This is a genomic window from Rhodococcus sp. G6(2025), from assembly GCF_058628105.1.
In genome coordinates this window covers 7,410,715-7,524,931 of record NZ_CP179750.1, presented here as the reverse complement: position 1 = coordinate 7,524,931, position 114,217 = coordinate 7,410,715, and the positions used below count along the sequence as shown (strand labels likewise).

At 65.2% G+C, this 114,217-nt stretch carries 105 protein-coding genes and 6 pseudogenes (2 of these 111 running past the window's edge); 46 read left to right on the top strand and 65 right to left on the bottom strand.

The features are described from left to right. From ACLIVD_RS34880 to ACLIVD_RS34845, 8 genes are all read left to right on the top strand, one after another. Window positions 1-570, top strand: the 3' portion of a protein-coding gene (locus ACLIVD_RS34880) for a LamB/YcsF family protein (protein WP_491931552.1). It extends 249 nt beyond the left edge of the window; only the last 570 of its 819 coding nucleotides appear in the window; its start codon lies beyond the left edge, outside the window; its stop codon occupies window positions 568-570. Continuing rightward, window positions 558-1,280: a 5-oxoprolinase subunit B family protein gene (locus ACLIVD_RS34875; protein WP_491931551.1), complete on the top strand. Its 723-nt coding sequence runs from the start codon at window positions 558-560 to the stop codon at window positions 1,278-1,280. The genes ACLIVD_RS34880 and ACLIVD_RS34875 overlap by 13 nt, the downstream gene beginning before the upstream one ends. Further along, window positions 1,273-2,316, top strand: coding sequence for a 5-oxoprolinase subunit C family protein (locus ACLIVD_RS34870; RefSeq protein WP_491931550.1), 1,044 nt, complete (start codon window positions 1,273-1,275; stop codon window positions 2,314-2,316). Before ACLIVD_RS34875 ends, ACLIVD_RS34870 begins: the two co-directional genes overlap by 8 nt. Continuing rightward, window positions 2,313-3,662 carry an MFS transporter gene (locus tag ACLIVD_RS34865; RefSeq protein ID WP_005250039.1) on the top strand — a complete coding sequence of 450 codons (1,350 nt, stop codon included), beginning with the start codon at window positions 2,313-2,315 and terminating at the stop codon, window positions 3,660-3,662. The genes ACLIVD_RS34870 and ACLIVD_RS34865 overlap by 4 nt, the downstream gene beginning before the upstream one ends. A gap of 89 nt (window positions 3,663-3,751) precedes the next feature. Further along, window positions 3,752-4,519, top strand: coding sequence for an SDR family oxidoreductase (locus ACLIVD_RS34860; RefSeq protein ID WP_005567627.1), 768 nt, complete (start codon window positions 3,752-3,754; stop codon window positions 4,517-4,519). Then, window positions 4,516-5,580, top strand: coding sequence for a zinc-binding dehydrogenase (locus tag ACLIVD_RS34855; protein WP_491931549.1), 1,065 nt, complete (start codon window positions 4,516-4,518; stop codon window positions 5,578-5,580). The genes ACLIVD_RS34860 and ACLIVD_RS34855 overlap by 4 nt, the downstream gene beginning before the upstream one ends. 139 nt (window positions 5,581-5,719) lie before the next feature. Then, the gene (locus ACLIVD_RS34850) at window positions 5,720-6,928 is read left to right on the top strand and encodes an aspartate transaminase (RefSeq protein WP_491931548.1); all 1,209 of its coding nucleotides are present in this window, start codon (window positions 5,720-5,722) and stop codon (window positions 6,926-6,928) included. A 34-nt stretch (window positions 6,929-6,962) separates the two neighbouring features. Continuing rightward, window positions 6,963-7,634 carry a 4-carboxy-4-hydroxy-2-oxoadipate aldolase/oxaloacetate decarboxylase gene (locus tag ACLIVD_RS34845; RefSeq protein ID WP_491931547.1) on the top strand — a complete coding sequence of 224 codons (672 nt, stop codon included), beginning with the start codon at window positions 6,963-6,965 and terminating at the stop codon, window positions 7,632-7,634. Between the two features lie 420 nt (window positions 7,635-8,054). On the opposite strand, the gene ACLIVD_RS34840 is transcribed toward ACLIVD_RS34845, so the two are convergent. From ACLIVD_RS34840 to ACLIVD_RS34815, 6 genes are all read right to left on the bottom strand, one after another. Continuing rightward, on the bottom strand, window positions 8,055-8,381 hold the full coding sequence (locus ACLIVD_RS34840) for a hypothetical protein (RefSeq protein ID WP_280779528.1): 327 nt from the start codon (window positions 8,379-8,381) through the stop codon (window positions 8,055-8,057). A 221-nt stretch (window positions 8,382-8,602) separates the two neighbouring features. Next, window positions 8,603-8,968, bottom strand: a complete 366-nt coding sequence (locus ACLIVD_RS34835; RefSeq protein WP_491931546.1) for a TSUP family transporter — start codon at window positions 8,966-8,968, stop codon at window positions 8,603-8,605. Further along, window positions 8,965-10,173, bottom strand: coding sequence for an MBL fold metallo-hydrolase (locus ACLIVD_RS34830; protein ID WP_491931545.1), 1,209 nt, complete (start codon window positions 10,171-10,173; stop codon window positions 8,965-8,967). The genes ACLIVD_RS34835 and ACLIVD_RS34830 overlap by 4 nt, the downstream gene beginning before the upstream one ends. A 141-nt stretch (window positions 10,174-10,314) precedes the next feature. After that, window positions 10,315-10,632 (bottom strand): WhiB family transcriptional regulator, encoded by a 318-nt coding sequence (locus tag ACLIVD_RS34825; protein ID WP_491931544.1) that lies wholly within the window; start codon window positions 10,630-10,632, stop codon window positions 10,315-10,317. A 138-nt stretch (window positions 10,633-10,770) separates the two neighbouring features. Next, a complete protein-coding gene (locus tag ACLIVD_RS34820) occupies window positions 10,771-12,075 on the bottom strand; it encodes a metal-dependent hydrolase family protein (RefSeq protein ID WP_491931543.1) in 1,305 nt (434 codons plus the stop codon). 27 nt (window positions 12,076-12,102) lie between these two features. Next, window positions 12,103-13,764: a bifunctional fumarylacetoacetate hydrolase/alpha/beta hydrolase family protein gene (locus ACLIVD_RS34815; protein ID WP_491931542.1), complete on the bottom strand. Its 1,662-nt coding sequence runs from the start codon at window positions 13,762-13,764 to the stop codon at window positions 12,103-12,105. Between the two features lie 169 nt (window positions 13,765-13,933). Between ACLIVD_RS34815 and ACLIVD_RS34810 the strand changes: the two genes are divergently transcribed. Beyond that, a complete protein-coding gene (locus ACLIVD_RS34810; protein WP_283333126.1) occupies window positions 13,934-14,605 on the top strand; it encodes a FadR/GntR family transcriptional regulator in 672 nt (223 codons plus the stop codon). 150 nt (window positions 14,606-14,755) lie between these two features. Here ACLIVD_RS34810 and ACLIVD_RS34805 read toward each other — a convergent pair whose 3' ends face one another. From ACLIVD_RS34805 to ACLIVD_RS34795, 3 genes are all read right to left on the bottom strand, one after another. Next, window positions 14,756-15,049: a nucleotidyl transferase AbiEii/AbiGii toxin family protein gene (locus tag ACLIVD_RS34805; RefSeq protein WP_491931541.1), complete on the bottom strand. Its 294-nt coding sequence runs from the start codon at window positions 15,047-15,049 to the stop codon at window positions 14,756-14,758. A gap of 60 nt (window positions 15,050-15,109) precedes the next feature. Continuing rightward, window positions 15,110-15,325: a hypothetical protein gene (locus ACLIVD_RS34800; RefSeq protein WP_317569420.1), complete on the bottom strand. Its 216-nt coding sequence runs from the start codon at window positions 15,323-15,325 to the stop codon at window positions 15,110-15,112. A gap of 81 nt (window positions 15,326-15,406) precedes the next feature. Next, window positions 15,407-16,054 carry a type IV toxin-antitoxin system AbiEi family antitoxin domain-containing protein gene (locus ACLIVD_RS34795; protein WP_491931540.1) on the bottom strand — a complete coding sequence of 216 codons (648 nt, stop codon included), beginning with the start codon at window positions 16,052-16,054 and terminating at the stop codon, window positions 15,407-15,409. Window positions 16,055-16,268: 214 nt separating this feature from the next. On the opposite strand from ACLIVD_RS34795, the gene ACLIVD_RS34790 reads away from it, so the two are divergent. Beyond that, window positions 16,269-16,478, top strand: a complete 210-nt coding sequence (locus tag ACLIVD_RS34790; protein WP_283333122.1) for a hypothetical protein — start codon at window positions 16,269-16,271, stop codon at window positions 16,476-16,478. Between the two features lie 277 nt (window positions 16,479-16,755). Then, window positions 16,756-17,196 (top strand): MerR family transcriptional regulator, encoded by a 441-nt coding sequence (locus ACLIVD_RS34785; RefSeq protein ID WP_348539592.1) that lies wholly within the window; start codon window positions 16,756-16,758, stop codon window positions 17,194-17,196. Window positions 17,197-17,325: 129 nt separating this feature from the next. Here the strand turns inward: ACLIVD_RS34785 and ACLIVD_RS34780 are convergent. Continuing rightward, a pseudogene (locus ACLIVD_RS34780) lies at window positions 17,326-17,664 on the bottom strand (class I SAM-dependent methyltransferase); the annotation flags it as partial. 363 nt (window positions 17,665-18,027) lie between these two features. Then, the gene (locus ACLIVD_RS34775; RefSeq protein ID WP_198602205.1) at window positions 18,028-18,183 is read right to left on the bottom strand and encodes a hypothetical protein; all 156 of its coding nucleotides are present in this window, start codon (window positions 18,181-18,183) and stop codon (window positions 18,028-18,030) included. A 231-nt stretch (window positions 18,184-18,414) separates the two neighbouring features. Between ACLIVD_RS34775 and ACLIVD_RS34770 the strand changes: the two genes are divergently transcribed. After that, window positions 18,415-19,341 (top strand): AraC family transcriptional regulator, encoded by a 927-nt coding sequence (locus ACLIVD_RS34770; protein WP_491931539.1) that lies wholly within the window; start codon window positions 18,415-18,417, stop codon window positions 19,339-19,341. Here the strand turns inward: ACLIVD_RS34770 and ACLIVD_RS34765 are convergent, their stop codons facing one another. Further along, window positions 19,342-20,445: an NAD(P)-dependent alcohol dehydrogenase gene (locus ACLIVD_RS34765; RefSeq protein WP_317569424.1), complete on the bottom strand. Its 1,104-nt coding sequence runs from the start codon at window positions 20,443-20,445 to the stop codon at window positions 19,342-19,344. A gap of 26 nt (window positions 20,446-20,471) precedes the next feature. Further along, window positions 20,472-21,953 (bottom strand): aldehyde dehydrogenase family protein, encoded by a 1,482-nt coding sequence (locus tag ACLIVD_RS34760; RefSeq protein ID WP_283333117.1) that lies wholly within the window; start codon window positions 21,951-21,953, stop codon window positions 20,472-20,474. A gap of 158 nt (window positions 21,954-22,111) precedes the next feature. On the opposite strand from ACLIVD_RS34760, the gene ACLIVD_RS34755 reads away from it, so the two are divergent. Next, window positions 22,112-22,603, top strand: a complete 492-nt coding sequence (locus tag ACLIVD_RS34755; RefSeq protein ID WP_283333116.1) for a MarR family winged helix-turn-helix transcriptional regulator — start codon at window positions 22,112-22,114, stop codon at window positions 22,601-22,603. Between the two features lie 13 nt (window positions 22,604-22,616). Here ACLIVD_RS34755 and ACLIVD_RS34750 read toward each other — a convergent pair whose 3' ends face one another. The 4 genes from ACLIVD_RS34750 to ACLIVD_RS34735 all read right to left on the bottom strand — a co-directional run bounded on the left by ACLIVD_RS34750 (window position 22,617) and on the right by ACLIVD_RS34735 (window position 26,834). Then, entirely contained in the window at window positions 22,617-24,197 is a 1,581-nt protein-coding gene (locus tag ACLIVD_RS34750) for an FAD-binding oxidoreductase (protein ID WP_491931537.1), read from the bottom strand. Window positions 24,198-24,480: 283 nt separating this feature from the next. After that, window positions 24,481-25,662, bottom strand: a complete 1,182-nt coding sequence (locus tag ACLIVD_RS34745) for a zinc-dependent alcohol dehydrogenase (RefSeq protein ID WP_280779543.1) — start codon at window positions 25,660-25,662, stop codon at window positions 24,481-24,483. An 84-nt stretch (window positions 25,663-25,746) separates the two neighbouring features. Then, window positions 25,747-26,043 carry a putative quinol monooxygenase gene (locus ACLIVD_RS34740; protein WP_491931536.1) on the bottom strand — a complete coding sequence of 99 codons (297 nt, stop codon included), beginning with the start codon at window positions 26,041-26,043 and terminating at the stop codon, window positions 25,747-25,749. A gap of 74 nt (window positions 26,044-26,117) precedes the next feature. Next, the gene (locus ACLIVD_RS34735) at window positions 26,118-26,834 is read right to left on the bottom strand and encodes a TetR/AcrR family transcriptional regulator (RefSeq protein WP_491931535.1); all 717 of its coding nucleotides are present in this window, start codon (window positions 26,832-26,834) and stop codon (window positions 26,118-26,120) included. Between the two features lie 91 nt (window positions 26,835-26,925). Between ACLIVD_RS34735 and ACLIVD_RS34730 the strand changes: the two genes are divergently transcribed. After that, a complete protein-coding gene (locus ACLIVD_RS34730; protein WP_491931534.1) occupies window positions 26,926-28,137 on the top strand; it encodes an FAD-dependent monooxygenase in 1,212 nt (403 codons plus the stop codon). On the opposite strand, the gene ACLIVD_RS34725 is transcribed toward ACLIVD_RS34730, so the two are convergent. The 7 genes from ACLIVD_RS34725 to ACLIVD_RS34695 all read right to left on the bottom strand — a co-directional run bounded on the left by ACLIVD_RS34725 (window position 28,102) and on the right by ACLIVD_RS34695 (window position 36,411). Next, window positions 28,102-28,515: a VOC family protein gene (locus ACLIVD_RS34725; RefSeq protein WP_073360863.1), complete on the bottom strand. Its 414-nt coding sequence runs from the start codon at window positions 28,513-28,515 to the stop codon at window positions 28,102-28,104. The two genes, ACLIVD_RS34730 and ACLIVD_RS34725, sit on opposite strands and share 36 nt — an antisense overlap. Before the next feature lie 90 nt (window positions 28,516-28,605). Continuing rightward, on the bottom strand, window positions 28,606-29,880 hold the full coding sequence (locus tag ACLIVD_RS34720; protein ID WP_491931533.1) for a CHAT domain-containing protein: 1,275 nt from the start codon (window positions 29,878-29,880) through the stop codon (window positions 28,606-28,608). Window positions 29,881-29,998: 118 nt separating this feature from the next. Further along, window positions 29,999-31,591, bottom strand: a complete 1,593-nt coding sequence (gene ahpF, locus ACLIVD_RS34715; RefSeq protein WP_491931532.1) for an alkyl hydroperoxide reductase subunit F — start codon at window positions 31,589-31,591, stop codon at window positions 29,999-30,001. 175 nt (window positions 31,592-31,766) lie between these two features. Beyond that, a complete protein-coding gene (gene ahpC, locus ACLIVD_RS34710; RefSeq protein WP_105420263.1) occupies window positions 31,767-32,330 on the bottom strand; it encodes an alkyl hydroperoxide reductase subunit C in 564 nt (187 codons plus the stop codon). A 214-nt stretch (window positions 32,331-32,544) separates the two neighbouring features. Next, complete coding sequence (locus ACLIVD_RS34705; protein ID WP_491931531.1) at window positions 32,545-34,044, bottom strand: tetratricopeptide repeat protein; 1,500 nt, start codon at window positions 34,042-34,044, stop codon at window positions 32,545-32,547. Between the two features lie 13 nt (window positions 34,045-34,057). Beyond that, a complete protein-coding gene (locus ACLIVD_RS34700; RefSeq protein WP_317569435.1) occupies window positions 34,058-35,089 on the bottom strand; it encodes a hypothetical protein in 1,032 nt (343 codons plus the stop codon). Then, on the bottom strand, window positions 35,086-36,411 hold the full coding sequence (locus ACLIVD_RS34695) for a hypothetical protein (RefSeq protein ID WP_491932958.1): 1,326 nt from the start codon (window positions 36,409-36,411) through the stop codon (window positions 35,086-35,088). The genes ACLIVD_RS34700 and ACLIVD_RS34695 overlap by 4 nt, the downstream gene beginning before the upstream one ends. Before the next feature lie 208 nt (window positions 36,412-36,619). Between ACLIVD_RS34695 and ACLIVD_RS34690 the strand changes: the two genes are divergently transcribed. After that, complete coding sequence (locus ACLIVD_RS34690; protein WP_491931530.1) at window positions 36,620-37,162, top strand: lipoprotein LpqH; 543 nt, start codon at window positions 36,620-36,622, stop codon at window positions 37,160-37,162. A gap of 96 nt (window positions 37,163-37,258) precedes the next feature. Next, a complete protein-coding gene (locus ACLIVD_RS34685) occupies window positions 37,259-38,062 on the top strand; it encodes a hypothetical protein (protein WP_491931528.1) in 804 nt (267 codons plus the stop codon). Between the two features lie 9 nt (window positions 38,063-38,071). On the opposite strand, the gene ACLIVD_RS34680 is transcribed toward ACLIVD_RS34685, so the two are convergent. After that, window positions 38,072-38,506 (bottom strand): MarR family winged helix-turn-helix transcriptional regulator, encoded by a 435-nt coding sequence (locus ACLIVD_RS34680; RefSeq protein ID WP_283351095.1) that lies wholly within the window; start codon window positions 38,504-38,506, stop codon window positions 38,072-38,074. A gap of 99 nt (window positions 38,507-38,605) precedes the next feature. On the opposite strand from ACLIVD_RS34680, the gene ACLIVD_RS34675 reads away from it, so the two are divergent. Next, window positions 38,606-40,747, top strand: a complete 2,142-nt coding sequence (locus ACLIVD_RS34675) for an MMPL family transporter (RefSeq protein ID WP_491931527.1) — start codon at window positions 38,606-38,608, stop codon at window positions 40,745-40,747. A gap of 473 nt (window positions 40,748-41,220) precedes the next feature. Here the strand turns inward: ACLIVD_RS34675 and ACLIVD_RS34670 are convergent, their stop codons facing one another. The 9 genes from ACLIVD_RS34670 to ACLIVD_RS34630 form a co-directional block, all read right to left on the bottom strand. After that, window positions 41,221-42,045: a TspO-related membrane protein gene (locus ACLIVD_RS34670; protein WP_317569439.1), complete on the bottom strand. Its 825-nt coding sequence runs from the start codon at window positions 42,043-42,045 to the stop codon at window positions 41,221-41,223. A 128-nt stretch (window positions 42,046-42,173) separates the two neighbouring features. Continuing rightward, entirely contained in the window at window positions 42,174-42,512 is a 339-nt protein-coding gene (locus tag ACLIVD_RS34665; RefSeq protein WP_491931526.1) for a WhiB family transcriptional regulator, read from the bottom strand. Between the two features lie 695 nt (window positions 42,513-43,207). After that, entirely contained in the window at window positions 43,208-44,074 is an 867-nt protein-coding gene (locus tag ACLIVD_RS34660) for an SMP-30/gluconolactonase/LRE family protein (protein WP_283333100.1), read from the bottom strand. 12 nt (window positions 44,075-44,086) lie between these two features. Beyond that, entirely contained in the window at window positions 44,087-44,257 is a 171-nt protein-coding gene (locus ACLIVD_RS34655) for a Dabb family protein (protein WP_491932957.1), read from the bottom strand. 138 nt (window positions 44,258-44,395) lie between these two features. Beyond that, window positions 44,396-46,027, bottom strand: coding sequence for a flavin-containing monooxygenase (locus ACLIVD_RS34650; RefSeq protein ID WP_491931525.1), 1,632 nt, complete (start codon window positions 46,025-46,027; stop codon window positions 44,396-44,398). A gap of 45 nt (window positions 46,028-46,072) precedes the next feature. Continuing rightward, window positions 46,073-47,689 (bottom strand): AMP-binding protein, encoded by a 1,617-nt coding sequence (locus tag ACLIVD_RS34645; protein WP_491931524.1) that lies wholly within the window; start codon window positions 47,687-47,689, stop codon window positions 46,073-46,075. Then, a complete protein-coding gene (locus ACLIVD_RS34640; RefSeq protein WP_283333096.1) occupies window positions 47,686-48,759 on the bottom strand; it encodes an acyl-CoA dehydrogenase family protein in 1,074 nt (357 codons plus the stop codon). Before ACLIVD_RS34640 ends, ACLIVD_RS34645 begins: the two co-directional genes overlap by 4 nt. 2 nt (window positions 48,760-48,761) lie before the next feature. Next, the gene (locus tag ACLIVD_RS34635) at window positions 48,762-49,928 is read right to left on the bottom strand and encodes an acyl-CoA dehydrogenase family protein (protein ID WP_491932956.1); all 1,167 of its coding nucleotides are present in this window, start codon (window positions 49,926-49,928) and stop codon (window positions 48,762-48,764) included. 19 nt (window positions 49,929-49,947) lie between these two features. Continuing rightward, window positions 49,948-50,721, bottom strand: coding sequence for an enoyl-CoA hydratase-related protein (locus ACLIVD_RS34630; protein WP_005264718.1), 774 nt, complete (start codon window positions 50,719-50,721; stop codon window positions 49,948-49,950). 666 nt (window positions 50,722-51,387) lie between these two features. Here ACLIVD_RS34630 and ACLIVD_RS34625 point away from each other — a divergent pair. Further along, the gene (locus ACLIVD_RS34625) at window positions 51,388-52,638 is read left to right on the top strand and encodes a TetR/AcrR family transcriptional regulator (RefSeq protein ID WP_491931523.1); all 1,251 of its coding nucleotides are present in this window, start codon (window positions 51,388-51,390) and stop codon (window positions 52,636-52,638) included. Window positions 52,639-53,013: 375 nt separating this feature from the next. Here the strand turns inward: ACLIVD_RS34625 and ACLIVD_RS34620 are convergent, their stop codons facing one another. Beyond that, window positions 53,014-53,187: a hypothetical protein gene (locus tag ACLIVD_RS34620; protein ID WP_283333093.1), complete on the bottom strand. Its 174-nt coding sequence runs from the start codon at window positions 53,185-53,187 to the stop codon at window positions 53,014-53,016. A 12-nt stretch (window positions 53,188-53,199) separates the two neighbouring features. Here ACLIVD_RS34620 and ACLIVD_RS34615 point away from each other — a divergent pair, with 12 nt between their 5' ends. Continuing rightward, window positions 53,200-53,331, top strand: coding sequence for a hypothetical protein (locus ACLIVD_RS34615; RefSeq protein ID WP_491931522.1), 132 nt, complete (start codon window positions 53,200-53,202; stop codon window positions 53,329-53,331). A gap of 544 nt (window positions 53,332-53,875) precedes the next feature. Here the strand turns inward: ACLIVD_RS34615 and ACLIVD_RS34610 are convergent. The 9 genes and pseudogenes from ACLIVD_RS34610 to ACLIVD_RS34570 form a co-directional block, all read right to left on the bottom strand. Further along, the gene (locus ACLIVD_RS34610; protein WP_011595734.1) at window positions 53,876-54,676 is read right to left on the bottom strand and encodes a crotonase/enoyl-CoA hydratase family protein; all 801 of its coding nucleotides are present in this window, start codon (window positions 54,674-54,676) and stop codon (window positions 53,876-53,878) included. 331 nt (window positions 54,677-55,007) lie between these two features. Then, window positions 55,008-55,208: a tautomerase family protein gene (locus ACLIVD_RS34605; RefSeq protein ID WP_005264727.1), complete on the bottom strand. Its 201-nt coding sequence runs from the start codon at window positions 55,206-55,208 to the stop codon at window positions 55,008-55,010. A 415-nt stretch (window positions 55,209-55,623) separates the two neighbouring features. After that, window positions 55,624-55,794 carry a hypothetical protein gene (locus ACLIVD_RS34600; protein ID WP_491931521.1) on the bottom strand — a complete coding sequence of 57 codons (171 nt, stop codon included), beginning with the start codon at window positions 55,792-55,794 and terminating at the stop codon, window positions 55,624-55,626. 256 nt (window positions 55,795-56,050) lie between these two features. Then, window positions 56,051-57,304 (bottom strand): CaiB/BaiF CoA transferase family protein, encoded by a 1,254-nt coding sequence (locus ACLIVD_RS34595; protein ID WP_491931520.1) that lies wholly within the window; start codon window positions 57,302-57,304, stop codon window positions 56,051-56,053. A 114-nt stretch (window positions 57,305-57,418) separates the two neighbouring features. Continuing rightward, complete coding sequence (locus ACLIVD_RS34590) at window positions 57,419-58,867, bottom strand: aldehyde dehydrogenase (protein ID WP_317569451.1); 1,449 nt, start codon at window positions 58,865-58,867, stop codon at window positions 57,419-57,421. 222 nt (window positions 58,868-59,089) lie between these two features. Continuing rightward, window positions 59,090-59,959 (bottom strand): SMP-30/gluconolactonase/LRE family protein, encoded by an 870-nt coding sequence (locus tag ACLIVD_RS34585; RefSeq protein WP_491931519.1) that lies wholly within the window; start codon window positions 59,957-59,959, stop codon window positions 59,090-59,092. 64 nt (window positions 59,960-60,023) lie between these two features. Further along, window positions 60,024-60,320, bottom strand: coding sequence for a Dabb family protein (locus tag ACLIVD_RS34580; protein WP_083849750.1), 297 nt, complete (start codon window positions 60,318-60,320; stop codon window positions 60,024-60,026). Next, on the bottom strand, window positions 60,317-61,966 hold the full coding sequence (locus tag ACLIVD_RS34575) for a flavin-containing monooxygenase (protein WP_491931518.1): 1,650 nt from the start codon (window positions 61,964-61,966) through the stop codon (window positions 60,317-60,319). The genes ACLIVD_RS34580 and ACLIVD_RS34575 overlap by 4 nt, the downstream gene beginning before the upstream one ends. A gap of 257 nt (window positions 61,967-62,223) precedes the next feature. Continuing rightward, window positions 62,224-62,770 (bottom strand): annotated as a pseudogene (locus tag ACLIVD_RS34570) (IS1634 family transposase); the annotation flags it as partial. Window positions 62,771-62,954: 184 nt separating this feature from the next. On the opposite strand from ACLIVD_RS34570, the gene ACLIVD_RS34565 reads away from it, so the two are divergent. Beyond that, window positions 62,955-63,305, top strand: coding sequence for a hypothetical protein (locus tag ACLIVD_RS34565; protein ID WP_491931517.1), 351 nt, complete (start codon window positions 62,955-62,957; stop codon window positions 63,303-63,305). Between the two features lie 79 nt (window positions 63,306-63,384). On the opposite strand, the gene ACLIVD_RS34560 is transcribed toward ACLIVD_RS34565, so the two are convergent. Next, window positions 63,385-64,152 (bottom strand): IclR family transcriptional regulator, encoded by a 768-nt coding sequence (locus ACLIVD_RS34560; RefSeq protein WP_283333086.1) that lies wholly within the window; start codon window positions 64,150-64,152, stop codon window positions 63,385-63,387. 238 nt (window positions 64,153-64,390) lie between these two features. Between ACLIVD_RS34560 and ACLIVD_RS34555 the strand changes: the two genes are divergently transcribed. The 3 genes from ACLIVD_RS34555 to ACLIVD_RS34545 all read left to right on the top strand — a co-directional run bounded on the left by ACLIVD_RS34555 (window position 64,391) and on the right by ACLIVD_RS34545 (window position 67,433). Next, the gene (locus tag ACLIVD_RS34555) at window positions 64,391-65,569 is read left to right on the top strand and encodes an acyl-CoA dehydrogenase family protein (protein WP_491931516.1); all 1,179 of its coding nucleotides are present in this window, start codon (window positions 64,391-64,393) and stop codon (window positions 65,567-65,569) included. Then, on the top strand, window positions 65,569-66,657 hold the full coding sequence (locus ACLIVD_RS34550) for an acyl-CoA dehydrogenase family protein (RefSeq protein WP_283333084.1): 1,089 nt from the start codon (window positions 65,569-65,571) through the stop codon (window positions 66,655-66,657). The genes ACLIVD_RS34555 and ACLIVD_RS34550 overlap by 1 nt, the downstream gene beginning before the upstream one ends. Before the next feature lie 269 nt (window positions 66,658-66,926). Continuing rightward, window positions 66,927-67,433 (top strand): mycothiol transferase, encoded by a 507-nt coding sequence (locus tag ACLIVD_RS34545; RefSeq protein ID WP_283333083.1) that lies wholly within the window; start codon window positions 66,927-66,929, stop codon window positions 67,431-67,433. Here the strand turns inward: ACLIVD_RS34545 and ACLIVD_RS34540 are convergent. After that, a complete protein-coding gene (locus tag ACLIVD_RS34540) occupies window positions 67,418-68,650 on the bottom strand; it encodes an oxygenase MpaB family protein (RefSeq protein WP_283333082.1) in 1,233 nt (410 codons plus the stop codon). The two genes, ACLIVD_RS34545 and ACLIVD_RS34540, sit on opposite strands and share 16 nt — an antisense overlap. A gap of 141 nt (window positions 68,651-68,791) precedes the next feature. Here ACLIVD_RS34540 and ACLIVD_RS34535 point away from each other — a divergent pair, with 141 nt between their 5' ends. Continuing rightward, window positions 68,792-69,418: a TetR/AcrR family transcriptional regulator gene (locus ACLIVD_RS34535; protein WP_280779562.1), complete on the top strand. Its 627-nt coding sequence runs from the start codon at window positions 68,792-68,794 to the stop codon at window positions 69,416-69,418. A 98-nt stretch (window positions 69,419-69,516) separates the two neighbouring features. Here the strand turns inward: ACLIVD_RS34535 and ACLIVD_RS34530 are convergent, their stop codons facing one another. Further along, window positions 69,517-71,826, bottom strand: coding sequence for a serine/threonine-protein kinase (locus ACLIVD_RS34530; RefSeq protein ID WP_491931515.1), 2,310 nt, complete (start codon window positions 71,824-71,826; stop codon window positions 69,517-69,519). 234 nt (window positions 71,827-72,060) lie between these two features. Next, window positions 72,061-72,174 (bottom strand): annotated as a pseudogene (locus ACLIVD_RS34525) (thiamine pyrophosphate-binding protein); the annotation flags it as partial. 707 nt (window positions 72,175-72,881) lie between these two features. Here ACLIVD_RS34525 and ACLIVD_RS34520 point away from each other — a divergent pair. The 5 genes and pseudogenes from ACLIVD_RS34520 to ACLIVD_RS34500 all read left to right on the top strand — a co-directional run. After that, complete coding sequence (locus ACLIVD_RS34520) at window positions 72,882-73,166, top strand: YciI family protein (protein ID WP_283351113.1); 285 nt, start codon at window positions 72,882-72,884, stop codon at window positions 73,164-73,166. Window positions 73,167-74,167: 1,001 nt separating this feature from the next. After that, window positions 74,168-75,640 carry an aldehyde dehydrogenase family protein gene (locus tag ACLIVD_RS34515; RefSeq protein WP_491932955.1) on the top strand — a complete coding sequence of 491 codons (1,473 nt, stop codon included), beginning with the start codon at window positions 74,168-74,170 and terminating at the stop codon, window positions 75,638-75,640. Between the two features lie 105 nt (window positions 75,641-75,745). Next, complete coding sequence (locus ACLIVD_RS34510; protein ID WP_491931514.1) at window positions 75,746-77,362, top strand: flavin-containing monooxygenase; 1,617 nt, start codon at window positions 75,746-75,748, stop codon at window positions 77,360-77,362. A gap of 45 nt (window positions 77,363-77,407) precedes the next feature. After that, on the top strand, window positions 77,408-78,313 hold the full coding sequence (locus tag ACLIVD_RS34505; RefSeq protein WP_491931513.1) for an alpha/beta hydrolase: 906 nt from the start codon (window positions 77,408-77,410) through the stop codon (window positions 78,311-78,313). Between the two features lie 166 nt (window positions 78,314-78,479). Further along, a pseudogene (locus ACLIVD_RS34500) lies at window positions 78,480-79,016 on the top strand (enoyl-CoA hydratase-related protein); the annotation flags it as partial. Between the two features lie 372 nt (window positions 79,017-79,388). Here ACLIVD_RS34500 and ACLIVD_RS34495 read toward each other — a convergent pair. After that, window positions 79,389-80,786, bottom strand: coding sequence for an MFS transporter (locus ACLIVD_RS34495; protein WP_283334439.1), 1,398 nt, complete (start codon window positions 80,784-80,786; stop codon window positions 79,389-79,391). A gap of 160 nt (window positions 80,787-80,946) precedes the next feature. Then, entirely contained in the window at window positions 80,947-81,930 is a 984-nt protein-coding gene (locus ACLIVD_RS34490; protein ID WP_283334438.1) for a LysR family transcriptional regulator, read from the bottom strand. 218 nt (window positions 81,931-82,148) lie between these two features. Between ACLIVD_RS34490 and ACLIVD_RS34485 the strand changes: the two genes are divergently transcribed. The 6 genes and pseudogenes from ACLIVD_RS34485 (at window position 82,149) to ACLIVD_RS34460 (ending at window position 89,903) form a co-directional block, all read left to right on the top strand. After that, window positions 82,149-83,645, top strand: coding sequence for an aldehyde dehydrogenase family protein (locus tag ACLIVD_RS34485; protein ID WP_283334437.1), 1,497 nt, complete (start codon window positions 82,149-82,151; stop codon window positions 83,643-83,645). An 88-nt stretch (window positions 83,646-83,733) separates the two neighbouring features. Beyond that, on the top strand, window positions 83,734-84,951 hold the full coding sequence (locus tag ACLIVD_RS34480) for a CaiB/BaiF CoA transferase family protein (RefSeq protein WP_283334436.1): 1,218 nt from the start codon (window positions 83,734-83,736) through the stop codon (window positions 84,949-84,951). Between the two features lie 324 nt (window positions 84,952-85,275). Next, window positions 85,276-86,117 (top strand): annotated as a pseudogene (locus tag ACLIVD_RS34475) (HpcH/HpaI aldolase/citrate lyase family protein). A 617-nt stretch (window positions 86,118-86,734) separates the two neighbouring features. Further along, complete coding sequence (locus ACLIVD_RS34470; protein WP_283334435.1) at window positions 86,735-87,646, top strand: NAD(P)-dependent oxidoreductase; 912 nt, start codon at window positions 86,735-86,737, stop codon at window positions 87,644-87,646. 69 nt (window positions 87,647-87,715) lie between these two features. Next, window positions 87,716-88,027 carry a YciI family protein gene (locus tag ACLIVD_RS34465; RefSeq protein WP_283334434.1) on the top strand — a complete coding sequence of 104 codons (312 nt, stop codon included), beginning with the start codon at window positions 87,716-87,718 and terminating at the stop codon, window positions 88,025-88,027. 205 nt (window positions 88,028-88,232) lie between these two features. After that, the gene (locus ACLIVD_RS34460; protein ID WP_283334433.1) at window positions 88,233-89,903 is read left to right on the top strand and encodes a CocE/NonD family hydrolase; all 1,671 of its coding nucleotides are present in this window, start codon (window positions 88,233-88,235) and stop codon (window positions 89,901-89,903) included. Between the two features lie 501 nt (window positions 89,904-90,404). On the opposite strand, the gene ACLIVD_RS34455 is transcribed toward ACLIVD_RS34460, so the two are convergent. After that, on the bottom strand, window positions 90,405-91,205 hold the full coding sequence (locus ACLIVD_RS34455) for an NADPH-dependent F420 reductase (protein ID WP_283334432.1): 801 nt from the start codon (window positions 91,203-91,205) through the stop codon (window positions 90,405-90,407). A 163-nt stretch (window positions 91,206-91,368) separates the two neighbouring features. On the opposite strand from ACLIVD_RS34455, the gene ACLIVD_RS34450 reads away from it, so the two are divergent. The 3 genes from ACLIVD_RS34450 (at window position 91,369) to ACLIVD_RS34440 (ending at window position 93,045) form a co-directional block, all read left to right on the top strand. Next, window positions 91,369-91,728 carry an ArsR/SmtB family transcription factor gene (locus tag ACLIVD_RS34450; protein ID WP_283334431.1) on the top strand — a complete coding sequence of 120 codons (360 nt, stop codon included), beginning with the start codon at window positions 91,369-91,371 and terminating at the stop codon, window positions 91,726-91,728. Window positions 91,729-91,884: 156 nt separating this feature from the next. After that, the gene (locus ACLIVD_RS34445) at window positions 91,885-92,493 is read left to right on the top strand and encodes a helix-turn-helix domain-containing protein (RefSeq protein WP_283334430.1); all 609 of its coding nucleotides are present in this window, start codon (window positions 91,885-91,887) and stop codon (window positions 92,491-92,493) included. 99 nt (window positions 92,494-92,592) lie between these two features. Further along, window positions 92,593-93,045: a VapC50 family PIN domain-containing toxin gene (locus tag ACLIVD_RS34440; RefSeq protein ID WP_491931512.1), complete on the top strand. Its 453-nt coding sequence runs from the start codon at window positions 92,593-92,595 to the stop codon at window positions 93,043-93,045. A 99-nt stretch (window positions 93,046-93,144) separates the two neighbouring features. Here the strand turns inward: ACLIVD_RS34440 and ACLIVD_RS34435 are convergent. From ACLIVD_RS34435 to ACLIVD_RS34380, 12 genes and pseudogenes are all read right to left on the bottom strand, one after another. Next, window positions 93,145-93,973, bottom strand: a pseudogene (locus ACLIVD_RS34435) (RNB domain-containing ribonuclease); the annotation flags it as partial. 12 nt (window positions 93,974-93,985) lie between these two features. Continuing rightward, on the bottom strand, window positions 93,986-94,969 hold the full coding sequence (locus ACLIVD_RS34430; protein WP_283334427.1) for an MDR family NADP-dependent oxidoreductase: 984 nt from the start codon (window positions 94,967-94,969) through the stop codon (window positions 93,986-93,988). An 87-nt stretch (window positions 94,970-95,056) separates the two neighbouring features. Then, entirely contained in the window at window positions 95,057-96,034 is a 978-nt protein-coding gene (locus ACLIVD_RS34425; protein WP_283334426.1) for a PDR/VanB family oxidoreductase, read from the bottom strand. A gap of 135 nt (window positions 96,035-96,169) precedes the next feature. Beyond that, on the bottom strand, window positions 96,170-96,730 hold the full coding sequence (locus tag ACLIVD_RS34420; protein WP_283334425.1) for an HtaA domain-containing protein: 561 nt from the start codon (window positions 96,728-96,730) through the stop codon (window positions 96,170-96,172). A 3-nt stretch (window positions 96,731-96,733) separates the two neighbouring features. Further along, window positions 96,734-97,687 carry a VOC family protein gene (locus ACLIVD_RS34415; RefSeq protein ID WP_283334424.1) on the bottom strand — a complete coding sequence of 318 codons (954 nt, stop codon included), beginning with the start codon at window positions 97,685-97,687 and terminating at the stop codon, window positions 96,734-96,736. Between the two features lie 3 nt (window positions 97,688-97,690). Next, entirely contained in the window at window positions 97,691-98,344 is a 654-nt protein-coding gene (locus ACLIVD_RS34410) for an alpha/beta hydrolase (RefSeq protein WP_283334423.1), read from the bottom strand. Further along, complete coding sequence (locus ACLIVD_RS34405) at window positions 98,341-98,724, bottom strand: FmdB family zinc ribbon protein (protein WP_283334422.1); 384 nt, start codon at window positions 98,722-98,724, stop codon at window positions 98,341-98,343. Before ACLIVD_RS34405 ends, ACLIVD_RS34410 begins: the two co-directional genes overlap by 4 nt. 4 nt (window positions 98,725-98,728) lie before the next feature. Next, window positions 98,729-99,514 (bottom strand): N-acyl homoserine lactonase family protein, encoded by a 786-nt coding sequence (locus ACLIVD_RS34400; protein WP_283334421.1) that lies wholly within the window; start codon window positions 99,512-99,514, stop codon window positions 98,729-98,731. Next, complete coding sequence (locus tag ACLIVD_RS34395) at window positions 99,511-100,533, bottom strand: alpha/beta fold hydrolase (protein ID WP_491931511.1); 1,023 nt, start codon at window positions 100,531-100,533, stop codon at window positions 99,511-99,513. Before ACLIVD_RS34395 ends, ACLIVD_RS34400 begins: the two co-directional genes overlap by 4 nt. A 4-nt stretch (window positions 100,534-100,537) precedes the next feature. Next, entirely contained in the window at window positions 100,538-101,659 is a 1,122-nt protein-coding gene (locus tag ACLIVD_RS34390; RefSeq protein ID WP_491931510.1) for a cytochrome P450, read from the bottom strand. A gap of 124 nt (window positions 101,660-101,783) precedes the next feature. Beyond that, complete coding sequence (locus tag ACLIVD_RS34385) at window positions 101,784-102,629, bottom strand: SDR family NAD(P)-dependent oxidoreductase (RefSeq protein WP_283334418.1); 846 nt, start codon at window positions 102,627-102,629, stop codon at window positions 101,784-101,786. Further along, on the bottom strand, window positions 102,626-103,822 hold the full coding sequence (locus ACLIVD_RS34380) for an FAD-dependent oxidoreductase (protein ID WP_283334417.1): 1,197 nt from the start codon (window positions 103,820-103,822) through the stop codon (window positions 102,626-102,628). Before ACLIVD_RS34380 ends, ACLIVD_RS34385 begins: the two co-directional genes overlap by 4 nt. 375 nt (window positions 103,823-104,197) lie before the next feature. Here ACLIVD_RS34380 and ACLIVD_RS34375 point away from each other — a divergent pair, with 375 nt between their 5' ends. The 6 genes from ACLIVD_RS34375 to ACLIVD_RS34350 all read left to right on the top strand — a co-directional run bounded on the left by ACLIVD_RS34375 (window position 104,198) and on the right by ACLIVD_RS34350 (window position 110,738). Further along, window positions 104,198-104,596 carry a carboxymuconolactone decarboxylase family protein gene (locus ACLIVD_RS34375; protein WP_283334416.1) on the top strand — a complete coding sequence of 133 codons (399 nt, stop codon included), beginning with the start codon at window positions 104,198-104,200 and terminating at the stop codon, window positions 104,594-104,596. Then, window positions 104,589-105,521 (top strand): NAD(P)-dependent oxidoreductase, encoded by a 933-nt coding sequence (locus ACLIVD_RS34370; RefSeq protein WP_283334415.1) that lies wholly within the window; start codon window positions 104,589-104,591, stop codon window positions 105,519-105,521. The genes ACLIVD_RS34375 and ACLIVD_RS34370 overlap by 8 nt, the downstream gene beginning before the upstream one ends. 27 nt (window positions 105,522-105,548) lie before the next feature. After that, the gene (locus ACLIVD_RS34365) at window positions 105,549-106,244 is read left to right on the top strand and encodes a GntR family transcriptional regulator (protein WP_283334414.1); all 696 of its coding nucleotides are present in this window, start codon (window positions 105,549-105,551) and stop codon (window positions 106,242-106,244) included. Between the two features lie 48 nt (window positions 106,245-106,292). Further along, the gene (locus ACLIVD_RS34360; RefSeq protein WP_491931509.1) at window positions 106,293-107,360 is read left to right on the top strand and encodes a maleylacetate reductase; all 1,068 of its coding nucleotides are present in this window, start codon (window positions 106,293-106,295) and stop codon (window positions 107,358-107,360) included. A 759-nt stretch (window positions 107,361-108,119) separates the two neighbouring features. Continuing rightward, the gene (locus ACLIVD_RS34355) at window positions 108,120-109,313 is read left to right on the top strand and encodes a cytochrome P450 (RefSeq protein ID WP_283334413.1); all 1,194 of its coding nucleotides are present in this window, start codon (window positions 108,120-108,122) and stop codon (window positions 109,311-109,313) included. Between the two features lie 75 nt (window positions 109,314-109,388). Further along, entirely contained in the window at window positions 109,389-110,738 is a 1,350-nt protein-coding gene (locus ACLIVD_RS34350) for an MFS transporter (protein ID WP_491931508.1), read from the top strand. Here ACLIVD_RS34350 and ACLIVD_RS34345 read toward each other — a convergent pair. Next, window positions 110,735-110,950, bottom strand: a complete 216-nt coding sequence (locus tag ACLIVD_RS34345; protein ID WP_283334411.1) for a hypothetical protein — start codon at window positions 110,948-110,950, stop codon at window positions 110,735-110,737. The two genes, ACLIVD_RS34350 and ACLIVD_RS34345, sit on opposite strands and share 4 nt — an antisense overlap. A 104-nt stretch (window positions 110,951-111,054) precedes the next feature. Between ACLIVD_RS34345 and ACLIVD_RS34340 the strand changes: the two genes are divergently transcribed. Further along, the gene (locus ACLIVD_RS34340) at window positions 111,055-111,894 is read left to right on the top strand and encodes an alpha/beta fold hydrolase (protein WP_283334410.1); all 840 of its coding nucleotides are present in this window, start codon (window positions 111,055-111,057) and stop codon (window positions 111,892-111,894) included. 130 nt (window positions 111,895-112,024) lie between these two features. Then, on the top strand, window positions 112,025-113,383 hold the full coding sequence (locus ACLIVD_RS34335) for an MFS transporter (protein WP_491931507.1): 1,359 nt from the start codon (window positions 112,025-112,027) through the stop codon (window positions 113,381-113,383). 339 nt (window positions 113,384-113,722) lie between these two features. Here the strand turns inward: ACLIVD_RS34335 and ACLIVD_RS34330 are convergent, their stop codons facing one another. Further along, a protein-coding gene (locus tag ACLIVD_RS34330) for a hypothetical protein (RefSeq protein WP_491931506.1) crosses the window boundary here: on the bottom strand, window positions 113,723-114,217 show its final stretch. The gene runs 624 nt beyond the window's last position; the window shows 495 of its 1,119 coding nt (coding positions 625-1,119); its start codon lies off the right edge, out of view; its stop codon occupies window positions 113,723-113,725.

The window sequence follows — 114,217 nt, the reverse complement described above, 5'->3', positions numbered from 1 at the left end:
CTCACCGCAGACGAGGTCCGCACGGACGTTCTGTACCAACTCGGCGCGCTGCACGCCTTCGCGACCTCGCACGGCACGACGCTCTCGCACATCGCACCGCACGGTCGGTTGGGAAACCTCGTCGCCACGCGCGCGGACTACGCACGTGCCGTCGTCGACGCGGTGGAAGCGTTCGACCCGCGGCTGATCGTGCTCGCCCAGGACGGTGAACTCGCCGACCACGCCCGTGAACGGGGGATTCGCGTCGCGATCGTCGCCATCGTGGACCGCGCGTACCGCTCGGACGGCACCCTGGTGCCGCGGTCCGAGCCCGGCGCCGTGATTCATGACCAGGACACTCTGGTGGCGCGCACGGTGCAGATGGTGACCGAGGGTGTCGTCGAGGCCGTCGACGGCACCCGCGTCCCGATCGAGGCCGACACGGTGCTGCTGCACGGTGACGGCGCCGACGCCGTACGCAACGCGCGAGCGATCCGGGAGGCGCTCCTGAGGGCGGGCGTCGTCATCGCCCCGGTGACCGAGGTCCTCGCAGACAAGGAAGAGAAGGAGTCCGCGTCGTGTCCGGCGTGACGTGCATCCGGCCGCACCGGGAGTTCGTCCTCTCGGATTGCGGAGACTCCGCGGTACGTCTGACGTCGCTGTCCGCGGATGCCGAGGAGCGCTGGCATGTGGTCCACACGGTCGCCGCCGCACTCGACGCACGCGGCGACGAGGTCGCGGTCACCGGCATCATCCCCACGTACGACGCATTGCTGGTCGAATTCGATTGTGGTGCAACCACCCACGACGCCATCCGTGCACACGTCGAACGGCTGATCGAGCTCCCCGCGGATGCCGCGGCGCGCGGCCCGCGGCAGTTCGAGATCCCCGTCGTCTACGGGGGAGAATTCGGCCCCGACCTCGACGGCGTGGCAGCACACCTCGCACTCTCACCAGCCGAGGTGATCCGACTGCACTGCGAAGGCCCACTGACCATGCGCTGCTTCGGTTCCCCGGGCGGCGCCCCGATGCTGGACGGTCCCGCGTTCCCGCGGCCCGTCCGACGCCGCACGATTCCGCGGCCACACGTACCGGCAGGCGCGGTCGCTGTCGCGGGCAGGCAGGCCGTCGTCTCCGCGCGTCCCGCGCCGGGAGGCTGGCCGGTGATCGGTCGAACCCCGCTGACCATCGTCGATCCGGCGACCGACCCACTGTCCGACTTCCGGCCCGGCGACACGTTCCTCTTCGTTCCGATCACCGCCGCCGAGTGGTCGACGTACGAGGGGGTCCGTCATGGCTGAATCGATCACCGTCACGACACCCGGGCTGACCTCGATCCAGGACCTCGGCCGGCTCCGAGCGTCGCGGTTCGGCCAGATGACCGGCGGCGCCTCGGACCAGTACAGCGCCGACGTGGCGAACGCACTGGTCGGGAGCCCGCGTACGGCACCCCTGCTCGAGTTGGTTGCCATGGACTTCGGCGCCGTCGCGAGCATCGACCTGCTCGTCGCGGTGACCGGAGCGCCGGCGGAGGTGCAGGTCGGGGGTGTCGCCCGCCCGCAGTGGGAGCCGTTCGTGTGGACCGCGGGCGAAGAACTCACCGTCCGCGGAATCCGCGACGGGCTCAGGGTCTACCTCGCCGTGCACGGAACGATCGACGCGCCCTATCTGCTCGGTAGTTGCGCCCCCGACTCGGTTCTCGGTTTCGGCCGGCAACTGACGGTCGGCGAGTCCGTCGCCATCGACGTCGACGGACCGCCGATCGACCACCCGCACTTCCGGATGCCGCTGTTCCGGCTCGGCGCCCGGCCCGCGGCCTTCGCCGGATGCTGGACCATCGACGTGACGGATGGTCCCGACGTCCACGAATTCGGCTCGACCTCCGCCCGATTGTTCGACACCCCGTTCGTCATCGGCGACAACTCGAACCACATCGGTCTCCGCCTCACGCCGACCGATCCGGGCAGCCCCGTCCCCAAGCGGGACCGGTCGACGGAGGTGCTCTCCCGCGGAGTGCCGATCGGTGCGGTCGAGGTTCCGGCCGGCGACGAGATCCTCGTTCTGCATCGTGGGCGAGGGGTGACCGCCGGATACCCGGTGCTCGCGGTCGTGACTGCCACCGCTCTGTCCCAGCTCGGCCAGGCACGCCCCGGCCAGGAGGTCCGGTTCAGGAAGGTGACCGTCCCCGACGCGGTGGACGCGTACCGCACGCAACGACGCTCGATCGATCTCCTCCGCTCCCGCGTGGCGAACGCGTTCGCCAGTCTTCGGATCCCCCTTCACACAGAAACGACATCCGCCCAGCACAGCTCGGTACCCCAGATGGAGTCAGCATGACCAACGCGATCTCACCCGACACGGCCGGGCACACGTCCGAACACGAGGTGCAACCCCGCCAGCTCCGCAAAGTCGTTCTCGCAGGCTGCGTGGGCATCTTCGTCGAGCTCTACGACAACGGCATCTTCGCCTTCATGGCGACCGCCCTGGCCATCGTCTTCTTCGACGTCTCCAAGTCGAGTGACGCGCTGATGCTCGTCTTCGCCGGCTACGCGATCTCGTTCTTCGTCCGACCTCTCGGCGCGGTCGTCTGCGGCATCCTGGGCGACCGGATCGGCAGGCAGAAGATGCTCGTCTTCGTCATCATGCTGATCAGCGTCGCCACCGCGGGGATCGGCATTCTCCCGACCTACGCCGCGATCGGCGTCGCCGCACCCGCATTGTTGATCCTCCTGCGCATTCTGCAGGGCTTCTCCGTGGGCGGTGAGGCGGCGGGCGCCATGACGTTCCTCGCCGAGCACTCGCCGGAGGGCAAGCGCGGACTGATCACCAGCTACGCACAGATCGCGTCCTTCCTGGCCCTGCTCACGGGCACGCTCGTGGCGTTCGCGATGTCACCGTGGCTCAACGAGGCCGCCATCAACGGCGGCGGACCGGCCAGCTGGGCGTGGCGTGTGCCGTTCCTCGTCGCGATCCCGATGGGCATCATCGGCTGGTACATCCGCCGGGCCATCAGCGACACCCCGAACTTCGAGAAGCTCAAGGCGGAAGGCGGACTGTCCCGCAACCCACTGAAGGAAGCGTTCGCGACCCCCGAGCACCGCAAGGCGATGCTGCTCGCGCTGTTCATCCCGCTGATGAACGGCTCCGGCTACTACGTGCTCTTCTCCTACATGCCGACGTTCCTGAAGGGCGACAACATCGGCTTCTCGACCGGCACCGCCCTGCTCGTGACCGCGGCGAGTCTCGTGGCGATCTGCATCGCCATCCCGTTCATGGGTGCTCTCTCCGACCGTGTCGGCCGCAAGAAGGTCATCGCCGGCGCGGCGATCGCGATGGCCATCGGCGCCATCCCCTGTTACGCCCTGATCGCGACCGGCAACTTCGTGCTCGCAGTGGTGGGCGCATGCATCATGGCGGTGATCTTCGCCGGTCACACCGCCGTCATCCACATCCTCATCGTGGAGCTCTTCCCCACCCGGGTGCGGTACTCGGCGTACGGGCTGGGCTACAACATCTCCTCCGCGGTCTTCGGCGGCACGGCGCCCCTGCTCATGACCTGGCTGATTCCTCAGTTCGGAATCTACGTTCCCGCGGTCTATGCCGTCGTCACCGCGGTGGGCACCCTCATCGCTGTCAGCACCATCACCGACCGGGCGCACGTGCCACTCCGCGACACGCTCTGACGGATCCAGACTCGGCCCGGTGGTCTCCTGACCACTCGAAGACCACCGGGCTGTACCAACTTTCACCACCAGAAAGGCAAGGGAGCGTTATGCCATTCAACGACTACCGGACGGCACTGGTCACCGGTGCCAACACCGGAATGGGTGCCGCGGTCACCGAGATCCTGACCAAGCGCGGACTGACCGTCTACGGTGTGGCCCGCAACAAGGAACGGCTCGACGAGGTCGCGGACAAGACGGGAATGATCCCGCTCGCCGTCGACATCACGGACATCGACGCACTGAGCGCCGCCGTCGAGGGGCTCGAGATCGACGTGCTGATCAACAACGCGGGAGTGTCGGCCACCGGCAACATCCTGGACGCCTCCGCGGATTCGGTCGACGCCATGGTGGACGTCAATCTCCGTGCGGTGCTGCACCTGTGCCGGCTGCTGATGCCGGGAATGGTCGAGCGGGACCTCGGCCACATCGTCAACATCAGCTCCATCGCCGGCCTGTACAACTTCTACGGCCACACCGCCTACCACGCCACGAAGGCTGCGGTGCACCAGATCTCGCGACAGCTGCGCAACGACACCATCGGCAAGCGCATCCGCGTGACGGAGATCTGCCCGGGCAGAGTCGAAACCGAGATCTTCGGACGCAACCTGGGCGGGTCGCCGGAGGCGATGAAGGAGGCGTGGGAGACGTACTACGAAGGCTTCGAATCCATCACGACCAAGGACATCGCCGACACCATCGAGTTCGCGATCGACGCCCCGGGTCACGTCAATCTCGGCCTGATCGAAATCATGCCCACATTCCAGGTACCGGGTGGACTCGACTTCATCCGGCGCAACGATCGAGACCCGAGGTGAACACCGCACAGCGAGAGTCCGGCACCCCGCTCCCGGCCGAAACCCTCGGGGTGGTGGCGCACGCCGCGGGAGACCTGCGCATCGAATCGGTGCCGCTGCGCCGGCCCGAACCGTCCGAGACCGTCGTCGAGATCGCCTACGGCGGGATCTGCGGATCCGACCTGCACTACTGGACGCACGGGGCGGCGGGTGAGTCGATTCTGAAGGCACCGATGCTGCTGGGCCACGAAGTGGTGGGAACGGTGGTGCAGGCCGCGGCGGACGGCAGCGGCCCCGCAGCGCGTGAACGAGTCGCCGTGCACCCCGCCACCCCCGGCGGTCGCGGCGCCAGGTTCCCCGCCGATCGCCCGAACCTCTCACCGGGATGCACGTACCTCGGCAGTGCGGCGCAATTCCCCCACACCGAAGGGGCATTCGCGAAGTACGCAGCTCTGCCCTCGCGCATGCTGCGGCCGCTGCCGCCGGACCTTCCACTGCGCACCGCTGCCGTCGCAGAACCCGCCGCCGTCGCGTGGCATGCCGTGGCCCGCGCCTGCGACGTGTCGGGGAAGAGCGCACTCGTCGTGGGATGCGGACCCATCGGCGCCCTCGTGGTGGCGGTCCTGCGCCGGGCCGGTGCGCGCGAGATCACCGCAGTCGACGTGCACGAGTATCCCCTCACTGTTGCACGGGCGCTCGGCGCCGACCGGACCCTCGACGCCACCGACTCCGAGAGCATCGCGGCCGTCGACGCCGATGTCGTCGTCGAATGCTCCGGTAACCGCTTCGGGCTCGAATCGGCCATTCGCGGCGCGACGCGCGGCGGCCGAGTCGTCATGCTCGGACTGCTCCCCACCGGTCTTCAGCCCGCGCCGCTCTCGCTCGTCATCACGCGGGAACTCGAACTCGTCGGATCCTTCCGATTCAACGACGAGATCGATTCGGTGCTCGCCGCTCTGGCGGACGGCAGCCTGAACGTCGAACCGGTGATCAGTCACGAGTTCGGCATCGAGGCCGGCCTCGAGGCGTTCGCCGTCGCGAAGGACGCGTCCGCCTCCGCGAAGGTGTTGCTGGCGTTCTGATTCCAGCCATTCCGAACGGCTATCGCCCGACAAGTAATCGGTCTTGTACAGCCGTGATGTGCCCCCGATAACCTGGGTGTGAAGGTACCGCCCGAGTTCCCGGCTTCTTTCGTTCCCACGCCCTCTACCAGGAGGAACAATGTCCACCTTCGTCCCTGCAGCGCGAGTCGACCAGATGCGTGAGTCACCGAGTGTGGCAGCTGCGCAACGGGTTCGCGAGCTCCGGGCGTCGGGGCGGGAGATCCTCGACCTGACGGTCGGAGAACCCGATTTCGACACACCGGACCACATCAAGGCGGCAGCCGTCGCGGCGATGAAATCCGGTCTCACCAAGTACACCCCCGTCAACGGTATCTCCGCACTGCGGGACGCGATCGCGAAGCGGATGCTCGCCCGGACCGGGGTCGAGTTCGCGGACAACGAGATCACCGTCGGCGGAGGTGCCAAGCAGGTCATCTTCCTGGCGCTGATGGCGACGGTGGAGGAGGGCACCGAGGTGATCGTGCCCGCGCCGTACTGGGTGTCGTACCCCGACATGGTGACCGTCCACGGCGGAACACCCGTCGTCGTCGACTGCCCGGAATCCGACCGGTTCCTGCTCACCGCCGAGAAGCTCGCCGCCGCCATCACTCCCGCGACGAAATGGGTGATCCTCAACGCACCGTCGAATCCGACCGGTGCGGTGTACAGCGAGCAGGAACTGGCGGAACTGGCAGCGGTACTCGACCAGAACCCGCACGTGAACGTCCTCTGTGACGAGATCTACGACGAGATCGTCTTCACCGACTCACCCGTTCCGAACCTGTTGTCGGCCGCGCCGCACCTCCGCGATCGGATCCTGGTGACCAACGGTGTGTCGAAGGCCTACGCGATGACCGGCTGGCGTCTGGGGTACGGCGTCGGGAACAAGGGCCTGATCGCAGCGATCAACAAGCTGCAGTCGCAGAGTTCCTCCTGCCCGTCGTCGATCAGTCAGGCCGCCGCGGCCGAGGCGCTCACCGGCGATCAGAGTTTCGTCACCACGTCCGTTGCGAGCTATCGCGCGCGGCGGGACGTCATCCTCGAATTGTTCTCCCGTATCGAGGGTTTGGAACCTGTGCTGCCGCAGGGCGCGTTCTATCTGTTCGTCGGATGCGCGGGCCTCGTGGGCAAGCGGACTCCCGACGGCACGCTGCTCGAGAACGATCAGGACGTGGTGCTCTTCCTCCTCGACCACGCGTCGGTGGCCACCATCCAGGGCTCCGCGTACGGCGCCCAGGCGTATTTCCGCGTCTCGTTCGCCACGTCCGAGGACATTCTGCGGAACGCGGCCGCCGCGGTCGAGAAGGCCGTCGCGTCGCTCAGCTGATCCCACCCGCTCTTACCCGACCAACGGAGACATCATGGTTCACGTCACTACCAAGATCGACCGCGCCGACAAGGCCGCGATCGACCGACTGGGCGCCTTCTCGGCCGCCACCATCCACGAAGCCCAGGGGCGCAAGGGTGCACTGGATTCGGGGATCAAGCCCATCGACCGCGACATGTCGTTCTGCGGAACGGCCTTCACGGTCGTCTGCCATCCGCGCGACAACATCATGCTCCAGGTCGCCATCAGCTACGCGCAACCCGGCGACGTGCTCGTCGTGTCCTCCGGCGACCAGCCCGCAGGACAGTTCGGCGACGTGCTGGCCAATGCGTGCGTGGCCCGGGGCATCAGGGCACTGGTCACGGACGGCGGAGTGCGGGACAGCCGGGAGATCCGCGAACTCGGGTTTCCCGTCTTCTCCAAGCACGTGTGCATCGAGGGAACGGTGAAGGAATCCCTCGGTCCCGTCAACCGGCCGTTGGTGTTCGGCGGCCAGATCATCTATCCCGGCGACGTGATCAAGGGTGACTGCGACGGAGTGGTCGTGGTCCGCCGCGACGAGGTCCAGTTCGCCATCGACGCCTCCCGTGAGCGCGACGCCGCCGAAGCCGCCTACATCGAGCGCTACAAGAAGGGTGAAACCCCGATCCAGGTCAGCAATCTCGCCCAGGTGCTCGAGGCGAAGGGTCTCACCGTCGACCAGTGAGCCGGCCATTCCCTGCCGCGGCGGTCCATCGTAGTTCCTCATGGCCGCGCCGGCGCCACCATCCGCGGGGTCGTGCTCGTCGCACTCGATGCGATGCGGCACAGCCACGGAGGAGGGCTTCCGCGTGGTGGCGGCGTCCGACACCAGCGGAGGATGCAACCGGGCGGGCGGGCTCGACATTCCGAAACTCGAGGCGTGGGTCGCGGCGGGTGGAACCCTCCCGACATACTCGGCCGGGGCCACGCGACGTGGATGCGTCAGGCGTTTACAGACGCGACGGTCGACGACAGCGGGCATGCGCGGTGGCTGCACTGGGACACGTCGCCCGGGTTACAGGTGTGATCGCGCATCCCTTCGATGAAGCGGGTGGCGCGGGTCAGTCCGGGTAGCGACCGGAAATGCAGCGGCCACGTCCGCGGTTCAAAGCTGGGCCAGCATGGGGAACAGAGCGATCGCGGAGACGGTGATCCCCGCGACGCCGGCAACGACGCCCAGTAGGGCACGCAAAGATGCCGCCTCGTCGTCCGCGACTGTGGACCGCGAAGTAGCGACGGCACCGCAGACCACCGCGCCCACTCCCAGAAGGAAGCCGAGTCCGACCACCCAGAACGACGCAACGGACAGCGCCGCCAAGGTGATCGACACGGCGGGCAACCGCGAACCACGCTGCTTACGTTTCTCGTTGCCGTCGACGGAGGAGCACATGCTGTGGTCGGCAAGCGGCCTGCGGGGGATGGCGGCGGTCATGATCCTCCTTCTAACGGTTGACGATTCGAGTCGCCGGACACATGTCGGCTGCACAGGGCTGGAAGCGTCTTCGGGACTGACTGTTCGGTCCGAGAACGTAGTCAGTGTTGTCGAGGCCGCTTCGGCGAGTCGATGGTCGCGACTCGGTCGAGGGTCTTCAGCTTGTGACGTAGACCCACTAAAATTTAGCACTCACGTCAGGTGAGTGCTAGTTCTTTTTGCTAAGCAATTTCGCCTCTCGCGCCCCTGATCGACCCGGCGAACCTGACCCCGACGACGAGGGCAAGCCACGACGCCGGGACCGCAGCGACCAGCACGGCGCCGGGTAGGACGCCGAGGATCGCCGCCGCGGTCAGCATCTGGTATCGGCGCCAGTCCACGTCGCGGCGCACGACACCGAAGATCAGCGCGGCCGAACAGATGCTGCAGATGTTGACCAGCAGCACCCCCGCTGCGGGGCGGAGGAGCAGCGTGAGCAGCGGGGCGGACACGAGCGCGAGACCGGTACCGCTCAGGCGTTGGAGGACGGCGCCGATCATCACCGCTGCGGCGACCGCCGCCCCGAGCAGGAGCACGGTATCGATCAACTGGTGCGTTCTCCGACGCCGATCTCCATCAGGTCCTCGCCGACGATCAGGTCGCCGGAGAAGCCGGCGGCCGCGGCCTGCCACCGTTCGGTCGGGTTGTTTCCCGGCGCGAGATGCGAGAGGACCAGTGTTTTCACCCCCGCCTCCTCGGCGACCGGGCCGACCTGCTCGATCGTGGTGTGCGAGTGCAGGAGGTGTTCGATGAACCCCTCCTCTTCCGGGCTGTACGGCGGTTCGCCGTAGAGGGCTTTGACCCAGTCGGCGTCGATCACCTCGTGGACGAGGACGTCGGCACCGGTGGCCAGGGTAATCAGGTTGGGGTTGGGTGCGGTGTCGCCGGAGACGACGATGGATCCGTCGGCGGTGTCGAAGCGGAACGCGAAGGCCGGGTAGACGGCGCCGTGATCGACCAGGGTTGCGGTCACCTTGACGCGGGTGTCCTCCATGACCAGGAACGGGTCCATCACCGGGAACTGGTTGTCATTGGCTCGGGCCGCGACGGCGGAGGGAATCGGGATGTCGTGGGTGCGAATGAGCTTGTCGAGACCGGGTTTACCGGAGTCACGGAGCCGGTCGTTGATGTCGGTGGCGAATGCCTGGGTGAGGTAGTTGGTCATGTCCACCGTGCCCGGTGTCGGGTTCTCGGGGTTGACCACCGGGACGTCGGTGGTGCCGGAGATCGGGGGCAGCGCACCCCGGTCACCGGGCCCGTAGACCTCGACCGGCGCCGACCCGGGAAGTCCCTGGTACCAGCCGGAGAGCACGATGTTGAAGTAGTCCATGGTGTGGTCGGAGTGCAGGTGCGTGAGGAAGACGCTGCGCAGGCCTTCGTAGCCGTGGAAGTCGCCCTCCTTGCCGAGGTTGGCCAGCCGAAGTTGGTGTGCGACGCCCATTCCGCAGTCGACCAGGTAGATCGCGCCGTCCACGACGACGGCGGTGGCGATGCCGTGGCGGGTCTGGTCGCCGCTGTTGTGGGGGGCGATCCAGGTCATCGGGCCACCGGCGGTGCCGAGCAGGGCCAGGCGGGTGCGGTGCGCGCGTGCGTTGTCGACGTAAGCAAAGCTTCCGGTGCTCGCCGCGGAGGTGGTGGTGTCGGCGGCGGAGCAACCGGCCAACGCGGTCGCGGTCCCGAGTGCCATGACACCGGTGAGCAGTCCGCGGCGGGAGAGCGAATGTTGGTGAGCCTCATGGATGAGGTTGCACATCGAAGGGTCCTTCGCTGAAATTCGGCACGGCAGGCATCGGCAGGGTGTGTGTGAGGCAGCGTTGCCGGAGCGGTCCGTGGGGAGTGGGTGTCGACGCGGCGCGGTCGCTGGCGGCGCAGGTGCGCCGATCGCGTGGGGGATTCAGGAAGCGAGCGGTGCGGACCGGGCGGTGGTGGGGTTCTTCGTTCCGGCGCGTTCGCGTTCGGTCATTCCGCCCCATACCCCGTGCGGTTCGGGGGTGTTCAGGGCATGGGCGAGGCAGTGCGGTCGCACCGGGCAATCGCCGCAGATCTTCTTGGCCGCGTTCTCGCGGCGGATCCGTGGTCCGGCGGTTTCGCCGTCGGGGGCGAAGAAGGTGGCCGACCCGGTGGTGCGGCATCGGGCGTGGAGTTGCCAGTCCCAGAATTCGGTGACGGCGATGAGCTTGGCCTGCTGCCGCGAGAGCAGAGTCGACGGCACGGTGATTCTCCTTGGGCCCCGGTGACGGTCCGCCTCCGGGCAAAAGGGGGATCGGCGAACGTGGTTGTCCGTGGCCGGGCGGCGGGGTGGGTGCGCCACGCTCCCCACCCTCACCGGCCGGTGACGGTCAGCGAATTCCTATGCGGGGATGGGGGTTCCCCGGTGGGTTTCGCTGAGCTCGGCCGGGCGCGCGGACTGTCCGGAGCCCGGATCCTTGTGGAAGACACCGTTCTTCATGATGCCGACGATCTTGGACTGGTCCTGCAGGATGGTGATGTCCTCGAGCGGGTCACCGTCGATCAGGATCATGTCCGCGTAGAACCCGGCCTTGACCTGACCGAGGTCGTCGGGCATCCGCATGATCTGCCCGCCGAGGGCGGTGGCGGCGAGCAGGGTGTCCTTCGGGGAGAACTCGAGCAGTTCGACGAAGTGCTGCAGGTCGCGGGCATAGGTGCCGTGCGGGGTCCACGCGAAGCCGTAGTCGCCGCCGGGCAGCACCCGGATGCCGCGTTCCTTCATCTTCTTCAGCGCCTCGATCGCGCAGTCGAGTTCGTGCTGGTATCCGGCAGCTTCGGCGGCCTCGGGGGGATACCCGAACGCCTCGGCGTCGTGCAGGGTGGCGACCAGCCAGTTCAGCCCGGGTGCGACGAAGATGCGGTCCTTCTGCTCTTCGAGCATGTCCAGACCTTCCTCGTCGGTGAAGGAGGCGTGGTAGATGATGTCGACGCCGTTGCGCAGCGACATCTTCACGCTCTCCCCGGACCTGGCGTGTGAGCACACCCGCAGTCCGCGGCGGTGCGCCTCGGTGACCGCGGCCGCGGTTTCCTCGTCCGAGAAGTAGTTGTCCTCGGCGTGCTGGTTGCCGGTGATCTCCTCGCCGGACATGCTCAGCTTCACCAGGTCCGCACCCAGGTCGACGTTCCGCCGGACGGCCTTGCGCATCTCCTCGGGACCGTCGGCGAAGGCGGTGATGCCCTTGACCAGGGCGCCGCCGGTGACCGCGATTTCCTGACAGTTCGCCAGGTAGCGGGGGCCGGGGATCTGGCCGGCGTTGATGGCGTTGCGGATGACCACATCCAGTCGCGGCTTGGCGGCCGCGGCACCGACGCACATGGTGTAGCCGGAATCGATGTAGGTCTGCGCCGAGCGGGCACACAGCAGGGTGTGCTCTTCGACGCCCATCGTCCCGAGGCCGGGCAAGTCGGCGGAGTTGACCCAGGAGAAGTGGGTGTGAGCATCACACAGACCCGACATCAGGAACTTGCCCTGGCCGTCGATGACCCTCGCGCCTTCGCGAGGCAGATCTCCGGTGCCCTTGCGGACCTCGGCAATGCGTTCGCCTTCGACCAGCACTTCACCCTCGTACGGGTCGGAGCCGGTGGAGTCGAAGATCCGAACGTTGGTGAAAAGGATGGACTGATCGGGGGTGTTGGCTGACGTCATTGTCGCCACTCCTTTCGTGGGAGAAGCTCAGGGCTTGGTCAGGAATTCCTGGAGCCGGTTGGTGACAGCACTGGGATCTTCGAGGGAGTGCCAGTGGCCCACCCCGTCGAGCACGTGCTTCTGGGCGTTGGGGTAGATCGAGAGCAGTTCGTCGTTGACCGCGACCGGGCTGACCTTGTCCTCGTCGCCGGTGAGCAGCAGAATCGGGACGTCGATGGAGGCGAAGTCGGGTTCGACGGCGGCGGCGAGGGCCTCGCAGGCGCTTGCGTAGCCCTCGGGGTTCTGGCCGAGCAGCAGTTCGCGGACCAGGGCGACCGACGACGGGCGGGTGCTGTGCGTTTCCTGCGACAGCGCCGCTGCGACGATGGTGTCGGCGACGGCGGACATGCCGCCTTCGCGGACGGTGCGGGCGCGGGCGCGGGTGGCGGTCTTGGCTGCCTCCGGCTGAGCGCGGACCGCGCCGAGGAGCGCGACCTTGCTGACACGCTGCGGGTACTTGGCGGCGAACGTGTTCGCGACCAGGGTGCCCATCGAGTGCGCGACCAAAGCGGTCTGCTCGATCCCCTCCGCGTCGAGCAACTCGCGCAACTCCTCGACCCAGTTGTCGATGCTCGCCGGCCCGGCGAACGGGGAGCGGCCGTGACCGGACAGGTCGTAGCGCAGCACGGTGTGGGTTTCGGCGAGCGTCGCGACCTGCGGCTCGTACACGGTGGTCGCACCGCCGAGGCCGTGGATCAGCACGACCGCCGGTCCGCTGCCGGTCTTCTCGACGAACAGCTCGCTGGTCCCGACCGGGATGAGGTGGTCCACCGGGGCCGGAATACCGATGCTGTTGCGCAGCTCGCCCAGGCCGGGTGCGGAGACGATCACCTCGTCGCCCTCGACCAGGTACTTCGGCGGGTCGAAGCCGATACCGACACCGACCGGGGTGCCGGTGGCGATCACGTCACCGGGCTCGAGGGTGATGCCGGCCGAGAGGGATTCGATGATGGTGGGCACATCGAAGATGAGCTGGGCGGTGTTGGTGTCCTGCCGCAACTCACCGTTGACCCGGGTCTGCAGCTGCAGGTCGTTGATGTCGATCTCGTCCGCGGTGACGGCCCAGGGGCCGAGCGGGCAGAACGTGTCGAGGGACTTGCCGATGAACCACTGCTTGTGGTCGCGCTGCAGGTCGCGGGCGGTGACGTCGTTGATGAGGGTGTAGCCCCACACGTAGTCCATCGCGTCGTCGCGGCTGACCTTGGAGGCGCGCTTGCCGATGATGATACCGATCTCGCCCTCGTAGTCCAGGGCCGAGGTGATGTCGGTGTGCGGGTCGACCGGATCGCCGGACGCGATGACCGTGGCGGCGGGCTTGGTGAAGACCACCGGGTACTGGGGCACGTGCTGGCCGTCCGCGGAGCCGGTCGCGTCGAACCCGCTCTTGGCGAACTCGGCGGCGTGCTCGGAGTAGTTCCGGCCGACGCAGAACACGTTGCGGTGCGGGGTGATGGGGGCGAGCAGCTTTCCGCCCTCGGCGGGGGTGCTGGTGCTCAGCCGGCCGAGTGCGGCCCGGCCGCCGGCGATGATCTCCTGCAGCTCGCGCACTGCGGCACCGGTGTCACCGAACTGCACGGGCAGTGCAGCTCCGTTCGCGTCCACAGCGCAGACGACCGCGCCGTTCTTACCTTGAATCCGCGCGAAGCGCATGAGACCTCCTGTAAAACCAATGTGAACCAAACCGGGTTGCGGTTCGTATTGGTTACGATAGGTCGAGTGCAGTGTGATCGTCAACACTTGATTTTTCGCAGTGTCGGCGGAGAAGCTGTTGACCATGCCCCTATAATTGGTTCGAATTGGTTCGTCGAGAGGAGTTGTTGTGACCCTGGCTGTGGGACCTACAGCGGCTGCTCTGCGGCACATCGAAGCCGTCGTCGCCGAGCGGCAGTTGGGCCCGGGGGACAAGCTGCCGACCGAGCGGGAACTCGCCGCCGACGCCGGTGTCAGCCGTGCCGTGGTCCGGTCCGTCCTCGAAGACCTCGAACACCGGGGAACCGTGGTGCGTTACGTCGGCCGGGGCACGTTCCTCGCCCCGCGGGAATCCGTCGACCCGGAGACGGCGAACCATCCCAGCCCCAGCGAGATCATGAGCTCGCGGCTCATCCTCGAACCGGAACTGCTCCCACTCGCCGTGGCAGCAGCGACCCGTGACGACATCGAGGAAATGCGTCGCTGCCTGCGCGGCGGCGACGGCGCCCGATCCTCGGAAGAGTTCGAACGATGGGACACCGCGCTGCACCACAGCTTCGCGCTCGCCACCCACAACATCGTCCTGATCGGGGTCAGCCAGCTCCTCATCGACAGCCGTCAACAACCGATCTGGGGTGGGCTGAAGAAACGCACCTTCAACCCCGAACTGCATCGCGAATACTGCGGCGAGCACGAGGACATCGTCGACGCCATCGCCGACCGGGACCCGGACAGCGCCCGCACCGCGATGCGCGTGCATTTGCGGCACGTCCGCACGACCCTGCTGGGAGACAACGCCTAACCGCACCACACGGCGTCCAGGCAAGGTGTCATTTCTTGCCGTAGAGCGAAACCGTCGCATCCGAGAGTGTGGGGCCTATCCGAAATTCGGTGGATCTGATTCTGGTGCATCGGAGAGGCGTCGCCCGTGCGCGTGGGGTGGGGGATGTGGTCAGGGGTGGGGTGTGAGGTGGTTCCATGCGGTGTGGAGGGCGTCGGTGGCGGTGATGGTGAGTCGGGTTTGGCCGGCGAGTTGCGTGCGCCATTCGTTGTCGCTGGGCGGGCGGGTGAAGACGTAGGTGCCGGGGTTTTTCCCGGTCGGCCCGTGTTTGCGGAACAGTGCTGCGGTGTGGGGGTTGATGGCGCCGATGTTGGCCAGTGCCCACAGGTCCCAGAGGTCGCGGGCGGCGGCGCGGCCGCACCAGGTGGCGGTTTTGGAGGCGGCGAACGCGGGCAGGGTGGGCACGAGGAGCCGGGCGGGTGGGGCGTCGCTGTAGCGCTGGATGAGGGTGCGGGGTTCGGTGGGCTAGAGGGTGCGGTCGGTGGAGGCGAGGAGTTGGATTTCCACTGCGAGGCCACTGGTGGTGTGGAGGGTGGCGGCGTCCACGCTCGTGCCGGCGCTGAGCGGGGGCGCCCATTCGAGGCGACCGTAAGCGCGTTGCAATGCTCTCGGGAGCGCCGCGTCGAGGTCGGCGGCCAGGGTACTGCGCGGGGTCGAGGGCGATGAGGTCGATGTCCTCACTCAATCTTCCATTGGGGAGGTGTGTTCGGGCGGGGGCGGTGCCGCCGAACAGGTCGGTGACACGGTCGCGTTCGTCGAGGTTCACGAGGCTGCCTGCACCCAGGTTTCGGCGCGGGCGAGGGCTGCGGTCAGTCCCTGCTCGGCGGCGAGGGTGTTAAGGCGTTCGCGGTCGCTGCGCCGATAGAGCGAGGTGACGGCGGCGGGGATTTCGTTTTCGGCGTCGCCGAGGGCCGGCCAGCGTGCCAGGTCGAGGACGGTCTGTTCCGGGGTGGTCACCAGTGCCGGCCCGAGGGGGGTATTAAGGCGTTCGGCGTCGAGTTCGGGGGTGTCGCGGCGGAGGAACCGGATGGTGGCGGTCCTGTCGGTGAGGGTGATGGTCCGGTGCCGGCGGGGGACGGCGACGACCGCGGTGGCCAACGCACGAGGGATCGCGTGGTGGAGGCGGGCGGCGCTGATGCCCATCACGATCGCGTGATCGGGTCCGTAGATCGCGGCGGCGATTCCGGCGGCGGTGGCTTCGAGGTTCGGGATCCAGGGTCGCCCGGCCTGTTCCGGGGGGATCACGATGTAGTAGCCGGGGGCGGCGCGGTGCAGGACGCCGCGTGTGACCAGGCGGGCGAGTTCAGGGCGGGGGTGGGCGTAGACGTCGGTGGCGTCTTGGGGGCGGAAGGTGCGCAAGGGCCGGCGGGCCAAGGCGGCGGGTACGGCGGTGCTGTGCGCGGGTGCCACGACCCCACCTCCGCTGCGTGTGCGTTTCGTAGGGTTAAAGCCCACGAAACGTCCAGTACGAAAGCAAAGGGGAGGGCACTCAGTGGGCGGCGCGTGCTCGGAGATACACGTCCCTTATCGCTGGCTCGTCGCGGCGATCGTGTCAGTGATCTGCCCGCGCTGCTCGGCGGTCAGGTCGCGGACCCGGGCGTCGGCGGCGATGCCGAGCATGACCATGACCATGACTCCGGCCGGCCGGTCTGTTCGTTGGGTTCGGGTGTCGGCACTGGGGTTCCTCTCGGTCGGCCGGCGGCTTGCCGACCACGTCACCTACGACCACCACGCGGCCAAGGCGCCCGCACACGGTGTCACCCCGGTGGCAGTCGGGGAGTCGCCGTTGGTCGTGATCCGTGCGGACGTCGAAAGTGGTGCCCGTCGACGTTGACGGGCGGAACCAGCGTGCCTCCCGGAGCGTGTGAAATCCCTGGTCAACCAACTCCAGAATTTCTATAGTGGTGACTGTAGACATTGAGGGGACGCTGTTGTAGAGTTCCTCTCGTCGCAAGGAAAGAGTTCACGAGGTGCGGGAGAGAATGAACTGCCCGCAGAGAAGTACCGCAAGACCAGGATGTGCCGGGCAAGGGTTGATGTGAGTGTGTAAGGCCCCGGCACATCCGGCGGCTGCCGGGCAGCACAAAGGCCCGACAGCCGGAAGAAGTGCAGTGAATAAGGAAGTGAAACCCGCTCCGGCCCCCGGTGCCTCACGGCGCCGGGGGCCCTGTCCGTTGGAAAGGTGTCACCCCATTCCGGAAGATTCGCCCGACCGAAGCGCGGCCGGGAAGCTCGACGACGAGGACTACCCGGCCTACAGCATGGGTCACGCCGCCGAGATCCTCGGCGTGACACAGGCATTCCTGCGCAGCCTCGACGCCGCGAAGCTGCTCACCCCCGGACGATCAGACGGCGGCCACCGCCGCTACTCCCGTTACCAGCTGCGTCTCGCCGCCCGAGCCCGCGAACTGATCGACCAGGGCACCGCGCTCGATTCCGCGTGCCGCATCATCATCCTCGAAGACCAACTCGCCGAGGCCCGACGTATCAATGCTGAACTCCAGCACCCCCACCGCCCCAAGTCGGACGGGCCCGGCCCCGTAATCAGCTGAAACACCGTCTGATGAATCAGGCAGATCGATAGACGATTCGTTGTCACCGGTTGTCGATCCCTATCCGGAAATACCAAGTAGGTGGCGCAAGGGGCCTGGCAGGCACATTGGTCGACCCTCGCGGCGAATTCATTGGGCGCGTAGCTTGATCGGCGCGGTGACGTCGCGGGGAGCACTGTCCGACTTGACGGCACGCGCAAACGTGAACTGGCCCTCGACCTGCACGCGATACAGGTCGAAGCCAAATCCGGACAGGACATCTCGGAGTCGCGCCTCATCCGAACCGATGCTGGAGGTCGGCTCACAGAGCCACAGATGCCCCTCGACCGGGAGAATCCGGTGCGTTTCGCGGACGTAGTCGGCGTGGTTCTTGCCCATCAGTGCCAACGACAGGATCGCGATGTCGGCGGATGCGTCGTCGAGCGGGACGGCAGCGATATCGCAGACAGTCACACGGTGGTCGAACGCGACATGGTCAAACCAGAATCGTGTGACCGCTGCTCACCCGGTCGGCGAGCAACATCTCACCGCTTTGCATCCAAGCTGATGACCCGTGGGTCGGGGTCGGGGGATCGACATGGTTCTCCTGCCTGTCGTAGGTGACGGCGGTCTCTCGGTTGCGTTCTCCGGCGCTCGGACCGGCGGTGAGGTCATACCTAGTTCACCACGCAAGACGGGGCTGGCTGGCGTGGACCTGACCGGTGCTGCGGCGGGTCGTTGAGGTTGAACTTCGCCGGTGGGGCGCCCCGAGGATGCGCGGCGAAGCCGGATACGGTCGGCAGTGGAGGCGCACGAGGCGCGGGGACTGTTTCCCGCCGTCCCACGCAGCGGTTATGCCGTTGAGACCGGTTCGGAGAATTCTCGGCGGAGGTGATGGTCGTCCTCGCCGGGTGTGTCCGAGCTGCCGGTCAGCTCGTCGAGGAGGATGTATCCCCCGTAGCCGAGGCCGGCGACGGCGAGGACAGCGGCGTACAGCCGGTCGAGCATCAGTTTCTCCGTATCGTCTGCGGAAACCCCCGAGCCGGCCAAGTATGCCCCTGGACCCGCCGGTTCGGGTACTGCCCGACCGGACGGTTCGAAGACTGTCCTTGACAGACCTCAAGCTAAGGAAACCTTGCAATTGGGGTGTGACTCTGGTCTCATTGTGGGATGTCCACCTCTGTCGGCGGCCCAGCGTCTGTCTCTCTCGTCAGCCGAGACGTCGAAGAGGCGCGTCACGTGGGTGGGCGACTGTTCTACCCGCACTCCGTGGAAGTTCTCGGTGATCAGCAGAGCTTCGGCATACACCTCGATGCCGCCGAGTTGGGCCCCGTCACGATGGGCTGGCTGTCTTACGACACCGAGGTCGAGATCGAAACCGGCGAACTCCAAGACTGGTACCAGGTCAATGTGCCGGTGAGCGGCCGGTTGAAGACGAGTTCGGGCGCGGACCGGATCATCGCGACCCCGTCGTGCGCCGCCGTGTACCGCGCGGACCGCGGATCGGTGCTCCAGGGCTGGGGGCAGGAGACCCGGCGAATCCTGGGAATGAAGATCGAACGCCGCGCCGTCGAGGAGCAACTCGCGCTGCTCCTCGGACGCCCGATCCGCAATCCGATCGCCTTCGACCTCGCGTTGGACATCACCACCGGCCACGGGCAGCAGTGGTGGTCCGTGATGCGGGCCCTGTCGGTGCAACTGCGTGACACCGACGCCCTCTTCCGCCACCCGCTACTGCTGGCGCCGCTGACGCAGAGCGTGATCGTGTCGCTGCTCCTGGCGTCGAGCCACGACTACAGCGAGCAGTTGGCGGCGACCGTCGCCCCCGCCTGCCCGGCGGCGGTCGAGCACGCCAAGCAGTACATCGAGGCGCACGCGGACGAGCCGTTGACCGCCCTCGAGATCGCCGGCGCGGTCGGGGTGAGTCTGCGGGGGCTGCAGCACGGCTTCCAGACGTCGTTGCAGACCACCCCGATGCGCTATCTGCGGGACCTCCGGCTGCGGAAGGTCCGTGGCGACCTGCTGGCGGCCGATCCCGAGTCGGCAGGCGTCGCCGAGATCGCGTACCGGTGGGGTTTCAACCACCTCGGTCGCTTCGCGGGACAGTACCGCGAGATGTTCGGTGAAAGCCCTTCTGCGGCACTGCGTTCGACAACTTCTCGATGATCAGAACCGGAGAACCGGTTTGATCGAGGCACCGCTGGTCATGTCCGCGACGGCGGTGTTGATGTCGTCGAAACCGTAGTGGGTGATGAGGCGGTCGATCGGCAGCCGGCCCGACTTCACGAGGTCGACGAGAACGGGGATGAGCGTCTGGGTTTCGCTGTCGCCCAGCGTCAGACCCACGAGGGTGCGGCCCGGGATCATGGCGTTGACGTCGACCGGCACCTCGGTGCCGAATGCCGGTGCGCCGACGATGACGGCGGTGCCGCGAGGTGCGAGCGCGTCGATCGCGGTCCGCAGCACCCCGACGTTGCCGGTGGTCTCGACCGCGCCGTCGACGCCGCCGGGAACGATCTTCGCCAGTTCCTCGGCGGTGTCGACCTCGGCGGCGTTGATCACCTGGGTCGCGCCGAGTTCGCGGGCGAGATCGAGCCGCGCCGGAACCCGGTCGACGACGATCACCTTCGACGCCGGGGTCAGAGCCGCGGCCATCACCGCCGACAACCCGACGGCGCCCGCCCCCGTGACGAGCACGGTCTGCCCCGGGCGGGGCTTCAGCACGTTCCACACCGCCCCGACACCGGTCTGCACACCGCACCCCAGCGGCGCCAGTACGTCCAGTGGGGCGTCCGGGTCGACCTTGACCGCACTGCGCGCGTCGACGACGGCATGGTGCGCGAAGGAGGACTGCCCGAAGAAGTGCCCACCGATCGCCTCGCCGCCGCGACTGACGGGGCTGGTGCCGTCGGCGCGCCCGCCCCCGATCAGGTTGAGCGGCAACCACGTTGCGCAGTAGGCCGGATGCCCGTCGCGGCAGTTCCCGCACGAGCCGCACGAGCTGAACGACAGGAGGACGTGATCACCGACGTCGACCGTCGTCACGCCGGCGCCGACCTTCTCGACGATCCCGGCTCCCTCGTGCCCGAGCACGCCGGGCAGCGGGAACGGCAACGCGCCCGAGGCGACGCCGAGGTCGGTGTGGCACAGGCCCGCGGCGACGAGACGAACGAGGATCTCGTCGGGGCGTGGCTCGTCGAGGTCGACGGTGGACACGGTGAACTTCGCTCCGCCGGTTTCGACGACGGCGGCAGTGGTGCTGGTGGTCATGGATGCTCCTGAAAGGTGGGTGCGCTCTAGGCGAGGGAGATGACGACGGACTTGACCTTGGAATACGACTCGAGGGCCTCCGGGCCGTATTCGCGGCCGAATCCGGAGTTCTTCACGCCGCCGAACGGGACCGCCGGGTCGAGCATCGCCCAGTCGTTGACCCACACGATGCCGGCCTGCAACCGGGCTGCGACCCGATGGGCCCGTGCGACGTTCGACGTCTGCAGCCCCGAGGCGAGTCCGTATTCGGTGCTGTTGGCCAGCGCGATCGCCTCGTCCTCGGTGTCGAACGGTTGCACGGTGAGCACCGGCCCGAAGATTTCCTCCTGCACGACGCGGGAGGTGTTGGGCAGGTCGGCGATCACGGTCGGCTTGTAGTAGTAGCCGCCGCCCAGGTCGAGTCGTTCGCCGCCGGCGACGATGCGGCCACCGTCGGCGCGGGCGATCTGCACGTACTCTTCGACCTTCCGCACGTGCTTGTCCCCGGCCATCGGTCCGACGACGGTGGCCGGGTCGAACGGGTCACCAACCGGCACACCGGGAACGGCCTGACCGAGGATCCCGAGCACCGTCTCGTAGAGCGGGCGGGCGACCAGCAGTCGCGGCCCGCCCATGCAGAACTGTCCGGTGTTGAACACGAAGCCCTTGATGATCGCGCCGATCGCCTTGTCCACGTCGGCGTCCTCGAAGACGATGTGCGCGGCGTTGCCGCCGAGTTCCATGGTGACGGGTGTGAGGTTCTCTCCGGCGACGCTCGCGGCGTGCCGGCCGACCGCCGTCGATCCGGTGAACGCGATCTTGTCGATCCCCCTGTGCTGCAACAGGGCCTCGCCCACGGTCGATCCCTTCCCTGTGACGACGTTGACCACACCCGCGGGAACCCCTGCCTCGGTGAGGATCTCCGCCATCAGCAGGGCGCTCAGCGGAGTGTCCTCGGCTGGCTTGTGGACCACGGTGTTCCCGGCCGCCAGGGCGGGTGCGATCTTCGACGTACTGAGGATCAGCGGGAAGTTGAACGGGGTGATGGCGCCGACGACCCCGAGCGGTTCGCGGCGAGTGTAGGCGTGGGCGTCGAGTGGAGTCTCCCGGTTCGAGCCGCCCGCGGTCTGCGCGAGCGCGGCGCAGTACTCGTACTGCTCGGCGGTGGTCACCACGTCGACCGGTCGGCACAGGGAGACGGGTTTGCCGACGTCGACGCTCTCGACGGCGACGATCTCGTCGGCCCGTTCGCGGACGAGCGCAGCGACGCGGAGCAGGATCCGGGCCCGTTCGCGGCCCGGCAGTCCCGACCAGCGGCCGTCGTCGAACGCGGCACGTGCGGCGCGTACGGCGGAGTCGAGATCGTCCGCGTCCGCCTCGGCGACGGTGGTGACGGGCTTCCCGGTGGAGGGGTCGACGATCTCGAATCGTTCCCCGGCACCGGCCTCGCGCCACTGCCCGTCGATGAACAGCTGGCGTGGCCCGATCTGCGGGCGGGTGATGACGGCGGTGTCGTCGGTGACTGTCATGTCGCTGCCTTCGCTTCGTGTGAGCTGCCGACCGTATTCGGCAGGGTTCCTTGTGTTCGTTGTTGCGGTCGAACCCGGCTCGGGCGACCTAAGATGGTCAGGAAACCTGAGGTCCGAGTTCGCGGGCCTCGAGCTCGAGGCGCGGGGAGAAGTGGGCGATGACGGCGGATCTTCCGGACGAGATCGATGAGACACCGCTCGACGGGGAGTACGCGCACGACTCCTCGCCGACCCTGCTGTACGCGATCAAGCAGGTCGAACTGGCGATCCGATCCCACATGGATGCCCTGCTGCGGCCGATGGGCATCACCGCGCTGCAGTACACGGCGCTGACCGTCCTGCGCCGGCGCGACGGGTTGTCGTCCGCCGAACTGGCACGAAACTCCTTCGTCACCGCGCAGACGATGGGCGAGATGCTCTCCGCGCTGGAGCGCCGCGGACTGGTGACCAGGCGCGTCGACCCCGCCAATCGTCGCCGCATGCTCACCAGCCTCACCCCGGAGGCCCTGGATCTTCTCGCCGAGTACGACACGAGCATCTGCGGGTTGGAGGAACAGATGCTCGCCGACATGAGTGTTCGTCAGCGCGAGGCGTTCCGCGGATACCTCGGCCGCTGCCGGACCGCCCTGGCCGAGACGCCCGCGCACTGAGGCGCGTGGCGTGTCAGAGGTTCTGGCCACGGAACCGCTGCGGCCACACACCGGACTTGCCGGGCGCGATGATGCCGTTGGGGTCGAGGGCGTCCTTGATCTTCTCGTGGAACTTCAGCAGCGCACCGTCGCCCCAGTCGAACGTCGCCATCACGTCGTCCATCAGGGCGTTGTGGGTGCGGTATTCGCCGTAACCGGCTTCGGCGGCCTCGCGGACGAGGACCTTCGTCATCTGCAGGATTTCCTCACGAGCATCGGGGATCGCCGTGTCGTAGATGAACAGGCACACGTGGTGCATCTCGCGGAGCCCGATGATGAATTGCGCCGCGTAGTCCTTGGCGTATTCGTCGGCGCGAGCGCGCACCATCTCGAACTGCTTCATCGCCTCGCGCCCGTCCGGCGCCGACACCGGGGAGAATCCGATGTGCCCGCCGTTGGATACCCAGTCCAGGAGCTGCAGTTCGTCCAGGCTGGGGATGCCGTTGTTGATCTTGTGCCTGTCCTGCAACACATGTCCACCGCGGTCGTCGCGTTCCTCGTGTGTGAAGAAGCGGGCGCCGGGAATCTTCCCGAACGCCTCCTTGATCATCCCGTAGTACATCTCGATCAGCGGCGGAGGTCCGTACAGGGTGCCGTAGAAGTTCCAGAAGCCGAGATCGAGATCCTTCTTCATCCTCTCGATCGCCTCGGCCGGCATCGGCCCGTCCCCGTCGAACCACTCGGTGCGCTTCGACACCGCCGCCGCGTCCATGAAGATATTGCGTAGCACCGGAACATTCTGCAGCGGAGCCATATTGATGCGCAGCGGCAGCATGATGTCGACGATCTGCTCCAGATCCTCCTCCTTGTCGAAGGTGATCAGGAACGACTGCGACGCGGGCGGCCGCTGCATCAGGGCGATCCCCATCTTGGTGACGATCCCGAGATTCGACTGGGTGAACATGCCGTCCGGGAAGGGGCCGAACCCGTAGGGGAACAACTGCCACGCGTCGCTGCCGGGCAGTGCGCCCATGCCGGTGCGCATCACATCGCCCTGCGGCAGAACCACTTCCAGTCCCGTCTGCCACATGAAGTGATCGCCGTACGGGGTGTACCCGACGCCGCGGTCCAAGGTGTTTCCCACCACGCTGCCCCATCCCAGGTCGGGGCAGTCGAGCATCAGTCCGGAATCATGGCTCTGGAGGTATTCGTACAGGTCGAAGTAGGTGACCCCGGGTTCGAGCAGTGCGTAACCGTACTTCTCGTTGACCTCGAGGATTCGGTTCATCCGCTCGCCGGTCTTGACGATCACCGAACCCGACAGCCTCGGGGCGGCGCCGCCGTAACCGTTGTTCTTTCCGGTCGAGACCGGGGAGAGGGGGATGCCGTACTCGTTGGCGATCCGGACGATGTCCTGGACCTGCTCGGTCGACTCCGGTGAGACGACGGCCGACGGCATGTTGGCCTCGGCGGCGCCGACCGGGTACGGGTCGCGGAACGCTTCGAGTTCGTCTGCGGTCGACAGGACCCACTTGTCACCCACGACGTCGCGGAAGCGCTGGAGCGCCGCGTCGAATCGCTCGTCGGAAACGCCAGGGGGAAGGGTTCGCGTCATTCTTGACTGCTCCTCGTTCGGCGGCCGCCTCGATGCGGCCGGGTCGTACGCAAGACCTGCGACAGCTGTTCGCTGAATATCAGGTTTCCTTGCTTACAAGTGTGAGGGGCGTCACTGCGCTGGGCAATCCGCTACACGCCGAGAGGTGGGACGCGGACTTCGCCGTATCCGTGCTGGTCAGGGGGATGCTCGGGCGACGGCCTATCCGGTTTGCGCAAAACGGCGGCGGTGACCGGGCCACCCGTCACGGGATCCCGGCCACCGCCGCTTGCGTCTGCGTCGTTCAGGGTTTGAGCTGGATCTTCACCGCACCGTCCTGCTTCTTCTGGAAGATCTCGTAGGCGTGGGGTGCCTGTTCGAGGGGGAGTTCGTGGGTGGCGAAGGTGTCGACGCCGAGTGGGTCGTCGTCGCCGAGGAGCGGCATGATGTCGTCCACCCACTTCTTGATGTTGGCCTGGCCCATGCGCAGCTGAATCTGCTTGTCGAACAACGTGAGCATGGGAATCGGGTCGGCCATGCCGCCGTAGACGCCGATGATGGAAATGGTTCCCCCGCGGCGGACGATGTCGATCGCCGAATACAGCGCGCCGAGTCGGTCGACACCGGCCTTCTGCATGAGCGGCGCCGCCACCGCATCGGGCAGGTACCCGACGATCTGCTGGGCGAGCTTGCCGATCGGTGAACCGTGCGCCTCCATGCCGACCGCGTCGATCACCGAGTCGGTGCCGCGACCGTCGGTCGCGTCGCGGATGACGTCGGCGAGATCGCCGCCGTGCTGGTCCAGGTCCAGGGTTTCGATGCCCCGGGACTTCGCGCGAGCGAGACGTTCGGGGACGTTGTCGACCGCGATGACCCGTGCACCCTTGTGGTGGGCGATGCGCGCCGCCATGTCTCCGATCGGGCCGAGGCCGAGAACGGTGACCGACCCGCCCTCGGGGATCGCGGCGTACTCGACCGACTGCCACGCCGTCGGCAGCACATCGGACAGGTAGACGAATCGGGAATCCGGTGGGCCCTCGGGGACTTTCATGTGGGTGAACTGGGCTTGGGGGACGCGCAGGTACTCGGCTTGTCCTCCCGGCACCTCGCCGTAGAGCTTGGAGAAACCGAACAATGCCGCTCCCATGCCCTGCTCGCGAACCTGCGTCGTCTCACACTGCGTGTACAGCTGCAAGTTGCACATGAAGCAGTCGCCGCACGAGATCTGGAACGGGATCACGACGCGGTCGCCGACCTTCAGGTCGCCCGCCGCCGAGCCGACCTCCTCGACGATCCCCATCGGTTCGTGGCCGAGGATGTCCCCTTCTCCCATGAACGGGCCGAGAGTTTCGTACAGGTGCAGATCGGAACCGCAGATGTTCGTTGTCGTGACCTTGATGATGGCGTCGGTCGGGTGTTCGATCTTCGGATCGGCGACGGTGTCGACGCTGACCTTTCGTTTGCCTTGCCACGTGACTGCTCGCACTGGGAACCACACCTCTCGTCGGTCGATGTCCGTAGTCGGGTGCCCGACGGGAGATGGAGGTAAACCGTGCTCGAGGGGGTGTGCCTACTTGACGGCGATGACGTCGACGGGACGAATATCGGGGTCGGTGGCGAGCAGTTCGGGGCCGACCTCGCCCAGTGCCTGGGGGATGGCTCCGGTCAGGTGCGCCTGCCGGCCTTCCTCGTTCTCGAACGTGTCGAAGATGCCGTACGTCGTGTCGCTGACCTTGAACGCGTACCAGGTGACGGTGCCCTGTTCTTCCGCCGCCAGGGCGCGCCCCTGCTCCAGGAACGCGGCGAGTTCTTCGCCCTTGCCCGGCTTGGCCTCGAGCAGTGCCAGTAGTCCTCGGTCGATCGTCATGATGTCTCCTCGATGTCGTTCCGACGTGGTCTACCCATGACGTTAGGAGTGCCGAGCCGCAAGCGGAATGGGTGTCATCCGGCGCGGGCCGCGACGAGGGCGGCGAGCCCGTCGAAGATGCGGGCCAGGCCGAATTCCAGCGCGTCGTCCTGCCCGGAGGTGGCACTGGCCGACGTGAACGCGGCCGTCACCTGGGGGTAGCGGTCGGCGTGGTCGGCGAGGATTCCCGTCATGATCGCGTTCAGGGACTTCTCGGGTGTGTCGGTTTCGGCGCCGGGTGCCGTCGTCTGCTGAGCGAGGCTGCGCACGTGACCGGTGATCAGGGCCACCGCGTCGAGGCGTTCCCCGCCGGTGAGTCCCGTGTCGCGCAGTGCGTCGAGGCCGGTTTCGAGCCAGTCCAGTTCGTTCGGGCCCATCACTCGCGGACCGACCGCCACGTCCACCACCCACGGATGCCGCCGCAGGCCCGCCCACATCCGGAGAGCCCACTCGTGGAGCACAGCGCGCCAGCCGCCGTCGATCTCGGACAGGTCGGGCGCGGGTCCGAGAGCGGCATCGAGCATGAGGGCGGTCAACTCCGCCTTGCCGGGGGTGTAGCGGTAGAGGGACATCTTGGTGAACCCGAGGTCCTCCGCGAGGCGTTGCATCGACAGTGTGGCGAGGCCCTCGGCATCCGCCATCGAGATCGCGTTGGCGACGATCTGCTCGAGGCTCAGCGCAGGTTTCGGTCCCCGCTTCGGTCTCTCCGGCGATCCCCACAGCAGCTCGGCGGTACGGGGCTGGGTGACCATCTGCGCTCCTCCGGACGACTCTTGATCCGGAATAGTGTCTACCATATACTGATTTGTGTCCGTCAGACACAATTACTCCGCGGAGGCTCCCATGCCGAACAGAACCGTCCTGATCTCGGGTGCAAGCATCGCCGGTCCGGCACTGGCATTCTGGCTCAGCCGCTGCGGATACACCGTCACCGTCGTCGAGCGGGCACCCGACCTTCGGCTCGGCGGCCAGGCCGTCGACTTCAAGGGGGAGGTTCACCGAAAAGTGTTGGAGAGGATGGGAATCCTCGACGACGTACTCCGTCGGCAGACCGGTAAAACCGACCTCCTGATCGTCGACGAACGCGACAGGCACCTGGCGACCATCCCCGGGGAATTCGTCGGCGGCGACATCGAGATCGCGCGGGGCGACCTCACCGAGATCCTCTACCGGCGCACCGCGGATTCGTGCGAGTACCTCTTCGGCGATTCCGTCACCGCACTGGTCGACACGGACTCGGGTGTCGAGGTCACGTTCGAGAAGTCGGACGCACGCCGGTTCGACCTGGTGTTCGGCGCCGACGGCATCCACTCGGCCGTCCGCCGCCACCGGTTCGGGCCGGAGGACGAGTTCGTCCGATACCTCGGCTACTACTACGCCGTCGTCGGGACCACCGGCTCGGCGAGTGACGCCTCGCCGGACCGGGAACGCGGGACGGGACTGATGTACAACGAGCCGGGACGGATGGCCGTCGTCGGCGGACCGAAGGCTCCGGAATTGTTCGTCTTCGCCTCCGATCGGATCGAGTACGACCGCGCCGACGTCGCCCAGCAGAAACGAATGCTGACCGCCGCGTATGCCGATGCGGGGTGGCGCGTGCCCCGGCTACTCGCGCGCCTGGACGACGCGCCCGACTTCTACCTCGACTCGATCGCGAGGGTCGAGGCCGATGCCTACACCGCCGGCCGCGTGGCCCTGGTCGGTGATGCCGCGTACGGAAATACGCTGGGCGGCTTCGGGACCGGCCTCGCCCTCGTGGGTGCGTACGTCCTGGCGGGTGAGCTCGCCGACGCCGACGGCGACCACCGCGTGGGGTTCGGACGCTACAACGAAAAGATGCTCGGGTACGCGAAGATCGCCCGCAAGGGAAGTGCCGGACCGTTTCTCGCGCCGAAATCGGCTACTCGAATCAGACTGCGCAACTGGACGTTCAAGTCCACGTTCCTGTTCGGCCTGATGATGAAGCTGACCGACTCCTTCGCTACCGACATCGATCTGCAGGACTACCCGGCGCTGCGATCAGCCCGGTGTGCCGGCGATGTTGACCATCCATGAAATGCCGAACTTGTCGGTACAGGCGCCGAATTCGTCTCCCCACATCTGCTTCTCCAGGGGCACGGACACGGATCCGCCGTCGGCGAGTTTGGCCCAGTAGCCGCGGAGTTCGTCGCCGTCGTCTCCGCTCAGGCTCACCGCGATGTTGGTTCCCGGGTTGTGTTCCATACCGGGCGGGGTGTCTGCTCCCATGAGCGTGTAGCCGGTGTCCGACTCGAGCATGGCGTGCATGATCTTGTCGGCGCCTTCGCCTTCCGGCGCACCGTATTCACCGAACGTGTTCAACGCAAGGGTGCCTCCGAAGACGTCCTTGTAGAACTCCATTGCCTGCCGCGCGTTGCCGTCGAAGCTGATGTAGGGGTTGAGCCGAGAGGTCATGGGACATGCTCCTTCTTCGTGCCGGAACCGACAGCAACGACGGTACAACGACCGGCCGACACGATGTGGGGAACGGACGGCCGAGGCGGATCAGTGGGTGGAGACCGTCGCGAACGCCGCCCACAACACCGGTGAGTGCTCGATCGTCCGCTCGTCCCGCCAGGCGGCCACCCGCTCGCGTTGCCAGTCGCAGAGCGCGCCGACCGCGTCGGGCAGTTCGTGCGCGGCGTCGATCGAGCAGATGGCGTCCTGCAGCGGACGCGCGTGTGCTGCGGTGCCGGCGATGCGCTGGAACGCGAGGTCCGTGGGCAGGGCCCAGCGGCTGGCCGTGACGAGTTCCGCCCCGCCGGCGATCATCGCGGAGACCAGCCCGAGCGCCTCGCTGAACCGCAGGTCGCCACCGCTCTCGCAGGCGATCAGCGCCACCCTGCTCGGGATCGGCCACAACTCCGCGCCGCGGATCGGCTCGGCCGTGAGCGTGTGCGTGCCCAGCAGGAGGTCCTTCGCGGACAACGGCCGGTGAGCACGGGTCGGCTCCGCGAACCCGACGGAGTCCGCGGCGCAGGCGAGGTGCAGCTCGGCGTGCTCGCTCTGACCGGATTCGGGTGCCGCCGCGGTGACGTGACCGACATACATCAGCCGGCCCGCACCCTCGCGCAACGCTGCGCCGAGCCACTCCCGGTCCACGTCTTCACGGCGGAAGCAGTCCGTCGGTCCGTCCACCTCGGGGAGCAGCCGGCCCTCGCCGGCGTACGTCGCGACCCGCTGCGACAGCGGACTGTCCGCGACCATCCGCCCCAGGACCGAGCCGAGTTCCGAATCCGCACGGAAGCCCGGCACCCGCGGGTCGAGCACCGCGACGACGGGGAGTTGCCGGGTGTGCGTCCACGTTCGAACCGGCCGGCCGGGCGAGTGGACGATGCTGAGCGGAGCCAGCAGGCTGACATCCGCGATGTCGACGAGACGCAGCCCGGCGTCGGGTGCGATCAGTTCCCACGGCACCTGCGCGACGCGGGGCGACGGTTGGAGCCGGAGGTGCGGCCGCACACCGCGGGTGAGCAGCTCGTGCAGTTGCTGCGCAAGGCCGAATGGAAGAAATGTGCGTGAAAGGAGCTGAGCCAGATCATGCTCCGACTCGTAGGCGGAGAAGCCGCCCGCCGTCAGCGCGTGGTGCAGCCCCTGCGGATCGGTGAGGTCGGGCAGAGCCCGGGCCAGCGCGGCGAGGGCTGCATCCACCTGCGCGGCGGGTGCGACGCCGACACCGCCGGGGTGCGAGTCGTGGGTCCACCGCCACGACGTGTACAGATCCCCGGCGTCGGCCATCCGGACGATCGCGGTCGGTGGGTGACACGGGTGAGTCGGCACCGTCCCAGCATCCCCTACCCACCCGGGCGGTGGTGTGCGTACCGGGCACCCGGGTCGATCCGAAAGCCGAAAGCCGTGCCTGCACGGATGCAGGCACGGCTCGTCGACCTCGGCCGAACTACGCGATCGTTGCGGCGGTGGACTCCTCGGCGGGTACACCCGTCCGGATGAGCCGATCGAATGCGCTCAGCGCTGCCGTTGCTCCGGCACCGGCGGCGATCACGATCTGCTTGTACGGCACGGTGGTGCAGTCGCCGGCAGCGAACACGCCGGGCACCGACGTCTGGCCGCGGTCGTCGATCGCGATCTCGCCGCGGTCGGACAACTCGACCGACCCGGCCAGCCACTCGGTGTTGGGCAGGAGGCCGATCTGGACGAAGACACCCTCGATGTCGAGCGTGTGCGAGGTGTCGGTCGTGCGGTCCTGGTAGGTCAGGCCGGTGACCTTGTTGCCGTCCCCGAGGACCTCCGTCGTGAGCGTGCTCAGGAGGATGTCGGCGTTCGGGAGGCTGCGCAGCTTGCGCTGCAGCACCTCGTCGGCGCGGAGCACCGAGTCGAACTCGACGAGCGTGACGTGCTCGACGAGTCCCGCGAGATCGATTGCGGCCTCGACGCCGGAGTTACCGCCACCGATCACGGCGACACGCTTGCCCTTGAACAGCGGTCCGTCGCAGTGCGGGCAGTAGGTCACACCCTTGTTCCGGTACGCGTCCTCGCCGGGCACGTTCATCGAACGCCACCGCGCACCCGTCGACAGGATCACGGTGCGCGCGAGAAGGGAAGCACCGCTTTCCAGTTCGATCTCGACGAGACCGTTCTCGGTGGCGGCAGGGACGAGCTTCGCGGCCCGCTGCGTGTTCATGATGTCGACGCCGTACTGACGGACGTGATTCTCGAGCGCCGACCCGAACTGGGGTCCCTCGGTGTAGGGAACGGAGATGAAGTTCTCGATCGCCATGGTGTCGAGCACCTGACCGCCGAAGCGCTCGGCGGCGATGCCGGTGCGAATTCCCTTGCGCGCGGCGTACACCGCGGCCGCGGCGCCGGACGGGCCGCCTCCGACGACGAGCACGTCGAACGGATCCTTCTGCGCGATCGCGGCGGCGGCGCGGTCGGCGGCACCGACGTCGAGCTTGCCGGCGATTTCCTCCAGGCTCATCCGGCCGGAGCCGAAGAGTTCGCCGTTGAGGAAGACCGTCGGGACCGCCATGATCTGGCGGCCGTCGACCTCGTCCTGGAACAGGGCGCCGTCGATCGCGACGTGGCTGATGCGCGGATTGAGCACGCACATCAGATTCAGGGCCTGCACCACGTCGGGGCAGTTCTGGCAGGACAGCGAGAAGTAGGTCTCGAAGTGGAAGTCGCCGTCGAGGTCACGGACCTGCTCGAGCAGTTCGGGAGCCTCCTTCGACGGGTGGCCGCCGACCTGGAGCAAAGCGAGTGCGAGCGAGGTGAACTCGTGGCCGAGCGGGATGCCCGCGAAGCGGACCTCGATGTCGGTTCCGCTGCGGCGGACCGCGAACGACGGGCGTCGCGTGTCGTCGTCGCGGCGTTCGTAGGTGATCTTCTCCGACATCGCCGCGATCTGGGTGAGCAGTTCGGCGAGTTCGACCGACTTGGGTCCGTCGTCGAGTGAGGACACGAGCTCGATCGGCAGGGTCAGCTTTTCGAGCAGGGACTTCAGTTGGCCGGCAAGCGAGGCTTCGAGCATGAGGATCTACTCCATCGGTCGGGAGGACAAGGGGATCGGAAACCGGAAAATTCTGGTTCAGGTGGTCCGGAAGGTGTTGGTGCGACACCGATTGCCCCCACGGGAGCTGAGCACCGGGAACCGCCCGCACGGGCTCAGGGAACCTGAGCCCGTGCCTGCGGTACGACTGGCTGCGTCAGATCTTGCCGACGAGATCCAGCGACGGGGCGAGGGTCTCTTCGCCCTCTTCCCACTTGGCGGGGCAGACCTCGCCCGGGTGCGACCGGACGTACTGAGCGGCCTTGACCTTGCGAACGAGCTCGGCGGCGTTGCGCCCGATGCCTTCTGCGGTGACCTCGGTGAACTGGATGACTCCGTCGGGGTCGACGAGGAAGGTGCCGCGGTCGGCCAATCCCTCGTTCTCGCGGAGGACCTCGAAGTTCCTGCTGATCTCCTGGGTCGGGTCACCGATCATGGCGTACTTGATCTTGCCGATGGTGTCGGACGATCCGTGCCACGCCTTGTGCGTGAAGTGCGTGTCGGTGGACACCGAGAAGACCTCGACGCCGAGGCGCTGCAGTTCCTCGTGGTGGTCGGCGAGGTCGCCGAGTTCCGTCGGGCAGACGAAGGTGAAGTCGGCCGGGTAGAAGTAGAAGACCGCCCACTTGTCCTTGATGTCGTCCGCGGACACGGTGATGAACGCGCCGTCCTTGAAAGCGTTCGCGGCGAAGGGCTTGATCTGCGTGTTGATCAGGGCCATTGAAACCTCTATTCGGGGAGACGGGGAAGCCGACAGCGACGAGGCTATCCAGCAGATTGGAATAGGTCCAATCTATGAGACCTATTCCATAGATTGGGTGGGGCTATCAATGGTCGCGGAATCGGCAGCGTTGCAGGTCAGTGCCGCACTCGACCCACACCACCCGAGGTGGTCGCCGGACGTGCGGTGTGACGACCATGACACCTGGGGGAGGTCACCATGCAGGCACTACCCGGCTGTCCCGGACCGCGCGTCGGTAGCGTTCCTCGGCGACCGCGATCGAGTTGCCCAGCGCAATTCGCCCATCCGACGTCAGGGCGAGCCGTGGGGGAAGGGGCACCGGCAGACCGGCGCCGGCCGCGACTCCGGCCAGTGCGGCGCCGAGCAGGAACGACCCCTCGGTGTCGGTCGTGCCTGCCGGGGGAAGGTCCGGCAACTGCAGGGAGAGCCGCGCCGGGGTGCGGTGCCCGGCCCGGCCGACGTCCACCGTCGTCCCCGCGCACTGCGCCTCGACGAGATCGGCCACCAGGCGCGCGTCACCCGAGGCGTACGCGAGCCGGAACGCCAATTGCAGCGCCGGATCGGCGATCTCGCGGTTCCACTGCTCGCGCTGACGCCCGTTCGGGAGTGTGTACCGCACGGCGTCGATGGCGATCGCCGCGGGCACCGCGAGCGCGGTGGCTCGTGCCGGCACTGCGCTGTCGGGAGTTTCGGAGGCAGCGAGGGCGGACTCGAGGAGGGCGGCGTGCCAGAAGTCGACCTGCGCGCAGTGCAGCCCGAGCCCCAGCGCGCGGTACGTGTCGAACGCGGCGGCGAGCAGTGTCTCTCCCTCGTCGGGTCGCCCTTCGCCGAAGGCGACGGTGGCGAGGCGGGTCTGAACGTCCGCGGCGTCGAGTACCGCTCCGGAAGTCCGGAAGTAGTCGAGGCTGCGGCGATAGAGCTTCGCCGCGCGTTCGGTGTCGCCCCGACCCTCGGCGAGAAAGGCGAGCACCTTCGATCCGATCCCCGCCCGGTGGCCGATCCCGGCGCGCTCGAAGTACGTCTGGCTCGACAGCACCAGCGGTTCCGCATCGTCGGGCCGCCCCGAGCGGACGTGCATGATGCCCAGGTTCTGCTGCGTTTCGGCGACCGCGTTGACGTCGCCCGCGGTCTCGAACGCCTCGAGCGCCTGCCCGGCGAAGTCGTCGGAGAGGTCGAAGCGCCCGGTCTCGAAATGGATGGCGGCCAGGTTCATGAGCGGGTGGCCCGCCAGCGCGGGGGCGAAACGCACCGCCGCGTCGAGGGACTCGGTGGCGATGTCGGCCGCGTGCGCCCACTGCTGCCGGTGCATCGCGACCGCGGTCAGTGACAGCAGGCACGCGACGCGCAGGTCGCCCTGATCGTCGGCTGCCGCGAGCAGTCCCCGCGCCTGCTCGAGCGCGTCCTGCGCGCCGTCGAGGTCGCCGAGGTGCTGCAAGGCCTGCGACAGGTTGACCAGCGCCGCGGGACGCATCCGGATCGCGTCGGCCGGCATCTCCGCGAGGGCTTCCCGGTAGAGGTCGACGGCCTTCGTGTGATCGCCCAGCTCGTCGGACATGCTGGCCGCGTTGATGATCGCGCTCGTCCGCAGATCGCCGGTGGTCGAGCGGGCGACCCGCTCGAACGTCCGGAGTGCCTCGGCGACGTCTCCGCGGGAGTACGCGGCCGCGCCGGCCGCGAGGAGGTCACGCCCCATCTGTTCTCCCACGTCAGAAGTCCGAATCCGAGACGGCCGCCGCTATCTCGGCGAGCAGGGGCGCATCCGGCCCGTCGTCGGGTGCCGTCTCCGCAGCCCGGCGTAATCGCCGGTGGACCAGGGCCCGAACGCGCTCCCGGGCCTCCGGGCCTCCGTCGTCGGCGTGACCGTTCACGCCGAACCCGGGCAGGTGCACGTCCACGGACACCCCCGATTCCGAGCCCGGTGGTGCGGCCGACTCGCCGGACCACGCATCCCCCGACAGCTGAAGCGCCACGTCAGCGGTGCCCGATGCGGTGCCGATCAGCGCGTGTGGACGCACATGCGCCGGCACGGGTTCGGAAAGGCCCGGTGCCGCAACCACACTCACCCGTACGGTCGTGTTCCCGGCGGCGCGCACCACCTCCCACGACACCGCACGCTCGGACGCGTCGACGAGCCCGGGTGGGTACCGGCGCCAGTCGGATCCGGTGGTACCGCGCGCCAGGACGAGCGTGCTCGGCAGCGTCGCGGCCGCCGCGCCGGCCGCGAGGGCGTAGTCGTCAGCCCGGCCGGGCCGGTCGGCGAGCGCCGGGCCCGTCGGCACGACGGCATCGTCTCCGTCGACGAGTAGATCGCATTCCTCGACGAGGGTGGCGATCTCGCCGTTCAACAGCCCCTCGTCGAGCGGGGGGATGGCGTCGATCGTCGAGGCCGGCCACCACCGCGCCGCCCAGTGCGCGTACGCGAGTCGCCTCGCACCGGCGGCCACCCGCGGTCGCGCCGGCTCGACCGTGACGTCGCGCCCGGAGCCGGCGGCCACGGCGAGCGCGACTTCCTCGCCGAACACGGCCCACACCCAGTTCTGCGCCGACGCGACGTCGTCGAGCACCCCGACCGGGACCGGGTGGTCGGCGAGCACACTCCACGACAGGTGCCCGCCCAGCACTTCCAGCACTGCCACGTCGATGCCTGCGGCGTCGTCCAGGACACTCGGTGCGTCATCGCGGGCGATGACCCATACCCCGTCGGGCGCGCGCTCGATCCGCACCGTGCCGGGAGTCAACTCGCCCTCGATTCGGGAGCGACCGCCGCATCCGTCCGCGAATTTGCACTGAGCGCCTGCTTGACCCGCATGCGGTGGTCGAGGATCACCGATCGCGCCACCCCGTCGAGGAGGTCCCAGAGCTCGTCCGGTTCGTGGACCGAGAACTCGCGCACGTCGCGGCCGTGGAGGCGGACCCACAGGCGACGAAGGTAGGGCCGCCACGGCTCGAGGAGTTCGGCGGCGATGGCCGTCAGCGGATTCGCTTCGGGCAGCGACGCGGCGTCGGCGCTCACCGTGAGGCGGCGTGCCTGCAGGACGTACGCCTCCCGTTGCCAGCGGCCGTTGATCACCCGGACGGCGGTGGTGTCCGTGCCCGCTGGAGAGGGCGCGGTACCGATCGGACTGAGACCGGTCGCCAGCGCGGCGCCCGTCGTCGCCGCAACCCGCAGGGATTCGTCGAGAAGCGCCCAGGGCGAGCAACTTCGGGCGATCTCGGTGGTGACCAGTTCGTGGATCGGTGGCAGCTCCGCACGGTCGGTCGACGCGCGGAGCACCGTGAAGACGCGCTCGTAGACGGACCGGTCGAACGGGAGCCCGAGGGTCGACGTGGACGCCGACGCCCCCAGTCGCGGCGGCACGGGCACGGGATGCGCCGTCAGGCCGAGCCGGTGGGCCGAGACCTCGGTCGTCCAGAGCGCGATGCCGTGGTGGGTCCCCGCGTGCCCGGCGACCAGGCTGTCGAGCGCGTGCCGTCCGTCGTCACCGTCCTGCTCGAGGCGCGCGCCGGGACAGGTGTCGAGGACCGCGTCGATCGCGACGGCGTGGTCGCCGGTGGCCGGGCCCGACAGCGGCCGCCGTCCCCACGCGACGTCGATCAGGGCGTTCAGCTCGCGTGCCCGTTCCGGGTCGGTGACGTGGGCCTTCAACGCCTGAGTGGTGCGGCCTGCGGCGACATCGTGCACGTCGCGCAACGTGTCCTCGGCGACGGATTCGCTCCGGAGCGGGTCGGGGGTGCCCGAACCGGTCGCGAGTTCGAAACAGCGTTGGAAGTACAGGTCCTGGGGATTGCCGTCCGTGATGCGCAGCGCCCGGCGAACCCGTTTGAGCAGCGTGAACCAGGCGGCGGTGGCGCGGAGCACGTCGGCGGAGGCGTGCACCCGGGTGGCGAGCAACTGCGCCCCGTCGGCCGTGACGATCGGACCGGCGCACAGCGGGTTCTGCACCGGGCGGATGACCAGCGGATCGAGGATCAGTTTCACGGTGCGGCTCAGGGGTCCGCCGTCCGGCCCACTGAGCGGTTCGACCCCGTCCAGCTCGCGCCACACCTCGTCGAGGACCATCGCTCGCGGTCGCCGAGCAGCCACTGAGCTCCTCGATGCCTTCCGCATTCGAGCAGGCTACCGCAGGGATGCCCGGTCGACGGGGCGACAAATCTGGGATCGGTAGGGCGCGAGACGTTCCTACCTTTCTCACATCGGCTCCAGTCCGCGAGCCGAAGGAATCGACGACGGGCGCCGAGCGCCCCTCACGAAACGTGAAGGACGGATCATGAACAAGATCGTTCGGACTCAGAAGCGCGTCTACACCACCGGCATCGTGGCAGCGGCCGCTGTCGCCCTGCTCGTCTCGGGCTGCAGCGACACCGGTGACAGCAGCTCCGGCGGCGGAAGCTCCGAACAGTCCCCGGCCGCCGCGAACCCGGCAGGCGCGTCTTCGGCCGCGGTCGACGGAAAGGCACTGGAAGCCGACTTCGACGCCACCTGCGCCAAGCAGGGCGACACCCTCGCGTTGGCGCTGGCAGACACCGCCAATGCGACGTACGGCGACCTGGCGGTCTCCGCGACCATCACCGGCGCGGACACCGTGCAGGCCGTCGGAATCGCGGGCAGCAAGGGCGGGTCGAACGGCCTCCCGTACGCCCTCGGCTTCGGCCAGGGAATGCCCGGCGGCTCCGCGACCGTCGTGAAGGACGGCGACACCTTCACGATCAGCGGCGAAGGCGTCGGCGCGCCCGACATGAGCAACCCGACCGCGCCGAGTTCGTCGAAGTTCGACATCACGTTCGCATGCTCGACCGTCGTGGGCGGCTGAGCCGGCTCACCCGGGACGCGCGCGGAGTCGCGGCAGTCGAGTTCGCGCGCGTCCCACCCGTTCTTCCCCCCAGTTCAGGCACGGAGAGGACTCATCGTGAAGAAGATCGTGCGTACCGCCGCCCTGGTGTTTCTCGTCGGGTCGGTCGGCTACTACCTGTGGTACGGCCTCGGCGATCGGGGACGGTCGAACTACGGAATCGACGCCCTGTCGTGGGTCGGCCCGCAGATGATCTGGCCGATCGTCGCGGTCAGCGTGGTCGTGGTCTGTTTCGCCCTCACCGGCGACAGCGTGCTGGCGGCATTCACCGGGCGCAACAGTGCCGCGTTCCGGCAGGGCGCCGTCGGGATCGGGACGGTGCGGTCGGTGCGCCAGACCGGCATGACGCTGAACGATCAACCGGAAGTCCGGATCGACCTCGGCGTCGAGGGCGCCGACGGCGAGACCTTCGAATCGCACGCCAGGATGATCGTGCCGCTCACCGAGTTGGCTCTTTTCCGCCCGGGTGTCGTTCTCCCCGTCCGATACCTGCCGGGCCGCACCGACAAGGTCGAGATCGACCGCTCGGGCGACACGTCGACGGCGCAGGACGCGTTGAACCGATCCATGATTCGTCAGGGGCTCACCACCCCGGGCAAGCTCGACATCGCGGCTCGCGGCATTCCCGCGCAGGCGGTGGTGCAGTCGCTCAGTGTGCCCGGCGAGATCCGCAACGGGAAGTCGAAGGTCGAACTCGGGCTGGCGGTCACCCGGCCCGACGGCACGACGTTCACCACCCGTGTCGAGAAGTTCCTGCCGCCGCGCAGCGTCGGGCACGTTCAGGTCGGCCGGGTGGTGACGGTCCATTATCTGCCGGGGAACGAGCGGGAGGTCGTCATCGCCCTGCCTGCGAACGTGTGACGACGACGATCAGTCCCGGGGCGGAAGTCCCAGCGACCGGACGAGGAGGAGGAGTTGTTCGCGCAGCGGCCCCACGTCGCCGACGGCGGCGGTGAGGGCCGCATCCTCCTTCTCCAGGGTCAGCAGGCGGCGGTAGATCGCGCGACCCGGCTCGGTGATCGCGACCCGCTTGCGCCGCTCGTCGAGCGGGTCGGTTTCCCGGGTGACGTACCCGGCTCGTTCGAGGCGGTCGATGGTGCGGCTGATGGTCTGGTCCGTCACCCGCGAGGCCTTCGCGATGTCCCGTTGCGAGGCCGGCCGGTCGGCGATCGTGTGCAGGCAGATGAGGCCGGCGTGAGTCATGTTCTGTGACCGGAGGATGTCCTCCCACGAGTGCTCGACCAGCCGCGCAGCCGTGGACAACAGCCGTCCGGTGGGCCACTCGTCCATGCCGTCGCTCGTCATTTCTTCGCCTCCATTTGCAATTTGCTCAGCAGGCTGAACAAAATAGGAACATCGCAATCCGGACATCCGGTCGTCGAACCGTCCAGCATTGGAGAGCACGTGACCACAACTGCCCGCCCACGCCCGGTTCGTCGCCTGCGGTGGATTCTGCCAGCCCTGCTGGTGATCGTCTGGCTCGCTGTCGGCGGTTTCGGTGGTCCGTTCGCCGGCAAACTCTCCTCGGTCCAGCAGAACGACAGCACGTCGTTTCTGCCCGCGTCCGCCGAGGCCACCGAGGTGTCCGCGCTGCAGAAGGACTTCACCGACACGCAGTTCGTGCCCGCGATCGTCGTCGCCGAACGGACTTCGGGGATCACCGCGTCCGACACCGAGTTCCTCGCCCGCACGGCGAACTCCTTCGCCGGTTCGGAGGGATTCGGTGACGAGGTGTCGCCGCCGATCCCGTCTGCCGACGGCCGGGCGCTGCAGATGTTCGTGCCCGTCGACAGCGCCGGCGAGGTCGGCGACAGTGTCACGGAACTCCGGGACGCGCTCGGCGCCGCACCGGACGGTCTCACCGTCCTCGTCACCGGGCCCGCCGGACAGGTAGCGGATCTGTCCGCGGCGTTCGCCGGGATCGACGGACTGCTGCTCCTGGTGGCGGGTGTCGTCGTGATCCTCATCCTCATCGTCGTCTACCGCAGCCCGATCCTCCCGTTCGCGGTGATCACCTCCGCCGTCTTCGCGCTGGGACTGTCGAGTCTCCTCGTGTACCTGCTCGCCGACGCCGGTGTGATCGCGCTGAACGGTCAGAGCCAGGGAATCCTGTTCATCCTGGTATTCGGTGCCGCGACCGACTACGCACTGCTGCTCGTGTCCCGCTACCGCGAGGAACTGCGGATCGAGCAGGACAAGTACCGTGCCGTGCGGACCGCGTGGCGGGCGACGCTCGAACCCGTCGCCGCCTCCGCGGGCACCGTCATCGCCGGCGTGCTCTGCCTGCTGCTGTCCGATCTCAACTCCAACCGCGGACTCGGGCCGGTGGCGGCCATCGGTATCGCGGCGTCCTTCGTCGCGTCCATGACGTACCTCCCCGCGGTGCTCGTGCTCCTCGGCCGGACGGCGTACTGGCCGAGCAGGCCCGCGTTCGACGCGCGGCACGCCGAGAAGGACGAGGCCGCCGACCACAAGTTCTGGGCCGCGCTCGCGGCACGGATCGGTGCGCACCCGCGCCGTTTCTGGGTGGCGTCGAGCCTGGTGCTGGTGCTCTTCGCGCTCCTGATGCCCCAGTTCGAGGCGAGTGGTGTCGCGGAGTCGGAGACGTTCCTGCTCGAAGTCGATTCCGTTGCGGGCCAGCAGATTCTCGGCGATCACTTCGACGCCGGCTCCGGTTCACCGGCGGTGATCATCGCGAACGAGGGCTCCCGCGATGCGGTAGCCGACGCTGCCCGGATCGACGGGGTCGGCGACATCACCGTTCTGTCGACCCCCGGCACGCAGGACCCACTGGTGGTGGACGGCCGGGTGGCGATCGAAGCCACCCTGACCGATCCGGCCGATTCCCTCGCGGCCGAGGACACCATCATCCGCCTGCGTGACGCCGTCCACCCGATCGACGGCGCCGACGCCCTGGTCGGCGGCACCACCGCCACGGACCTCGACACCAAGACCACGTCGACGCGTGACCGCACCCTGATCATCCCCGTCGTGATCCTCGTGGTGTTCGCGATCCTGTGCCTGCTGCTGCGTTCGCTACTCGCGCCGCTGCTACTGATGGGAACGGTCGTCCTGTCCTTCGCTGCGACGCTGGGCATCTCGTCGTTGGTCTTCGAGCACATCTTCGGGTTCCCGGGTGCCGATCCCGTCGTCCCGCTGTTCGCGTTCGTGTTCCTCGTCGCCCTCGGAATCGATTACAACATCTTCCTCATGACCCGGGTCCGGGAAGAGGCCCGGCGCATCGGAACCCGGCGCGGCGCGTTGCGCGGCCTGACCGTCACCGGCGGAGTGATCACGTCGGCGGGAGTGGTTCTGGCGGCGACCTTCTCGGCACTCGCCGTCATCCCGCTGATCTTCCTCGCACAGATCGCCTTCATCGTGGCGTTCGGCGTGCTCCTCGACGCACTCCTCGTGCGGTCACTCCTGGTGCCCGCCCTCACCGTCGACATCGGGCAGAAGATCTGGTGGCCGAGCAAGCTCGCCTCGGCACCGGAGCCCGACGAGAACGTCTCTGCGGAGCCGGAATTGGATTCGAGTCGTACGTGAGCGCGCTCGGCGAATGTCGCAAGCGTGATGCCTGCCTGTTCGCTCATGGTCGCGCAGCCGAGCCTGGCTCGATTAACGGCACAGCGGGACTGCGCGGTACAACTCGAATGTCGGTGCAGTCAGTAGGGACGCGACCACGGCCGGTGATCGTCTGGAGGTCCAGTTCTGCGACCCGGGCACGACCTCGGCCGCCGATCCGGCCCGTCCTGGCCTACCTCGACGAGGTGACGGCCGTGGCGGAAGCGGGATGCGTGAGGTCGCTTCTCGAGCTCGAGAGTTATCGTCCCCTGGTTGGTTGACCTCCGCACAGGACGACTTCGTTCTCGTCGGGGACGTTCCATGTTCGGCGTCGGTAGACCAGTGTTTCGAGGAGAAGATGCGGGCGCAGTTGTGGGCGGCCAGGACGGGTGTGATCGGGGGAATCTGTCGGCCACTGCGGATCGCTCGTGGTCGACCTGCCAAGCACTACGCGATTACGGGTTCGTGACCGTGGGCTCGCCGGAACGTGCGCGGGGTAGCCGGGCGATCGCGGTGGCGACGATGGCCAGCGCGGCGGCCGTCAGCGCGGCGATGGCGGCGGGCTGTGAGGTGGAACCGTCGCCGGTGGTCCGCGCGACGGCGATCCATACGAGCCCCCAGACGATGGCTGCTGTGACGGTGAAGCGTCCGTGACCGGCGACGGCAAGGACCACGGCGACCACGGCGACTACGGTGAGGACGAGCACGGCCCAGGTATCGGCCCCGAGAGCGAACGGATCGATCTCGGCGGCGGCCAGGGCGGCAGCGATGTTGGCGACCACCGCGACACACACCCATCCGAGGTACACGAACGCGGTGGCGTCGACCACGATCGCCTCGACACGACTGGACGGCTTCATGTTGGTCAGGATGTCGAACACGACAACCAGCACTGCGAGTAACGCGAGAATGGTCAGGACGCTGAGCCACAGCAGTTCGAACTGCACGCAGACTATCCACGCCGCGTTCAGGATCATCGCCGCGGCGAGCCACCACCCGGCGCGGCGTTGCCGAGGATCGGTGCGGTGCGCGGGCAGTGCCTGCCAGATCGCGAGCGCGAGGAACCCGAGGTAGATCAGGGTCCAGATGGAGAAGGCGGGCCCGCCGGGGGCCACTGCGGTGGCGTCGGCGGCGAGGGCGCCGTCGGCGACCTGGGAGATCGGGGTTCCCACCAGCGCCCCTGAGCCGATGATCGAACCCACGACCGCCACCACCGCGGAGAGGATCACGACGAGCACACGGGCCTCGTCGTTCGGGGATGATTCGATCGATCCGCTCATGGTTACTCCTTTGCGGGAGAACGCCCGTTGTCGACGATAGGGACTTCAGGAGTGCCGTCGGCCGGTTTGTGGAGAGACGTTCGCAGGTTCCGGTGCGGAGCCGTGCCGGGGTATCGATGTCGTGTTCGTCACGTGCGCGAGCAGGGAGAGCGGTGGTGGTGTGGTGCCGGAGCGTGTGTGGCGTCGCGGCGGCGGGCCGGGACGCGGGTGCGTCGGGTGTGGCGGGTGCGCTCGGTTTCGGACATGCCACCCCAGATGCCGTAGGTCTCGGTGGCGGTGAGGGCGTGGGTTCGGCACCGTTCGAGTACGGGGCAGTCCTGGCAGATCTGTTTGGCGGCGCGCTCACGTCGGGCGCGGTCGTGGCCGCGTTCACCGTCGGGGGAGAAGAACAGGTTGGTGTCGGTGCCGCGGCAGGACGCGCGGTGTTGCCAGTCCCGGTCGGGGGAGTGGTGGAAATGATCAGGCACAGCGGGGTGGGTCGCTTTCGGAGGGGACCGGTGGGCCGATCCGTCGGTATGGGCGGAGCGTGCGTGGCTGGCGGACCTGGGCTTGTTGCCGCCTCCCGGGAAACAACCACGGCGTAGTGCTTTTCATCCGAAGGTGTTGTGCGACAAGACCCCTCGACACATCGCGGTGTCACTTCTGATGCCCGGGAGGCGGCGGTCGGGTAGCGGTAGCGACAGACCTGGGTCCGGGACTGTGACCGGCGGGCACCACGTCCGCAGGTCGTGTCGGTGCATTTGATGCCTGGGCTCGACATCGGTGGGACCGGGACGAACCCGGATGATCCACACTCGATCACCTCTGACGAGGTGGTAAACGGTGTGCAATTGATGGTAGCGACACGGCGAACGTTACCGAAGGGTATCGCTCGAAAGTAACTGGCATCACATCCGCCGTCTCGTTCTGTAGCGTCGTCGGCGACCGGTGTGGGAGCCTGATCCGCCACGTCCGGGATCGAGATGTTGCCTGACTGGCCGGACGGAAATCCGGCGCTTCTCCGGCGGTGTTCGAGGGCAGACATCCGGCGACGGCGTCGGTGGATACCCGACGAGAGGGCTTCGGGCGGGTCGGCGTGAGCGGCATCGGCGGTCGAAAAGATCGCCCGCGATGAACCCGGCCTTCTGTGACGATCGTGGTGTTCACGCCTGTCTCCTCACGTTCAGATGGACGCCGGAACTCCGGTGCGCCCGACCTGCGCGACGGCCACATGAGCGGTCGAGCGTCCTTCGTGAAACTCTTCGAGCGTTGTTGTGTTGCAGCAGAGGTAGAGGGTGTCGAGGTTCTCTCCGCCGAAGGCGCACGCCACTGCCCACGTGTCGGTGACCTCGACCTTATCGGTGATCTGGCCGCCTTCGACGACCCGATAGAAGCCACTGTCGGCGCCGAGGGTCAAGGCGTTCCCGAACCAGAGGCCGCCGTCACTATCGAGGGCGATGCCATCGGGATGAAACGATTCGTCGAGCTGCGCCCATACTCGGTGGTTGGTCAGACCGCCATCTTCCGCCATGTCGAACGCGCTGATGCGGTGCGGGAAGGTTTCCGCGACCAGCAGGGTGCCACGGGGGGTACGTGCGCAGCCGTTGGGGAAGATCAGATCTCCAGGAACCTGCGAGACGCTGCCGTCGGCCCGGATGTGAACGAGGTGAGTCGGCTTCGGATCCTCTTCACCGAGCGCGAATCCGAAATTGCCGGCATAAGCGTCGCCCGCCGGTGACACATACAGGTCGTTGCCGATCCCTCCAGCCAGTGCGCTGAAGTCGGCATACTGCTCGAGCTTGCCGCCGGCGGTGATGCGATACACCGACCGCTCGTTTTGCGAGACGACAAGGGGGGTCCCGTCGGGTAGGAAACCGAGTCCGGACGGTCGACCGGGCACTTTGGTTATCGGCGTTGCGGTGCCGTCCTCGGCGAAGGTGAGCACCTGTTCGCTGAAAAAGTCGCTGGCCCAGAATTTTCCGTCATGCCAGCGAGGTGCCTCGAGAAACTGATGCCCGGTCGAGAATACTGTGGGTTGGTAGGTAGCCATCTCGTGAACTCCTTAGTCCGTGCGGGTTGAGGTACTGGACTGGGTCAGCTCCTTGCGGAGAGGGTGGTCGAGATACTGCTGGAAGTCGGCTTCGTCCTGGAAATGGGCAACCAGTGCGTAGCTGACGTTGTTCGGTCGCTTTCCGAGGTCGATACCGTGTCGGACATTGCGCGCGTATGGTATTTGGTCGCCGAAAAATTCGAAATTCTTTTGGAATTCGTCGATTTAACTGGTCGAGATGGACGGCTGTGAAGGTGAATGTCACGACATGCATGAGCATGTCGACCCTCGGGTTCCGATCGGGTGGCGGGTCAGGTGAGTTCAGACGAGTTCGAACTGCTCCTGATATCCACCGGCAGCAGCCTTCTCGAGGATCTCGAGGTATACCGAAAGACCGCCGGGATACATGAGCATTTCGACGGTTTTGCCGGGCACGTTGGCGCCCATGTACCAAGACTTGGCCAGCGGGAACAGGGTGGCCGAGGTCAGCTCTGCGATATGCGCACCCCAATATTGCTGGGCTTCCGGCTTGGCCTCGATACGGGTGTAGCCGTTGTTCCGCATGTGCTCGACGATCTGGATCAGATGTTCGCCTTCAAGTTCGGCGCATGTCGGACCATTGCAGAATGCGTTCGGGCTCTGGGGTCCGTAGACGTACAGGAGATTCGGGAAGCCCACTGTCGCCTTGCCTAGTGCTGTACGGCTGCCGCCGCGGAACACCTCCTCGAAGGTTTCATTTCTGGTGCCGCGAATATCGATGGCAGTCAAGCCTCCGGTGACCGAGTCGAAGCCGGTGGCCAGCACGATGACATCGACTTCGTGTCGGGTACCGTCCGCGGTGACGATGGCGTCACTGGTGACCTCCCGGATCGGATCGGCAGAGGTATCGACGAGCTTGACATTGTCACGGCACAGGATCTCGAAGTAGTTCTGCTCCAAGGAGACACGCTTGACGCCCCACGGATGGATCGGCTCAGTCGGTGCAAGCAGTTCCACCAGCTCCGGCCTGGTGATACGTTGACGTGTCTTGTCCCGCCAGAACGCGTACAGGATGTCGTTGTCGTCCTTGTCGAACAGGACATTCAGGAAGCCACCCAGCCACGGCTGCAGTCCACCGTTGGTCCAGAGTTCCTCGAGTATTTCGTTGCGACGTTCCTCGGTCAGATCCTGGATGTTCTCTTTGAGGAAGTCATAATCGAAACCGGCCCAGGTGTTCTTGCGATTGGCGAATCGCTCCGGGTAGGTCTTCTTCATCTCGGCATTGTCCGCCTCGCCAAGCGCCCGCTGATTCATCGGAAGCGCGGTGTTGGGGGTGCGCTGGAACACCGTCAGATGATCTGCGACCTTCGAGGCCTCCTGGATTACCTGGATGCCGCTGGCTCCGGTGCCGATGACGGCGACCCGCTTGCCCGCAAGGTCGTAGCCCTCCAGTGGCCAGCGTGCTGTGTGGAAGCAGTCGCCCCCGAACTTCTCGAGGCCAGGGATGTTGGGGAAGAGGGGCTTGGAGCCGGCACCGAGACACATGATCACGAACCGCGCCTGGGTGGTGAATTCCTCACCGGTGCGCTCGTTGCGGGAGACCAATGTCCACGTATGGGTTTCTTCATCGAATCGGCCTGCCAAGACACGGGTCTCGTAGCGGACGTCTTTGCTCAGGTCGAGCTTCTCGTCGACGTATTCGAAGTAGCGAACCAGCTCGTCACGACCGGGGTACATCTCGCTCCAGTTCCAGTCGCGCCAGAGCTCTTCACGCGAGAACTGGTAGACCGGCGCCCAGGTATCGACGCGTGCACCTGGATAGGAATTCCAATGCCAGACGCCGCCGAGTCCGGTGCCGGCTTCGTAGATCTTGACGTTGTAGCCGAGGGTGCGCAGCCGGTCGAGCTGGTAGACGCCGGAGAAGCCGCCGCCGATGACGAGGACGTCGAGCTCCTCGAGAAGTGTGGTGTTCACAGAATTTCCTTCCGGAAGGGGTACGAGGGAGATGGGGGAGCGCGATCAGACAGCGTTGTCGGAGGTCAGAACGTCCCGGATTCGGTCACGCAGGACGAACTTTTGGATCTTGCCCGTCGCCGTCCGCGGTAGTTGTTCGACGACTTCGAGCCGCTCGGGCAGCTTCTGGGTAGCCATCCGATGTTCGCGCAGGAACGACGTGAGCTCGTCCAGCGCAGGTGGATGCGCCTGGTCGCTCGGTACCACATAGGCGCAGATGCGTTCGACCATGATCGGGTCGGGCATGCCGATCACCGCGATGTCGGCAATACCGGGATATTCGAAGAGCAGGTCTTCGATCTCCTTGGCGGAAATGTTCTCCCCGCCCCGGACGATGATGTCCTTACGCCGACCGGTGATCTGGATATACCCGTCCTCGTCGATCACCGCCAGATCACCGGTCCGAAACCAGCCACCCGAGGCGAAGGCATCCGCATTGAGTCTCGAATCGAGGTATCCGGTGAACAGGTCAGGGCCACGAACCTGCAGGTCGCCGACCGCGCCCGGGGGGACCGGAGTGTCGTGCTCATCGACAGTCCTCGCTTCTGCGGACCCGATAGGACGCCCGTCTGTTGTGGCGCGCTTGTCCAGCGGATCGCTCGCGTTTCCGCCGGACAGAGTCGGGAATTCGGTCGATCCGTAGATGCGGGTCGCGGTGCAGCCCAGCTGCTCCTCGGCCTGCCGGATCAGTTCGGGGGGTACGTCGGCGCCACCGCAACCAAAAACCCGCAGGGCGATGTCGTACTCGGCGAGATCCGGGTGGTGTACCAGTCCGTGCAAGAAGGGTGTGGCACCGATGACGAACGTGCAGCGTCGGCGTTGCAGCAACTCCAGGCCGGCGCCGGGGTCCCAGATATCTTGGAACACGACATGGCTGCCGAGCATGAACGGCAACTGCAGTCCGTACAGAATTCCGGTGATGTGACCGACCGGTGAGGGCATGTACACGATGTCCTCGCCAGTTACATCGAAGAGTTCGATGATGCTCCGGTTCTCGTAATCCAGGCTTTCGTGGGTGTGTAGAGCACCCTTCGGATCGGAGGTGGTTCCGGACGTGTACAGAAGCAATGCGATATCGGTGCTGGCGTGCTCGACGGGATTGTCGAGTGGGGTTGTGCCCGAGAGGAGGTGGTCGAACTCGTTGTCGGAACCGCGAACGGTGATCACATGCTCGAGGTCGGGAAGCGTGGGCGCCAGCTCGTCGAACATCCCGCGGTGGTCGAAGCTGCGGAACATGCCGGGCACAAACGCGATACGCGCTCGCGACTGCTTCAGAATGAACTGCACTTCGCGATGTCGATAGATCGGGATGATCGGGGTGGAGACGGCGCCGATCCGCAGCGCGCCGTGATGTACGACGATCGCTTCGAGCCAGTTCGGCAACTGCCACACCACCGAGTCGCCCGGCCGGATCCCACGCTCGAGTAGCACGCCGGCCAACCGGCGGATCATGGCGTCGAGTTCGGCATAACTGACCTGACGATCGCCATCGACCACAGCCAGCCGATCGGGGTGATGGTGTGCATACTCGGCCAGAGCAGAATCGATCGTGCTGTGGCTCCACTCGCCGCTGGTGAGGTAGCGGTCGCGGCGCGCGGAATCGGTGTGGGTTGCGGTGATCATCGGTCGACTCCGTCGGTCAGGCGCCGCGAACCGATGAGTGCGTGGAGTTCGTGCTCGTCCCCATACCAGGTCCGCAGGGCGAGGACGCGCCGGTAGTACCAGTGTAGGTCGTATTCGGTGGTGAAGCCGATCCCGCCATGCAACTGCAAGGCGTCCTCGACCACCTGTCGTCCGGCGCCGGCGGCATAAGCCTTGGCCGTCCACGTTGCCATCTCGATGTCGAAATCAACCTCAGCAGAGGCAATATCGGAAACCGTTGCCTCGCAGAGCGCCTCCATCGAGATGGCCGCCTGTGCCATCGACGCCGCAATGTGTTTCACGGCTTGGAAGGATCCGACGGGCTTGCCGAATTGCTGGCGCTGCGCGACGTACTCGACAGTTTTCTCGAGCATGCGGCGGGCGATACCACTGATTTCGCACGCGGTGAGAAGCCGGAACCATGCCCGGATCTGTCGTAGGAGTGTGGCCGCTTCGATTCCGGTGGCGAGGATCTCGGCGTCGGCGACAGTTCGCGATGCGATCTCCAGGCGCACGTAATGCGATGTGGGATCAGAACTGGTGATCGGCGTGAGCACCAGCGCCGGGTCACTGCCCGGTAGGAGCAGCAGCGCCGGTCCGTCCGGGCCGTCGACTGCCAGTACCAGCGAGTCGGCCTCGCCGCCGAAGCGTACGAGTTCGATCGTTCCCTGGATCTGCCCCGATTCCATGTGCACGGAACCGATCGAGGATGCCCAGTCGAGGGTGACGGCAGGGTCGGCGAAGGCGACGAGCGAACCGTCGGGAATGTCGAGGTACGCCGGCAGGATCAGTTGCTCGACCAGGGGGCCGGGTACGAGCCGATCACCGACCAAGGCGATCAGACCGGCGACCGCGGTCAGGTCGATTCCTAGACCACCGCGGTTTTCGGGGCGGGTCAGCTCGGACCAGCCGAGGTCGTCGAGTTCGGCCATCAGCTCCGGGTCCCAGCCGCCGCCGCTGAGCAGGGCATGGCGGTAGTCGGATGTGACACGGCGGTCAAAGAATTCGCGGATCGGGGTGACGAGGTCCACGTCAGCTACGGTGAGAGTCATCATCAGCTCCTGGGTAGGCCGAGCAGTCGCTCGGCAACGATGTTGCGTTGGATCTGTGATGTACCGCCGTAGATCGATGCGGCACGCGAGAAGTAGTGATCGTGAATCAACTGCGCGGCGTTCAGCCCGAGAGGTTGTGATTCGGTGTCGAGGCGGAACGGTCCGAGGAGATCGGCGAGGGCGCGGCCGACCACCTGCTCTGCGTCGTTGAGGACGAGCTTGTCGATCGAGTCGAGCGGATGTGGTCCCTCTTCGTCGATCAGGCGTTGCACAGTTCGGCGGATCTGAGCATCCAACACCCGCAGCGCCACGTGTGACTCTCCGATGGCGGTGCTGATCCGACGATTGGTCGTCGATTCCCGGGAGGTGCCTCGTAGTCCGTCGATCGTCTTCTCGACACCCCAGCCGATCTCCACCTGTCGGCGCATTGCATAGTTGCCACGTTCCTGAGACAGGGTGTCGAGGGCAATTCGCCAGCCGTCGTTTTCCTTGCCGACCAGGTTGCCGACCGGGACTTCGACGTTGTCGAAGAAGACCTCACAGAATTCGGCATCGCCTGTCATCTGGACGAGTGGACGGACGGTGATTCCGGGGGAACTCATGTCGACGATGAGGTAGGAGATGCCGGCGTGCTTGGGTTCGGCGTCGGGGTCGGTGCGGCACAGCAATGCGCACCAACTGGCCTGATTGCCCCAACTGGTCCAGACCTTCTGTCCGTTGACGACGTACTTGTCCCCGTGGCGAAGAGCGCGGGTCCGCAGTGATGCGAGGTCGGAGCCGGCAGAGGGTTCGGAGAACCCCTGACACCAGATGTCTTCGCCCGCGAGCAGCGGTGGCAGAAAACGGGAGCGCTGCTCGGACGAACCGTACCGGTGGATCGAGGGGCCGACCACATCGAGGCCGATCAATCCGATCGGGGCGGGTGCATGAGCGCGCGCCAGCTCCTCGGAGAAGACTTGCTGGTGCCGCGCGGTGAGGCCACGTCCGCCCGCTTCACGTGACCATCCCAGCCCCATCCATCCGGCATCGAATAGTGTGCGCTGCCATCGACGAAGGACGTTGTACCGTTCCTCCAGCTCCAACGGCACGGTGGGGATCTCTGTTTCGGCAAGCCACCTCCGAGCCTCGCGCCGCAGATCGGCGATCTCGGTGATCTGCTCGACCGGCACAGGTGAAACAGCATTCATCTCAAGCTCCCGTGTAGGCCGGTGCGCGATGCTCGAAGAATGCTGCTACGGCCTCTTTGGCGTCTGAGTAAGCGGACAACTCGCCGGAAAGACCCTGCTCGAACTCGTAGCCGCCCTTGAGGTCCTGGTATTCGATCGCGTTGAGGCTGCGCTTGGCGAACCGCAACGTGACCGGCGAGTGCCGGACCATCTTGGCCGCCACGTCGTAGGCTACGTCGAGTAGCTGATCGGGATCGACGACTTTCAAGACGCCGCCCTGCTGCGCGAGTTCCTCGGCAGACAGCGGTTCGCCGGTGAGGTGCAGATAGCGGACCAACTGCTGCGGTACCAGGCGTGAGGCATGTTTGGCGCCGCCCATCACACCGACGTTGACCTCGGGAAGCGTGAAGGTGGCGCCCTTGGCTGCCACGACCAGATCACACGACGCTGCCAGGGCCAATCCGGTGCCCACGGCCACTCCGTGGACAGCTGCGATCACCGGCAACGGGCAATCGTAGATCGACCAGAACGCTTCACGGACCGCAAGCATGCGCTCACCGGCGTTTTCCGGCGTCATCGTCTGGAATTCGGTGAGATCGTTGCCGCCGCAGAAGTGCTTGCCGGCGCCGGTCAAGACGATCGCCCGAGCCTCGGGGAGGTACTCCTCCGTGTGGGTGAAGAACCACTTGATCTCTGCGTACATCTCGCGGGTGACCGCGTTGACCGGTGGGCGGGTAAGCCAGACCGTGCCTACCTTCTGATCGGTCTTCCATTGCAGAAATTGCAGATCCTTCATCGAGGTTCCTTTGTTCGAACGGGCGTAAGCAGGAGCTGTGACCGGCCGGGTGCGGATGGTCGCCTCCGTGAGGCGGCATGTCCTTGATCCCTAGTGGTTTGCGCCACGACCGGGTGTGCTTCTACTCACATTAGTAGGCCCCACTCCCTAGATATGTCAATAGCTCGTATCTGAAGATGTGAAACTGCTCAGAGCTAGAGAGTTCTGAGGATGCATGGTTGATTTTTCGTCCATTCGGAAGCATATGACCTGTTGAGGCCGCAAATGCCGCGCAGGAAGAGCTGCCGTTCCGCTAGTGAACCGCGGCAATGCGAGGGGCGCATCGCTAAGTGTTGAGCCGAAAATGTCAGGCAAACGTATCTTTCATCGAATCAAGCACGTAGCATCATGTAACGGAAGTTGTCCATGACTCTTATCGAAAATTGTGCATGCTGTTCGGACTGCGGCCGTAGTGGAGACTTCACCTACGCTCGTACGCAGTGCGCCTGCGCCGCCCCGCGTAGAAGGAGGCATTGTGTCCGATCGGCCCTCGAACGGCGGTAGTGCGGGGTACTGCGGGGGGACCGTCCGCCGCCGGTATATCGTCAGAAGGCTGTATCAACGGCTGCGCCGCCAGTCCGGACATCGTGTGCATCCGTATGGGCCTCGAGGAGGAAAAGGGGCGTCGTGACCGCATCGCAAACTGTGAAGACGTCCGCTGCCACGCGCCGGCGACCCCGTGACCGGCGTGCGCAGATACTCCACAACGCCAGTGAATTGTTCACGAAATACGGGTTTCACGCCGTGCGGATGGAAGACATCGCCGAGGCAACCGACGTCACCGCACGGGCGATCTACCGGCACTTCGCCAACAAGCAGGATCTACTGTCGCAGGTGGTCCTCGAAGACCAGGACCGACTGCTCATGGCAGCCCAATCCGCCGAGCGCTCCGAAACCGGCGTCTGCAGCTTAGAGGAGTTATTGACGCGGATGGTCGAGGCATCACTGGAGAGCCTTCGACTCGGCCCCCTATGGCAGCGAGAAGCACGGCACCTCACCGCCGATGACTTCGAGCGAGTGCGCGAGGGTACTCGTCGCATCGGAGGCGCGGTGCGAAGGGCCATTGAAAAAGCCGATCCCTCCAAGAGCAGATTCGGTGCCGACGTACGCGCGTGGATGGCGGTGAGCATCATCACCAGCCCAGGGCACTACGACCGGTCACTGTCACAGCGTCGCCTGTCCCCACTGCTGGTGTCTGCTGCGTTGGCAGCCATCAATACCCCCGAAAGCGCGTCAGCGTCACCCGAGTCCCGCGATGCGCCAGCGGCGGAGGCTCCAATCGCAAATGAACGACCAGGTACATCACGTCGCGAACAGATCATCGCAGCAGCGGCGCGCGCGTTCCGGGAGCGCGGTTTCGGTGGAGTCAGCCTCGACGAGTTCGGCATCGCAGGCCCTGCCGTCTACCGGTACTTCGACAGCAAGGCCGACATCCTTTCCGCCATGATCATCCGAGTACAGGAATGGATGGCCCTGGAGAGCTCCAGGGCCATGCATCACAGCGCCTCCGATGAACAGGTCATCGACGGCCTCGTGAGAGGTTATGTTCGTATCGCAACCGAAGCAACGGACCTGTTCGCGGTTTCAGTTACCGAAGCCCTCAACCTCCCCGCTAGTGCTACCGAGCGTGATCGGCGAATCCGCCAGGACGACCTCGCCGAATGGGTCAAATGGCTACGAACCTCGCGTTCAGAAGTCACCGAGGCAGACGCACTCGCGCTGGTGAATGCGGTTCGCACAGCACTCAACGATCTTGTCCGTATTCCGCACCTCTCACGACACGCCGAGTTCCCCGACGAGCTTGTTGCGTGCTCGATGAATGCTCTTCTAAATACCCCGATGCCATCGGCACGATCGGGTCGGCGGCGTGATGAATAACCGAGTAGGCGCCGGCGATGGTTGCGATCGCGACAAGAGCGCTGGTACCTATCGCGGCTTTCCTCACCCTCATGATCTAGGTATCGCCCCAAGTCGACGCAACGTGACAAGCGCGGGCAACACCGACTCCCTGGTTTGCTCTCCATCATCGATCGGCACTCCGCAGGTTTGAATATCCCGCATTACCAGTAGCGTCGTACGCTCCGAGGATCAGCACGGCAACCGACCGGCTGCAGCCGACGAAGCCGATCGCCAAAACCGAACTGCGAGTCCGGATTGCGTGCTTGATCCAGGCTCGGCTCCGCTGGCCCGGAAGGTAGATCGATGTCGACCGTTTGGCCAAAATTCCTTCCATTCCAGCACTGTTCGCGGCATTTAGCATGATTCTGCTGCTCTGATTTTCCCAGTGCGGGGGACGGTGATGGGCAGGCCGCCGACGTTCTGGATGATCGACTCCAGCTCGGCCAGCTCCGCCCGCCGATCCAGGTAGGACGCGCTCACGATGTCCAGGTCGTCGAACGCCAGGACGTCAAAGGGTGAGAATGTCACAGGGATTCGTCGTTGAAACGGCTTCGTCGCGTGTGCAATCCCCATGCGCCGCTGGAGCAGGCCGAACGAGGGCTTGCCGTGATCGAGTACGACGACCCCGCCGTCGAGAACGATGCGTCCGCGGCCGCCGATCTCGGGATATGAGGTGTCACCACGTTCATGGCGCGGGTCCACAGCACCGGCTCGCAGCCGCCCACCGAGGCCAGCATCCGGCACCCGTCGTACTTCATCTCGAAACTCCACGGACGGTCCGTGTTGTCCGGGAGTGTGCCGGCCGTGGCCAGCATGGGCGCGATCAGACGCATACGCCCGATTAAGCCCGTGACCTGGCCAAAGACGGTCCGCTTATTCCGGAACAGCGGTGATGTGGTCCGCCATAGTCATGTCAGCTGCGCGCGGTAGGTACTGGGTCAGTGCCAGGAGTTCCACCAGAGAACGATGGGCACCAGCCAAGGTGTCCACACCATCCAGCTGTCGCCCAACCCGTACGGGGGATCGGAATCACTGTCATCACCTCCGGGGTTAGTTGAAGCATTCGATCAATGCCACGATGGCACGCGCAATGTCCTCCGGCTCGGTTGGGTCAGGCGGTGATAAATCTGCTCGTTCGTGGTTCTCATACTGAGCTCGCGGGCGGCTGGGCGGTCATTCTCCGGTGATACCGACCCAGCCTCGAGCGATTCAGGTGCTACTCACCTGTGAAGGAACCCGGACGCTTCTCCATGAACGCGCTGACGGCCTCCCGGTGGTCGGCGGTGTGATGGGACAGCGCTTGCATGGCAGCGGACAACTCGAGCAAACTATCGAGACTCAGATGCTGGGATTCACGCAAAAGCTTCTTTGCCATCCGCACCGAGTTCGGCGGATTGACCGCTACGCGCTCCGCCAGCCCGCGCGCCTCGTCGAGCAGCTGCTCCGGGGCGACGACCCGGGAGACCAGCCCCCATTCCAGTGCAGTCGCCGCGTCGACGCGGTCCCCGGTCAACGTCATCTCGGCAGCGCGGGCCGCGCCGATCGCGCGTGGCAGCAACCACGCTCCACCGTCCCCGGGAATAATGCCCAGCTTGACGAAGCTTTCTGCGAAGAAGGCCGTGTCGGAGGCGATCCGCATGTCACACATGAGCGCGAGATCGCAGCCGGCGCCCACTGCGGGGCCGTTCACCGCCGCAATCAGGGGGACGTCGCAGTTGTACATCGCCCGAGGTATACGTTGAATTCCCTTCCGATAGCCCTCGCGCTGCTGGTGAGGCTTGCCTCCGAAGAGCCCGCGGCCTTCCGCCATGTCCTTCACGTTACCGCCCGCCGAGAACGCGGAACCGGCGCCCGTCACGATGACTGCTCTGGTCTCATGGCTGGCATTGACAGCGGCCACGCACGCTACGAGCGCGTCGATCACGTCCTCGCCGGAGATCGGGTTGCGCTCTTCGGGCAGATTGATTGTCCAGGTCTCGATAACACCGTCGCGCTGGACGAGAACGGGATCATCCATGAAAGTTGCTCCTTGTGTGAGGGTCAATCAGTCACGATGACTGACTTATAGTTGTCGGTCCCGACTTCGGCTGCAGTCCGCAGATTGTTCAGTATCGGCACGGCCGAGATCTCGGAATCAAGGACGGCAACGCCGACTACGCCGTTTCCGCAACATTTGATGGCATCGACGAGTTTGTCGACGTGGTGCCCTCCGCTCACCTGCTGAGCGGAGGGCACCACGTCCAGTTGATCGGGGGCGCCGACGTTCAGTGAGAACCGAGGGTGGGTTCCGGCCTCTCGCGCGACCGAGGTGGCCGAACGAGAAGTCGGAGTCGCTCGCCGAAAGTCGGTCAGGCCGGCTTCGAGGCTCGTTCGGTCAGAGTCTCACCGCCGATGGCCCAATCGTCCTTCGACACTTCTTCGATCGTCACCCAGACACTTGCCGGTTTCGCTCCTGTCGCGTCCACGTATGCAGCGGTCAGCTTTTTCAATAGCTCACGCTTTGCTTCGGCGGATTGGCCGGGGGTCTGGGTCACATGCAACAGCGGCATAGCGTGCTCCTTGAGGGTTTTTGTTGGGGAAAGGCACTCGACAAACCGCTTCGCTAATCGAGATCAGTTGATCGGTGGGAACCGTGCCACGGCCAAGGGTAACAGCCTTGAGTATCGATTAAAAAGGTTGGGGTGCAACGAATATGATGATACAAGGTTGGTGTGTCGTGTCACTTAGCTTGCAGTAAAGCAAGTGTCAGATAGCCATTCTTCATGGTGGATGAGATCATCTGTGGAATAACCGCGTTGACAACGCGTCGGTAGGACGGTGCCTGGAAGGCGAGCCCTCCGGGGCCTTCAGGGTTGATGGGCGAAAGCGCGCGGTACGAACATGAGTTTTCTGAGCAATTGTGAAACACCATTACGAGATTGGGCGTGAATCTATGATCGAACTCGATCGCGACTGGCCGCGGCTTCACGTGGTGGCCGCGACCGCCCCGCCGCACTGCGCGACGACGCCGAGGCGCTGCGGGAGTGGCCGACGGCGCGACTTCTGCGAGTCGACGGGCTCGGGCAGGTTCGTCTCACGGAGAAGCGTGTGCTGCTGGAACCGGTCTCCGACCGCTACTTCGAGCCTCCCGAGCATGCGGTGCTGCTCGGTGTCTTCGACGGGGACCACGAATGGGCAGTGTGGGGCGACGAAGGTTTCAATGGTCGCTTACTTCCAGGCCGGTGCGATGGCTCGCTTGGATCGGGTTGGACGAGGCGTTCGCGCTGTGGGGTGGACCGCCGCTGATGTTGCGGATGGACAACGGACCGGAGTTCGTATCCACTGTGCTGCAATCGGTATGCCGTCCTCGGAACGCTCCCGAATGACGGATTTCACGGGTGTTGCGGCCCCGCTACTCCGGCAATACCCCGGAGCGGCGTAGAGACGCAACTTCGTTCTCGGAAAATCCGAGCTCGTCGAGAACAGCGTCGGTGTCGGCGCCGCGGTGGCGAGGGCCGAATCGCACCGAACCGGGGGACTCGGACAGCTTTACTGGTACGCCGACACCTCGGTACCCGTCGCATTCGATCACCATCTTTCGGTGCCGCACCTGCGGAAGGTTGAGTGCCTCCCCGACGTTGTTCACGGCCCCCGAGGGAACACCGGCCAGTCGAAGCGCGGCGGCCAGGGCCTCGCGCTGCCAACCGCCGATGAGTCCGCCGAGGACCTTGCGCAGCTGTACTGCGTTCGCCATACGATCGGTATTCGTCGTGAACCGTGGATCCTCGGCGAGCCCCGGCGCGTCCAACGCGTTGGCGAGCGAGCGGAACTGCCGGTCGTTGCCGGCACCAATGAAGAACGGTCCGTCACTGCAGATGAACGTCTCGTAAGGACAGATGGTGGGATGGGCGACGCCGGTGCGTTCCGGCGCGACGCCGGTAGCGAACCATTTGCCGGCGTGTGGGTGCAGGATCGACACCGCGCTGTCGAGCAGCGCGAGGTCGACAAGCTGCCCGCGCCCGGTCTCGCGCCGCACGTGCAGCGCCATGAGGATGCCGTTCATCGCATTGAGGCCGGTGATGATATCCACCAGCGGGATCCCGATCCGCATCGCCTCGCCGTCAGCTTCGCCGTTGATACTCATAAGCCCGGACAGTGCCTGAAGCACGGCGTCGTACCCGGGCGCGCCACCAAGCGGCCCGTCGGTACCGTACCCGGTGATCCGGCAGTGTATGAGGCGCGGGAACTCCGCGGCGAGTACTTCGTCGCCCAGGCCCCACCTCTCGAGCGTCCCGGCCTTGAAATTCTCGATCACGACGTCGGCCTCGGCGAGCATTCGGCGCAGGAGTTGCTGTCCTTCCTCGATTCGTAGGTCGACGCTGATGTTGCGCTTGTTGCGGTTGAGCCCGTCGAAGTACGTGCTGTGGTCTTCTCTGACGAACGGCGGGCCCCAACCGCGGGTTTCGTCGCCGGCTGGTGGCTCTACTTTCGTTACGTCCGCACCGTGGTCAGCGAGCATCTGCCCGCACAGTGGTCCGGCGAGCACCCGCGACAGGTCGACGACGCGAATGTCTGTGAGCGCGCCAGTCCGCGGAGGCAGCGCGGCTGAATTGGAAGAGGCGTCCCAGGCGTCGGCCGAAAGGGCGTTGACTGTCGAGTTGGTCATGGCTGCTCATTCTGGTGGGTATTGAAGGGTCGGGCCGGCCGAGGGGGAAGGTAAATCATGAAGCCACTAGGCATCCAATTGAACAGGGAGTGGGGTCGGAAGGCTCCGAGGCGACTAGACATAGATGGACCTGTATTCAAGATAGTAATCCAGCGCCTCAGGGCCGAACTCTCGCCCTATTCCGCTGTGCTTCACGCCACCGAAGGGGGAGCCCATGTCCATCGAAAAATAATTGATCCCCATTGTGCCCGACCTGATACGTGACGCGATATCTAGGCCATGCTCGTGATCCTCAGTAAAGACGACCCCGCCCAAACCGAAGACGGTGTCATTTGCGATACGAACGGCCTCATCCTCGGACCCGTACGGGATAACGGAGATGACAGGACCGAATATCTCCTCCTGTGCCAGTCGACTGTTATTGTCCACGCCTCCAAAAATAGTAGGCGAAACAAACCACCCTCGCGTTAGGCCATCAGGCGGCTCGGCGCCGCCACGGACAAGCTGGAATCCCTCAGACTCCCCAAGCCGGATATAGTTTCTAACTCGCTCTCGGTGTCGATCGCTCACCATCGGGCCCAAAGTGACCGCGTCGTCAAGCGGGTCCCCCATCGCCAGATCATCCACATAGGCAGCCAGGACATCTAGAACTTCCCGGGAACGACTATGGGGAACCAAGATACGGGAGTTTGTGGTGCACGTCTGCCCCCCGTTCTTGAACACAGCGTCGTCCAGGCTCCTAGCGAAGACATCCAGATCCGCATCAGGGAGCACAACGGCCGCCGACTTGCCACCGAGCTCGAGCGATACCCTCTTAAGGGACCGGCCTGCCGCCTCGCCTATCGCCTGCCCTGCAGCCGTTGACCCGGTAAATGCAATCTTGTCCACACCCGGATGAGCCACAAGGGCCTCGCCCGCGCGGACGCCACCAGCAACAATGTTGAGGACTCCAGGCGGCAGACCTGCATCTTCCGCTGCTTCCCCGAGCACGTAGGCGTCAAGCGCAGTTTCGGGGGCTGGTTTCAAAACGATAGTGCACCCAGCGGCGAGAGCAGGAGCGATCTTGGCCATAGCCAGCAACTGAGGATAGTTCCACGCAACGATTGCACCAACAACACCGACTGGCTCTTGCCGCACAATGGTGTGCCCCTTCTTGCTGGGGCGGCGAGTCTCAAAAGTCCGTGCCTCGGCGAGCTCAGCCATTGAACGCAGTATCGCTACCGGGGCCGCAGCGTTACTGATAATCGATAAAGGCCTAATCATGCCATTCTGCTGACTGACCAAGCGCGCGGTGGATTCTCCTCGGCGCTCGAGGCTATCGGCGAACCGCCGCATAGTCTCGGCCCGTTCGTGCGGGGTGGAACGCCCCCAGGGGCCGTTGTCGAGTGCCGCCCGCGCGGCCAAAACAGCTTCGTCAATCTCCGAAGGACCACCCATTGCGGCAACGCCCAGCGGCCGCTCGGTTGCTGCTTCTGCAATAGTAAATAATTCTGGGTCGACAGCTTCTCGCCACTGACCGTTAATATAAAACTGTCTGCGGTCGGCGCCACCGGCTGGGGGCATAATGTAACCTCTCTGAAGTGGTCATATACCTTGTCTTCCAAGGTTGCTTACGAAAGACGATTACGGTCAATGCGCTGCCGCAGCCAAACGAAGGGCAAAGCGCTGGAGCGTCTACAGTTGAAGCGAATGACTAGATGACTGCTCGGCACCGTACCGATCGGTCCGTCTCGGGCCAGATCGAACTCCGTACGGACGGCCCACATCTAGGGAGATCAGGCCGGCCTACTGTGCGACGCCACGTCGATTCACCTGCGCGGTGCGGACGGTGCCTTGTGACTTACCTTGACCGAACTGCTCGAGAGTGGTCGCATTGCAAAACATGTACAGCACATCCAGGTCTGTTCCGCCAAACGTGCACGCAACAGCCCAGGCGTCAGGCACGAGAACGGAATCGGTGATCTCGCCGCTCTCCTCAACGCGATAGAAGCCGCTCTCCGGACCGTTGGTCACGCCATTGCCGAACCAGACGCCACCTTCGGTGTCCAGTGCAATCCCGTCAGGGTGCATGCTCTCGTCGAGTTGTGCCCACACTCGGAAATTAGTCAAAGAACCATCGGCGTTTACGTCAAAAGCATCAATCCGGTGACCGAAGGTCTCCGCGAGGAGCAAAGTTCGACCGTCCGCACTAAGAGCAGCTCCGTTCGGGAATATCGCATCGCCTTCAACTCTGCTTACGTTGCCCTCGGGTGTTACGTGGGCCAAAGTTGTCGCCTTCGGATCCTCAGCCCCGAGGTCAAAGCCAAAGTTGCCAATGTAGGCATGTCCGGACGGCGATACCAGCATGTCGTTCGCCATTCCGCGGGCGATATGCGCGATATCGGCGTACTCGCTGACGGATCCGTCGGGCGCGATTCGCACAACCTTCTTCTTCGTCGGATCCAAGAGGACCACTAAGACCGATCCATCCTGTAGGAAACCGAGCCCAGACGGTGACTCTTCGAGCGTCGCGAATGCAGTGTGGCTGCCGTCCTCTTCGAAATGAAGGACGTGCTTGCCAAAAAAGTCGCTGGCCCATAGTCGACCATCGTGCCAGCGTGGTGCTTCGAGGTAGCCATGCCCACTGGATATTGTCTGCAGTGAATGGTTCTTCATTGCCTGCCCTTTCGGTGGTAGATATGGCGATTGCAGCTTCGAGTTAACGCATCCTAGGCGCTGGTCACGCCTCAAATTGCACTACGGTGTATTTCGCCGCGAACTTGGAGAGCAGCTCCTTTGCGCGAATATGAGCAGGATGCACGTCGTACTCGGCGTAGCCTGTTGGATCATGAAACGCAGCGGAAATCCCGTAGTCGCTGCTCACGTCGCGCGAACTGATGTCTCTTCCATGAGCGTAGGCATGTAGCAGTTCTGTACATTCGGCGGACAGCTGATCAAGCGCAATTGCGAAAGCCGATATATTCGAGTCATCGATCGACCGGGTCCATGATATAGCGACCAAGTGATGAAAAGTCATGACACGGTCAGCCCATCGGTATATCCGGACTCCTTTTCCTTCTGCCAGAACTGCAAGTATGTCGGTACGCCGTTTAGATACTGCAGCATCTGCATTTTCTTGCCCGGAATGTTGCCCCCGTTGTACCAAGACTTCGCCCGATTGAATAGCGCCGTGTCGTCGGTCTCGTTGATGTGCGCGGTCCAAGCTTTGTCCGCTTCAACTGTCGATTCGAAACGGGTGAGTCCGTTTGACCGAAGAAATTCGAAAAAGTCGACCATGACCTCGCCCTGAAGCTCGGCGTTCGTGGACCCGTTCGCAAATGCAGCAGGACTCTGGGGGCCGTAGACGAAAATGGCGTTCGGGAACCCGGCTGTGACTGCTCCGAGGTACGCGTCTACGCCCTGGCTCCATTTGTCACGTAAAGTGACGCCATTGGCGTTCTGAACGTCGATCGAGGTTAGTGCGCCGGTGTTGTTGTTGAAGCCTGTAGCGAGAACGATAATGTCAAACTCGCCGTGCTCGACTCCGTCGGCTGTGCGAATCCCAGTTTCGGTGAATCCGACGATCGGGGTCTCTTTGGTGGAGACAAGAGAGACGTTCGTCTGGTTCATCACCTCATAATAGTTTTGATGGAGGGCCGGCCGCTTGGCTCCGAAGGGATGAGGGGCGATTTCTGGGACCAGCAGCTCTGCTTTGACTGGGTCTTTGATCTGGGGCTTGATCTTGTTCTTCCAGAACTCATATGTCAGCGCATTTGTTTCGTCATTGAATAGATAGTCCGAGAAATTTCCCAGCCAGAATGCGAATCCGCCCTGATTCCATAGGCGCTCAAAGACAGCATTGCGCTCGTCCTCTGGGGTTTCGACACCGCTCCGGGGGTCAAAGTCGTAGTCGATCGCTGCGTGGGTTTCGCGACATTTCGCGGCAACCTCGGGCATTTTGTTCTTCAGGGCGGCTTGTTCCTCATCATCCAAGTACTTCTGTTGCATAGGCAACGAAATATTCGGAGTGCGCTGGAAAACCGTGAGGTTTTCGACTACTGGGCCTGCTTCCTGCACTACCTGAACAGCGCTTGCGCCAGTTCCGATAATCGCGACGCGCTTTCCCGTCATGTCCAGATCGGAACGCCATCGGGCGGTATGAACCAGTTCTCCTTGGTACGCATCCATATCTGGGATGGATGGTGTGTAGGGTTCCGTGGTCGACCCTGTAGCGAACACCACAAACCTTGCCCGGAAAGTGGCTCCGTCCTGTGTTTCGAGGTTCCACATCCGCTGCTCTTCGTCGAACGTCGCGCCCACGACCTTAGTGTTGAATCGACTGTCCTTGCTCAGGTCCAGTTTGGAATCAACATAATTGAAATAGCTACGCATTTCCTCATGATCGGGGTACATCTGCGAGAAGTCCCAATCCTTCCAGAGGTATTCGTCAGTGAACTGATATACCGGTGCGTGGCTGTCCACCCTTGCTCCCGGATAGCGATTGAGGCTCCATGCCCCGCCGAAACCGCCACTGGCTTCAAGGAGGATCACAGAGAATCCCCGGTCCCGAAGATGGCGTAGCTGATAGATGCCACCGAAACCACCACCGACAACGATGACGTCATAGGTAGGTGTTTCTGCAGACTGTGCCAGGTCGTTCTTTGGAGCGTGGATTGCGGTCATCGATTTGGACCTTTCGAACGCTGAGATGGGGCAGGGTTGCCGCTCGCTGTAGCCCTCTGAACAGAGGTGATTAGAGGGCCGAACGAGCTGGAGGGGAGCGAGACCTGGAACCTGTGTGACTGCGACCAAGTCTCGCTTGGGATGTGGTGTACACCATAGGCTTCAGGCTTCAAGTCCGCAACTAAAGAGAATAATTCATAACTACGTAAAACACGGACGATTCAGTAGTGTTTTGCTGCGTTGGCCGCGCGGCGCGGGCGGGCGATGGCTGGAGCGGCGAGCACGATGGTCGGGTACGCCTCGATCGACTCGCGGGTGCGGTGGAAGACCGGTCGGGCCTTCAGTTCGGACTTGGCGAGGCGGAAGAACTGCTCGACTTTCCGCAGGGTGTGATAGGTGGCCACGACCGCCTTTCCGACCATCGCGGTCGGCTCGATGTCGGTGACGTAGCCCTTGTGGCCGGCGGACTGGCGGGCCCGCTCGATTGATGCCTCATCCAGGATGACGCTCTGTCCGGTGACCTTGACGGATCGTTACCTTCGTAGTGGTTCTGCCCGGTCGCCTACGCGCCGGGTGCGGTCGATCTGCGCGTTAGTGGTGCGCCGGTCGCGTTGGGCGCGCTGCCACTTTTAGTGCCGCACCACCCTGCGGTCGCGCCGGTCAGGGCCCTGGCCCATCGAGCGGGTCAGCTCCGCGGTGTCACCTTCGGCGATAGTGTTACCGCGGCGGCCGAAGTGATCCTCGAGTTTCCCTGGGGGCCTTGGAGGTTCGGGAGGCGACGATGAACGACGGCCCCGCAGGTTGGCGTCGATCGTGTTTCGGGGCGTGCCTGGACGCCGATGTCTTCGAGCGCCCGGTCGTGTCGAGTTTGCCGTTCGGCTCGATCAGTCGGGCGCACACTAGCGACTTTGAATGTCTCATCGCCGATCTCATCGAACCCCAGCGCCTAGTACGTCCCGGCCAGGTCGGCCCACAGGACCTCGCTGGAGTGCGAGCGCACCACCGCATCCCCGCCCGCGCAGACCTGCGACTCCGGCTCCAGCTCCAGCTCCAGCTCGAGACGCGTCTGATCAGCGTCGATCCTGCCCCTGCCACCGCCATCAACGTCGTGGGCTCGACTAACCTGCGGGTCGCCTCGCCCCGCGCGTTCTTCGCCGCACCGGGAACGACCCCAGTGGCACGAAGCTCTCCTGTTGCGGGAGTCCCAGCACCAGCCGTTGGAGTCACTGCTCTCGAGCTGTCGGCCGCTCTGTGGGCGCGCGCGCATCACAGCGAGGTCCACCGTGAGGCGCTGGCGGCGTTCGCGGGCAAACGCGCCGGCAAGTATCAGGGGCGTTGACACGAGAGATCGCGTTCGTCCTACATCTTGTGAGAACGTTCGTGCACTCGGCATTCGCACGGAGTCGCGCGCCTAGCGGTCAGCGAAAGCCCCACTCCTCGGCGTGCCGGAGACAGATCTTAACGAGCTCGTCGCGCCGCTCTATGATCGTCTCGCGAACGCCGACCACACCGAGTGTGGCGATGGTTCGGCCGCGTTCCCGGAGAGCCACCGACACGCCGTCACCGCGTTCGACAGCCACGCCCGGGGCTGCACACACGCCGGTCGCCCGTAGTGCCTCGAGGGCGTAGAGGAACTGCTCGATGTAGTCGGCGTCGGCCACCGGGCGGGAGTTGAGGTAGGCCCAGATGTCGCGCTGCTCGCGGTCGGCCAGTAGCAGCCACCCCGCGGACGTGCGCAGCAGGGAGCGCCGCAGGCGGTTCTCCGCCAGGTACGCGTACTCCGGTTCAGAGGAGACGTGGTCAACGTAGAACAGGTCGTCGCCCACCGAGGTGGACAGCGCGATGGTCAGTCCGGCCTCGGCGTGCACTTGCTGGAGCTGTTCGTGACTTATCGACGTGACCGGGGGGCGTCCCGCGATGACGTTGAGCAGGTAGGGCGCTGTACCGAGGGTGTAGATACGGTCGCGCTCGTCGAGGTAGCCGACGGCGACGAGACCGTTGAGCAGCCCATGCACCGAACTCACTGGGGCGTTGAGAGCCTTTGCCACGGCCGTGAGGGTGAGACCGGCACCGGAGCGGGCGACGAGTTCGAGGATTGCCGCGACCCGGTCGATCATGCGATGGCGGGGACGCTCGGGAACCTGCTCGAAAGGTACAGCTCCGGCGGCCGGAGAAGTTTCCGTCATTGCGAAAGCGTAGCAATGGCATCCACGCTCACTAGATAGCGTATATACGTAGTCCGCTTCGCTATTGTGTATCTCTGGCGTTTCTGGAACACTTTCCAAGTGATGCGGGGCATCCTTCGCGGCAGGGCGACCCGCGGTCTGGACCGACCCTTGATTTGACTGTGCGCACTCCCCGAACGCGGCACAGTCGACCCCGATCGCCCGGGCGCCGCCCGGGCAGGACTCATCAGGAGGCCCCATGAGTTCGACTCTCGCGCCACCGACCACGGTGGCGACCGATGAGATGAACGCCCTGCGTGCCGAGGTACGCGCGTTTCTCGCCGAGGAGGTCGACGCCGGGCGGCTCATACCCTGGATCGACACCTGGCTCACCCGCTGGGACGAGGACTTCACCCGACGCCTCGCCGAACGCGGCTGGGTCGGGATGACGATCCCCACGGAGTTCGGTGGCCGCGGCCGAACCCACCTCGAGCGCTTCGTCGTCACCGAGGAACTGCTCTCCGTGGGCGCCCCCGTCGCCGCGCAGTGGGTCGCCGACCGGCAGATCGCCCCGTCCCTGCTTCGCTACGGTACCGAGGAGCAGAAGCACGATTACCTGCCCCGCATCGCCGCCGGCGAGTGCTGCTTCGGCATCGGCATGTCCGAACCGGACGCCGGCTCCGACCTGGCCAGTGTCCGCACCAAGGGCGTTCAGGTCGACGGCGGCTGGCGGATCACCGGGACCAAGGTGTGGACCTCCGGGGCCCAGTACGCGGAGGCCTTCATCGCGCTGTGCCGCACCGAACCGCTCGACACCTCGTACCGTCACGCGGGTCTGAGTCAGTTCATCGTCGACCTGCGCAGCGAGGGCGTCACCATCCGGCCGATCGTCTCCCTCTCGGGGGACCACCACTTCAACGAGGTCGTCCTCGAGGACGTTTTCGTGGCGGACTCAATGGTCTTCGGCACCCTCGGTAACGGTTGGGAACAGGTCAACTCCGAGCTCGCCTTCGAGCGCAGCGGCCCTGAACGGTTCCTCTCCTCGTTCCGCCTGTTCGCCGCGGAGATCGGTGCGATCTCCACCGGAGCCCTGCCCGAGCGCAGCGACCTCGGCCGGACCGTGGCCCGGATGGCCGGACTGCACAACCTCAGCCAGAACATCGCCGGCGCGCTGCAGCGCGGTGAACCCGCCGACACCCCGGCAGCCCTCGTCAAGCTGCTCGGCACCGCCACCGAGGGTGACATCGTCGACACCGTCTCCACCCGGCTCGGCGACGAGCTGGCACCCGGTTTCGCCGGCACGAACGGCACCGCCGCGGTCGCCGAGATCCACGGCCTGCTGCGCGCGGGCCTCCACCAGCGCCCGGGCTTCACGCTCCGCGGCGGCACCAACGAGATTCTGCGCGGCGTCATCGCGCGGGGACTGGGGATGCGCTGATGACCACCGCCACGACCGTCGACCTCTCCGTCGACGAGGACCTGCAGGCGATGCTCTCCGACGTCGTCTCCGGTTTCTCCGGCCCCGACGTCCGGCCCGACGCCGACGCCGTGTGGTCGACACTGCGGGAGGTCGGCGTCGCCCGGCTCACCGCGCCCGAGGACGCCGGGGGCAGCGGAGCCGGCTGGGCCGAAGCCGCCGCGCTCCTGCGCACCGCGGCTGCCGCCGGTGTGGCCGTCCCGTACGCCGAGACTGACCTGCTGGCCGGGCCGCTCCGGCGCGCCGCCGGGATCGACGACTCGTCCGACTCCACCGCCACCGTCGCGCTGCTCGATTCCTCGGGGACCGCGCACGGTGTCCCGTGGGCCGGTGCCACCGCCACCGTCGTGTGCGTGCGCCCCGCCGGCGATACCCATGAGCTCGCGGACGTGCCAACCGACCGCTTGACGATCACGACCATTGAGGGCATCTCGGCAGTGCCGACCGGCTCTGTCACCGTCGGTGAGGGCATCTCCTGGTCACCCGTACCCACCGCGGCCGTCGAGGCGTACGTCCTGCGCGGCGCGCTCGCCCGTGCATTGCAGTGCGTCGGCGCGATGGACGGCATGCTCGCCTCGGCGATTGAGCACACCACCGCCCGCAGCCAGTTCGGTCGCGCCCTGGCGAAGTTCCAGTCCGTGCAGAACCTCGTCGTCGACATCGCCGCCGAGTCCGTGCTGGCCCGCGCTGCCGTGGACACCGCGCTCGCCGACGCCCTCACCGACGACCTCGACGGCGAGCTGTCCCAGTTCCGCGTTGCGGTCGCGCGCAGCGTCGTTTCGCAGGCCCTGGCCGTGGCGGTGCGCAACGTCCACCAGGTGCACGGCGCGATCGGGACCACCCACGAGCACACCCTGCACCGGGTCACCCTTCCCGCCCTGCAGTGGCGCGGCGAGTTCGGGTCACCGGCGTTCTGGGAGGGGTTCCTCTCCCGCGCGGCCATTGTCGGCGGCATGGACGGTGCGTGGCCGATGGTCGCCGAGGGCGCCCGCGTCGAGGACTCCGCGAGCCGGTACCTCGACGCCGTGATCGCAAGGTCCGTGTCATGAAAACGGAACCGCCACGATCTCCTCCGTAGCCGAGCCTTCAGCTCCCTACTCGAGGCCGAACACAGAAACCGACCACAGAAACCGACCACAGCCGACACCCTCACACCTCCGCCCACCCGTGACGCTCGGCGGTTCGGATCGTCACCGGCGTAGCCCGGCCGCCGTGGTGGTCAGCGGCCGCCCGGGGTGCCGGGGACATGTCGTGCCGGTTCTGTGAGCCCGAGGGGGGTCATAGTGGAACGTGATGTGAACACGACGAAAGGAAGATCGTGGACCATAGCGCGCTGTTGACCGACGCCTTCGATCGCATTCAGGAGACCGTGCATTCCACGCTGGCCGATCTCCCCGCCGACGCCCTGACGTTTCGGGTGGACGCGAAGGCGAACACGATCGCCTGGCTGATCTGGCATCTGACGCGAGTGCAGGACGACCACGTCGCCGGTGTCGCGGGCACCGCGCAGGTGTGGACCTCCGGCGGGTGGGTGGAGCGCCTCGACCTCCCGTTCCCGGTTGCCGACATCGGTTACGGGCACTCCGCGGACGAGGTGGCGAAGGTTCGGACCGGCGCCGGCCTCCTGCGGGAGTATCACGATGCCGTGCACGACCGCACCGTCGATTACGTCCAGTCGATCGGCCCGGACGACCTCGACCGGATCGTCGACGAGAATTGGGATCCGCCAGTCACTCTCGGTGTCCGGTTGATCAGCGTCGTCTCCGACGATCTTCAGCATGCCGGGCAGGCGGCGTACGTCCGCGGCATCTACGAGCGCCGCTGAGCCCGCGACGACGTCTCGTTGGCGGCGAGCCACGCCTCGACTCGTCGCCGGGAGCGTCGGCCGACGCGGTCACGGACCGCCGGACTCACTCTGGCTGCACCGTGCAGCGTCCCGTTCCCCGCCAGTGCCAGCGGAACGAACCAGGCGGGCACGACCGGCAATCCGAGTTCCTGCATGCCGCGCTTGCCGGAGAACAACCGCTGGATGCTGAGCAGACGCTGGCGGTTGAGCCGGCGTCGCAGGGACTCTGCATGCGGGTAGTGGAAGGTGGCCCACGACTTCTGCAGTGAGTCGGCCAGCACCCTGGAGTTGTCGTCGGGACCGGGAGCGAACATCCCGATCTGGCACATGTTGCGGCGTCCGGTGTTCTCGTCGTCGACCAGCCAGTGCTCGTCGATGCCCATCAGCCAGCCGATGTACCGCCACAGATGCATGACGTCGCGGCCCTCGTCGGCGGAGACCCACACCCCCAGCGACCGGAGTCCGACGAGGAATGTCGTCGAGAAGAGGGCGAGCGTCCCGGCCTGATCCGACTGGTTGATCGGCATGCCCCAGTCGGACACGTCCCAGTTCTCGTCCTGCAGCAGGGTCAGGTTCACGAACGCGTGCATCAACCGGACGTGCACGGACAACTGCCAGCCCCGGCGGTCGCGGTCCATGCCACCGGGCAGGACGCACTCGTACCACCACCGCACGGTCTCGGCCACGCGCTGACCGGCGCCGTCCCCGACGAGCCTGCCGGTGGCCACGAGTTGGCGGGAGGTGGCGGCGCTGCGGTAGCCGTTCATGAGGGAACCGGTCGCGAGCAGGTCGAGTCCGGTCATGCCGCTGCGCAGGCAGACGGCGGCCCCGTGCTCGAGGCGGCGGTCGTCGACCCACGACGGCCGACGGTCCACTGCGTCGAAGAACGCGACCAGCGGTTGCGCGGCGTCGGGCACGCTGCCGATGCCGTCGGAGAGTGCCCGGGAGAACTGGGCCATCGTCACGGTCTTGTCGACGAGGACGGCCCGCGCCAGAGCGGCACCGATCTCGTCCTGACCGACCACCGCCCGGGCGTGGAGTTCCCGCTCCGCCGGGGTGGGCGTCGGGTCGCCGTGCACGAACCGCGACAGCGTCCGCATCGAGCGGCGACCCCACTCCGAGTCCATGTCGAACCGCCGCGGCGGCGTGAAGTCGGAGAAGCCGGGCGCCGACTCCCGGGACTGGGTTTCTGTCATTGCGGTGCACTCGATTCGGTAGTCGAGAAGGGGGCGTCTTTGTGCCTCAGCCCCGGCTCGCGGGGCTGTGAGTTACAGTTCACCCCACCGAATCGGACGGGTACAAGTCGCATTGTGAGGCAGACCGGGAGGGTTCAGCGAATGGGCACTGGCCAGCGGAAAGACCCCTCCCAGCAGCGGTCGCAGGAGACGGTCGCGCGCATCTTGTCGGCAACTGGTCAGGTTTTGCGGGCCAAGGGTTACACCGGCTGCAGCACGAACGCCATCGCGGAGGCCGCCGGCATCTCGAAGGGGTCGGTGTACCAGTACTTCGCGAACAAGGACGAAATCATCGAGGTCCTGATCGACAAGATCATGGAAGAAACCACCGCCACGTTCGGGACGCAACTCGAGCAAGCCGTCGCGAAGGGCACGTTCCTGAAGGACGCGGCGCTGCAGTCCCAGCTCCTCGCCGTCCTGGACAGGTATCGCGACATCCTCGGTTCGCTGCTCAACGACGCCCCGCACCTTGCCCTCACCGCGCACCGTTCGGTCCGGATCGAGGAACGGTGCCGCGACCTGTTGCGTACGTATGTGACGTTGAATCCGTCGGCGATCGGTCCGGATGTCGACCTCGAAGCCCTGCTCCTGGTGCTCACCGTCAGCTACCGCGAGGTGAGCCTCGAATATCTCCGCCGCGACCTCCGCGAGCGGCGAAACGAGCTGGCCACCGTCCTCTACGACATGACGATGGGCGGCCTCGCCGGGCGCGCGAAACGCGGGGTGTAACGCCGAGGGGGCTTCGAGAGAAATACACAGTGAGCCCATGGCGCTGTCGGACCCCGACCCGGCAGCGCCAGGGGCCTTCTTTTTTGCGACGGCCGCTCCTACCGCCGCCGCCTGGTCGGCGACCCCGGCACCTCCAGCCACACGACCCTCTCGAGCGCACGCAGATCGCTTTCGATCCGCCGGAACAATTGATACACGGCGATGAAGGCGAAGATGCCGCCCAGACACAGCGCGCGCACCGTCGCGTTCACGGCGTCGCCGGTGCTTCCGCCGACGAAGCTGAGCCCGGCGACCCCGATCAACGGGACGGCCGCGGCGACGGCGAGGTACCGCGGCATGCTCCGGCCGAGGGCCCGGATGTTGCGTCCGTCGTTTCCGCGCAACTCGCCGTGCGACAGCAGGATCGGGCAGAGGCATCGCACCGCGTAGAACGTGAGGATGAAGAACGGGTAGGCGAGCGCGACCGCCCCGCACACGGCCAGGGACGCGAGGAGTTGCGTGTATGCGCGCAACGGAATCCCGCCGGCGGTGATCTCCAGGGCGACCGGGTAGGCGACGCCGGCGACGACCCACAGCCCGAAGCTGACCACGACCGCGCGATGGCCGAGCCCGAGCGTCGTGGCACGCGCCTTCTCCAGCACCTCGGAACTGTAGGTTCTGCCGTTGCGGAGACCGCGCGGCACCGTGAGCGCGAGTCGACACCAGTAGACGATGAGCACTGCGCCCAGCGGGAACGCGATCCCGCCGATCACCAGATGCACGAATTCGAGATCCTCCTGCGCCTCGACGGGCAGCGTCGCGATGATCAGCACCTTGTTGTAGTAGTAGTTGTATCCGGCTGCCAGCAGGTTCGGGATGCCGACGGCGGCGATCACGATGGGAAGCGCCCACCGCCACATCGTGGACCGCACGCTTCCCGGCGCCGGGTCGACGAGATCGCGGGCGTGCGGGTCGAGGCACAGCGCGAACTGCCGTGTCAGCTTCCGGCCACTCGACCACCGATCGTCCCGGTCGGGTGCGAGCGACTTCACCAGGATGCGCCGCAGCGCGGCGGGACAGTCCTCGGGAAGCGCGGATCGTTCCGGGTCCACTCCCCGGCGTCGGGACTCGAGAAGGACCTGAGGCGACGGCGGTGACGTGGTTCCGTCGTCGTCCGGGAACGGGCGTGCCCCGGTCAGCAGTTCCCACAGCATCACGCCCAACGCGAAGATGTCGCTGCGGGTGTCGAGGTCGGACGCGGTCCGGTGGATGCTCGGGTCGATCACCTCGAGCTGTTCGGGCGACATGTAGGCGACGGAGCCGCCGATGAATCCGCCGGCGCCGCGATTCTCGACGCTGTCGCTCGAACTGACGTTGAAGTCGGCCAGCTTGGGGATGCCTTCGAGCCCCAGCAGCACGTTCGCCGGTTTGATGTCGCGGTGCAGGACGCCGTGCTCCTCGGCGTAGTCGAGCGCGTCGGCCAATCGCAACCCGATCCACGCGACCGTCTCCGGCCACGACAGTGCCGCGATCTCGTCCCGCACACTCGAATACTCCGGCTTGATCTCGCCTCTCTCCGCGAGGATCCGGTCGACCGAATCGAGCAGCAGCTGTCCGGATCGCTGCTCCGGCGGGGTCTTGCGGACCAGCCGCACCACGTCGAGGAGCGTGCCGCCGGGCACGTATTCCATGAACAGCACCCGCAGCCGGCGGTCCTCCAGCACCCGCTGGTCGTAGACGCGGACGATGTACGGGTGGTCGAGCTGCGCAAGTGTCTGCGGTTCGTTGCCGATGTTGCGGGAGATCTTCAGCGCCACCCACCGCTGCATCGAACGCTGCCGGGCGAGGAACACCCGCGCGAACGCGCCGTGACCCAGTTCCATCATCAGGTCGAAATCGTCGAGGCGTTCACCGACGTCGAGGTCGTCGCCCGGGCCGAGTTCCGCAGTGATGGTGCGCCGGTCCATGCGGCGGTCGTGTTCGAGGAGGGTCTCGAACCGGGCCGCCTGCTGCGGGTATTCGGTGACGTACTCGTCGGGATCGACGTCGGCGCCGCTTTGACGGCGGACCCGGTACTCCAGGTAGACGAGTTCCGGTGGCAGTGGTTCCGCGAGCAGCTCCGGGAATTCGAGGCAGTAGTCGGCGATGCGCTTCGGGTGGCCCGACCGCAGCCACCGGTATTCGAGGTCCACCTTGATCAGCTCGATCAGCGCGGCCCGCCTGATCGCGGCCGTGTCGGGGAGATACTCGGTGAGCTCGGCCGGCGAACCGGACGACTCCCAATCCGCGACGAGGCGCTCGACACCGCTTTCCACCACGAACACCGATTCGGCGCCCGACGTTGTCGACGGCGGCAGCTGGGTGTCCTGACCCAGTTCGGTGGGCGGCCCAGACGCGACCGTCGAATCACTCGGCGGGCGATCGTTCATGGCGGTCCGATTCCGGGCGTTGCAGATTCCGGGAGGTGCATGGGGGCGTACTTGCCAGGGTATTCCTGACGGTGCGCGAAGGGTACGGAACAGCAGGCCGTCACGCGCTCCCGGCGGGGCCGGAACCAGTGCGAGGGGTGTTCACCTATGGCGGGCAATGATGTGGTCCTTGGTACCTCCACGAACTGAACGGGCAGGTAATCACGACGTCGGCCCAGCCGGCGGGAAGGTCGCGGCCTTCTTCACGGCCGCGACCTCGCCGCCCTCGACGATCTGCACGTGCCAGCCGTACGCCTCGTAGCGGGCGGCGGTGTCCTCGGACAGCGCGATGGCGGTGTCGTCCTCCGGCGGCATTGCCGTCGAGTCGTCCCGACTTGACGGCACGGGCAAGGGACGACTGGATACGGTCCGCTGCGGCATTGGCCGAGGCGGTGTCGCGCTCGAGGCGCATAGGTATGGGTGTCGGTGAAGAAGTCGTACCGCGGCGCACCAGGCGATGGCGACGAACGGCCCAGGTGAATGGTTGGGAAGCAATTTCCAACCACTCCTGGGACCGAACACCAGGTGCGCCGCCGACGGACACCACACCGTCTATGGCTGGACGTGTGCGGTGACAGTCACCGCGGTGTCTGGCTGGACGGTGTTGATGAGGTCGCCGTGGCGGAGCCGGTCGAGTACGGCCGCCGCTGGGCGAGGAGAATGGGGACTGGTCTTACGGCGTCCCGGACCGCTATCTCCGTGGGCTGGGTCGCCTACTGGCGCGACGGCTACGAATGGCGCAAAGGCAGAAGCCGCCGTCAACGCCTACGAGCACCATCGCGTTGTCCTTCCTGGAGTGAGTCGGTAGGTCTCTCGAAGAGTCATGCGATGGCCGCCTTCGCGGGTTTGCGACACGCCGGTCAGATCCGATTCCGTTTCATGAATCATCATCTTCAATGGGCAGCCAGTGTTGCGAAGTAGGACACGAGTCACCTCATCCGTACTTCTAACCTTCTCAGGTGCGCAATCCGTGTGCATGTTCGGAACCGTTTCTTTCCCCCACTCGAGGAGTGACCATGGCCTTGTTTGCTGTGATCTGGTCGTATACCACCGATGCCTCTGTCAAAGAGGCTGCGCATGCCGAACACCTGATTTTCGTCAAGGATGCCGCTGCCCGAGGCATGCTGCAGGAGGCCGGCGCCTGGGCCGACGGCGCCGGAGCCCTACTGGTATTCCAGGCGGCCAGCGAAGACGCTTTGCGTTCCTTGCTTGCGGAGGATCCTTACGTCAAGCAGGGTGTCGTCGTAGAGCAGCGCATTTACCAATGGAATCCAGTCATAGGCCCTCTCGTCGGCATCTAGTGACAGTGGGGCACGCTCATACCCTGGTGGCTCGGTGTCGAGGTATCTTCACGGTTTTCCTTCGGTAGGTACCTGGTCGGCGGTGTTGGTCCAGACGAACGGCGCGCAGCGGGTGTTACATCCGTTGATGAAGGCGCGGATCTTGGTGGTCAGCTCCTTCACGGAGCCGAAGGTCCGCGGTGGACGGCCTGCCGTTCTCATTCCGAACCAACACCTCCACAAGCTTCATCCATGATGCCGAGTGGCGATGTCCGTGGCGGAGAACAGGGTGAAGGTGCGGTGTCGGGCGTAGTCGTGAGTGTGCTTCCCTCCCGAGCCGATCCGCATCGACTGGGTCGGCGTGGTCCGGTCCAAGGCCTGAATCTGCGATGTTTGGTCCACACAAGCACGATTGCGTTCAACTGCGAACAGTGAGTTTCAAGCCGCGGCAGTAAAGTCACCTCTCCGTCTATGACGGTTGATCTCTCTGTGGCTCAAGCTACGCTCCCGACTTGTGCTGTAGCTCCAGCGAAGGTGACCGCTGCCAACCCGCACCCTTCTCGCTTGACAACGACGTCGGAACTGCGGTGACGGGCATGCCTGCTTGTGAAGTCCAGTTTCGAAGTCTCTGCGGTCAAGACAGATTGGCGCGCGTGCGTCCCCAAGAATATGTTGCGCAAGGTTGTAAGGGGGCGCGGGTATGCCGCCAGGATCGACCATCTATGCCGCCCACCACTTCGATCCCGCTACGTTTGTCGTGCATCTTCCCGCTCGGCACGAGCCGGCCGAAGCGTCAGGCAGCAGCGAGTCTGATGCCTGTGAGTCTTCAAAACGCGCTGAGTGCAGGACATTTGAGGACAAGGAAGCGAATTTCCAATTCCTTTCGACTGCAGAACTGCCGAGAATGGTTTCGTACTGGCACGCCTGCCGCGCAGCACGGACGGCTGATCAGGCGATTCAACTCCGCGCCGGATGGTGAACTTCCAAACCAATTCTGCGCCTATATAGATCGGGGAACAAAGATGTCCGTAAACGTGGACCACCCAGCATTGCCGTCATCGATCGCTTTCGGGAGAACGCTGTATATCGCAGGCCGATGGAGCGCTGCCACCGACACTTACGAGCGGGTAGATCCCTCCGATCTCCGCCGCGTGACGGGAATCTACGCTTCGGCGACTCCCCGCAATGTCGAGGCTGCCTATGCGGCCGCCGGCCGTGCTCAACCAGCGTGGTCCGAGACAACAGCGATTCAGCGGTCGGACTTTCTTCGTTCTGCCGCTGACCTTTTGGAAATCCGCGTTCACGACGCTGCCCTGACGATCACCGCGGACATGGGGAAGGCGATCCGCGACGCACGCGCCGAGGTCCTGCGAAGTGTCGCCATTCTCCGCTACTACGCCGGTGAGATCCTGCAGCCCAGTGGAGAGACATACCCCAGTGCTGATTCACACACGATGCTGATGACGGTGGAGGAGCCGCTCGGCGTCGTTTGTGCAATCACACCGTGGAACTTCCCCTTCGCGCTTCCGGCATGGAAAATCGCGGCGGCAATAGGTTTCGGGAACACAGTTGTGTGGAAGCCTGCAGAACCGGCCTGCGGATCCGCAGTGTTTCTGACGCGGATCCTCGCAGAAGCCGGGTTGCCCGCGGGGGTCCTCAATCTGGTGACGGGCAGCGGTAGAAAGCTTTCGGGGGCACTCACCGGGAACGCGCGACTCGCAGCCTTGACGTTCACCGGTTCGGGTGCAGTCGGGTCGCGACTGCGTCAGGCCGTCGCCGATCGCAACGTGAAGGTCCAGCTCGAGCTGGGCGGCAAGAACCCGTCCATTGTTCTCGCCGACGCCGATGTCGAGGATGCAGCGCTACAGATCGTGAAGAGCGCCATGCTCCACACCGGACAGCGCTGCACAGCGACGAGCCGGGTCTACGTCGACCGCACCGTCGCTCCCAGACTACGAGAACTGGTGGTGAAGCATGCTGACGCGCTGGTCGTCGGTGATCCGTACGACGAAGCCACCGACATCGGGCCCCTTGCCTCGGTGGAGCAACGTGACACCGTGGCCGGTTACCTGCGACTCGCACGCGACGAGAACGCCGAGTTCCTTACGGACAGGGAGTTCGATTCCGACACTTGCTATATCGCACCGACAGTCCTTGCCGGGGTGTCCGAGACGAGCAGGCTCGTCAGGGAAGAGATCTTCGGGCCAGTCGTGACCGTGCAGGAGGTCGATGGATTCGACGGTGCGCTGAAGGCCGCGAACGACACGGACTACGGCCTGTCCTCTGGAGTGTTCACCAGAGACATCGCGACGGCGATGACCTTTATCCGGCGCACACAATCGGGGTTGGTACATGTCAATCGCGAGACGAGCAGTGTCGAGCCACATGTGCCGTTCGGTGGCCTCAAAGGCTCGAGCAGCATGAGCAGAGAACAGGGCAAGGCCGCACGTACTTTCTTCACAACCACCAAGACTGCGTATGTCCGCTGGACCTAGAAGCTGCACCGGACGAGCTTTCCCGCAATCAGTTCGTCACTTTCTGCGACACAGAGCGCAATCGACAAACCCCCAAGTAGCCCTTGACATCAAGAGGAGGCCAACATGAGCACTGCCGCACCAGCCGTGACCGAAGTACTCGACGTTCTCGTTGTAGGAGCCGGATTCGCCGGGCTGTACCAGCTCGAAAATCTGCGGAGTCGAGGCTATTCGGTGAAAGTAGTCGAGGCGGGTGAGGGTCTGGGCGGAATCTGGCACTGGAACCGCTACCCGGGTGCCCGAGTGGACAGCGAAGGTCCCATCTACCAGTTCACGCGCCCCGACCTATGGGATGAATTCGCATTCTCCGAGCTCTACCCCGGAGGTGACGAACTGCGCCGCTACTTCAAGTACGTCGACGCGAAGCTCGATCTGAGCAAGGACATCTACTACAACACCCGGGTCGCTTCCGCCGAGTTCGACGAGACGGCGAACACCTGGACCGTGACCGCGGAGAACGGAAGCGCTTTCGTCTGCAAGTACTTCGTTCTGTGCACCGGATTCGCGGCAAAGCCGATCTTCCCGAAGCTCGCGGGAATGGACAGCTTCGCAGGGATCAACCACCACACCGGTCTGTGGCCTGAAGGCGGAATCGATTTCGCAGGAAAGCGAATCGCCATCATCGGTACCGGCGCCAGCGGCGTGCAGGTCGCTCAGGAGGCGTCGAAGGAAGCCGCACAGCTGACCATCTTCCAGCGCACCCCCGTTCAGGCGCTCCCGATGCGACAGCGCCAGCTCACCGACGAGGACAACGCGAAGATCAAGTCCGATCTGGCGGACAGATTCAGTCGTCGTTCGGCGTCATTCTCCGGCTTCGACTTCGATTTCATTCCCAAGTCAGCCCTCCAGGTGAGCGACGAGGAGCGAACCACCACTTATGAGCGATTGTGGGAATACGGTTTCGAGTTCTGGCTCGGAACGTACCAAGACGTCTTCGTCGACGATGAGGCAAACGACACGGCCTACGAGTTCTGGCGTGACCGGACGCGTGCCCGGATCAAGGACCCGGTCATCGCCGAGAAGCTGGCGCCGATGACGAAGGCGTACCCCTTCGGCGTGAAGCGCCCCTCGCTGGAGCAGACGTACTACGACATCTTCAACCAGGACAACGTGCGTCTCGTCGATCTGCACGAGGACCCGATCGAGACGATCACGCCCACCGGGCTGAAGACCACATCGGAAGAGCACGAGTTCGACATCATCGTCTATGCAACGGGCTTCGACGCCGTCACCGGTGGACTGACCGCCATCGACATTCGCGGCACCGACGGTACGTTGCTCCGGGACAAGTGGTCGAATGGTGTGCGGGCTAACCTCGGGGTCGCAACGGCAGGATTCCCCAACCTGCTGTTCCTCTACGGACCGCTGAGCCCGTCGGGCTTCTGCAACGGGCCCAGCTGCGCCGAGATCCAAGGTGACCTCATCGTGGACACCATCGACTACATGCGGGACAACGGATTGAACCGCATCGAGTCCGAGGCGGACGCGGATGCTGCCTGGTCCGATCACGTCGCCGAGCTGACGGCCGAGGCGCTCTATGACAAAGCCGACTCCTGGTACATGGGTGCCAACGTCCCGGGTAAGCCGCGGCAGTTGCTGAACTACCCCGGTGGTCTTCCCCTTTACCTGGCCAAGTGGGACGAGACAGTGTGTGCGGGATACAAGGGCTTCACGCTTTCCTGAGCAGTCAATTTGCCTCCCTCGAGTAGTGATGAAAGTGAGCAACACATGTCCGTGAGCAAAGAATCCCTGTTCCTCAACGACCTGTACGCTTCGTGGCTTACCCGGTCCGAAGGAATGGACCTCGCCAGTCAGCGAGATATGTTCGAAGAGTGGCATCTTCCGACCATCGAACCCGTCGGCGTCACCTATGAGGAAGTGACAGCCAACGGTGTGCCGGCAACGTGGGCCAAGCCTTTGGGGGCCGCCGAGGACCGCGTGATTGTCTTCACCCACGGTGGTGGGTTCGTGACAGGTTCACGGTTCTCACACCGCAAGCTCGCGGCACACCTCGCCAAATTGGCGGGTGTTCACGCTCTGATCGTGGACTATCGGCTCGCGCCGGAGCACAAGCACCCGGCCCAACTCGAAGACTGCATGGCCGTCCACAAGTGGCTCCGCACGCAAGGTTACAAGGCGGAGAACACGGCGACTGTCGGCGACTCGGCGGGTGCCAATCTCGCGATCTCGACAGCATTCGAACTCGCGAGCGTGGAACTACCCACTCCTGCTGCCGTCGTCACGCTTTCGCCTTGGCTCGATATGGAGATCAAGGGGTTGACGGTCGAATCGAACGACGCGGTCGACGTATTGGCCAAGAGGGCGGTTCTGGAAATGATGCGGGAGATGTTCCTCTCCGAACCCGCAGATGCAACGGACCCGCGCGCGAACCCACTGCTCAACGACTACACCGACTTCCCTCCGGTGTACGTATCGGTCGGAGGCTTCGAGACGCTGCTGGACGACTCACGTCGGTTGGCCGAATTGATCGAGAAGGTGAGCGGCGAGGTCGTGCTCGACGTGGTCGATGAGCAACAGCATGTATTTCACTTCAACGCGGGACGGGCACCCGAGGCGGATCAAGCGTTGAGCCGGATTGCCCAGTGGCTGCGACCCAAGTTGGGCCTCGCCTGAACTCCGCCCGCGCCGCGTGCGTATGAACGCGAAGGCTCTCGGCGGCAAGTGGTGAACGTGCTCGTCGGCGGCGGTCTGTCTGGACCGCCGCCGACGAGTTCGTTCGCGTGCCGGTCGGGCATCAGTCGAACGATCGATCCGCAGTGAAGATAAGGGAGATACACCCATGGATAGTCCAGTCCTCGTCCAACGCGAGGGGTTCATCGAGACATGGACGATTAATCTACCCGCGCAGAGCAATCCTATTTCCGGGATGGAGGTGGTCGACGCATTGGTCGCCTGCGTCGAGGCCGTCAACGCCGACTACGGTGTGCGAGCTGTCATCGTCACCGGTGCCGGATCGACGTTTTCCGCCGGCGGCAACGTCAAGGACATGGCGAATCGTCGCGGATTGTTCGGGGGGAAGCCCCACGAACAACGGGATGGCTACAGAGCTGGGATACAACGGATTCCGCGGGTCATGTACAACTGCGACGTGCCTCTCATCGCAGCAGTGAACGGCCCTGCCATCGGTGCCGGATGCGACTTCGCCCTCATGTGCGACCTCCGCATTGCCAGTGAAAAGGCATTCTTTGCGGAGAGCTTCGTCAAGCTCGGAATCATCCCGGGTGACGGTGGCGCGTGGCTGCTGCCCAAGGCCGTCGGGATGGCGCGGGCGGCAGAGATGATCTTGACGGGCGACCGTGTCGACGCGATCAAGGCACACGGGAGAGGCCGCCCACCCCCCGGGTGGCCACTCTCGGTGACGACGGTCTGAGCGATCAGATCTGTCTACGCGGAGGGATCGGCCGCGAATCGTCGTCGCTGGACCGCGTCACGGCCCGCTTCCTCGCCGTGGACGAGCGCACCGCTTCCGTCCGCGAACGGCCCGGATGTAACGCTTCGGCACCCAAATCGGAAACCCCGCAACGGTGACGCGAGAGGCACATTCGCGGACGCCGTCTGAGCCGCCGAGTGGGTGTACTGCACTGAGGTGCAACGTATCCCGCCTATCCGGTAGGGCAAGACGTGGTCCGCGTCGGAGGGCACGGTGAGCGTGGCCATCCGACGCGGACGTCTAGTGGCTACGCCGGTCCTACTTCACCCCGGCAGAAGCCGTGCTGGTGACCTGGTGTTCGCGTTCGCGTTCGGCGTCGGCGAGGTCGATGCTCTCGAGAGCGAGACCCTTCGATTCCCGGGTGTACAGGACCGCGATCGCGGTGACGGCGCACGCCGCAGCGAGATACAGCGCGATCGGCACCGACGAGTCGAACTTTTCGAGCAGCCCGACGGCGATGATCGGAGCGAGCGACCCGGCGACGATCGAAGTGACCTGGTAGCCCAGAGAGACACCGGAGTACCGCATGCGGGTGGGGAACATTTCCGCCATCGTGGCGGGCTGCGCGGCGTACATGAACGCGTGGTAGATCAGTCCGACGATGATGGCGAACATGATGACGGTGTTGTGGCCGCTGTTCATCATCGGGTAGGCGTAGAAGCCCCATCCGCCGGCCATGACGGCGCCGAAGAGGTAGACGGGCCGACGGCCGATCCGGTCGGAGAGTCGACCGGCAAGGGGGATTGCGGCGAAGTGGATTGCGTGTGCGATGAACATCCACCAGAGAATGGTGCTGGTGTCGGTGTGCACCACGATCTTCAGATACGTGATGGTGAAGGTGACCACCAGGTAGTACATGATGTTCTCGCCGAAGCGCAGTCCCATCGCGGTAAATACTCCCCGTGGGTAGCGCTTGACGACCACGAACACACCGTATGAAGTTGCGGCGACCTTCTCGGTCTGCTCCTTGGCGGCGACGAAGATGGGGGCGTCGGAGACCTTGGTCCTCACGTAGTAGCCGATGAACACGATCGCGGCCGACAGCCAGAACGCGACCCGCCAGCCCCAGCTGAGGAATGCTTCGTCGGACAGCGTCGCTGTGAGCACGAGGAGCACGATGGTGGCGAGCAGGTTGCCGCCGGGTACCCCGGCCTGGGGCCAGCTGGCCCAGAACCCGCGGCGGTCGTTGGGGCTGTGCTCGGCGACGAGGAGTACTGCGCCACCCCATTCGCCGCCGACCGCGAAGCCCTGGATGAACCGCAAGGTCACCAGCAAAGTCGGTGCCCAGAAACCGATCTGGTCGTGGGTGGGCAGGCAGCCCATGAGGAATGTGGCGCTGCCGACGAGTACCAGGCTGAATTGCAGCAGTGACTTGCGCCCGTACTTGTCGCCGAAGTGGCCGAAGACGATGCCGCCGAGCGGTCTGGCGACGAATCCGACTGCGTAGGTGACGAATGCGGACATGATTGCGGTCAGCTCGCTCATGCCGGCGTCGAAGAACACCTTGCTGAACACCAAGGTGGCGGCGGTGCCGTAGAGGAAGAACTCGTACCATTCGACGATCGTTCCGGCCATCGAGGCCGCGACGACCTTCTTCAGGCCCGACGGGGTGGGCGCAGCCGCGCTGCCGCCACCTGCGGGGGTTGTGTGATCCACTGCGTACTCCTACGTGGTTCGGGTTACAGCCAGTGCCGGGATGTGACACCGTGCACTCTCTGCTGAGAAGTATTCGCGGCAGTGATCGAGTCGGGCAACAGCCAATCGCACGCGGGGCTGTTGCAGAACTGCACCAAGATGGGGGAGGGCCGCAGCCGGCTCACTTCACCGGAGGCAGCAGATCCGACTTTCGTCGCAGTGCTTCGGCGTGGATGGCGTGACGGACCGCCTGCACGGTCGGGTTGGTCAGGCTTTCGCGTCGGGCGGCCAGGGAGAACGTCAGGTGGACGTCGACTTCCCGGGGGAGCAGGCGAATCAGTTCGGGATAGGGCTTGGCCATGAAGGCGGGGAGCAAACCGATGCCACCGCCGGCCAGGGTAGCCTCGACGTGCGAGAAGATGTTCGTGGACATGAATTTGGCGCGGGCGCCGGGCAGATGCCGCTCCAGATCGAGGTCGCCGACCTGTAGCAGGGAGTCGACGAAGAAGATGATCGGATGGTTCTTCACATCCTCGATCGAGTCCGGGGTCCCGTGCTGGCGGAGGTAGTCGTCGGTCGCGTATATGCCCATCGAATAGGTGCTGATCAGCTCGGACACCAGGCGGCTGTTCACCGGTGTTCCCACGGCGATCGCGACGTCGAAGCCGGATTGGTGCAGGTTGAGCTGGCGGGTGGCGGTAAGGAGCTCGACCGAGAGGTCGGGGTGCTGCATCCGTAACCGGGCCAACGCTGGGGTGACGATCAGTGTGCCGAATCCGTCCGGTGCCGTGACACGCACCGTCCCGCGCAGCGCGCTGCCGGCGCCGCCGACTGCGGCGTCGACCGCCAGTTGAAGTGATTCCTCGATCGCGCGTGCGCGTTCGGCGACCGCCTGTCCGATGTCGGTCAACTCCCAGCCGTCCGCACCACGTTCGATCAGGCGCACCTCGAGAGTCTTCTCCAGAGCGTGGATTCGCCGCGACACCGTCGTGTGGTCGACCCCGAGATCGATCGCGGCGGAACGGCGGGTCCCGGTGCGGGCGATAGCGCTGAGATAACGGAAGTCGTCGGCGCGGACCTGTCGTATGTCGATCGCCCGCGGCGTGGCCGTCGTGGGAGGCGCTGCTGCGGGCTCGTCGGTAGATGATGTACTGCGGCCGGTCATGCACCCGAACTCTACTCGTCCGGTATCCCTTCCTTGGTGCATTTTTGCATCCCTGCGGCGTGATGTTGGTGGTTGACCGCGCACGAGCTGTGGCGCACCGTAGAAGTCAGCCGACGTCAGGCGTTCCGTCGCCGGGGCTGAGTCTTCGCCCCGCCGCATGACCATTTGTGATTCGAAACTATCTGCACCTCAAGGTTTTATGTCTAAGGAGTACCACGATGACCTCAACCCAGGTCGCACCCGCAAGCCTCGGAATTCCGGCGGCTCGCGACTTCCCGATGCTGATCGACGGCCGCTGGGTCGAGGCGATCAGCGGGGAATGGACCGAGGTCACCACACCGATTCTGCGCGACCACGTGATCGGACGGGTACCGACCAGCGAGGCTGCCGACGTCGACCGGGCCGTCGCCGCCGCGCGAGCCGCTTTCCCGGCATGGCGCGCCCAGCACTTCACCAGCAGGGCACGAGTGCTCGGCCAGATCGCGGACGCGATCGAGGCCCGCATCGAGGACCTCGCCTCGTTGACCGCACTCGACACCGGCAACGCCATCCGCACCCAGGCGCGGCCCGAAGCCCAGACCCTGGCCAATCTGTTCCGCTACTTCGCCGGCATCGCCGGGGAGAGCAAGGGCGTCGTGCTCCCCGCAGGCGATGATCAGCTCCAATACACCCGGCTCGAACCCCTCGGTGTCGTCGGCGCCATCCTGCCGTGGAACTCGCCCCTGATGATCGCCGGATTCAAGATCCCCGCCGCACTGGCCACCGGCAACACCGTGGTCGTCAAGGCCGCCGAGGCGGCACCGCTGAGCGTGCTGCTGCTCGCCGAGATCTGCGCCGAATTCCTGCCCGCCGGAGTCCTCAACGTCATCACCGGCCTCGGATCGGTCGCCGGCGAGCGCCTGGTGCAACACCCCGGCGTCGACAAGGTCTCCTTCACCGGATCCACCGAGGTCGGCAGACACGTCGCCCAGGCAGCCGGTGAACGGCTCGCCCACGTCTCGCTGGAGCTGGGCGGCAAGAACCCGTCCATCGTCTTCCCGGACGCCGCAGACGACGACGATCTGATCGGCGACCTGCTGCTGTCCTCCCGAGTGCACCGGCAGGGCCAGAGCTGCACCGCCGGGTCCCGCCTGTTCCTGCACGAGGACATCTACGACGACGTACTCGGCCGGCTGACCGCCACCCTGGGCAGCCAGGTCGTCGGAAACCCCCTCGACGAGAGCACCGACATGGGCGCCATCATCAACGACAAGCAGTTCCGATCGGTGACCTCCTACGTCGAGGACGGCCTCGCCGCCCCGGGCATCACCGTCGCACTCGACGGATCGGTGGACCGCAACGACGGCTTCTACCTGGCGCCCACGATCTTCGCCGGCGCGAACAACGACTGGCGTCTGTCTCGCGAAGAGATCTTCGGCCCGGTCGTGGTGGTGATCCCCTGGAAAGACGAGGCCGAGGTCATCAAGATGGCCAACGACTCGCATTACGGGCTGGCGGCGTACGTGTGGACGCACGACCTCGACCGGGCCATCGGCACGGCCAACGCGCTCGAAACCGGATGGGTTCAGGTCAACCAGGGCGGCGGTCAGATGGTCGGGCAGTCCTACGGCGGCTACAAGCAGAGCGGCATCGGCCGGGAGGCCTCCCTCGAGGGCATGCTCGCAGGCTTCACCCAGACCAAGCAGATCAACGTGCGTCTGCGCACCGCCCGGTAACGGGCCCCGACGACCGCACCCCAGACCACGCCGGTGAAGCATGCCCACTCTGCTTCACCGGCGTTCTCCATTTAAGGACGGAAACCACATGACTACAGGACCGCTCAAGGACCTGCTCGTTCTCGACCTGTCGCGAGCATTGGCAGGACCGATCGCCGCCATGATGCTCGGCGACCTCGGCGCCCGGGTGATCAAGGTTGAAACCCCCGGCCACGGCGACGACTCCCGCAGTTGGGGACCCCCATTCGTCGGTCCGGAGCACGACCAGTCCTCGTACTTCATGTCCGCGAACCGCAACAAGGAATCCATCGAACTCGACCTCAAGAGCGAGCACGGGCACCGCGCCTTGTGCCGCCTGATCGCCCGCGCCGATGTGCTCATCGAGAACTTCCGGCCCGGCGCGTTCGACCGGCTCGGATTCACCGCCGCGGTCCTCGAGGAGCTCAATCCGCGCCTGATCACGTTGTCGATCACCGGATTCGGTCACGACGGCCCAGAGGGGACGCGTGCCGGCTACGACCAGATCGCCCAGGGCGAAGCAGGATTGATGGCGCTGACCGGCACCGCCGAGTCGGGGCCGACCCGCATCGGTGTCCCAATCGCGGACGTGCTGGCCGGGGTCCACGGCGCCGCCGGCGTGTCCGCCGCCCTCGCCGGGCGGGCGAGCACCGGGCGCGGGTCGATCGTGCGGACCTCGCTGCTGGCGGCGGCGATCAGCGCCCACACCTTCCACGGCACGAAATGGACCGTCGCCGAGCAGGTCGCACAGCCGAGCGGCAACCACCACCCGCAGATCGCCCCGTACGGCAGCTTCCGATGCTCGGACGGGTTCATCCAGGTCGCCGTCGGCAGTGAAGCGATCTGGGCGAAGTTCGCGCCGATCGCGGGTCTTTCAGCCTCCGAGCCACGGTTCGCGGTCAACGTCGACCGTGTGGCGCACCGTGACGAACTCATCGCCGAGATCGAGGCGTCGTTCGCCGATCGCACCCGCGAGCAGGTGCTGGCCGACCTCACCGGTGCCGGGGTACCGGCCGGGGCCATTCGCACGATCGACGAGGTGTACGAGTGGGAGCAGACCCGCAGCCAGGGTCTGCTCATCGATGTGGAGCACGCCGCCGCGGGCAGGGTCCAGCTGCCGGGGCCGTCGCTTCGGATGGAATCTGCCACCGGCGAGTCGCTGCTGCGGGAAACCCACGATGCCCCGCCGATGCTCGGTCAGCACACCCAGTCCGTTCTCGACTGGCTCGACGACGAGGAGAACAGCACCGCTCCCACGGAATACGCGTACTCGCACAGTGGTAGCTGACATTCGACCGACTCTGTGATCCGACATGGCCAACGTCATGTTCGGCGAGGACGGGTCGGGGTGGTATCGGGGAGCCGCCATTGGAGGTTCCCGAACTGAACATGCCAGGTCCGGCTGACGATCCCCGCCTTGGAAAACGAAGCCCGACGGGGGTTGCATACGCCGCCGGCCGCCACACGTCGACGTGCAGGCCTGACATCACCACACCGTTTCTGGAGCGCACCGCGCCCCGTCCGCCCAGACCGCACGACCGTACCGCCGCTTCTTCAGCCTGCACGAACCCCATTCCCTTTCTACAGCGTGTGTCATCTACAAGGAGCCGTAATGCCTGATCATGCAGTGACCGCCACCCGCCCTGTCGATGCGCTCGCCGCCCGGTCATGGGTGCTGCTCAACGGGATGAGGACGGAGTCCTTCGAAACGGCACTGACGTCCGCTGCCGATCAGGTCGTCCTCGACCTTGAAGATGCCGTCGATGCGCGGGACAAAGCCGGCGCCCGACTAGATGTCGCCGCGTGGCTCGAGACACGGTCGGCATGGGTGCGAATCAACGACCGGACCACATCGTTCTGGGCTGACGACGTCGACCACCTCGCCAACCTACCCGGATTGCACGGTGTGATGCTCGCCAAGACCAAACCGCAGAACAGGTCTCCGAAACGTTCGACCGTCTCGGTGGCAGGACTCCGGTGCTGGGTCTGGTGGAGTCAGCAGTCGGCATCGAAGCATCACCGGCGATCGCCCAAGCGCGCGGCACGTTCGGTCTCGCGTTCGGCAGCGGAGACTATCGCCGCGACGCCGGTGCGGGGCCGGACGATCTCGCCATGGCCTATCCCCGGTCCCGCCTTGTCGTCGCCAGCAGGATAGGTCATCTTCCCGGCCCGATCGATGGGCCGACAGTGGAGGACGATCGCGCGGTCCTGCGGGAACGCACCACAGCGGCGGCCTCGATGGGAATGACCGGAAAGCTCTGCCTCGACACCGCCCAGCCCGCGGTCATCAACGAACTGCTCAGCCCCACGGCGTCGGAAATCGTCTGGGCGGGCAACTTTCTCACCGAGTTTGAGACCCGCGGCCGCACCATTCGTGACGGCAGCGACCGTCCCCGGCTGGCACACGCGCAGAAGATCACCGAACTCGCGGCGGCCCTCGGACTCGGCGTGTAACCAGTGCTACAGGGGCACCCCGGGTCGGTGAGAGGGACCCCGAGGGTACACAGGCGGCCCCTCAGAACGGCACAGCACAGCACAGCACAGCACCTGCTGGGCATATGACCCTCGTCCTCGACGGACAAGCGAAGTAACCATCCCAGTGCCTCGCACACGGCGACCCGACGACAAACGACTAATGGTGCGCTGCCACGCACATGGTGCCACTATGTCCGTCGAACGCAACCGCCGTTCCACTGAGGCAAGACTGAGAACGCAGATTACCTGCCGGGAGGTTCTCGCCACGCCTGTGGCGGCATCCCCGACGATGCCATTCTGCTTGCCACGATGGGCCTTCGGACGAGATACTCCAGAATCCCTTGCGCAACAAACGAATCACGAACCAGTTCGCTAGTTCCTCCTCCGGAAGCCGCGGGTCCACGCCACTGACGTGCGACGGTTGCATGCACATCCGCGGACCCGTCCCGCCGGGGGCGGGAGGTCGTGCAGTTCTGCAACAGGGCGACGCGAATATGGTCGTTGACCTCGCCTTCATTCGCACCCAGACTGAGTATCGTCCGTAACAACGAAGAGACCGAATGCGCTAGCGCACCGGGCTTTCGAAGGAGTACTTGATGAGCAAGATTGCCTGGATCGGCCTCGGCCACATGGGTGTCCCGATGTCACGCAACATGGTCGAGGCCGGACACACCGTCCGCGGCTACGACGTCTCCGAGACTGCACGCGAGGCCGCGCGGTCCAACGGTGTCGAGATCGCCGAGTCCATCGCAGATGCTGTCCGCGATGTCGACGCGGTGTTCACGATGTTGCAGTCCGCCAAGGTTGTCGAGCAGGTGGTCACCGGTCCGGACGGCGCTTTCGTCCACATGCCCAGGGGCACCGTCGTAGTCGACTGTTCGACGATCGGGATCGATACCGCGCGCTCGCTTGCACAAACGGCGAAGGAACACGGAGTCGGCTTCGTCGACGCCCCTGTCTCCGGCGGTGTGCAGGGTGCCGAGGACGCCAGTCTGACCCTGATGCTCGGCGGCGACATCGACCACGTCGCGGTCGCGGAGCCTCTGCTCAAGTCGGTCGGCTCCTACATCGTGCACGTCGGGCCGAGTGGCGACGGGCAGGCGATGAAAGTCGTCAACAACGCGCTGATGGCGGTCGGAATGGCCACCGCCTGTGAGGTCTCGGTACTCGCCCAGCGCCTCGGTCTCGACCCGCAGGTGTACTTCAACATCGTCACCCGATCCTCGGGCGACAGCTGGGTCTTCCGTAACTGGTTCCCGCTGCCCGATGTGGTCGAAACCTCACCAGCCTCCCACGGATACGAGCCCGGATTCATGATCGATCTGATCCACAAGGACCTGCGCTTGGCCACCGCCACTGCGGCAGAGTTCGACGTACGACTCGACACTGCTGCTGCTGCGCAGAAGCTGTTCGCTGACGCGTCGGCCGCGGGCGCCGGCGAGCGCGACTGCACCGGACTCGCAGTCACCCTCGGTGCCAACGTCGAGAAAGCCACAGTCTCCGCGTGATTCACGGTGCCCGTCCTCTCCTCGGGGAGGACGGGCACCGCGACCCCTAGTGCCAAAGGAGCATCGAACATGCCACTTTTCGCTCTCACCTACCACTACATCGACGACTCCACCCTCGTCTCGGAGCACCGCCCAGAGCACCGTGCATATCTTCGCCAACTCGCCGACGCGGGCGAGCTCGTCCTGGCTGGCCCACTGGGTGAGCCAGGCCCGCCCAGCGGACTACTCATTCTCGACGTCGAATCCGTCGCACGGGTGGAGGAACTCGCAGACAACGACCCGTTCCACGCGCACGGCATCGTCAAGGAACTGTCGATACAGCGTTGGACCTTATCGATTGGCGAGGAGCGTCTTGACCATCGCCCCGCAACACTGCCCTGAAAGGCGACCGTTGGACCGGTCATAGCCGAACGTTGGGGCAAGATGGCTGCCGTAAATCTCAGAATGTTGATGGCCGAAAGATATTGGAAATCCAAACTGCCGACGAGGATCACTTTCGTCACCTCGGGTCGGTCCCCTGGTGCAAACCCGGGCGTTCTAGCCGTTGTATCGACGCGACGTAAACCTCATCGAAATGGAGATGACGATGGATGAGATCAAGATCGAGTTAAATGTTGAAGTGCCGATGCGCGACGGAACGATCCTCCGGGCGGACGTCTACCGCCCGGCAGATTCCGATGTTCATCCTGTGTTGTTACATCGTACTCCGTACGACAAGACGAACCCGATGACGAACTACCTGCAAATCGACGTCATCGCATCGGTGAAACGCGGCTTCATCGTCGTATTGCAGGACACTCGCGCCAGATACGCCTCGGAGGGCGAATGGCTCCCTTGGGCACACGAGCGCAACGACGGCTACGATACTGTGCAGTGGGCCAGCGTTATCGCTGGTAGCAACGGGAAAGTCGGAATGTTCGGGAAAAGCTACGGCGGACAGACGCAATGGGCTGCTGCCGTTGCCGGGGCTCCGTCGTTGGCCGCCATGGCCCCGCAGGTGACGTGGAGCGATCCGGAGGACGGTCTCCTGTTCCGCGGTGGTGCAATCGAACTGGGTATGAACACGATGTGGGGACTCGGCCAGGCACTAGGGCAGATTCCGAAAGTGAGCAAGCCTGAGGACATTGCATCGGCGATGTCGGTGACCGCGGCGGATGTGGACAACCTTGTTACGAAAACGTACTGGGAGTTGCCGGCCGCCAAGCTCCCCGCGATCACCAGGTCTGGGCTGCCTGACCTCGGAGTGTCTCGCGCACTGGACGATCCCGCCACGATCGACGAGAGCCGCAACGAAGGTCACTTCGATCAGGTGACTGTGCCCAGCTTGAACATCGGAGGGTGGTACGACCTCTTCACACAGGGAACGCTGAACAACTACGTTGCAATGCGAGAGCGAGGAATCGCTACGCAACTCGTGATGGGGCCGTGGGCCCACATGCACATCCCGGCTCTCGAAGTCGGCCAGGTCGGTGAGGTCAACTTCGGGATGAGCTCGATTGTGCCACCGACGCCGGGTGTGGCGAGTCTGTCCGATCTTCAATTAGATTGGTTCGACCGCTATCTCGGTCTCGACTCGCTGCAGCAAACCGACAGTGCCCCTGTTCGCATCTTCGTGATGGGCATCAACGAGTGGCGTGACGAGCCGGACTGGCCGCTGGAGCGAGCAGTCGAGACGCCGCTGTATCTCCGTGCGGAAGGAGTGCTGTCGTTCGACGCTCCCGAGGAGGAGGATGCGCACTCCGAATTCACCTACGACCCGGCCGATCCGGTCCCGACGTGCGGCGGGGCGCTCTTCATGGCGAACGAGTTTCCCCCAGGGCCCAAAGAGCAGAGGAATGTGGAGAATCGAACCGATGTCATGGTCTTCTCGTCTGCAGTATTCGACGCGGACCTCGAGATCACCGGCCAGGTACGAGCGCAGATCTGCGCCGCCACCGACGGACCGAGTACTGACTGGGTTGTCCGACTGTGCGATGTCGACGAGCTCGGACGTTCCTACAATATCGTGGACGGCATCACCCGCGCCGCGACGGAAGCTGGTCGGATTGATACGTACGAGATCGACCTGTGGTCCACCAGCATCGTCATCAAGGCCGGTCACCGACTCCGCGTGCACGTGACCTCGAGCAGCTTCCCCCGTTGGGACCGGAACCTCAATTCCGGGGACACGACGACACTTCGCACTGCGCACCAGACTGTTCATCACGACGCAACTCGCCCCTCGCGCTTGCTTCTGCCCGTCATCCCTCGTCGGTGACGTAACACTGTATCGACCGTGTCACTGCAGGTCGTACTCGTGCACCGCAGCACACACCGGAACGGGAAAGGAGCCAGGCACTACCGACGCCGGGCATCGTAGGCGGTGAGTCGTGGTTGTGCCCACCTCTCTCCGTGGCAATTCGGGGAGGGTGGATTCTGACCGCCACCGAGCCACAACACGGCATCACCCTGCAGGCGGAGACCCTGGCCGACATGATCATCTGGCTCGAGTTTGTTCTCGACGCCAACATACCCGTTCCCGCCCGACGTCAGCACCACACATGGCGGTCCAGGACGGCTTGCTGCAGCACCTGCTGGCCAAAGAGTTTCGGGCGAATTGTCCAGACGTCCCATGGCATTCTCCTTCTTGACACGCACCGTTTTCGTGGTGCGCATCTTGTCTCCTTCTTCCGCCGACACGGCGTCAGTTGGCTTGATTCGCGCGGATGCGCCGGCAGCGGGTTGACCCGCTGAGGTGTGTGGCCTGCGACGGCACGTGCTACTCGTGTGCTGATCGGTTGATCGCAACGGTTTCGTCGAGTGTAGGCGCGGTCTCGAGAGAACCGAAGTACTCCATGAGGCGGTCACGGGTGATGGGCGCCTTGTCCTTATCGGCTGCGGCGAGAGCCTTACCGAGGTCTTCGAGGCCGAGTTCGGTGCAGTACGCCGGGGTGCCGGGCTGCTGACGCCACGAATCGGCGATCACGCCGGCGTCGAAGGGGTCAAAGCCGGTGTCGTCGACGAGCTTCATGACGGTTGCACGAGCCTCGGCGGAGTCCGCTGCGACCGGGATCGCGATGCGGCCGGGGGAGCCTGCCGGGAGTCCCTTGGTCTGCTGGGTTCCGGCGAGGGCCGCGTTCCATGCCTTCACGACGGGGCGACCGAGGTTCTCCTGGCTCCAGAGGCTCTCGACCTGTCCGTTGTCGACGTCCTCGACCGGTCCCATCATGAACGGGTAGTAGTTCGATGTGTCGACGATGATCGTCTCGGCCGACGCGGTGGCGACGAGGTCGGCTAGGTCGGGCTGAACCGAGAACGGAATCGACAGCATGATGACGTCGCGACCCTGCGCCGCCGCGTCCATCTCGACAGTACGCACGCCTGCGTCGAGCACGATCGAGGCGACGGCCTCTGGCCCGCGGGCATCGGCGATGAGGACGTTGGGTCCTGCGTCGCTGAGGCGGCGAGCGAGGTTGCCGCCGATGGCTCCGGCTCCGATGACGGTGATCATCATGGGTTGTCTCCTTTGTTCATAAGTTCTCGCGCGCCGTGTGCCGGCGACGGTGTGTTGACGTGACATCGCTCGATGGGTTCGCGCGGCGTCCTCCCGGGTGGGGAGTGGGAATGGCCGTGGGGCCTTCGGCCGGGCGTGATGTACACGGCAGTGCGTACATCACTTGTAAGCACATGTACGCGTTTATGTGTACATGGCGCCCGGATGAACGGAAACTGAGGAGGAGACTGTGGCTAGTCGTTTGGCCAACCCGCTCGCGATCCCGGACGAGGGGCAGATCGACCTCTTCGACGTCATGTTCGCGTTAGTCGACCCTGTCCGTCGCGCGATCGTGCACTACATCGCGAGCGATCCCGGGACGGCTTGCAGCACCTCGAACTTCGGTGTGTCCAAATCTGCGCTGACCAGGCACTGGAGGGTGCTTCGGGAGTCCGGGCTCATCAAGCAGGAAGTCGATGGAACCCGGCACCGCAACTGGCTCCGCCGCGAGGAACTCGACCGCCGCTTCCCTGGCTTGATGGATCTCGTCCTGCGCGAGTACGAGGCATCCTTGCGCGACTCCGGGGGGAGTGCCGGGTCAGCGGAGTGACAGATCGCTGGCCTCGACTGCACTGGCGTGCCCTCAAGGATGCAATCAACTCAGGGACGCGGCTGTGCCCGCCGACGACCTGCTGAATCGCATCCGCTCGGGTCGCTCCTTTCGGTCGATCCTGTGCCGCTACCGCAGCCGCTGAGGAGTGCGGAGATGACCAGCGCTGCCATCCCCAGGGTTGTCTTTCATTCCGGCGAGAAACTTGGCAAACAGGACGTTTGGTATCAGTCGAGTGGCAGACAGGTGGCGATATCGAGCCGCTTCAATCGAGCGCCGTTGCGGTTGTTTCGTTTGTTGCGTAAATTTCGTTTAGGGGGTGGCGTGATGTCCGCAGCGCATGATCAGCCGACCGTTGTCGAGCAGGAGCAGGCCCGGCAGGCCCTGCAGTTGCTTCGTGACGTCGATCCGGCGGGGGAGACCCTCGATGTGACCGTGGCCGGCACCGCGGAGTCGGTGCATCTTCCTCGCGCGGCGCTCGAGCTGATGCGTGAGGTGTTGGCGAATATGGCCGCCGGGCAGGGGGTCACCGTCGTCCCGGCGCACGAGGAGCTGACGACCCAGCAGGCTGCGCAGATGCTCAATGTCTCGCGCCCGCATGTGATCAAGCTCCTCGACGGGGGGTATATCGAGTACCGAATGGTCGGCCGGCATCGCCGGATCCTCGCATCGTCTTTGCTCGCCTACCAGCGGACGCAGCTGGGGGCCTCGCGTGCCGCCGCGGACGAGCTGGCGGCCCTGACGGAAGACCTCGGACTGTACTGACGTGACCTTCACCGTGCTCTATGACGCGAATGTCCTGTACCCGAATGTTTTACGAGACGTGCTGATCCGGCTCGCGCAGACCGGCCTGGTGCATGCCCGGTGGACGGATCGCATCCTGGCGAGACATTCGAGAACTTGGCTGAAAATCGCCCGGACATCCCGACTGGGACGTTGACGAAGCTGCGGGAGCTGATGAATAGGGCGGTACCGGACTGCCTGGTCACCGGCTACGAGACACTCATCCCCGCACTCACGCTGCCGGATGAGGACGACCGGCATGTGCTGGCCGCGGCGATCCGCGCCGGCGCCCAGGTCATCGTCACCGTGAATCTGCGGGACTTCCCCGACGCGGAGCTGGCGCAGTTTGGCATCGAGGCAAAGCATCCGGACGAGTTCGTGATGGATCTGTTCCACCTCGACGGGGTACGGGTCCACCAGGCGGTCAGCGCGACGGCCACAGCCTGGCGTAATCCACCCGGGACCCCGGCTGATGTGTGTGATCGCCTTGCGGCGGCGGGGCTACCTATTTCCGCGGCTGCGCTCCGCCGCTGAGCGAAACGACCGACTGGTGTGGCCGTCGCGCGCCGGTTCGAACTGCCCGCGAGGTCACCGATTCAGTGCCTCTGTGGCGAGTGCAATTGTCACTCGGTGGATGATCCGCTGGTTGATCAGATCGGCCACCCGCCGCAACGGTGAGGTGACATGGCCGTAGACGCTGAGCCGTAATCCGTAGTGGCCGTGTACCGTCGGATCGCAGGTCGCGGCCCGCAGCGTCGACAGCAGACGGCCCCGTAGTTTCGCGAACAGGTCCGGGTCCCCGGCCGCGGCGGCGATCTCATGCATCAGTTCGTCGGTGCTGCCGGCGACCGGGTTGGGCCGGTAGGTTGCGGAACAGGATCGGCAACCCTCGCTCCACACACCACAACGCCGCTGCCTCGTTGGTCGCGATCATCAGCTCCTGCACGATGACGTAGGCGACGGTCCGCAGTTCGGCGGCGATCGCCACGATGGCCCCGTCCTCGCTGGCCGCCCAACCTCGGGTGTGAACGCGGCGAGCCTGTCGGCCGGAGAGTGAGGTCGTAGAACGCGAGGGCGCCGCCGTCTCGGCGGGCGGTCAGTAGGGTCTGCGCGGCAGCATCCGCCGCGACCAACTGGGGTGCAGCCGATGTGCCGAGTCGGTGAGAATGCCGGGCACCTCGGCGTGATCGACCGTCACGCACCGACCCGACGGAATCTCCCCGCGGCCGACGACGGTGTGGACCAACCGACCATCGGTGGTGATCGTGCCGGTAACCCGCAGACTGGTCCGCACAGATTCGGCGGTCAGGGTCGCAGCCTGTTCCGCCGTCTCGCCGAGCATTGGAATGGTGCGGTTGCGCAGGTAACGCGTCTCGGCCCGCAGGAACGCCTGCTCGTCGGCGACCGACCCCAGGCCGACGACATCGGCGACGCCCGCGATATGAACCTCCACTGCCCACCCGATTAGGTCAAATTAAACCTGTGCCAACAGTTTTCCATGGTTCTTCCCGTTGAGTAGGAGAGCTAACGCGTCGGGAATATTCTCGAAGCCGTCGACGACATGAGTGCGCGCAACCAACTGTCCGCGCTCTGTGAGGTCGTCGAGTAGTTTGTCGACGACTTGGTTGCGTGGACCGAAATCCGCAACAAAACCTTGTAGACGGGCTCTGCGGAAGATGAGCAACGGTAGATTTCTGACTCCATAGAGATTGGATGTTTCGCTAATATTGTACTGAGACATTGCGCCACACACGATGATCCGGCATCCGATTGCCATATTTGCCAGGACCGCATCAACTCCTTCCCCGCCCACGTTGTCGAAGAATAGGTCGACACCCTGAGGGAAGTGCCGGTGCACAGCCTCGTGAAGATTTTCTTCCTTGTAGTCGATTGCACCATCGAGTTTCAACTCTTCCAGCAGGAACTTGCATTTGTCCGGTCCACCGGCAATGCCTACCACTCGGCAGCCCTGCGCCTTCGCGATTTGGGCGGCCAGCGAGCCAGTGGCCCCGGCAGCCCCGGCCACCAACACCGCATCGGTCGGTTTCACTTCACCGATGAGAGTCATGCCACCGGCTGCCGCGCGCCCCACGTGCGAGAAGATCGCCAGTTGCTGCTCGAACGACATTTCCGTTGCAGGTTTCGCGGGACGCACGAACAGGGGATCGACGACGTCAAATCGTCGCCAACCCCACATTCCCGTCACGACGTCACCGACGGCGTGGGTGGGCGCGCAGGATTCGGTGACGACACCGATTGAGACACCGATCATCGGATCACCGACGCCGAACGGTATCGCCTGCAATTGAGGATCGAGTTTGAGCCAGTTCAGGTTTGTCGGGTCGAGTGACATCAACAGCGTTTGGACCACGATCTTGCCGTCTGGAGCGGCGGGGATCGGGCCTTCGATCAGGCGGAAACAGCTGGGATCGTATGTGCCGGTCGAAGCCCGGTCCACGATCCAACTTTGATTCTTCAGGGCAAGTCCTCCGGCAATTCGTCGTGTGGTGTTAGCTCCAGCGCGCGCAGATTCTCGGCGGGGGCGTTACAGATCGAGGACGATCCGCTTCGAGCAGGACCGTGAGACGCAGATGAACATCGTCTCGTTGGCGTCCTTTTCCTCCTGGGTGAGCAACGAGTCCCGATGGTCGGCCTCGCCCTCGAGGATCGGGGTCTCGCAGGTACCGCAGGTGCCTTCGCGGCATGAGGACAGAACGGTCACACCGGCGTCTTCGACGACGTCGAGGATTGATCGGTCGGCGGGCACGGTCACTGTCACACCGGTCTGTGCCAACTCGACGGTGAACTCCGTATCCACTGTGCCGGCCGGCAGCTCCTCGGCGCGGAATCGCTCCATGTTCAGTGTTCCGGGAGGCCATGCACTGCAGTGTTTGTCGATCGCATCGAGCAGCGGTCCCGGTCCGCAGGTGAACACCGCGACGCCGTCGCGGTGTTCACCGATTACGGTGGCGAGATCGAGATGCCCGAATTCGTCCTGGGGGATCACCTCGACTCGGTCCGAATAGAGTTGCCGCAGCTCGTCGACGAACGCCATCGAGGACCGGGTCCGACCGCCGTAGACCAGGCGGAACGGGACTTTGCGGGCAGCCGCCGCGGACAGCATCGGTATCAATGGGGTGACGCCGATGCCACCTGCTACGAACAGGTACTCCTTCGCGTCGGTGAGCGTGAAATGGTTGCGAGGGCCGTGCACAACCACGGCATCGCCGACGGTGAGGGTGTCGTGAACGTAACGGGATCCACCTCGACTGTCTGGTTCGCGGAGCACTCCCACTCGGTAGCGGGTGCGGTCGGCGGGGTCACCGCACAACGAGTATTGGCGGACGAGTCCGTCACCGAGGACAAGGTCGAGATGAGCGCCTGGGGTCCACGCAGGCAGGGAAGAGCCTTCCGGTGAGGTGAGGGTCAGGCGGACTACACCTTCCGCCACCACCTCCTTTCCGGCCACGGTCAGTTCCAGGCGGCGTTCGGCGTCATGAGCGTCGGGGTCGGAAGCGGTCATTATTAAGTGCATAGGAGGGTCCTCTGAGTTGCTATGCGGTCGCGTCGGCCGAATCCCGCTGTTACGGCTCTCGATTAGGACGACAGATTTGTTCGACGGTCGGGAAAGGCTCGGCTCCGAGGGACAGCGATCTGGTCAGCGCCGGGGCCCGGTTCGGTACGAATCGGGCTGAGGGGCGAACACGAAGATGGGGTCGAGGGATTCACCGGGCGGGTAGTGGCCACCGAAGAGGTCGCATCCTGCTGTGGTGAGTGAGGCACTGATCAAAGGCAGTACCAGGCCTTGGCGGGTGCTATAGGAGTCGTTGATCTCGAGATCGGCGAGAGGGATTCGCTCGGAACCGTCCGGCGCATCGATGCGGTTCGCGATCGTGAGGAGTGCTCCGGTCTCACGCAGGACCAAGCGTGGGTCGGCAATGAGGACCTGCAGTAGGCCCGCGTGACCGCTGAGGTGGACTGCCCCACGGAACCGGAGTTCACCCGCAATTGTCTGCTCGCTATCGGGGTGTGGGGGGAAGGTGAAGAAACTGTTCTCGCTGAGGTAGGCACCGCCGGAAGCGGCGTGCCCACCGTCGGGCAAGCCAGCAAGGTAGCGGAGGAAACTCTGTTTGACACCCCAAGTGAGCCCGGCCGGGGGGTGGCCGGGGCCGGCCGCTGTCCGAATGGAGGCAGCGGCCGACGCCAGTGTTCGAGTCACGATCTACACCTCGATGTGCTCGAGCTGTTCAAAGATCTCCCCGCGACGGTTCTCGAACTGGCTGGGCAGCATGAACTTGCTGCCGAGTTCCTGCGGCGATTCGTCGCAGGTCCAGCCGCCGTCCTCATGAGTGACAGCGAGCTCGAACAGGGCACCGCCGGGCGTCCGCACGTACACGCTCTTGAAGTACTTGCGGTCCTTCAGCTCGGAGATATCGGTGTAACCGGCGCCTTCCACCCCGAACTTGACCTCGTCCTGATTTTCCAACGTGTCGAGGTTCCATGCGAAGTGGTGGTAGGTGCCTGAGCCGTAGTGCCAGGTGCCCTGGTCCTCACTGATGTTCGCCGTGAGTTCGATGTAGTTGCCGTACTTGGCGTTACCGACCTGGAAGGCAGCGCGGTCACCTTCTTCGTCGATCTTGCCCTGGGAGAAGAAGGTGTCGGCGGCGAAGTCGACCATACGCTCCGGGGTGGTGACGTGGATGCCGACGCCGTGGATGCCGTGGATTGCATACTGCTGCGGCACACCGTTGCCGGCGTATCCCTCGCGCTCGTCGTTGTCGTTCTCGACGAACTGGTACTCGATGCCGCTGGGGTGACGGAAGGCGAGTCGGCGCCGGTCGAAGACATCGAGGTTGTCGACCTCGACTTTGTGCTCGGTGAGCCGGCCGTGCCAGTAGTCGAGCGAGCCGGCAGGTACCGACAGCAGTACTTCGCGGGCCTGGTTGGTTCCACGCTTTCCATAGAGCCCGGCCTGCGCCCAGGGGAAGGTGGTGACTACCGAGGACGGATCGCCGGTGGCGTTCGAGTAGTACAGGTGGTAGATCGGCTTGCTGCCGTCGAAGAGGACGGTCCGCTTGATGAAACGCATGCCAAGGGTCTTGACGTGGAAATCGACGTCGTCCTGGGCCTTGCCGACGGACAGGGTGACATGGTGCGAGCCTTCTACGTAGGCCATGGGTTATCTCCTTGTGGTGATGGTGTCGAACAGTTTCTGGATGTGACCGATGAAGTCGTCGTTGATGCGGTGTTCGGGGTCGTCGTCGACATGCAGGCGTACCGAGGCGCCGAGTTCGACGAACGATTCGGTGGTGGCGTGCACCCTCGTCAGTGGCACCCATTCGTCGCGCGCCGACGTCGCCAGCAGTACCGGCATGCCGTCGAAGGACTTCCCGTCCGCGGACCAGGACTTTTCCTCGGGGCCGAGGTAGCCGCCGGTGAGCAGGGCCGCACCGGCGAAGCGGCGACCAGTGCGGAGCAGGTATTCCGCGAGCAGGCACGCCCCTTGCGAGAAGCCCATGAGCACGGTGCGTTCTGCCGGCACTCCCTGCTCGGAGATTCGGGCCAGGTGGGTGTCGACGGCGGCGAGGGCGTGGCCGAGGAGCGGTTCGTTGTGCGCGAGCGGCTTGAGGAAGCTTTCGGGATACCAGCTGCTGTTGTCCGCGCTGGGCAGCAGGTACGCCGTTTCCGGCCTGGCGATCCGGTGCGCGACCTCCGCCATGAACTCTGGCTGTTGGCCTCGGCCGTGCACGGCATACACCACCAGCGGTGCCTGCCCCAGATCGTGGGCTCCGTGCTGCATCGGTTCATTGCGCAGATGAGGGTTCGGTGTCATGGGGCCACTCCGCGTCGTGTGGGTGCGGAGTGGCTGTGGCCGCGGACCCGGCCCGAAGCCGGGGGTCCGGACCGTTCGTATTCGGCGCGCTGCCGCTGTTGCTCGCGCGCGAGCGTGTCAGTGTCGCCGCGATGACGGGCGATGAGGGTTCGTTTGGCGGCCGGGCCGACGTGGCAGAGTCCGGGGACATCGGGGTTGTCGACGCATGCGGTGCTGCCGGCGGCCGGTGCGGTGGCGCGTCCGGTGAGTGCGGCCGCGCCGTAGCGGCGGTGCGCGTCGCCCCCGCAGCGAGGGCACAGTTGGCGTGGCGGGACCGGAGCGCGGGTGAGTGTTTCGGTGGTGACGGCGCAGGCGCCGCAGCGGTAATCGACGAGGATCATAGGGTTACTCCTGGGCGACGAGTGGCCCACCGAAGGCGGACCAGTCCTGGGGGTCGTGCGCGATCCAGATGCGGGCACCTTCGTCGTCGCGCAGTCGTTTGAGGGCGCGGATGCTCTCACGCCCGGCCACCGGGTCCCAATCATGAGGGTCGGGAGCCTCCCGGTCGAGAGCTTCCCGCAGGTGGACCGTGTCACCGGTCAGAACGATCGACTGCGAGGGCAGGTTCACCACACAGGACAGTTCTCCCGGGGTGTGGCCGGGCGTGTGCAGGATCTGGATGGACCTATCGCCGAGCAGATCGTGCTGTGCCGTTTGGATCGTCGTCCAGTCGAACTCGCGGGTCGGCGCCAGGTCGTCGGGCCTCATGAGATGCGCTTGCATGGCGCTCGGGTTGGCCGCCCAGTCGAACTCTCCAGGGCCGACGAAGAATTTCGCTTGCGGGAACAGGTACAGGCCGCCGGCGTGGTCGGAGTGGGTGTGCGACAAAACGACGTGGGTGACGTCCTCCGTACGGAAGCCCAGTTTTCCGAGTTGACGGTCGATGCGTTGTTCCGGGCTGGTGACGATATTGAGGGTCTCGGCCAGGTCACCGAAGTAGGCGCGCGGGTCGTCGTTGAGCAACGGCGCGAAACTGGTGTCGAAGAGGATCAGTCCACGCTGATGTTCGATCAGGAACGCCGGGAGCGGGAAGGTGATCGTGCCTTCGGCACCGACGACCAGATCTCCGGCATCGAGATCCATTGTCGGTGCGTCGAGCGCCCACATGCGCAGTGCGGTGGATACGGTCATGACAGTCCTTCGGCAGGAGGGTTGCTACGAGTGACGCTGGTGGACAACCAGTCTCGGACGATCGCCAGTGTGTGATCGTGGCCGCGTTCGAAGATGAGGCCGTGCCCGTGGCCAGGCAACCCGAGGTCGGCGAGTACGAGGTGCTCGACGCGGGCGCCGGCAGACTGCAGGAACATCACCGTGGCGAGATCATCGTCGTGACGGCCCGAGGCTTCGGCGGTGACCACGGCGATCGGTGTCGAGGCGAGTCCGAGCAGTCGTTGCGGGCGCGTCGGATCGACCGAGTGGGTGCGGGGTCTGTCGTCGAGCGGGACCGCGGTCAATCCATGCGCGAGTCGGCCCCGGTCACCGAGGTCGCGGAAGGGGGGACCGAGGGGTTCGACGGCCACCAGGGCTGCGACGAGGTCCGGCCGGCGCTGCGTGGCGATCCAGCCGGCGGGTGCGCCGGCGGAATGGGTGATCACCACGGATGGTCCGATGCGTTCGAGTAGCGCGACGAGCATGTCGCCGTCGAGCCGGTGCCCAGTTGCCAGGCTGCGGGGAAGGGGCTGCGCGGCGGATGCGAGAGCGTCGAACTGGGGAGACCCCGATTCCCGCGTCCACGGCCACTCGGTGTGCGCCCGGTGACGGCTGTCGTGCGGTCCGGGGGCGAACAGTCGTTGTACGTCGGCGGCTGTTGCCGCCGCCATCAGGTCACCGTGAATATCGGGACGGTAGGGGGAGCGGCCATGTGCAGGGCGATCCGGCAGATACACAGGGTGGCCGGCCTCGACGAGCAACGGGGCCCATCCGGGATCACCATTTGGTGTGGTGGTCCAGTCGAGCGATTGTCCACCTCCGCCGTGCACGAGTACGACCGGAAGCTCACCGGTGTCGGTTCCGGGCGCTTCCCAGCGGACGTACGAGGCGCACCGTGGGGCGCCGGCGCCGGTATGCACCCAGAGCTCACCGCGCCGCAACCATGCCGCAGGTGCGCTGCGATGCGGGGCGGAGTGCGCCGGTTGTGTGGTGACGGTCATCGGCTCAACCTGCCGGAACGAGGCGGATCGGAATCGATTCGTGCCCGAACGCCTGGAAGTTGATCGCCCGGCGGGGCTCACCGGTGAGTTCGATCCGCTCGACACGGTCGACCAACGCACTGAGCAGGCTCTTTGCTTCCAACCGTGCGACGGCCTGCCCGGCGCAGGTGTGGATGCCGAATCCGAAGGACAGGTGGCTTCCGGCGTCGTGGCGGTCGATCCGGAACTGGTCCGGGTCGGTCCACTTGCGGGGATCTCTTCCGGCGCCGAGCCACATCAGCAGCAGCTTGGTGCCGGCGGGGATGGTGATTCCGCCGAGTTCGGTGTCCCGGAGCGCGACCCGGCCACCGAATCGGGACGGCGGGTACAGGCGCAGGGCCTCCTCGAACGCGGACTCGACCAGATCAGGCCGGGCGCGCAGCAACTGCCACTGATCCGGATTGTCGGCGAACGCCCGCAACGCGCCGGAGATGCCGAAGATCGTGGTGTCGAAGCCGGCACCGAAAACGGCTTTGAGGAGCTGTTCGGCCTCGGTCTCGCTGATCACACCCTCGTCCGCGGCAGTGTAGAGCTGCCAGCCGATTCCGCCGTCGCTCTGCAGTTCCCGCTTCAAGTTTTCTTCAACCCACGCGAGTGCCGGTGCCCCGCTGCGCATCTTTGCGTGATGGTGCTTGTTCTGTGGGCCGAACGCGTTGAACACCGCATCACCGAACTTGAGCAGCAGCTCGCGTCCCTCTGTGGGTAGTCCGAGCACGTCGGGAAAGACCTGCAGCACGTACCGGGCGGCGACGTCACGGTACGCGTCGAGGTCCACCGCACCACCGGTGAGAAGGTCATCCACCAGCTGTGCGGCCGTTTCGGCGAAGTACGCCTGCATCTTCGCCATGTTCTCCTTGGAGAAGATCCGCATCATCACCGACTTGGTCTGCGTGTGATCGGGAGGGTCCTGCATCAGTGGTGCATTGGGCCGGAAGGGGTTCGGCTGATAGAACGGTCGATCCGTCGAGGAGAATGTGCGCCAGTCACGCAACGCCTTTTGAATTTCCGCGTGCCGGGTCACCGCGTAGAAGTCGTACTTGTCGATGTGCACGATAGGCGCGACCTCACGCAGGAGACCGTCATGCACATGGACATCCTGCAATACTTCGGAATCGAACGGGTCGTAATCCGAACTCGGAGCATGGGTTACGGCAGTAGTCATGGGTCCTCGGTTCTCAGATGTCGGTGGGGACGCGGGCCGGGTCTCGGGCTCAGGTACCAGCCTTGCGGGGTGCCGGCAGCTCGCCGGTCTCCATCCACTGCAGACGCCGACGCACACCGGCAAGCGCCATCTCGCGATGCGGCAGCACGAAGAACTGGTTGTCCCGGATCGCTTGCACAGTCACGTCGGCGACTTCGGCCGGCTCGAGTCCCGCGTGCTGGGCCTTGGTCCGCAGTTCCTCCATGAGCGCGACTCGATGTGGTTCCCGGGCGGGTTCGAGGCCATCGGGCAGGTTCCGCTCGGCATCGGGCATCCGGGTCTTCACCGGACCGGGTGCGAGCAGCGAGATCCCGACAGGGCTGCCCGAGGTGTGCAGTTCGACGGCCAAGGACTCCGACAGGCTCAGAATGGCCGATTTGGAGACACAGTACGGGGTCATCGTCGCGGTGCCGCTGGTGAATGCGGCGACCGAGGCGGTGTTGACGATATGCGCCTGGGGATGTTCGGCCAGGAGCGGAAGGAACACCCGGCAGCCGTGGAGAACACCGTAGAAGTTGACGTCCATCACCCATTGCCACGCACCGTCGGGAATTTCCAGGAAGGATCCACCGGTTTCGACGCCGGCGTTGTTGCACACCAGATGCACCGCACCGAACTCTTCGATAGTGCGCGCGGCCAACTCCTGCACGGCACCGAGGTCGCGAACATCTGTGCGCACTCCGATGGCTTCCGCGCCGTCGGCCCGTACCAGGGCCGTGGCCTGTTCGAGGGCATCTGGTTCCACATCGGCAAGCACGATGTGCATTCCCTCGGCGGCCAGGCGGCGCGCCAAGGCGAGTCCGATCCCGCTCGCCGCGCCCGTCACGACCGCCACCCGCTGATTCAGAACCTTCATGCGTGCACCTCTGCAACCAGTGACGGAGTCTCTAGGGACTTGGGGAACATCAACCGCTCGAACAAGGCGTCCGGGGCGGACGACAGTTGCCGCAGTCCGGCCATCGCCTCGTCGAGCGCCGCACCGTTCGAGGAGTGGTACACGAGCTTCTTGTTCGCCGACGCCGCGGGACTGACCTTGTCGACGAACACCTCCCGGCGCCGACGGGCGTACTCGTCGAGCACCGCGTCGGACACTCGACCGTTGATCACCGCGGCCAAGGCCTCGTAGAGGACGTACGTGTCGAACAACCCCGATGTCAGCCCCAGGCCACCGGTCGGGTTTGTTGCGTGGGCGGCGTCCCCCGCGAGCAGCACCCTGCCGGCTCGGAATGTCGCGGCGGCGCGCTGGTGCATCCGATAGGGGGAGAAGGCGACCAGCTCGATGTCGTCGATGCCGGGAAAGACTGCCTCGAAGTACTCGGGCATGCGGTCGAGCACTGTCTCGACCGGCAAGGCCTCGTCTTCACAGTAGGTGAACCGCCAGAGGTTGGTGGTGTCGATCTTGGAGATGATCGCTCCGTACCGATCGTCGATCAGCATGGTGGTCAGGGGCCAGCCGTGAGCTTCGAGATCGATGCGGATGTTGGTGGCCACGAACCGTTCGGGCCACGTGTGCCCGTCGAATGCGATCCCCACCGACTCGCGGACCGTGCTGCGTGCCCCGTCGGCGCCGATCAGCCACTGTGCGGTCAGGACCACGGGCTCGCCGTGCGACGTCGTCTCCACCCGCACAACATTGTCGTCTTGGTCAACTGAATGAATCTCGTTGTTCCACAACACCTTCGCGTGCGGAAACGCCGAAAGCTCTTCGAGTGCGAGTTCGACGAGAGCGTTCTGCCCGAGATGCAGGTTGTAGGGGTGGGCAACCTTGCCCTCGAGCGCGTCGAGTCCGAAGGACACCTGCTCGCCGGTGGCATGGACACGGTAGGTGTATCCCTGTTTGAGGAACCCCCGGGCGGCGGCCGCGTCGAACAGCCCGAGTCGCTCGAGTCCGTCGAGCACGGACCAGTGATAGACCATTGCGCGCGGTGACTGCACGACCTCGCTGCCTCGCTCGAGCACGGTGACGGAGATTCCCGCCCGCGCGAGTCCCAGGGCATTGAGAATCCCGACCGGGCCGGCGCCTGCGATGAGCACCGTCTGTTCAGTCATGTCTTCTTCCGTTTCTTCAGCAGTGGGCTGCCTGGTGTTTTGTTCGTAGCCGAGGCGACGCAACACAAAGTGATGAGCCCGTGAACGCGAAAAAAATATGTACGACAATCCGTCGTGATGAAGCTACCGTACCGAGTGACGTGAGTCACCGCAATACTTGACACGGATCTAGTTTTGCAGGGACACTGGATGGGTGGCAGCGAAAGGTGGTGTCACGTTGGCGTATGCCAGCCAACTCCGCTACGACGACAGCCTTAGTCGGACCATTTGGGCCGCGTTTCCGGCTTGCTTCGTGCTTGATCGCCGGTTGGCAAGCTGATTCCATGATCACGCCAAATTTTTCGTCATACAATCCTGACAGAGAGCGAGTAATCGATGACCACCAGTCGGACGCACAAGGAGACCTACGAGGACGGCATTGCCATGCGCAAGGCAGTCCTCGGAGCCGCCCATGTCGAGCGCTCTTTGAGCAACGTCACCGAGTTCTCCCGTCCCATTCAGGAACTCGTCACCGAATACTGCTGGGGCACCGTCTGGACCCGCGACGGCCTGCCTCTCCAGACCCGCAGCCTGCTCAACCTGGCAATGCTCACCGCTCTCAACCGCTCTCACGAACTCGCAGTCCACGTGCGTGGGGCAGTGACCAACGGCTGCACCGACGAACAGATTCAGGAAGTTCTCCTCCAGGCAGCGGTGTACGTGGGTGTTCCCGCCGCACTCGAATCCTTCCGCATCGCCGAGGCGACCCTGAAGGAGCTGCGCGCCGATGTCTGACATTGCTGCCGGGGTTGATCTGCCGACCCACGACCTATCGTCGACCGCCACGGTCGCTTTCGTCGGGCTCGGAAACATGGGCGCCCCCATGGCGCGCCGCCTGCTCGATGCGGGCCATCGGGTGATCGGCTTCGATCTGTCCGAGAACGCGGTGCAGCGCTTCACGGAGCAGGGCGGCCTGGCGGCGACCTCGGCGGCCGCGGCCGCATCGGACGCCGACGTGACAATCCTGATGCTGCCCAGTTCTGCAGTGGTGGAGTCGGTCCTCGACGACGGACTCGCCGCGGTGCTACGGCCGGGAGCGGTGGTGGTCGACATGAGCTCGTCCGAACCGATGCGCACCCGGGCGCTCGCCCGGCGCATCGCCGACGAACGAGGCGTGGACCTGATCGACGCCCCGGTTTCCGGCGGAGTGCGAGGTGCCGTCAACGGCACCCTGACCATCATGGTCGGCGGCCCGCCATCCGCTGTCTCCGCCGCTCTGCCGATCCTCGAGCTTCTGGGCCGGCCCACCCGGGTCGGCGATATCGGCGCCGGGCACGCACTGAAGGCGCTCAACAACTTGCTCTCGGCCACGCATCTGCTGGTGACCAGCGAGGCGATACTCGCGGGGGAGCGGTTCGGTCTCGATCCGGAAGTGATGCTCACCGTCATCAACGGATCGAGCGGGCGCAGTGGATCGACGGAGAACAAGTGGCCGAACTTCATCTTGCCGAAGACCTACGATTCCGGCTTCGCGTTGAATCTGATGCTCAAGGACATGCGCATCGCCACCGATTTGGCGCGGCAGCTCGGCCTGCCCAGCGTCCTGGGCGAGAACGCCGTCGCTCTCTGGGGTCAGGCGTCGGAATCGCTCGAGCCCACCGCGGACCACACCGAGATCGCCCGGTGGGTCACAGATTCAGCAAACCCAGAGATTGTATGATCAACATACAAAAAGTAGACTAATCCGATGGCAACGAAGACGGCCAGTGTCTGGGTGACGAGCCCGGTGGGGAAGGCGGCCGCCCCTCTTCGGGAGCAGGTCATCGCGGCGCTGCGCGAAGCAATCCTCGATTTCCGGCTCCGTCCAGGGCAACGGTTGATCGAGCGTGAACTCATCGAGCAACTCGGTGTCTCACGCACCACCGTCCGAGAGGCGCTGCGTGAATTGACATCCGAGGGTCTGGTCACCGTGGTGCCCCAGCGTGGGGCCATGGTGAGCGCGCCCACGATCAGTGAAGCCGCCGACCTCTACGAGGTTCGTGCCGCACTCGAATCAATCATCGTGACGCGGTTCGTCGAGCGAGCCACGCAGTCCCAAGTCATGCGGCTCGACGCGGCGGTGGAGCACTTCGCCGAGGTGGCCGCCGCCGGTGGTGAGATCCGGAATATCCTCGCGGCCAAGGACGAGTTCTACACCGTTCTCGTCGAGGGTGCTGCCAGCAGCTCTCTCAAGCAGCTCATCGAGGGCATCCAGGCACGAGTCCGCATCCTGCGGGCGACCTCCCTGTCCACATCCGGCCGCTCCGAGCAGGCGGTCGCCGAGTTGCGCGGCGTCGTCCGGGCGATCAAGGAACGCGATGCCTCCCTCGCCGCCGCACTGTGCGCGTCCCACGTGCGTACCGCCGCCACCACAGCCCTCGCCGCCCTCGAATCCGACCAGTGAACCCACCGCCGGCTCACCCGGCCCGCGACGAGTCCGCGAGGAAACCTCATGAACGAGATACCGATTTTCGACCACCACACCCTCGGCCAGCGCGTGCTGTTCGGGTCGGGCCAGGCGGCGAACCATTTGCGTTCGGCTGCCAACGATCTGAGAGCATCCACGCCCATGGTCGTGGCCGCCCGCCACGACCACGCGCTCGCTGACGCAGTTCTCGGCGGCCTCGACATCGCGGTGCGATTCGACGATGTGCGCCCCCACGTGCCCGTCGAGCAGGCCGAACAGGCTCGTAGTATCGCCCGGGACCACCATGCCGATCTGCTCATCAGCATCGGCGGCGGGTCGACGACCGGACTGGCCAAAGCCGTCGCGTTGACCACCGGACTGCCGATCATTGCCGTCCCGACCACGTACGCCGGATCTGAAGCGACGAATGTCTGGGGAATCACCGAGGCGGCTCGCAAAACCACCGGCCAGGACGACCGCGTCCTTCCCCACACCGTCGTCTACGACGCCGAACTCACCCGCACCCTGCCACGTGAGCTCAGCGTCGCCAGCGCCTGCAATGCCCTCGCACACTGCGTCGACTCACTGTGGGCGCCGCGCGCGAATCCGATCAACACCGCGCTCGCCACCGAGGCGATACGCGCCCTCGCCGACGCCCTCCCCGAGGTTGCCGACCGACCCGAATCGCTTGCCGGACGCGAGCACGCACTCTACGGCGCATACCTTGCCGCGGTCGCTTTCGCTAGCGCGGGATCGGGTCTGCACCACAAGATCTGCCACGTGCTCGGCGGTCGGTTCGACCTACCCCACGCCCAAACACACACCATCGTCCTGCCCCACGTCCTGGCCTTCAACGCACCTTATGCACAGGCTGCGGCGACACGTACGGCCGCCGCGCTCGGCGCGGCCGACGCGGTGCACGGCCTGCGCACTCTGCTGAAATCTGTCGAGGCCCCGACCGCGCTACGCGACGTCGGGCTGTCCGAGGGCGACCTCGACGAGGCCGTCGATCTGGTCCTGCCCGTGGTTCCCGCGTCGAACCCGCATCCCGTGTCCCGCGCGGAATTGGGCCAGCTCCTGCGAAATGCCTGGTCGGGAGAGGGCTGGAGCTGACCAACCACCGCCCCCAGGGAGCGCTTCCCCGGTCGTAGCTTCCCCGGTTCGTATCCGGGACTGCCGATCCGGCGTATGCGCCCAGCCCACCGGGTCCGCAGCACCGCCCGCGTCCAGCGTGAGGCGGCGTCATCACGTCGATAAAATGCCACGGCCCTGCCGCCGTGCGTCCTACCGCGGCACCCCCCGTGACCGATTGCGCCGGAGGGCCGGCGCGCGTGCTCACACAGCGCTCGCGCAGGCGCCCCCGGCTCCGGGCCCCGGTCACGCCGGACAGGTCAGTCGACCGACCCCACCGTGAATCACTGGACGCCGAGCGAAGGCGGATCAACCGAAACAGCCCCTGAGCCTGTGTATCTCCGCTACATTCTGCCCGCAGGTCGAGAATCCGGCCGCGCCTCGGTGCCCTGACGGAGCGGGCAATCGAGCACCGCCTGCAAGCGTGCGGCGCCACCATCCTCCCTGAACGCAGGGAATCTCGGCCCCGAGGACCCGGTTGCTCACTGGCTCGCATTGGCTCTTCATCGATAGGCACCAAGATTCCGACGACGAAGACGCGTGCCCTACGCGTAGTCGCAAGGGCCCCAAGCGAAGTGATTCAGATCGGGTCTTGCTGTTTTGTATGACAAAGATTACATTCGACGGTAGCCGACCGATCGGACCGTCACTCCGATCGATGTTGCGGGGACCAATTCTATCCCCGCGAGATGCCCGCCAAAATCCTCGACTCAGTGGGATCGATTTGCCGAGAGGTGCACCATGACGACTACGAATACCGGCGCGCGCCACGATGTGGATTCAGCCGCGTCCTATCAACCGAGCACCGCCTCCGACCTGTACGGAGAGTACGACCGACTGCGCGCGTGCTCGCCGGTCGTGCACAGTGACGACTTCGACGGATTCTGGAGTGTGCTGACTTTCGCCGACGCCTCGAAGGCCAGCCGGGACTGGAAGAATTTTGCGAGTGGGCGCCCCTTCGTCGAGTATCCGTCGCCGAATCGGCCGATACCCATCGCAACGAATCCGCCGGAGCACACCTTCTATCGAACCTTCCTCAACAAGTACTTCCGTCCCGACCGGGTCGCGGGGCTGTCACCGGATATCGACCGAATCGTTGCCGAGCAACTGACTCCGCTCATCGAGGCCGGCGAGGGTGACATCTACCGGTCCGTCGCGCGAACTGTCCCGCCGCAGGTGCTTTCGGTGTTGCTCGGACTGAGCGACGAGGGTTGGGTCGAACTCGCTGCCACCCTCGACCGCGCCGACGCTCTGCGCCACGACATCAACGCCTTCGGCGCCCTGCAGGCGACGTTGTGGGACGACGCAGTGGGCACCCTGATCGCCGAGCGCACCGAGCACCCGCGGGACCCGGAGCAGGATGTGATGAGCGGGATCCTCGAACTGCGGCCCGACGGCGAGCCGATCTCACGCGAACAGGTGCTCTCGCTCGGGACCCAGATCTTCGCCGCGGGCGCAGATACAACCAGTTCGGCGATGGGATCGTTAGCGCACTATCTGGCCACGAACCCCGACGACCAGGCCCGCCTGCGGGCCGACCCGAACCTGTTACCCGCTGCGATCGAGGAAGTGCTGCGCCTCGGACCGCCGCTGCACCAGACCGTTCGTCGAACCACCGCCGATGTCACGATCGCCGGCACCCCGGTCCCGGCGAACGAGCTCGTCGCGATTAACGTCGCCTCAGCCAACCGTGACGCCGAACGATTCGCAGATCCGCACCGGATCCGGTTGGACCGCGAACGCAACCAGCACCTCACATTCGGTTTCGGTCCGCACATGTGCGTCGGTGCGCCCGTCGCGCGGCAGGAACTTCTCGCGTTCGGAACACAATTGCTCTCCGGCACCCGTTCCATCACGCTCGCCGCACCCGCCGAGACGTCGGGGCGAGCGCTGCGTACCGGTTGGTCCAGCATCCCTGTTCGCCTCGAAAAGTAGACACTGCCACGTCATATCGGCGTCGTCCCGGCGAAGCAGCCGGGGTGATGCCGCCCCCACAGCTAAGGAGACAGAATGACCGAGTCGGTGGTGTCCCCTCCGGCCGGCGACGCGACCAAGGTGCGTAAGATCGCCGCGGCAAGCATGGCCGGTACCGCGCTCGAGTACTACGACTTCTCGATCTACGGGCTCGCTGCCGCTCTGGTGTTCCCGACGTTGTTCTTCCCGCAAAGCAATGCCTTCGTCGGCGCCCTGGCTTCTTTCGGCACTCTCGCGGTCGGCTACTTCTCCCGTCCACTCGGGGCTGTCATCTTCGGCCACTTCGGCGACAAAATCGGCCGCAAACCGGTTCTGGTGATCACCCTGGTGATCATGGGTGTCGCCTCGACGGCGATCGGCCTACTGCCCACCTACGACAACATCGGGGCCTGGGCTGCGGTGGTGCTTGTCACGCTTCGTTTCCTGCAAGGCGTCGCCTTCGGCGGAGAATGGGGCGGGGCGATCCTGATGGCCTTCGAATATGCGCGCCCGGAACGCCGAGGGTTCTTCGCCTCGGTGCCCCAGGTCGGGCCGGCGGTGGGCACCCTACTCGGCAACGCCGTTTTCCTCCTCACGACCCTGCTGCCGGAAGACGCCATGCTCTCATGGGGTTGGCGAATTCCTTTCCTGCTCAGCGCCCTACTGGTCGCCCTCGGTCTGATCGTGCGTTTGAAGATCGCTGAATCGCCCGAGTTCGCTGCCCTCAAGGCCGAAGGTACGTCCGCGAAGGTGCCGCTTGCAGAAGTGCTGCGCAGCCACCGCAAACCTGTCTTGCTCGTCTGTGGGGCATTCCTCGGATACGGTGCCTTCAGCATCGTGGCACTGACCTTCCTCGTCGGGTACGCCCGCAACACGCAGGGTGTCAGCAATTCGATCACACTCGCCGCGATCCTTGCCACCTGCATGGTGCAGATTCCGGTCATCATGCTCGGTGGATACGCCTCGGACCGATTCGGTCGGCGCCGGATCATGACCGTCGGGCCTCTGGCCGCGATCGCCGGTACCGTCCTGCTCTTCTGGACGATCAACACGGCGCAGCCTGCGTGGATCATCATCGGTTACGTCGTCGGTATGGGCGTGCTTTTCACCAGCGCATACGGGGCTCAACCAGCCCTCTTTGCGGACAGCTTCGAGCCGAGCGTGCGCTACACCGGCATGTCACTGGGGTACCAGCTGTCGAATGTCATCGGATCCGGTTTGATGCCGCTTGTCGCCACGTTGCTCCTCAATGCCACCGGTACCCCGTACGCGATCGCCGCGGCGATCGTGGTCGCGCTGGCAGTATCCATGGCGTGTTTGCTTGCACTGGTCAGAACCTCCACAGATGTTGCAGCAGAATCGAAGTCACCAATCAGTACGTCACCTGCACCGATCACGGCGGCCTAGACCCGGACCTGGGCGCGTGTGCCAAGGTGGCGCGCCGACGACGCACATGCCCCAGGCACGTGTGGGCCGTGGTCGAGGACGGCCATACCGGTGCGGTAAATGGCCGCAAGAATGGCCAGGTCCCCGAGATCGTCGTCGACTGCGTTCATGTCGGAGTACTTACGCAGATACCGGGTGGAGTGGTCGTTGCGGCCGCGCGCCGCACCGTCCATACCGCCAACATCGAACACTGAGCGGCGATGACGATTGACGGCCAAGGCACGCGCCGCGAGACGACCGCCCGGCCAGCGCAACCAACAACGCAAGGACATCCTGTATGCCCCGAATCTCGGTCAACGGTTACGACACATGGTACGAAGACGACTGCTTCTGCGACCCGTGGAGGACAGATATCGAAACCATCCTCATTCAACCTGGATTTGGTCGCAACTCGCAATTTTGGTACCACTGGATTCCACGGCTTGCCGGCCGATACCGGGTGATTCGACGAGATCTTCGTGGCCATGGGAAGTCCGCCGATGGAGGCACCGCCCCATGGACGTTCGACCAGTTGGTCGACGACTTGAGCAGATTCATCGATGTGCTGTCCCTCGGTCGGGTACACGTGCTGGGGGAGTCGACGGGTGGGATGCTTGCCGTCGGACTTGCCCACGGACATCCCGACCAGGTGCAGTCCCTGACATTGTGCAGTTCCCCGACCACCATCGACGGGGCGGGACAGCAATTTTTTGCGGGGTCCCACAACACTTGGCAGGATGCTCTCGAATCGCTTGGTGCAGAGGGGTTCGCGAAATGGCTGGTCAGCCAGACCGGCACTGCGGTGTGTGAGGACGCGCTGCAGTCGCAATGGTGGATCGACCAGTTTTCGTCCGCATCGACCACGGCATTGATCGGCTACAGCACAGTGATATCCGGGGTGGATGTCGCCCCGCTGCTGCCCCAACTAACCGTGCCCTCCCTCGTGTTGGCACCGACGCGAAGTTCCGCCACCTCTCTCTTGGAGCAGCTGTCGATCGCCGCTGCTATCCCGGGAGCGCGCGTCGTCACCGTCGACGGCGCGGGTCACGAAATCTATGCCGACGAAGCCGATGTGACTTCCGCGGCATACCTCAACTTTCTCGAAAATCAGGCCGGTAACGATTCGGCGGAATCCTGACCTGCACTTGACCTGGACTGCCACGCAGCAGCAAGCCCCACCCCGCCGAGCCGTCTCGAGCTGAACGAACGACCGAACCCGTCTCGCCCTGCGGCTCGCCGCACCTTGGTCACCAAGAGGAGCAATGATCATGAACCAGACAATCGGCAGGCGAAGTGATAGCGCGAAAGTTCGCAAAATCGCTGCAGCCAGCATGGCCGGCACCGCACTTGAATACTATGACTTCTCAATCTACGGCCTCGCTGCCGTCCTGATTTTTCCACAACTCTTCTTCCCAGAAGGCGATTCGCTGATCGGTGTTCTGGCCTCCCTCGGGACGCTCGCAGTCGGCTATCTTTCACGACCGATCGGAGCAATTGCTTTCGGCCACTTCGGCGACAAGTTCGGCCGAAAGCCGGTTCTGGTACTCACGCTGGTCATCATGGGTGTCGCCTCAACGACGATCGGGCTTCTGCCGACATACGCCAGTATCGGTATCTGGGCTCCAGCACTACTGGTGACGCTGCGACTACTCCAAGGCATCGCGTTCGGTGGCGAGTGGGGTGGCGCAATACTCATGGCATTCGAATACGCGAAACCGACTCAACGCGGCTTCTTCGCGTCAGTTCCTCAGGTGGGGCCCTCGATCGGTACCCTCGCCGGAAACGCAGCCTTCCTCTCCGTCACATTGTTGCCTGCGGATCAGTTCATGACGTGGGGATGGCGAGTCCCGTTCCTTCTCAGTGCCCTGTTGGTCGTACTCGGCCTCATCGTGCGACTGAAGATCGCGGAATCGCCAGAGTTCGAAGCGATCAAGAACGAAGGCGCTGAGCAGAAGCTGCCCATCCGTACGGTACTGGGCAGCCACCTCAAGCCGGTACTGCTGGTCTGTGGTGGCTTCCTCGGCTACGGCGCATTCAGCGTCGTCGCATTGACTTTCCTGGTCGGATATGCGCGAAACCAGCAGGGCGTCTCGAGCACGATCACCCTGATCGCGATCCTCGCAACATGTGTAATCCAGATCCCGGTCATTCTTTTGTCAGGGCACCTTTCGGACCGCTACGGCCGACGGGCCCTGATGACGTTCGGCCCTCTGGGCGGTGTCGCGGGAGTCTTCCTGCTTTTCTGGACCGTCAACACCGGGAACACGCTGTGGGTCCTGTTCGGGTACGTGGTCGGAATGGGAATTCTGTTCACCAGCGCATACGGCGCCCAGCCCGCCCTCTTCGCTGACAGTTTCGATCCCAGTATCCGCTACACCGGAATGTCTCTTGGCGTACAGCTGTCGAACGTCATCGGATCCGGGCTGATGCCCCTCGCTGCCACACTTCTGCTGAAGGGCACCGGAAACGCGTACTCCGTTGCGGGAGCGATAGCAGCGGCCCTGCTCGTCTCCATGTGCTGCCTCCTCGCACTTGTCCGTACCGCTGGTCGACTGCAGCTCGTGGATCGGAGGGCATCGTCGCCGGCGTCAGCTGGTCCGAGTCCGCTGACGACAAGCGCTGGATAACCGGTAGGCGGCGAAATAGCGGTCCCATCTCAGCATGGCGTGCGCTCCGAACACCCAGGGCCCTTCCCGCAGTGCAGATCTTCATCGAAAAAAGCGACGCAAGACGGTCATTGGGATATCGGGATCCGAGGTCATCTCGAGAAGGATGTGGGCGCGACCTCGATGATCCGGCGACGCGGTGCGACCCTCCACGCCATCACAGCAAGCCCATGTGGCGACGTCCCCGCTCGCTCGCTGCCACGGGGGTTGCGGCGTGTCCAGGTGCGGGGTTCCGGGCCTCTGGGTGGGGCAACCACGGTTCGGAAGGCACCGTGGTTGCCCCACCTGATCAGGGGAAGCTCAGCCCCGGTCCAACCGCACAATTCGGTCACCGCTGAGCGTCCCCAACCAGATCTCGTCCCCGACCGGCAGGGCCGTGGTCGCCAGACTCACCGAGGAATCGGTGCCGTCGATGAGCACCGTGCTGGTCATCGATGATGGATCGACCTCCACGACCGCGTACCCGGTGGGACAGTTAGTTCCTTCACCCCCGTTGCACACCAGAACATCGTCGACGGTGACGTTCTGCCCGGTCACAAGAATCGTGCCCTGCGGCGTCCAGCGGAGGTTGTCCGGCAGAAACGGTAGCGTCACCTCACTCCTGTCGCTCGGATTCGTCAGAGACATCCGCACGAGCTTCTTCTGCGTCCACGCAGCAACGACGACGGACTGCCCGTCCGGCGAGACCAGGACACCGTTGGCGCCCCCGACTGCGCTGTCCGGCAACGCTGTCCATCCCTGCGCCGGAGTCCATTTCATCACCCGTCCCGTAGCAACGCCCGAAAACATGCGAGC

Bases quoted from the DNA above. Each gene is read 5' to 3' on its own strand.
- ACLIVD_RS34870 (WP_491931550.1), top strand. From the start codon at position 1,273: ATGGCTGAATCGATCACCGTCACGACACCCGGGCTGACCTCGATCCAG.
- ACLIVD_RS34865 (WP_005250039.1), top strand. From the start codon at position 2,313: ATGACCAACGCGATCTCACCCGACACGGCCGGGCACACGTCCGAACAC.
- ACLIVD_RS34860 (WP_005567627.1), top strand. From the start codon at position 3,752: ATGCCATTCAACGACTACCGGACGGCACTGGTCACCGGTGCCAACACC.
- ACLIVD_RS34850 (WP_491931548.1), top strand. From the start codon at position 5,720: ATGTCCACCTTCGTCCCTGCAGCGCGAGTCGACCAGATGCGTGAGTCA.
- ACLIVD_RS34845 (WP_491931547.1), top strand. From the start codon at position 6,963: ATGGTTCACGTCACTACCAAGATCGACCGCGCCGACAAGGCCGCGATC.
- ACLIVD_RS34840 (WP_280779528.1), bottom strand. From the start codon at position 8,381: ATGACCGCCGCCATCCCCCGCAGGCCGCTTGCCGACCACAGCATGTGC.
- ACLIVD_RS34830 (WP_491931545.1), bottom strand. From the start codon at position 10,173: ATGTGCAACCTCATCCATGAGGCTCACCAACATTCGCTCTCCCGCCGC.
- ACLIVD_RS34820 (WP_491931543.1), bottom strand. From the start codon at position 12,075: ATGACGTCAGCCAACACCCCCGATCAGTCCATCCTTTTCACCAACGTT.
- ACLIVD_RS34815 (WP_491931542.1), bottom strand. From the start codon at position 13,764: ATGCGCTTCGCGCGGATTCAAGGTAAGAACGGCGCGGTCGTCTGCGCT.
- ACLIVD_RS34790 (WP_283333122.1), top strand. From the start codon at position 16,269: ATGACCATGACTCCGGCCGGCCGGTCTGTTCGTTGGGTTCGGGTGTCG.
- ACLIVD_RS34775 (WP_198602205.1), bottom strand. From the start codon at position 18,183: ATGCTCGACCGGCTGTACGCCGCTGTCCTCGCCGTCGCCGGCCTCGGC.
- ACLIVD_RS34765 (WP_317569424.1), bottom strand. From the start codon at position 20,445: ATGACCACCAGCACCACTGCCGCCGTCGTCGAAACCGGCGGAGCGAAG.
- ACLIVD_RS34760 (WP_283333117.1), bottom strand. From the start codon at position 21,953: ATGACAGTCACCGACGACACCGCCGTCATCACCCGCCCGCAGATCGGG.
- ACLIVD_RS34755 (WP_283333116.1), top strand. From the start codon at position 22,112: ATGACGGCGGATCTTCCGGACGAGATCGATGAGACACCGCTCGACGGG.
- ACLIVD_RS34750 (WP_491931537.1), bottom strand. From the start codon at position 24,197: ATGACGCGAACCCTTCCCCCTGGCGTTTCCGACGAGCGATTCGACGCG.
- ACLIVD_RS34740 (WP_491931536.1), bottom strand. From the start codon at position 26,043: ATGACGATCGACCGAGGACTACTGGCACTGCTCGAGGCCAAGCCGGGC.
- ACLIVD_RS34735 (WP_491931535.1), bottom strand. From the start codon at position 26,834: ATGGTCACCCAGCCCCGTACCGCCGAGCTGCTGTGGGGATCGCCGGAG.
- ACLIVD_RS34730 (WP_491931534.1), top strand. From the start codon at position 26,926: ATGCCGAACAGAACCGTCCTGATCTCGGGTGCAAGCATCGCCGGTCCG.
- ACLIVD_RS34725 (WP_073360863.1), bottom strand. From the start codon at position 28,515: ATGACCTCTCGGCTCAACCCCTACATCAGCTTCGACGGCAACGCGCGG.
- ahpF (WP_491931532.1), bottom strand. From the start codon at position 31,591: ATGCTCGAAGCCTCGCTTGCCGGCCAACTGAAGTCCCTGCTCGAAAAG.
- ahpC (WP_105420263.1), bottom strand. From the start codon at position 32,330: ATGGCCCTGATCAACACGCAGATCAAGCCCTTCGCCGCGAACGCTTTC.
- ACLIVD_RS34705 (WP_491931531.1), bottom strand. From the start codon at position 34,044: ATGGGGCGTGACCTCCTCGCGGCCGGCGCGGCCGCGTACTCCCGCGGA.
- ACLIVD_RS34695 (WP_491932958.1), bottom strand. From the start codon at position 36,411: ATGGTCCTCGACGAGGTGTGGCGCGAGCTGGACGGGGTCGAACCGCTC.
- ACLIVD_RS34690 (WP_491931530.1), top strand. From the start codon at position 36,620: ATGAACAAGATCGTTCGGACTCAGAAGCGCGTCTACACCACCGGCATC.
- ACLIVD_RS34680 (WP_283351095.1), bottom strand. From the start codon at position 38,506: ATGACGAGCGACGGCATGGACGAGTGGCCCACCGGACGGCTGTTGTCC.
- ACLIVD_RS34670 (WP_317569439.1), bottom strand. From the start codon at position 42,045: ATGAGCGGATCGATCGAATCATCCCCGAACGACGAGGCCCGTGTGCTC.
- ACLIVD_RS34660 (WP_283333100.1), bottom strand. From the start codon at position 44,074: ATGGCTACCTACCAACCCACAGTATTCTCGACCGGGCATCAGTTTCTC.
- ACLIVD_RS34645 (WP_491931524.1), bottom strand. From the start codon at position 47,689: ATGATCACCGCAACCCACACCGATTCCGCGCGCCGCGACCGCTACCTC.
- ACLIVD_RS34640 (WP_283333096.1), bottom strand. From the start codon at position 48,759: ATGACTCTCACCGTAGCTGACGTGGACCTCGTCACCCCGATCCGCGAA.
- ACLIVD_RS34630 (WP_005264718.1), bottom strand. From the start codon at position 50,721: ATGAAGGATCTGCAATTTCTGCAATGGAAGACCGATCAGAAGGTAGGC.
- ACLIVD_RS34610 (WP_011595734.1), bottom strand. From the start codon at position 54,676: ATGGATGATCCCGTTCTCGTCCAGCGCGACGGTGTTATCGAGACCTGG.
- ACLIVD_RS34605 (WP_005264727.1), bottom strand. From the start codon at position 55,208: ATGCCGCTGTTGCATGTGACCCAGACCCCCGGCCAATCCGCCGAAGCA.
- ACLIVD_RS34600 (WP_491931521.1), bottom strand. From the start codon at position 55,794: ATGCTCGGGAGGCTCGAAGTAGCGGTCGGAGACCGGTTCCAGCAGCAC.
- ACLIVD_RS34595 (WP_491931520.1), bottom strand. From the start codon at position 57,304: ATGACCAACTCGACAGTCAACGCCCTTTCGGCCGACGCCTGGGACGCC.
- ACLIVD_RS34590 (WP_317569451.1), bottom strand. From the start codon at position 58,867: ATGCCCCCAGCCGGTGGCGCCGACCGCAGACAGTTTTATATTAACGGT.
- ACLIVD_RS34585 (WP_491931519.1), bottom strand. From the start codon at position 59,959: ATGAAGAACCATTCACTGCAGACAATATCCAGTGGGCATGGCTACCTC.
- ACLIVD_RS34580 (WP_083849750.1), bottom strand. From the start codon at position 60,320: ATGACTTTTCATCACTTGGTCGCTATATCATGGACCCGGTCGATCGAT.
- ACLIVD_RS34575 (WP_491931518.1), bottom strand. From the start codon at position 61,966: ATGACCGCAATCCACGCTCCAAAGAACGACCTGGCACAGTCTGCAGAA.
- ACLIVD_RS34560 (WP_283333086.1), bottom strand. From the start codon at position 64,152: ATGACGGAAACTTCTCCGGCCGCCGGAGCTGTACCTTTCGAGCAGGTT.
- ACLIVD_RS34555 (WP_491931516.1), top strand. From the start codon at position 64,391: ATGAGTTCGACTCTCGCGCCACCGACCACGGTGGCGACCGATGAGATG.
- ACLIVD_RS34550 (WP_283333084.1), top strand. From the start codon at position 65,569: ATGACCACCGCCACGACCGTCGACCTCTCCGTCGACGAGGACCTGCAG.
- ACLIVD_RS34540 (WP_283333082.1), bottom strand. From the start codon at position 68,650: ATGACAGAAACCCAGTCCCGGGAGTCGGCGCCCGGCTTCTCCGACTTC.
- ACLIVD_RS34535 (WP_280779562.1), top strand. From the start codon at position 68,792: ATGGGCACTGGCCAGCGGAAAGACCCCTCCCAGCAGCGGTCGCAGGAG.
- ACLIVD_RS34530 (WP_491931515.1), bottom strand. From the start codon at position 71,826: ATGAACGATCGCCCGCCGAGTGATTCGACGGTCGCGTCTGGGCCGCCC.
- ACLIVD_RS34520 (WP_283351113.1), top strand. From the start codon at position 72,882: ATGGCCTTGTTTGCTGTGATCTGGTCGTATACCACCGATGCCTCTGTC.
- ACLIVD_RS34515 (WP_491932955.1), top strand. From the start codon at position 74,168: ATGTCCGTAAACGTGGACCACCCAGCATTGCCGTCATCGATCGCTTTC.
- ACLIVD_RS34510 (WP_491931514.1), top strand. From the start codon at position 75,746: ATGAGCACTGCCGCACCAGCCGTGACCGAAGTACTCGACGTTCTCGTT.
- ACLIVD_RS34505 (WP_491931513.1), top strand. From the start codon at position 77,408: ATGTCCGTGAGCAAAGAATCCCTGTTCCTCAACGACCTGTACGCTTCG.
- ACLIVD_RS34490 (WP_283334438.1), bottom strand. From the start codon at position 81,930: ATGACCGGCCGCAGTACATCATCTACCGACGAGCCCGCAGCAGCGCCT.
- ACLIVD_RS34485 (WP_283334437.1), top strand. From the start codon at position 82,149: ATGACCTCAACCCAGGTCGCACCCGCAAGCCTCGGAATTCCGGCGGCT.
- ACLIVD_RS34480 (WP_283334436.1), top strand. From the start codon at position 83,734: ATGACTACAGGACCGCTCAAGGACCTGCTCGTTCTCGACCTGTCGCGA.
- ACLIVD_RS34470 (WP_283334435.1), top strand. From the start codon at position 86,735: ATGAGCAAGATTGCCTGGATCGGCCTCGGCCACATGGGTGTCCCGATG.
- ACLIVD_RS34465 (WP_283334434.1), top strand. From the start codon at position 87,716: ATGCCACTTTTCGCTCTCACCTACCACTACATCGACGACTCCACCCTC.
- ACLIVD_RS34460 (WP_283334433.1), top strand. From the start codon at position 88,233: ATGGATGAGATCAAGATCGAGTTAAATGTTGAAGTGCCGATGCGCGAC.
- ACLIVD_RS34455 (WP_283334432.1), bottom strand. From the start codon at position 91,205: ATGTCACGTCAACACACCGTCGCCGGCACACGGCGCGCGAGAACTTAT.
- ACLIVD_RS34445 (WP_283334430.1), top strand. From the start codon at position 91,885: ATGACCAGCGCTGCCATCCCCAGGGTTGTCTTTCATTCCGGCGAGAAA.
- ACLIVD_RS34425 (WP_283334426.1), bottom strand. From the start codon at position 96,034: ATGACCGCTTCCGACCCCGACGCTCATGACGCCGAACGCCGCCTGGAA.
- ACLIVD_RS34415 (WP_283334424.1), bottom strand. From the start codon at position 97,687: ATGGCCTACGTAGAAGGCTCGCACCATGTCACCCTGTCCGTCGGCAAG.
- ACLIVD_RS34410 (WP_283334423.1), bottom strand. From the start codon at position 98,344: ATGACACCGAACCCTCATCTGCGCAATGAACCGATGCAGCACGGAGCC.
- ACLIVD_RS34405 (WP_283334422.1), bottom strand. From the start codon at position 98,724: ATGATCCTCGTCGATTACCGCTGCGGCGCCTGCGCCGTCACCACCGAA.
- ACLIVD_RS34400 (WP_283334421.1), bottom strand. From the start codon at position 99,514: ATGACCGTATCCACCGCACTGCGCATGTGGGCGCTCGACGCACCGACA.
- ACLIVD_RS34395 (WP_491931511.1), bottom strand. From the start codon at position 100,533: ATGACCGTCACCACACAACCGGCGCACTCCGCCCCGCATCGCAGCGCA.
- ACLIVD_RS34385 (WP_283334418.1), bottom strand. From the start codon at position 102,629: ATGAAGGTTCTGAATCAGCGGGTGGCGGTCGTGACGGGCGCGGCGAGC.
- ACLIVD_RS34380 (WP_283334417.1), bottom strand. From the start codon at position 103,822: ATGACTGAACAGACGGTGCTCATCGCAGGCGCCGGCCCGGTCGGGATT.
- ACLIVD_RS34375 (WP_283334416.1), top strand. From the start codon at position 104,198: ATGACCACCAGTCGGACGCACAAGGAGACCTACGAGGACGGCATTGCC.
- ACLIVD_RS34370 (WP_283334415.1), top strand. From the start codon at position 104,589: ATGTCTGACATTGCTGCCGGGGTTGATCTGCCGACCCACGACCTATCG.
- ACLIVD_RS34365 (WP_283334414.1), top strand. From the start codon at position 105,549: ATGGCAACGAAGACGGCCAGTGTCTGGGTGACGAGCCCGGTGGGGAAG.
- ACLIVD_RS34360 (WP_491931509.1), top strand. From the start codon at position 106,293: ATGAACGAGATACCGATTTTCGACCACCACACCCTCGGCCAGCGCGTG.
- ACLIVD_RS34355 (WP_283334413.1), top strand. From the start codon at position 108,120: ATGACGACTACGAATACCGGCGCGCGCCACGATGTGGATTCAGCCGCG.
- ACLIVD_RS34350 (WP_491931508.1), top strand. From the start codon at position 109,389: ATGACCGAGTCGGTGGTGTCCCCTCCGGCCGGCGACGCGACCAAGGTG.
- ACLIVD_RS34345 (WP_283334411.1), bottom strand. From the start codon at position 110,950: ATGGACGGTGCGGCGCGCGGCCGCAACGACCACTCCACCCGGTATCTG.
- ACLIVD_RS34340 (WP_283334410.1), top strand. From the start codon at position 111,055: ATGCCCCGAATCTCGGTCAACGGTTACGACACATGGTACGAAGACGAC.
- ACLIVD_RS34335 (WP_491931507.1), top strand. From the start codon at position 112,025: ATGAACCAGACAATCGGCAGGCGAAGTGATAGCGCGAAAGTTCGCAAA.